This window comes from Microbispora sp. GKU 823, from assembly GCF_002027145.1.
GTDB classification, from domain to species: domain Bacteria; phylum Actinomycetota; class Actinomycetes; order Streptosporangiales; family Streptosporangiaceae; genus Microbispora; species Microbispora siamensis.
The window spans coordinates 1-114,136 of record NZ_MWJN01000016.1; the positions used below are offsets into that span (position 1 = coordinate 1).

At 71.2% G+C, this 114,136-nt stretch carries 84 protein-coding genes, 1 tRNA gene and 4 pseudogenes; 44 read left to right on the forward strand and 45 right to left on the reverse strand.

Annotation, left to right across the window (positions count from 1 at the left end; translation table 11 throughout):
* Positions 1-181 precede the first annotated feature (181 nt).
* Together B1L11_RS11285 and pdhA are read left to right on the forward strand one after the other, a co-directional pair.
* Positions 182-793, forward strand: coding sequence for a TetR/AcrR family transcriptional regulator (locus B1L11_RS11285; protein WP_079314430.1), 612 nt, complete (start codon positions 182-184; stop codon positions 791-793).
* Between the two features lie 174 nt (positions 794-967).
* On the forward strand, positions 968-2,053 hold the full coding sequence (gene pdhA, locus B1L11_RS11290) for a pyruvate dehydrogenase (acetyl-transferring) E1 component subunit alpha (protein WP_239108348.1): 1,086 nt from the start codon (positions 968-970) through the stop codon (positions 2,051-2,053).
* Between the two features lie 168 nt (positions 2,054-2,221).
* Here pdhA and B1L11_RS11295 read toward each other — a convergent pair whose 3' ends face one another.
* Entirely contained in the window at positions 2,222-2,755 is a 534-nt protein-coding gene (locus B1L11_RS11295; protein ID WP_218671036.1) for a TetR/AcrR family transcriptional regulator C-terminal domain-containing protein, read from the reverse strand.
* 32 nt (positions 2,756-2,787) lie between these two features.
* On the opposite strand from B1L11_RS11295, the gene B1L11_RS48080 reads away from it, so the two are divergent.
* Entirely contained in the window at positions 2,788-3,204 is a 417-nt protein-coding gene (locus B1L11_RS48080; protein WP_218671037.1) for an alpha/beta fold hydrolase, read from the forward strand.
* Positions 3,205-3,245: 41 nt separating this feature from the next.
* Positions 3,246-3,575, forward strand: a complete 330-nt coding sequence (locus tag B1L11_RS48085) for an alpha/beta fold hydrolase (RefSeq protein ID WP_218671038.1) — start codon at positions 3,246-3,248, stop codon at positions 3,573-3,575.
* Between the two features lie 98 nt (positions 3,576-3,673).
* Here B1L11_RS48085 and B1L11_RS11305 read toward each other — a convergent pair whose 3' ends face one another.
* Together B1L11_RS11305 and B1L11_RS50330 are read right to left on the reverse strand one after the other, a co-directional pair.
* Positions 3,674-4,399, reverse strand: coding sequence for a YqjF family protein (locus B1L11_RS11305; RefSeq protein WP_079314433.1), 726 nt, complete (start codon positions 4,397-4,399; stop codon positions 3,674-3,676).
* 22 nt (positions 4,400-4,421) lie between these two features.
* Positions 4,422-5,144: a GMC oxidoreductase gene (locus tag B1L11_RS50330; protein ID WP_256862423.1), complete on the reverse strand. Its 723-nt coding sequence runs from the start codon at positions 5,142-5,144 to the stop codon at positions 4,422-4,424.
* Positions 5,145-6,444: 1,300 nt separating this feature from the next.
* On the opposite strand from B1L11_RS50330, the gene B1L11_RS53845 reads away from it, so the two are divergent.
* Positions 6,445-11,901 carry a ThuA domain-containing protein gene (locus B1L11_RS53845; protein WP_306291632.1) on the forward strand — a complete coding sequence of 1,819 codons (5,457 nt, stop codon included), beginning with the start codon at positions 6,445-6,447 and terminating at the stop codon, positions 11,899-11,901.
* Positions 11,902-12,406: 505 nt separating this feature from the next.
* Here B1L11_RS53845 and B1L11_RS11320 read toward each other — a convergent pair.
* Positions 12,407-13,447 carry an aldo/keto reductase gene (locus B1L11_RS11320; protein ID WP_079314435.1) on the reverse strand — a complete coding sequence of 347 codons (1,041 nt, stop codon included), beginning with the start codon at positions 13,445-13,447 and terminating at the stop codon, positions 12,407-12,409.
* A 147-nt stretch (positions 13,448-13,594) separates the two neighbouring features.
* Here B1L11_RS11320 and B1L11_RS11325 point away from each other — a divergent pair, with 147 nt between their 5' ends.
* The 3 genes from B1L11_RS11325 to B1L11_RS11335 all read left to right on the forward strand — a co-directional run bounded on the left by B1L11_RS11325 (position 13,595) and on the right by B1L11_RS11335 (position 19,474).
* Entirely contained in the window at positions 13,595-14,008 is a 414-nt protein-coding gene (locus B1L11_RS11325; RefSeq protein ID WP_218671039.1) for a MarR family winged helix-turn-helix transcriptional regulator, read from the forward strand.
* Between the two features lie 212 nt (positions 14,009-14,220).
* Positions 14,221-15,984, forward strand: a complete 1,764-nt coding sequence (locus tag B1L11_RS53850) for a discoidin domain-containing protein (RefSeq protein WP_079314437.1) — start codon at positions 14,221-14,223, stop codon at positions 15,982-15,984.
* Positions 15,985-16,048: 64 nt separating this feature from the next.
* Complete coding sequence (locus tag B1L11_RS11335; RefSeq protein ID WP_218671040.1) at positions 16,049-19,474, forward strand: discoidin domain-containing protein; 3,426 nt, start codon at positions 16,049-16,051, stop codon at positions 19,472-19,474.
* Between the two features lie 8 nt (positions 19,475-19,482).
* Here B1L11_RS11335 and B1L11_RS11340 read toward each other — a convergent pair whose 3' ends face one another.
* The 3 genes from B1L11_RS11340 to B1L11_RS11350 form a co-directional block, all read right to left on the reverse strand.
* Entirely contained in the window at positions 19,483-20,424 is a 942-nt protein-coding gene (locus B1L11_RS11340) for an MBL fold metallo-hydrolase (protein WP_079314489.1), read from the reverse strand.
* 95 nt (positions 20,425-20,519) lie between these two features.
* Complete coding sequence (locus tag B1L11_RS11345) at positions 20,520-21,992, reverse strand: ATP-binding protein (protein ID WP_079314439.1); 1,473 nt, start codon at positions 21,990-21,992, stop codon at positions 20,520-20,522.
* Positions 21,993-22,104: 112 nt separating this feature from the next.
* On the reverse strand, positions 22,105-23,106 hold the full coding sequence (locus tag B1L11_RS11350) for a zinc-dependent alcohol dehydrogenase family protein (RefSeq protein WP_079314490.1): 1,002 nt from the start codon (positions 23,104-23,106) through the stop codon (positions 22,105-22,107).
* An 88-nt stretch (positions 23,107-23,194) separates the two neighbouring features.
* Between B1L11_RS11350 and B1L11_RS11355 the strand changes: the two genes are divergently transcribed.
* A complete protein-coding gene (locus B1L11_RS11355; RefSeq protein WP_079314440.1) occupies positions 23,195-23,512 on the forward strand; it encodes a helix-turn-helix transcriptional regulator in 318 nt (105 codons plus the stop codon).
* Here the strand turns inward: B1L11_RS11355 and B1L11_RS11360 are convergent.
* The gene (locus tag B1L11_RS11360; protein ID WP_079314441.1) at positions 23,491-24,381 is read right to left on the reverse strand and encodes a MurR/RpiR family transcriptional regulator; all 891 of its coding nucleotides are present in this window, start codon (positions 24,379-24,381) and stop codon (positions 23,491-23,493) included. The genes B1L11_RS11355 and B1L11_RS11360 overlap by 22 nt on opposite strands.
* Positions 24,382-24,458: 77 nt before the next feature.
* Positions 24,459-25,988, reverse strand: a complete 1,530-nt coding sequence (locus B1L11_RS11365) for a M14 family zinc carboxypeptidase (protein WP_079314442.1) — start codon at positions 25,986-25,988, stop codon at positions 24,459-24,461.
* Between the two features lie 867 nt (positions 25,989-26,855).
* On the opposite strand from B1L11_RS11365, the gene B1L11_RS11370 reads away from it, so the two are divergent.
* From B1L11_RS11370 to B1L11_RS48115, 4 genes are all read left to right on the forward strand, one after another.
* A complete protein-coding gene (locus B1L11_RS11370; RefSeq protein ID WP_079314443.1) occupies positions 26,856-27,458 on the forward strand; it encodes a DUF4956 domain-containing protein in 603 nt (200 codons plus the stop codon).
* A gap of 75 nt (positions 27,459-27,533) precedes the next feature.
* On the forward strand, positions 27,534-29,831 hold the full coding sequence (locus B1L11_RS48105) for a CotH kinase family protein (RefSeq protein ID WP_218671041.1): 2,298 nt from the start codon (positions 27,534-27,536) through the stop codon (positions 29,829-29,831).
* A complete protein-coding gene (locus B1L11_RS48110) occupies positions 29,717-30,430 on the forward strand; it encodes a cellulose binding domain-containing protein (protein ID WP_256862424.1) in 714 nt (237 codons plus the stop codon). The genes B1L11_RS48105 and B1L11_RS48110 overlap by 115 nt, the downstream gene beginning before the upstream one ends.
* A gap of 101 nt (positions 30,431-30,531) precedes the next feature.
* Positions 30,532-31,815: a hypothetical protein gene (locus B1L11_RS48115; RefSeq protein ID WP_218671042.1), complete on the forward strand. Its 1,284-nt coding sequence runs from the start codon at positions 30,532-30,534 to the stop codon at positions 31,813-31,815.
* Here B1L11_RS48115 and B1L11_RS11390 read toward each other — a convergent pair.
* Positions 31,812-33,080: a PQQ-binding-like beta-propeller repeat protein gene (locus B1L11_RS11390; RefSeq protein ID WP_179155086.1), complete on the reverse strand. Its 1,269-nt coding sequence runs from the start codon at positions 33,078-33,080 to the stop codon at positions 31,812-31,814. The two genes, B1L11_RS48115 and B1L11_RS11390, sit on opposite strands and share 4 nt — an antisense overlap.
* Before the next feature lie 755 nt (positions 33,081-33,835).
* Complete coding sequence (locus tag B1L11_RS11395) at positions 33,836-35,176, reverse strand: hypothetical protein (RefSeq protein ID WP_079314445.1); 1,341 nt, start codon at positions 35,174-35,176, stop codon at positions 33,836-33,838.
* 340 nt (positions 35,177-35,516) lie between these two features.
* Here B1L11_RS11395 and B1L11_RS11400 point away from each other — a divergent pair, with 340 nt between their 5' ends.
* Together B1L11_RS11400 and B1L11_RS11405 are read left to right on the forward strand one after the other, a co-directional pair.
* Positions 35,517-37,388, forward strand: a complete 1,872-nt coding sequence (locus B1L11_RS11400) for a heavy-metal-associated domain-containing protein (protein ID WP_143737188.1) — start codon at positions 35,517-35,519, stop codon at positions 37,386-37,388.
* Positions 37,385-37,588 (forward strand): hypothetical protein, encoded by a 204-nt coding sequence (locus B1L11_RS11405; RefSeq protein WP_079314447.1) that lies wholly within the window; start codon positions 37,385-37,387, stop codon positions 37,586-37,588. Before B1L11_RS11400 ends, B1L11_RS11405 begins: the two co-directional genes overlap by 4 nt.
* 15 nt (positions 37,589-37,603) lie before the next feature.
* On the opposite strand, the gene B1L11_RS11410 is transcribed toward B1L11_RS11405, so the two are convergent.
* The gene (locus tag B1L11_RS11410; RefSeq protein WP_079314448.1) at positions 37,604-38,620 is read right to left on the reverse strand and encodes a LacI family DNA-binding transcriptional regulator; all 1,017 of its coding nucleotides are present in this window, start codon (positions 38,618-38,620) and stop codon (positions 37,604-37,606) included.
* Positions 38,621-39,082: 462 nt separating this feature from the next.
* Here B1L11_RS11410 and B1L11_RS11415 point away from each other — a divergent pair, with 462 nt between their 5' ends.
* Positions 39,083-40,651 (forward strand): cellulase family glycosylhydrolase, encoded by a 1,569-nt coding sequence (locus B1L11_RS11415; protein WP_218671043.1) that lies wholly within the window; start codon positions 39,083-39,085, stop codon positions 40,649-40,651.
* 69 nt (positions 40,652-40,720) lie between these two features.
* On the opposite strand, the gene B1L11_RS11420 is transcribed toward B1L11_RS11415, so the two are convergent.
* From B1L11_RS11420 to B1L11_RS11485, 16 genes and pseudogenes are all read right to left on the reverse strand, one after another.
* On the reverse strand, positions 40,721-42,217 hold the full coding sequence (locus B1L11_RS11420) for a nitronate monooxygenase (RefSeq protein ID WP_256862425.1): 1,497 nt from the start codon (positions 42,215-42,217) through the stop codon (positions 40,721-40,723).
* 144 nt (positions 42,218-42,361) lie between these two features.
* Entirely contained in the window at positions 42,362-43,087 is a 726-nt protein-coding gene (narI, locus tag B1L11_RS11425) for a respiratory nitrate reductase subunit gamma (protein ID WP_079314451.1), read from the reverse strand.
* A complete protein-coding gene (gene narJ, locus B1L11_RS11430) occupies positions 43,084-43,785 on the reverse strand; it encodes a nitrate reductase molybdenum cofactor assembly chaperone (protein ID WP_256862426.1) in 702 nt (233 codons plus the stop codon). The genes narI and narJ overlap by 4 nt, the downstream gene beginning before the upstream one ends.
* Positions 43,770-45,434, reverse strand: a complete 1,665-nt coding sequence (gene narH / locus B1L11_RS11435) for a nitrate reductase subunit beta (protein ID WP_079314452.1) — start codon at positions 45,432-45,434, stop codon at positions 43,770-43,772. Before narH ends, narJ begins: the two co-directional genes overlap by 16 nt.
* Positions 45,434-49,150 carry a nitrate reductase subunit alpha gene (locus B1L11_RS11440; RefSeq protein ID WP_256862427.1) on the reverse strand — a complete coding sequence of 1,239 codons (3,717 nt, stop codon included), beginning with the start codon at positions 49,148-49,150 and terminating at the stop codon, positions 45,434-45,436. The genes narH and B1L11_RS11440 overlap by 1 nt, the downstream gene beginning before the upstream one ends.
* 52 nt (positions 49,151-49,202) lie before the next feature.
* Positions 49,203-49,940, reverse strand: coding sequence for a hemerythrin domain-containing protein (locus B1L11_RS11445; RefSeq protein ID WP_143737189.1), 738 nt, complete (start codon positions 49,938-49,940; stop codon positions 49,203-49,205).
* A gap of 18 nt (positions 49,941-49,958) precedes the next feature.
* Positions 49,959-50,639 carry an MFS transporter gene (locus B1L11_RS53855; protein WP_306291635.1) on the reverse strand — a complete coding sequence of 227 codons (681 nt, stop codon included), beginning with the start codon at positions 50,637-50,639 and terminating at the stop codon, positions 49,959-49,961.
* Complete coding sequence (locus B1L11_RS53860) at positions 50,525-51,127, reverse strand: MFS transporter (protein ID WP_306291633.1); 603 nt, start codon at positions 51,125-51,127, stop codon at positions 50,525-50,527. The genes B1L11_RS53855 and B1L11_RS53860 overlap by 115 nt, the downstream gene beginning before the upstream one ends.
* A gap of 250 nt (positions 51,128-51,377) precedes the next feature.
* Positions 51,378-52,160, reverse strand: a complete 783-nt coding sequence (locus tag B1L11_RS11455; RefSeq protein WP_079314453.1) for a lytic polysaccharide monooxygenase — start codon at positions 52,158-52,160, stop codon at positions 51,378-51,380.
* 107 nt (positions 52,161-52,267) lie between these two features.
* Positions 52,268-54,340, reverse strand: coding sequence for an MFS transporter (locus B1L11_RS53865; protein ID WP_306291634.1), 2,073 nt, complete (start codon positions 54,338-54,340; stop codon positions 52,268-52,270).
* A 215-nt stretch (positions 54,341-54,555) separates the two neighbouring features.
* Positions 54,556-57,636: pseudogene (locus B1L11_RS50360) on the reverse strand (amino acid adenylation domain-containing protein); the annotation flags it as partial.
* Positions 57,636-58,742: a 2-oxo acid dehydrogenase subunit E2 gene (locus B1L11_RS11465; protein WP_079314454.1), complete on the reverse strand. Its 1,107-nt coding sequence runs from the start codon at positions 58,740-58,742 to the stop codon at positions 57,636-57,638. The gene B1L11_RS11465 and the pseudogene B1L11_RS50360, both read right to left, overlap by 1 nt.
* Entirely contained in the window at positions 58,735-59,718 is a 984-nt protein-coding gene (locus B1L11_RS11470; RefSeq protein ID WP_079314455.1) for an alpha-ketoacid dehydrogenase subunit beta, read from the reverse strand. The genes B1L11_RS11465 and B1L11_RS11470 overlap by 8 nt, the downstream gene beginning before the upstream one ends.
* Positions 59,715-60,668, reverse strand: coding sequence for a thiamine pyrophosphate-dependent dehydrogenase E1 component subunit alpha (locus B1L11_RS11475; protein ID WP_256862428.1), 954 nt, complete (start codon positions 60,666-60,668; stop codon positions 59,715-59,717). The genes B1L11_RS11470 and B1L11_RS11475 overlap by 4 nt, the downstream gene beginning before the upstream one ends.
* Positions 60,665-62,158: a condensation domain-containing protein gene (locus B1L11_RS11480; protein ID WP_079314456.1), complete on the reverse strand. Its 1,494-nt coding sequence runs from the start codon at positions 62,156-62,158 to the stop codon at positions 60,665-60,667. Before B1L11_RS11480 ends, B1L11_RS11475 begins: the two co-directional genes overlap by 4 nt.
* Complete coding sequence (locus B1L11_RS11485; protein WP_079314494.1) at positions 62,155-63,555, reverse strand: class I adenylate-forming enzyme family protein; 1,401 nt, start codon at positions 63,553-63,555, stop codon at positions 62,155-62,157. Before B1L11_RS11485 ends, B1L11_RS11480 begins: the two co-directional genes overlap by 4 nt.
* A gap of 290 nt (positions 63,556-63,845) precedes the next feature.
* On the opposite strand from B1L11_RS11485, the pseudogene B1L11_RS11490 reads away from it, so the two are divergent.
* The 7 genes and pseudogenes from B1L11_RS11490 to B1L11_RS11510 form a co-directional block, all read left to right on the forward strand.
* Positions 63,846-66,598: pseudogene (locus tag B1L11_RS11490) on the forward strand (amino acid adenylation domain-containing protein); the annotation flags it as partial.
* A gap of 90 nt (positions 66,599-66,688) precedes the next feature.
* Entirely contained in the window at positions 66,689-67,669 is a 981-nt protein-coding gene (locus tag B1L11_RS50365) for a condensation domain-containing protein (RefSeq protein ID WP_256862436.1), read from the forward strand.
* Positions 67,666-69,162 (forward strand): annotated as a pseudogene (locus tag B1L11_RS54730) (AMP-binding protein); the annotation flags it as partial. The gene B1L11_RS50365 and the pseudogene B1L11_RS54730, both read left to right, overlap by 4 nt.
* Before the next feature lie 94 nt (positions 69,163-69,256).
* Complete coding sequence (locus tag B1L11_RS50385; RefSeq protein WP_372974665.1) at positions 69,257-69,976, forward strand: phosphopantetheine-binding protein; 720 nt, start codon at positions 69,257-69,259, stop codon at positions 69,974-69,976.
* Entirely contained in the window at positions 69,973-70,209 is a 237-nt protein-coding gene (locus B1L11_RS50390) for an acyl carrier protein (protein WP_079314458.1), read from the forward strand. Before B1L11_RS50385 ends, B1L11_RS50390 begins: the two co-directional genes overlap by 4 nt.
* A gap of 810 nt (positions 70,210-71,019) precedes the next feature.
* Positions 71,020-71,565, forward strand: coding sequence for a hypothetical protein (locus B1L11_RS48125; RefSeq protein WP_218671046.1), 546 nt, complete (start codon positions 71,020-71,022; stop codon positions 71,563-71,565).
* A complete protein-coding gene (locus B1L11_RS11510; RefSeq protein WP_079314459.1) occupies positions 71,562-73,397 on the forward strand; it encodes a N,N-dimethylformamidase beta subunit family domain-containing protein in 1,836 nt (611 codons plus the stop codon). Before B1L11_RS48125 ends, B1L11_RS11510 begins: the two co-directional genes overlap by 4 nt.
* Here the strand turns inward: B1L11_RS11510 and B1L11_RS11515 are convergent.
* Both B1L11_RS11515 and B1L11_RS45090 read right to left on the reverse strand, forming a co-directional pair.
* Complete coding sequence (locus B1L11_RS11515; protein ID WP_143737190.1) at positions 73,351-75,516, reverse strand: AfsR/SARP family transcriptional regulator; 2,166 nt, start codon at positions 75,514-75,516, stop codon at positions 73,351-73,353. The genes B1L11_RS11510 and B1L11_RS11515 overlap by 47 nt on opposite strands.
* A 29-nt stretch (positions 75,517-75,545) precedes the next feature.
* Positions 75,546-76,208: a hypothetical protein gene (locus tag B1L11_RS45090; protein WP_143737191.1), complete on the reverse strand. Its 663-nt coding sequence runs from the start codon at positions 76,206-76,208 to the stop codon at positions 75,546-75,548.
* A gap of 185 nt (positions 76,209-76,393) precedes the next feature.
* Here B1L11_RS45090 and B1L11_RS11520 point away from each other — a divergent pair, with 185 nt between their 5' ends.
* Both B1L11_RS11520 and B1L11_RS11525 read left to right on the forward strand, forming a co-directional pair.
* Entirely contained in the window at positions 76,394-78,484 is a 2,091-nt protein-coding gene (locus B1L11_RS11520) for a sensor histidine kinase (protein WP_079314461.1), read from the forward strand.
* The gene (locus B1L11_RS11525) at positions 78,474-79,130 is read left to right on the forward strand and encodes a response regulator transcription factor (protein ID WP_079314462.1); all 657 of its coding nucleotides are present in this window, start codon (positions 78,474-78,476) and stop codon (positions 79,128-79,130) included. Before B1L11_RS11520 ends, B1L11_RS11525 begins: the two co-directional genes overlap by 11 nt.
* A gap of 76 nt (positions 79,131-79,206) precedes the next feature.
* On the opposite strand, the gene B1L11_RS11530 is transcribed toward B1L11_RS11525, so the two are convergent.
* The 4 genes from B1L11_RS11530 to B1L11_RS46715 form a co-directional block, all read right to left on the reverse strand.
* Positions 79,207-79,509, reverse strand: a complete 303-nt coding sequence (locus tag B1L11_RS11530) for a DUF1905 domain-containing protein (protein WP_079314495.1) — start codon at positions 79,507-79,509, stop codon at positions 79,207-79,209.
* Between the two features lie 238 nt (positions 79,510-79,747).
* Positions 79,748-80,086, reverse strand: a complete 339-nt coding sequence (locus B1L11_RS11535) for an Imm51 family immunity protein (protein WP_079314463.1) — start codon at positions 80,084-80,086, stop codon at positions 79,748-79,750.
* A gap of 134 nt (positions 80,087-80,220) precedes the next feature.
* Entirely contained in the window at positions 80,221-80,673 is a 453-nt protein-coding gene (locus tag B1L11_RS11540; protein WP_079314464.1) for a hypothetical protein, read from the reverse strand.
* Positions 80,670-80,828 (reverse strand): hypothetical protein, encoded by a 159-nt coding sequence (locus tag B1L11_RS46715; RefSeq protein WP_179155088.1) that lies wholly within the window; start codon positions 80,826-80,828, stop codon positions 80,670-80,672. The genes B1L11_RS11540 and B1L11_RS46715 overlap by 4 nt, the downstream gene beginning before the upstream one ends.
* Positions 80,829-80,873: 45 nt before the next feature.
* Here B1L11_RS46715 and B1L11_RS11550 point away from each other — a divergent pair, with 45 nt between their 5' ends.
* Entirely contained in the window at positions 80,874-81,845 is a 972-nt protein-coding gene (locus B1L11_RS11550) for a YafY family protein (RefSeq protein ID WP_079314466.1), read from the forward strand.
* Between the two features lie 62 nt (positions 81,846-81,907).
* On the opposite strand, the gene B1L11_RS11555 is transcribed toward B1L11_RS11550, so the two are convergent.
* On the reverse strand, positions 81,908-82,651 hold the full coding sequence (locus B1L11_RS11555) for a VOC family protein (RefSeq protein WP_079314496.1): 744 nt from the start codon (positions 82,649-82,651) through the stop codon (positions 81,908-81,910).
* A 322-nt stretch (positions 82,652-82,973) separates the two neighbouring features.
* On the opposite strand from B1L11_RS11555, the pseudogene B1L11_RS11560 reads away from it, so the two are divergent.
* The 3 genes and pseudogenes from B1L11_RS11560 (at position 82,974) to B1L11_RS11570 (ending at position 89,657) form a co-directional block, all read left to right on the forward strand.
* Positions 82,974-83,359, forward strand: a pseudogene (locus B1L11_RS11560) (RNA-binding S4 domain-containing protein).
* A 285-nt stretch (positions 83,360-83,644) separates the two neighbouring features.
* Positions 83,645-86,719: an RICIN domain-containing protein gene (locus B1L11_RS11565; RefSeq protein WP_218671047.1), complete on the forward strand. Its 3,075-nt coding sequence runs from the start codon at positions 83,645-83,647 to the stop codon at positions 86,717-86,719.
* A gap of 244 nt (positions 86,720-86,963) precedes the next feature.
* Positions 86,964-89,657 carry an RICIN domain-containing protein gene (locus B1L11_RS11570; protein ID WP_218671048.1) on the forward strand — a complete coding sequence of 898 codons (2,694 nt, stop codon included), beginning with the start codon at positions 86,964-86,966 and terminating at the stop codon, positions 89,655-89,657.
* Between the two features lie 325 nt (positions 89,658-89,982).
* On the opposite strand, the gene B1L11_RS11575 is transcribed toward B1L11_RS11570, so the two are convergent.
* Positions 89,983-90,057 (reverse strand) — tRNA-Arg (locus B1L11_RS11575).
* 128 nt (positions 90,058-90,185) lie between these two features.
* Here B1L11_RS11575 and B1L11_RS11580 point away from each other — a divergent pair.
* Entirely contained in the window at positions 90,186-90,575 is a 390-nt protein-coding gene (locus B1L11_RS11580) for a response regulator transcription factor (RefSeq protein ID WP_239108334.1), read from the forward strand.
* Between the two features lie 74 nt (positions 90,576-90,649).
* Positions 90,650-91,270, forward strand: a complete 621-nt coding sequence (locus B1L11_RS11585; protein ID WP_079314469.1) for a LysE family translocator — start codon at positions 90,650-90,652, stop codon at positions 91,268-91,270.
* Here the strand turns inward: B1L11_RS11585 and B1L11_RS11590 are convergent, their stop codons facing one another.
* Positions 91,271-91,930 (reverse strand): alpha/beta fold hydrolase, encoded by a 660-nt coding sequence (locus tag B1L11_RS11590; protein WP_218671049.1) that lies wholly within the window; start codon positions 91,928-91,930, stop codon positions 91,271-91,273.
* A 128-nt stretch (positions 91,931-92,058) separates the two neighbouring features.
* On the opposite strand from B1L11_RS11590, the gene B1L11_RS11595 reads away from it, so the two are divergent.
* Positions 92,059-92,652 carry a TetR/AcrR family transcriptional regulator gene (locus B1L11_RS11595; protein WP_079314470.1) on the forward strand — a complete coding sequence of 198 codons (594 nt, stop codon included), beginning with the start codon at positions 92,059-92,061 and terminating at the stop codon, positions 92,650-92,652.
* A gap of 909 nt (positions 92,653-93,561) precedes the next feature.
* Here the strand turns inward: B1L11_RS11595 and B1L11_RS11600 are convergent.
* Positions 93,562-94,950 (reverse strand): glycoside hydrolase family 16 protein, encoded by a 1,389-nt coding sequence (locus B1L11_RS11600; RefSeq protein ID WP_079314471.1) that lies wholly within the window; start codon positions 94,948-94,950, stop codon positions 93,562-93,564.
* A gap of 294 nt (positions 94,951-95,244) precedes the next feature.
* The gene (locus B1L11_RS11605) at positions 95,245-95,751 is read right to left on the reverse strand and encodes an anthrone oxygenase family protein (RefSeq protein WP_079314472.1); all 507 of its coding nucleotides are present in this window, start codon (positions 95,749-95,751) and stop codon (positions 95,245-95,247) included.
* A 141-nt stretch (positions 95,752-95,892) separates the two neighbouring features.
* Between B1L11_RS11605 and B1L11_RS11610 the strand changes: the two genes are divergently transcribed.
* The 6 genes from B1L11_RS11610 to B1L11_RS11635 all read left to right on the forward strand — a co-directional run bounded on the left by B1L11_RS11610 (position 95,893) and on the right by B1L11_RS11635 (position 102,685).
* On the forward strand, positions 95,893-96,840 hold the full coding sequence (locus B1L11_RS11610) for an AraC family transcriptional regulator (protein ID WP_079314473.1): 948 nt from the start codon (positions 95,893-95,895) through the stop codon (positions 96,838-96,840).
* Positions 96,841-97,060: 220 nt separating this feature from the next.
* The gene (locus tag B1L11_RS11615) at positions 97,061-98,362 is read left to right on the forward strand and encodes an ABC transporter substrate-binding protein (RefSeq protein WP_079314474.1); all 1,302 of its coding nucleotides are present in this window, start codon (positions 97,061-97,063) and stop codon (positions 98,360-98,362) included.
* A gap of 72 nt (positions 98,363-98,434) precedes the next feature.
* On the forward strand, positions 98,435-99,484 hold the full coding sequence (locus B1L11_RS11620; RefSeq protein WP_079314475.1) for a carbohydrate ABC transporter permease: 1,050 nt from the start codon (positions 98,435-98,437) through the stop codon (positions 99,482-99,484).
* Positions 99,477-100,301: a carbohydrate ABC transporter permease gene (locus tag B1L11_RS11625; RefSeq protein WP_079314476.1), complete on the forward strand. Its 825-nt coding sequence runs from the start codon at positions 99,477-99,479 to the stop codon at positions 100,299-100,301. The genes B1L11_RS11620 and B1L11_RS11625 overlap by 8 nt, the downstream gene beginning before the upstream one ends.
* A complete protein-coding gene (locus B1L11_RS11630; RefSeq protein WP_079314477.1) occupies positions 100,298-101,689 on the forward strand; it encodes a GH1 family beta-glucosidase in 1,392 nt (463 codons plus the stop codon). The genes B1L11_RS11625 and B1L11_RS11630 overlap by 4 nt, the downstream gene beginning before the upstream one ends.
* Entirely contained in the window at positions 101,690-102,685 is a 996-nt protein-coding gene (locus B1L11_RS11635; RefSeq protein ID WP_079314478.1) for a LacI family DNA-binding transcriptional regulator, read from the forward strand. It abuts the gene before it with no gap.
* Between the two features lie 13 nt (positions 102,686-102,698).
* On the opposite strand, the gene B1L11_RS11640 is transcribed toward B1L11_RS11635, so the two are convergent.
* Complete coding sequence (locus B1L11_RS11640) at positions 102,699-103,037, reverse strand: rhodanese-like domain-containing protein (protein ID WP_079314479.1); 339 nt, start codon at positions 103,035-103,037, stop codon at positions 102,699-102,701.
* Between the two features lie 36 nt (positions 103,038-103,073).
* Between B1L11_RS11640 and B1L11_RS11645 the strand changes: the two genes are divergently transcribed.
* Positions 103,074-103,724 carry a TetR/AcrR family transcriptional regulator gene (locus B1L11_RS11645; RefSeq protein WP_179155089.1) on the forward strand — a complete coding sequence of 217 codons (651 nt, stop codon included), beginning with the start codon at positions 103,074-103,076 and terminating at the stop codon, positions 103,722-103,724.
* A 273-nt stretch (positions 103,725-103,997) separates the two neighbouring features.
* On the forward strand, positions 103,998-104,630 hold the full coding sequence (locus B1L11_RS11650; RefSeq protein WP_079314480.1) for a hypothetical protein: 633 nt from the start codon (positions 103,998-104,000) through the stop codon (positions 104,628-104,630).
* Positions 104,631-104,722: 92 nt separating this feature from the next.
* Here the strand turns inward: B1L11_RS11650 and B1L11_RS11655 are convergent, their stop codons facing one another.
* From B1L11_RS11655 to B1L11_RS11665, 3 genes are read right to left on the reverse strand one after another with little or no spacing between them, the layout of a single operon-like run.
* A complete protein-coding gene (locus B1L11_RS11655) occupies positions 104,723-105,919 on the reverse strand; it encodes a hypothetical protein (RefSeq protein WP_079314481.1) in 1,197 nt (398 codons plus the stop codon).
* A 2-nt stretch (positions 105,920-105,921) separates the two neighbouring features.
* The gene (locus B1L11_RS11660) at positions 105,922-106,308 is read right to left on the reverse strand and encodes a Rid family detoxifying hydrolase (RefSeq protein WP_079314482.1); all 387 of its coding nucleotides are present in this window, start codon (positions 106,306-106,308) and stop codon (positions 105,922-105,924) included.
* A 13-nt stretch (positions 106,309-106,321) separates the two neighbouring features.
* Complete coding sequence (locus tag B1L11_RS11665; RefSeq protein ID WP_256862433.1) at positions 106,322-107,572, reverse strand: alanine racemase; 1,251 nt, start codon at positions 107,570-107,572, stop codon at positions 106,322-106,324.
* 190 nt (positions 107,573-107,762) lie between these two features.
* Here B1L11_RS11665 and B1L11_RS11670 point away from each other — a divergent pair, with 190 nt between their 5' ends.
* Both B1L11_RS11670 and B1L11_RS11675 read left to right on the forward strand, forming a co-directional pair.
* A complete protein-coding gene (locus B1L11_RS11670; RefSeq protein ID WP_079314483.1) occupies positions 107,763-108,038 on the forward strand; it encodes a tetratricopeptide repeat protein in 276 nt (91 codons plus the stop codon).
* A 111-nt stretch (positions 108,039-108,149) separates the two neighbouring features.
* Positions 108,150-109,016 (forward strand): alpha/beta fold hydrolase, encoded by an 867-nt coding sequence (locus tag B1L11_RS11675; protein ID WP_079314484.1) that lies wholly within the window; start codon positions 108,150-108,152, stop codon positions 109,014-109,016.
* On the opposite strand, the gene B1L11_RS11680 is transcribed toward B1L11_RS11675, so the two are convergent.
* Complete coding sequence (locus B1L11_RS11680; RefSeq protein ID WP_179155090.1) at positions 108,988-110,472, reverse strand: nitrilase-related carbon-nitrogen hydrolase; 1,485 nt, start codon at positions 110,470-110,472, stop codon at positions 108,988-108,990. The genes B1L11_RS11675 and B1L11_RS11680 overlap by 29 nt on opposite strands.
* A 230-nt stretch (positions 110,473-110,702) precedes the next feature.
* Here B1L11_RS11680 and B1L11_RS11685 point away from each other — a divergent pair, with 230 nt between their 5' ends.
* Positions 110,703-111,833 carry a sensor histidine kinase gene (locus tag B1L11_RS11685; RefSeq protein ID WP_079314486.1) on the forward strand — a complete coding sequence of 377 codons (1,131 nt, stop codon included), beginning with the start codon at positions 110,703-110,705 and terminating at the stop codon, positions 111,831-111,833.
* Between the two features lie 4 nt (positions 111,834-111,837).
* Positions 111,838-112,518: a response regulator transcription factor gene (locus tag B1L11_RS11690; RefSeq protein ID WP_079314487.1), complete on the forward strand. Its 681-nt coding sequence runs from the start codon at positions 111,838-111,840 to the stop codon at positions 112,516-112,518.
* 31 nt (positions 112,519-112,549) lie between these two features.
* On the opposite strand, the gene B1L11_RS11695 is transcribed toward B1L11_RS11690, so the two are convergent.
* Positions 112,550-113,992 carry an amidohydrolase family protein gene (locus B1L11_RS11695; RefSeq protein ID WP_079314488.1) on the reverse strand — a complete coding sequence of 481 codons (1,443 nt, stop codon included), beginning with the start codon at positions 113,990-113,992 and terminating at the stop codon, positions 112,550-112,552.
* Positions 113,993-114,136 lie beyond the last annotated feature (144 nt).

Consider the following 114,136-nt stretch of genomic DNA (forward strand, 5'->3'; position numbering starts at 1 on the left):
GTGGTTGAGCATCCGAGCCTCTTCCTGGGCCAGGACGACAACCCGCCGCGCACGGTCGGTGAACCTCTCGAACATCTGCACTCCTCGCTGCGGCGTGACCTACAATCGGAGTCTCCACTTCGGTTACAGGCTATGAACCGGCGAATGCGGATGTCAATCGAGGCGTGGGGAGAGCCGAGGAATGCCGAACGACCAGCGCGTTCCCGAGCCGGACGCCTCCGGAGGGCCGGCCAGGACGCTGCGCGCCGACGCCCAGCGCAACCGTACGCGCATCCTGCAGGCCGCGGAAGCCGTGTTCGCGGCCAAGGGTCCCTCCGCCTCGACCGAGGAGATCGCCCAGAAGGCCGGAGTCGGCATCGGGACCGTCTTCCGGCACTTCCCCACCAAGGAGTCCCTGCTCAAGGCGATCATGCACGCGGTCGCGGTCAGGCTGGCCGAGGAGACCCGGGCGCTCGCGGCCGAGGGCGACCCCGCCACCGCCTTCTTCACCTTCTTCACCCGCACCGTCGAGCAGGCCGCGGAGAAGAAGACCGTCGTCGACCTGCTCGCCCAGGCCGGCATCCCGGTCACCGTCGCCAAGCCGGTCCTCGCCCTGCGTGAGGCCGTCGAGGTGCTCGTCGCCAGGGCCCAGCAGGCCGGGGCCGTACGTTCCGACGTGCGGGTGCCGGAGGTCATGGCCCTGCTGATCGGCGTGTGCCAGGCGTCCCTGCACACCCGGTGGGAGCCCGATCTGCGGGCCCGTACGCTCGCGATCGTCTTCGCGGGACTGCGCCCGGCCGCCGCGACCGGCTGACCGCCGTCACGGGGCGGTCACACAAACCCGCAGCTCATCGGCGTGGCGGGCACGTCGTGTGAACCCTCGCGCCGCACAGCCGCAATGATTGACTGCGCACGGTGCCGACGACCCGTCGATGAGGAGGGGTCCGGCGCGCCGCGCAGCGGTCACCGTTGTCAGAGAGGAGACGACGTGCGGCGCCAGGACGAGGCCGAAGATCTGGTCCAGTTGCTCACGCCCGAAGGCGAGCGTGTCGCGCACCCCGAGTACGAACTGGACCTGTCGAAGAGCCAGTATCGGGGGCTGTATCGCGACATGGCGCTGGTGCGGCGGATCGACCGGGAGGCCTTCGCTCTCCAGCGCCTCGGCGAGCTCGGGATGTGGATCCCCTGCCTGGGGCAGGAGGCCGCCCAGATCGGCTCGGGCCGGGCGCTGGCTCCGGACGACCACGTGTTCCCCTCCTATCGGGAGCACGGTGTCGCCTGGTGCCGGGGCATCGCTCCCCTCACGCTCATGGGCATGCTGCGCGGCACCACGAACGGCGGCTGGGACCCCCGCGAGACCCGCTTCCACCTCTACACGATCGTCCTCGGCGCGCAGACGCTGCACGCTGTGGGCTACGCCATGGGGGTCCGCAGGGACGGCGACGACTCGGCCGTCGTGGCCTACTTCGGCGACGGCGCGGCGAGCGAGGGGGACGTCAGCGAGGCGTTCAACTTCGCGGCCGTGTTCGACGCGCCGGTCGTGTTCTTCTGCCAGAACAACCAGTGGGCCATCTCCCACCCTGTCGGACGGCAGAGCCGGGCGCCGATCTACCAGCGAGCCCGGGGCTTCGGCTTCCCCGGCGTACGGGTGGACGGCAACGACGTGCTGGCCTGCCTCGCCGTGACGAGGGCCGCGCTGCGGCACGTACGCTCCGGGGGCGGGCCGTTCCTCATCGAGGCGCACACCTACCGGATGGGCCCGCACACCACCTCCGACGACCCGGGCCGTTACCGGCCGGCCGAGGAGGTGGACGCGTGGCGGAAGAAGGACCCGATCGCGCGCATGCGGTCGTACCTGCTGCGGGAGGGCATGGCCGACGAGGCGTTCTTCGCCGAGGTCGACGAGGAGGGCGACCGCATGGCCCTCGAACTGCGCAACGGGGTCATCGCCATGCCGGACCCGCCGGTGGACGCGATGTTCGACCACGTCTACGCCGACCGGCACGCGCTGGTGGAGGAGGAGCGCGCCTGGTACGCCGCCTACCTCGACCGCTTCGACGAGCCCGGCGCCTGACCACCGGCGCCTCACGCGATCGGAGAGGGACCTCCGTCCCTGCCGTAATGCCTTGTCGAGCCGTGCCCTGGACGACCCACTGCACGTCATCGAGATCGCCGATCCGGACGAGTGACCACGGCCTCTACCGAGGGATCCCTGTAAGTCGGCCGGAACGACGGAAGGGCCTCAGCCGGTGCGGCGGGCGGCCAGGCCGTCCAGAAGGCACCGCAGGGCGAACTCGAAGCGCCGCTCGCTCTCGCGTTCCACGTCGACGTCGCCGGTGGCGGCCATCCGGCGGGCCAGCAGCGGGTATCGCCCGGTGACCTCGCGCAGGTAGCCGGCGGCCCGCTCGCTCCAGCCGGCGCCGCTCACACTCATGCGCGCCAGCGTGTCCCGCCAGGCGACCTCCGCGATGACCGCGCCGACCACGTGGTCGTTGACCGCCGCCATCGCCGCGTCGAGGTCCGCGTCGGCGAACCCGGCCCGGGCCAGCAGTCGCAGTCCGGCCTCGGCCAGCGCCAGAGCGTTCGGCCCGAGGTTCGGCCGGACCGTCAGCTCCGACAACGCCCACGGATGCCGCAGCAGCATCGCCCGGTTGCTGCGGGCCAGAGCGGCCAGTGCGTGCCGCCAGTCCGGCTCGTCCGGCTCGTCCGGCTCGGCGCGCACCTCCCCCAGCACCCGGTCCAGCGCCAGTTCCAGCAGGTCGTCCTTGGTGCGCACGTACCAGTACAGCGATCCGGCGGTGGGTGCACGTGACCGCGCTGGGCGCGGAGGCCGGCGCACCGCCTGTGATCTTCGTGCACGGCTCCACCAGCTGGGGGGACGACCCGGCGTACGGGTTCGCCGCGCAGGCTCCGCTGGCCGCCCGATTCCGGCTGCTACTCGTGGACCGGCGCGGGTACGGCGGCAGCCCCGACGCCGGAGAACGGTTCGCCGGCGACTACCTGGCCGACGCCGACGACGTCGATGAGCTGCTCGGCGAGGGCGCGCATCTGGTCGGCCACTCTTACGGCGCGGTCGGGGTCATGATCGCCGCGGCCCGACGGCCAGAAGCGGTTCGCTCGCTCACCCTCATCGAACCCGGCTGCTACCAGGCGGCGGCCGACCACCCGGCGGTGCCGCCGCGCTGCGCGCCAACCGCGCCGCCTACGCGAACCTCCCCGAGCTGACACCCGAGCAGTGGCTGCGGGCGGCCGCCGACTCCGCCGGAATGCGGCCACTGGAGGCGACCAAGCGGCGGCTGCGCGCGGCCGCCACCGTCCTGCGTGAACGCGTGTGCTGGGAGGCCGGCATCCCGCTCCTCGCCCTGCGGGCGGCCGGGTTCCCCAAGCTGGTCGTCTCCGGCACCTGGGAGAGCGGGCCCGAGCCCTATCGCGAGCGCGGCGGCGTCCCCCTCGTCGCGTGCGCTCGGGTCACCGCCGAACGGATCGGCGCACGCCACGTGTCGATCCCCGGCACCGGCCACTATCCCCATGTGGAAGCGCCGGAGAGACTGAACGAGATGCTCGCCGCCTTCTGGGACGAGGCCGCGGCCGTCTAGGGCCTGCTGGGAGCAGGCGTGAAAGTGATCGTCGACCGGGACCGCTGCGTGGCCGGCGGCCGGTGCGTCAGGCCGCGCCGCCGGAGCCGGCCCCGGCCCTAATCGAGGACCGGGTGCAGCATGCCGATCCGTACGAGTACGCCGGGAGACGCGTGCACGAGCGGACTGTGGCCGGGCGCGGGAAGGCCGGCCGCCTCGAGCAGTCCCTGCTCCAGCCCGGCGAGCCGGGCACGGTGCAGGGGCCAGCGTGGGTGTTCGACCTCCGCCGTCGCCAGACGGCCCGCCACGACCGTGAACAGCCGGTAGCGCTCGACCAGGAAGTCCGCGAGCCCATCGCGCTCGGCCTCGGTCATCGCGGCGCCGAGGTCGACGTCCGCGTCGCAGCGCGCCCCGGAGGGCCCCGGCCACCGGCGCCGGCAGCGGTAGCGGCGTCGCGCCCCCTCGCCGGTCACGGACATGTCCGACCAGTAGTACGGCAGCCGATACGTGGCCCGGGCGCCGAGCACGGCGGGCAGCCTCCCGGCGTCCAGCGACAGGAACCACAGGCCGCCCCTCCCCCGGGCGTCCCTGACGTACGTGCGCACGTTGGTCTCGGGGAAGCGCGACAGCCACGGCAGCGGCGGCAGGCCGGGCGGCCGCACGTCCCGCATCAGGAACGGCGTGAGCCCGACGTACGCGGACCCCTCGTAGGTGTCCACCGTGAGCCCGTCCGGCAGGAACGCCTGCACGAGTTCGGGCGGATACCTCCAGTGGATGAACGTGATGTCGGACCAGCGGTGGTACATCACCGGGTGATCGACCCGTCCCGACGGCATGAAGACCATGCCGCGGCCTCTACCCAGGACGCTACAGGTCGGTCACGATGATCTTGTCCAGGTTGCGTTCGGCGAGCGCGGTGATCGTGACGAACGGGTTGACGCCCGTGCTGCCGGGGATCAGGGAGCCGTCCACGACGTACAGGCCGGGGTAGCCGGGCAGGCGGCCGTACGCGTCGGTCGCCTGGCCGAGCACGCAGCCGCCGAGCGGGTGGTAGGTCAGGTCGTCGCCCCACACCTTGCCGACGCCGAAAAGGTCGGAGCGGTAGACCGTCCCCTCCTTCCTGTTGACGGCGTCGAAGACGGTCCTGGCCGCCTCGACGGACGGGCGGTTCTGCGCGGTCTGCCAGTTCAGGCCGACGGTGCCGGTGGTCTGGTCGAACACGAAGCCGCCCCGGTTCGGGTTCTTGGTGATCGCGAGATACAGGCTGATCCACAGCTCGACCCCGGCCGGGAACGGCGCGATCTCCGCGAACACCGGCGCGCTCGACGCCCAGTTGTCGATGCCGACGACCGGCATGCCCGACTGCAGAGCGCCGGTGGGGTTCCACACGTGGCCGGCCCTGGCGACCATCACGTTGCCGTTGTTGCCCCAGCCCCGGCCGACGGCGTCGGGCAGGTCGGGCAGCCTGCCCAGGGCCTTCATCGCGACGAGCAGCTTGCTCGTGCCGACGCTCCCGGCCGCGAAGAACACCCGGTCCGCGACCACCGACTTGGTGGCGACCGTCGCGCCGGAGGTGTCGGTCTGCACCATCTCGACCCGGTATCCGCGGCCGGCCGCGGGGGCGGACTCCGGTGACCGTGTGCAGCGGGCTGATGGTGAGCCTGCCAGTGGCCGCGGCCGCGGCCAGGTAGGTCTTGTCGAGGGACCGCTTCCCGTGGTTGTTGCCGTAGATGACCTCGCTCGCCAGCGCGGATCGCGGCACCCGGCCCGCCTGCTCCTGCTCCATGTAGTCGAAGTCGTAGACGTTCGGCACGAACGTGGTGGCGAAGCCGGCGCGGCGCGCGGCGTCGCGGCCGGCCCGCGCGAACCGGTAGCACTCGGCGGACTCGAACCAGGCGGGGTCGACCTCGTTCACGCCGAGGCCGGCGTTGGCGCGCGGGAAGTACGTCCGGTACATCTCGTCGGCGTCGACGCCGGGCAGGATCTCCTCGAAGTAGGCGCGCCTGGGGACGACGGCCATGCCGCCGTTGACGAGCGAGCCGCCGCCGACGCCACGCCCCTGGTACACCCGGATGCCGGGGAAGTCCTCCGCGTCGAGCACACCGGTGTACCTGTCGATGCCCCGGTCGACCGGCAGCCCCAGCAGATGGCCGACGGGCTGGGCCGTCCTCGTCCGCAGCCAGTAGGCGCGCCCGTCCGGGTTCAGCATGTCGCAGAAGATCCGGCCGTCCGCGCCGGGGGTGGTCCAGGCCCGGCCCATCTCCACGATGTGGGTGTCCACTCCGGCCCGCGTGAGCCGCAGCGCGGCCACCGCCCCGCCGTACCCGCTTCCGATGACGAGCGCGGGCACGCGGTCGCCGTCGGCGAGCGCGCGGTGCGGCGCCGCCGCGGCGGCCGTCCAGCGGCCCGGCACAGCGAGCACACCGACAGTGAAACCTGTTACAGCGAGGAAGCCGCGGCGCGTCAGCCCCGGCCGTAATCCTGACCGAAAAGCGGTTTTCACTGCGGCTGCACCCATGCGACGCTCCTCGCCCGGGCAAAACAAGAACCTGTTACAAGTAGGTGTACGCCTCCGAAGCCAGTCTGCCAAGGCCGCAGGTGACGGGCCCGGCCGTGACGCCGGGCCTGGGCGGTCACATGCCGCCATCTTGTGGAACTTTCGTCACAACCCAGCAAAAGTTCCGCCGTTTTGCCAAAACTATCTTCCCAAATCCCCAAAAGGCGCTTACCTTCGGGGCGATCACCGCTACGCGGCCGGTTTGTGAAGCGAACGCGTGCCCCATGACCGAGCCGGGCCGTACCGCACCGAGGGAAAGGAAGCTCCGCCATGCCCCCCAGGCGGCCGACCGATCGCGCCAGAAAACGGATCGCGCAGACCTGCGCCTTACTTTTGGCCTTCACGGGCCTGACCGTGCTCACCCCGGCCGCGCCCGCACAGGCGCATGCGGCGCCCATCGACGCCGCCGACTACCAGCGCGTGGAGCTGGCCAGGGGCGTCGCCGAGATGGGCGAGCCGATGACGATGACGGTGCTGCCCGACCTGTCGGTGCTGCACACCGCTCGGGAGGGAGTCCTGCGGCGCACCGACGCGCGCGGCGACACCACCGTGGTCGGCACGCTGAACGTCTACAGCCACGACGAGGAGGGGCTCCAGGGAGTCGCCGCCGACCCGGGCTTCGCGACCAACCGGTTCATCTACCTCTATTACGCTCCCCGTCTCGACACCCCCGACGGCGACGCCCCGGCCACGGCATCCGACTTCTCGGCCTGGAAGGGCGTGAACCGGCTGTCGAGGTTCACCGTCAAGCCCGACTGGACGCTGGACAAGGCCAGCGAGGTCAAGATCCTCGACGTGCCGGCCGACCGCGGCATCTGCTGCCATGTGGGCGGCGACATGGACTTCGACGCCGCCGGAAACCTCTACCTGTCGACCGGCGACGACAGCAACCCCTTCGACTCGTCGGGCTACTCCCCGCTCGACCAGCGGCCCGACCGCAACCCGGCGTACGACGCCCAGCGCACCTCGGGCAACACCAACGACCTGCGCGGCAAGATCCTCCGGATCAAGGTCAAGCCGGACGGGACCTACGACATCCCCGAGGGCAACCTGTTCCCGCCGGGCACCCCGGACACCCGGCCCGAGATCTACGCGATGGGCTTCCGCAACCCGTTCCGGCTGAGCGTCGACAAGGCCACCGGCGTCGTCTACGTGGGCGACTACGGCCCCGACGCCGGCACCGCCGACCCCAACCGGGGGCCGAGCGGCCAGGTCGAGTTCAACCGGGTCGCCCGCCCCGGCAACTACGGCTGGCCCTACTGCACGGGCACCAACACGCCGACCGAGACCTACAACGCGTTCACCTTCCCCTCCGGTCCTTCCGGGGCGAAGTACGACTGCGCCGGCGGCCCGGTCAACGCCTCCCCGCGCAACACCGGGCAGCGCACGCTGCCGCCCGCCCAGCCCGCGTGGATCAGGTACGGCGGCGACGCCGGCTCCCCGCCCGAGTTCGGCGGCGGCTCCGAGTCCCCCATGGGCGGGCCGGTCTACCACTACGACGCCGCCCTCAACTCCGCGGTCAAGTTCCCCCAGGACCTGGACGGCCACCTCTTCGTCGGTGAGTTCGGCCGCAAGTGGATCAAGGCGATCGACGTGCAGGCCGACGGGACGCGCGGCGACATCGTCGGCTTCCCGTGGACCGGCACGCAGGTGATGGACCTGGCGTTCGGCCCGGACGGCGCGCTCTATGTGCTCGACTACGGCACCGGCTACTTCAACGGCGACGCCAACTCGGCGCTGTACCGCTTCGAGTACATCAAGGGCCGTGACCGGTCCCCGATCGCGGTGGCCAAGGCCGACAAGACCTCGGGCAAGACGCCTCTCACGGTCACGTTCTCCTCGGCCGGCTCCGCCGACCCCGAGGGCGCCACGCTCGCGTACTCCTGGGACTTCGGCGACGGCACCACCTCCACCGAGGCGAACCCGGTCAAGACGTACGACAAGGACGGCACGTACACCGCGACGCTCACGGTGCGCGACCCCGCGGGCAACAGCGGCAGCGCCAGCGTGGTCGTCACGGCGGGCAACACCGCGCCGACCGTGACCATCGAGACGCCCACGGCGGGCAGCCTGTTCCAGTGGGGCGACTCGGTCCCCTTCAGGATCAAGGTCACCGACCCCGAGGACGGCGACGTCGACTGCGCGAAGGTCAAGATGACCTACGTGCTGGGCCACGACAGCCACGGCCACCAGATCACCTCCAAGAACGGCTGCTCGGGCGAGCTGACCATCCCCGTGGACGGCGAGCACGACGACGCGGCGAACATCTTCGCGGTGTTCGACGCCGAGTACACCGACAAGGGCGGGCTGACCACCCACACCCAGCACATCCTGCAGCCGCGGCACCGCCAGGCCGAGCACTACGCGGCCTCCTCCGGCGTCAACCCGATCAGCAAGTCGCAGGCGCACGGCGGCAAGACGGTCGGCGACATCAACAACGGCGACTGGATCTCCTTCAAGCCCTACGAGCTGAGCAAGGCCAAGGGGATCGCCGCCCGCGTCTCCTCCGGCGGGAAGGGCGGCACCATCGAGGTGCGCGCGGGCTCGCCGACCGGCACCCTGCTGGGCAAGGTGAGCGTGCCGGTCACCGGAGGCTGGGAGACGTTCGTCGACGTCTCCGCGCCGCTGGCGAACGCCCCGGCGGGCACGACCGAGCTCTACCTGTTCTTCAAGGGCAACGACGGCGCGCTGTTCGACGTGGACGACTTCACGCTGACGGCCGAGCCGCCCGCGGGCGGGAGCCCGGGACCGATCGTCAACGCCGGCGGCCTGTGCCTCGACGTCGCGGGCGCCAACACGGCCAACGGCACCAGCGTGCAGCTCTACCAGTGCAACGACACCGGAGCCCAGGTCTGGAGCGTCAACGGCTCCACGCTCCGCTCGCTCGGCAAGTGCCTCGACGTGTCCAACGGCGGCACCGCCGACGGCACGCGGGTGCAGATCTGGGACTGCGTCGCGAACGTCGGCGCGCAGGTCTGGACGATCGGGACGGACGGCACCATCAAGAACCCGCAGTCGGGCAAGTGCCTCGACGCCTCGAACACCGGGCAAATGGTCATCAAGACCTGTGACGGCAGCAACGCGCAGAAGTGGACGACCTCCACGGCCCCGGGCGGCGGCGCCGAGGGCGAGGTCCTGGTCTTCTCGCGTACGGCCGGCTTCCGGCACGACTCGATCCCGGCGGGCATCCAGGCCATCAAGGACCTGGGCTTCAAGGTCACCGCGACCGAGGACCCCGCCGTCTTCACCGCCCAGAACCTGGCCAAGTACAAGGCCGTGGTGTTCCTCAGCACCACGGGCGACGTGCTGAACGACGCCCAGCAGGCGGCCTTCGAGTCGTACGTCAAGGCGGGCGGCGGCTACGTGGGCATCCACGCGGCGGCCGACACCGAGTATGACTGGCCGTTCTACGGCGGCCTGGTCGGGGCGTGGTTCGCCTCGCACCCGGCGGTCCAGAAGGCGACCGTGAAGGTGGAGGACCGGGCCCACCCGGCGACCGCCCACCTCGGCTCGCAGTGGACCCGCACCGACGAGTGGTACGACTACCGCTCCAACGCCCGCACCACCGCGCACGTGCTGGCCACGCTGGACGAGAAGTCCTACTCCGGCGGCAGGATGGGCGAGGACCACCCGATCGCCTGGTGCAAGGAGTACCAGGGCGGCCGGTCGTTCTACACGGGCGGCGGGCACACGCCGGAGTCCTTCTCCGAGCCGGAGTTCCGGCAGCACCTGCTCGGCGGCATCAGGTACGCCATGGGCGACCTGAAGGCCGACTGCCGTCCCGAGACCGGCTACACGACGCTCTACAACGGCAACACCACCGGCTGGCAGCAGGCCGGGCCCGGCGGATTCACCAACGCCGACGGCACCCTGACCTCGCACGGCGGCCTGGGGCTGTTCTGGTACAAGGCGAAGGAGTTCCACTCCTACTCGCTCAAGCTCGACTGGAAGATGCGCGGCGACGACAACGCGGGCGTCTTCGTGGGCTTCCCCGCCTCGGACGACCCGTGGTCGGCGGTCGACAACGGCTACGAGATCCAGATCGACGCCACGGACGTTCCCGAGAAGACGACCGGGTCGGTCTACGGCTTCCAGTCGGCGGACCTCAAGGCCAGGGACGCCGCGCTCAACCCGCCGGGGCAGTGGAACACCTACGAGCTCCGCGTGGAGGGCGAGCGCCTGCAGATCTTCCTGAACGGCGTGAAGATCAACGACTTCACCAACACCGACCCGAAGCGGTCCCTCCAGCAGGGCTACGTGGGCATCCAGAACCACGGCGACGGCGACGAGGTGGCGTTCCGGAACATCCGCATCAAGGAGCTCGGCCCGGCGGAGGGCGACGTCACCGTCCAGGCCGAGAGCTGGACCGAGGCGAAGGGCGTCGACACCTACCCGCACGCCCCCGCGCACGGCGGCACCGTGCTCGGCTACGTCAACCCCGGCGACTGGGCGGCGTACGACGGCGTGGACCTCACCGGCGTCACCCGGTTCACGGCGCGGGTGGCCTCGCCCAACCCGAGCGGCGGCTTCGAGATCCGGACCGGTTCCCCGACCGGCCCCGTGCTCGGCAGCGTCACCGTCCCGAACACCGGCGGGTGGGAGTCGTACGCGGACGTCTCCACGGCGCTCACGAACGTCCCCTCCGGGAGCGTGAAGCTCTACCTGGTGTTCACCGGGGCCGACTTCGACGTGGACGACTTCACGCTCGTCCGCGCCCCGAAGGACGCGAAGGCGCCCGTGACGACGGCCACCGTCGATCCGGCGGAGCCGGCGGGCGGCTGGTTCACCGGTCCGATCTCGGTCACGCTGAAGGCCGCCGACGAGGCGAACGGCAGCGGGGTCGACAAGACCGAGTACCAGCTCGACGGCGGCGCCTGGACCGCCTACACCGGCCCGGTCGTGGTCTCGGGCGACGGTTCGCACACGCTGGCCTACCGCTCGGCCGACAAGGCGGGCAACGTCGAGGACGCCAAGACCCTGACGGTCAAGGTGGACGCGACGGCGCCGACGACCACCGCGACGGTCGCTCCGGCGAACGGCGACGGCTGGTACAACGGTGCGGTCCCGGTGACCCTGGCCGCGACGGACTCCACGTCCGGCGTGGCGAAGACCGAGTACTCGATGGACGGCGGCGCCTGGACGGCGTACACCAAGACGGTCGACGTCACCGGTGAGGGGCAGCACGAGCTGCGCTACCGCTCGGCGGACAAGGCGGGCAACGTCGAGGACATCAAGGCCGTGACGGTCAAGATCGACACGAAGGCCCCGACCGTCGTCGTCTCCGGTGTCGCGAACGGCCGGCAGTACGGCGACAGCCAGGACCTGACCATCGCCTGGACGGCCACCGACAGCGGCTCCGGGATCAAGACGGTCACCGGCACGCTGGACGGCCAGCCGGTCCAGTCCGGCACGGTCAGGGCGCTGTACGAGCTGGCCCTGGGCGAGCACACGCTCACCGTCACCGCGGTCAACAAGGCCGGCAACCGAACCGAGCAGACGGTGAAGTTCTCCGTCGTCACCTCGACGGACGACATCTCCGCTCTGATCGACCGCTTCGAGGCCGCCGGGAAGCTCACGGGCAAGAACGCCCACAGGCTCCAGACCAACCTGGTGACCGTCCGCGACGCGGAGAACAAGGACAAGAAGACCGACAAGATCGTGAAGGAGCTGGAGAAGTTCAAGGACGTCGCCGGTGACAAGAAGGTCGTCGCCGACGACCAGGTCAGGGCCACGATCCTGCGCGACGCCGACGCACTGATCGTTCAGTACGGCGGCACGCCGAAGAACTGACCGTGAGTGGGGCACGGCGCCGACGGTGAGTCGGGCCGAGGCCCCCGGGGCGCCGGGCGACCGGAAGGAGACCCGGCGCCCCGCCGAATCAACAGGGTGCCCCGCGACACCGGTCGCGGGGCACCCTCTTCCGTTTCGGGCCCGCCCGCGTCAGGTCCCCGCGAAGCGGGAGTACTCCGGGCGGAGTAGCCGTACGGCGGACGGAGCAGGCCCGAGGTGCCTGTGGCCGGCGACACGGCGGTTGGCGCCGGGGGGACAGCAGCGCGTCCCCGGCGGTCACCGCGCGGCGCAGCTCGGCCGGTTCGACGTCCTTGGTCCACCTCGCGCCCGACGCCGGAGAGCGGCTGACCGCTACGAGAGCGGCCTCGTACGACCCGGCGGCTGAGGTCTCGCTGTCAGGCCGCCGTGAGGGCGGATTCGATGCTGCGGCACCGTGCGGCGCCGTGCGCGAAATCGGTCACGCCAGGCGTGCCGCCCTCGCGCAGGTCGCTCAGGAACCGCGTGTTCATGATTCGCGGCCTGCTTTCTCTGTAGACGGCTTCGGGGTGCGCTCGCTGTCCAGCAGAGCCATGAGGGATGCGGCGTACCGGGTGCCGGCCGCCGCCCCGGCCGGGATGGCCTCGTCGATCGCGCGGAGGTCCGTGTCGGTCAGGGCGACGTCGGCCGCGGCCAGGGCCTCCTCGACGCGGTGCGGCCGGCGGGCGCCCAGGACGGCCACGATGGTGCCGCGCTCGTGGCTCTGGGCGACGACCCAGGCGGTGGCGAGTTGCGCGACGCTGATGCCGTGCGCGTCGGCGAGCGGCCGCAGCCTCTCGACGAGAGCGAGGTTCGTGGCGAGATTGCCGGGGTGGAAGCGGGGCAGCCAGTGGGCGCGCGGGTCCTCTCCGGCGGGTCGCCGGTAGGTGCCGGTGAGCAGGCCGTGTGCGAGTACCCCGTAGGCGGTGACGCCGATCCCCAGCTCGCGGCAGGTATCCAGGATGCCGTTGGTTTCGGGATCACGGCTGAACAGGGAGTATTCGATCTGCACATCGCAGATCGGGTGCACGGCATGGGCACGGCGGATGGTCTCCGGGCCCACCTCGGAGAGACCGATGTGGCGCACGTACCCGGCCTGGACCAGCTCGGAGATCGCGCCGATCGTGTCCTCGATCGGGGTGTCGGGGGCGAGACGGGCGGGGCGGTAGATGTCGACGTGGTCGGCGCCGAGGCGGCGCAGCGAGTAGGCGAGCGCGTTCTTGACGTGGGCGGGGCGGCCCTCGATGCCGACGAAGGCTCCGTCGGGGCCGCGCAGGCCGCCGAACTTGACGCTGAGGAGCACCTTGTCGCGATCGCCGGGTCGCAGGGCGCGGCGGATGAGGTCCTCGTTGTGGCCCATGCCGTAGAAGTCGGCGGTGTCGAGGAGGGTGACGCCGGCGTCGAGGGCCGTGCGGATCGTGGCGATGGCGTCGGCCTCGTCGGCGGGGGCGGTGTGGTCGGACATGCCGGCGCAGCCCAGCGCGATAGGGGCGACCCGGGGGCCGCCGGTTCCAAGATGTCGGGTGTGCATGACGCCTCCTGTGGGGCGAGAAGCATGGACGCCGCCGACAGTGCCGCTGCGAACGCAGCCGTCTGTTAGCGTTGATATTTCAACACTAGAAAGAGGCTTGTTGATATGTCAACACGAGATGGAGAGGCCGCAGCATCGAACGAGGCCGTGACCGGCGTCGCATCGGAGCCCGTCGACTTCTGGGCGGCCTTCAAGCGCGCCCATGAGGTCGTCCGGGCCCGCGTGATCGCGGACACCGCCGAGGCGGCGGGCCTGTCCGAGCCCGACCTGGCGATCCTCGTCAACCTCGGCAAGGCGGGAGGCGCGCTGCGCCAGAGCGAGCTCGCCGCGTCGCTCGGCTGGGATCGCACCCGCATCTCGCATCAGCTCACTCGCATGAGCACCCGCGGACTCGTCACCCGCGAACGCGCCGGCGGTGTCATCGTCACCCTCACCGACAGTGGGCGCGCCGCGATCACCGCCGCGCTTCCCGGCCTGGACGCCGCGGTACGCCGCCACTTCACCGACAAGCTCTCCGCACAGGAGATCGAAACGCTGGCCGCCGTGTTCAGCCGGCTCTGACGTGCTCCCGGCTGGAGACCGGAGCAGTGCGGACGATTCCGGACAGCGGAGCATGCGGTCCCTCGGCAACTCCCGGCCGTCGGCGGCAGTGGACCTCGCACGTCAAGATCTTTTTCTTGCATACTAAATTCAAGTATTGACCTAAGTATCGAAGGCGATCATTCTCTGGTCAGGGCTCGTCCCCGTTCACCCCCCGAAGAGAGATCGCCATCATGAGAAAGCGTTCGACGATCCATCCCGCGCGCCGCGCCCTGACGGCCGTGCTCAGCGCACTGGTCCTGGTCGTGGCCTGCGTCGTCGCGGCGACGGCCGTGTCCTCGCCGGCCACGGCCGCACCCGCCCTGCTGTCGCAGGGCAAACCCGCGACCGCCTCGTCCACCGAGAACGCCGGCACACCGGCGTCGGCCGCCGTCGACGGGAACACCGGCACCCGGTGGTCCAGTGCGTTCGGCGACCCGCAGTGGCTCCAGGTCGACCTCGGGACCACGGCGACGCTGAGCCAGGTCACCCTCAACTGGGAGGCCGCCTACGCCACGGCCTTCAAGATCCAGGTGTCGGCCGACGCCACCACCTGGACCGACGTCTACTCCACCACCACCGGCGCCGGCGGCACGCAGACCCTCAACGTCACCGGCACCGGCCGGTACGTCCGGGTCTACGGCACCGCCCGCGCCACCGCGTACGGCTACTCCCTGTGGGAGTTCCAGGTCTACGGCACGACGTCCGGCACCGCCTGCGGCACGGCCGACGCCGCCCAGGGCAGGCCCGCGACCGCCTCCTCCGCCGAGAACGCCGCGACGCCCGCGTCCGCGGCGGTGGACGGCAACGGCGCGACCCGCTGGTCCAGCGCGTTCGGCGACCCGCAGTGGCTTCAGGTGGACCTGGGCTCCGTCAAGACGATCTGCAAGGTCGTCCTGGCGTGGGAGGCGGCCTACGCGACGGCCTTCAAGATCCAGGTGTCCGACAACGCCTCCACCTGGACCGACGTCTACTCCACCACCACCGGCACCGGCGGCACGCAGACCCTAAACGTCACCGGCTCGGGCCGGTACGTCCGGATGTACGGCACCGCCCGCGCCACCGCGTACGGCTACTCGCTGTGGAGCTTCACCGTGAACACCACGGGCGGCTCGACCGATCCGACGACCCCGCCGCCCGACGCCTTCTGGGGCGACACCTCCAACATCCCCGCGCCCAGGAACGTCGTCATGGTCAAGATCCTCAACCGGACCAACGGCCAGTATCCCGACTCGCAGGTCTACTGGAGCTACAACGGCCAGGTCCACTCGATCGCCGAGCAGCCCTACTTCGACATGCCGGCCAACACGGCGGGCCGGATGTACTTCTACCTCGGCTCCCCCAACAGCCAGTACTACGACTTCATCGAGTTCACCGTCGGGCCCTCGGTCTTCAACGGCAACACGACCCGGGTGGACGCGTTCGGGCTGAAGCTCGCGATGCGCCTGCATGCCCGCGACGGCTACGACGTGGCGGTCGGCGAGGACTACGCCACCTTCGCCGAGTCCCGCGCGGCGACGTTCCAGCGGTTCATCGACGAGGTGCCTGCCGAGTTCAAGCCGCTGGCCCAGGTGCAGGCGCCGTACCGCATCCCGGCTCCGGGCAGCGCGTCGATCTTCCAGCCCGGCGGGGCGTACGCGAACTACTTCACCGGCTACGCCGCCCAGCAGGGCGTGACGGCGACGACCTCACAGGTCACCGGGTGCGCCGGACCGCTCGCCGAGGCCCCGAAGATGTGCGCGGCGCTGAACCGGCACGTCGCCGGGCTGTCCGACGCCCAGCAGTCCGACCCCGCGAACTACTACAAGGCCGCCCCGGCGAACTACTACGCGAAGTTCTGGCACGACCACGCCATCGGCAAGCTCGCCTACGGCTTCCCCTACGACGACTACGCGGGCCAGTCCTCGTTCATCTCGCACGGCGACCCGCAGTGGCTGCTGGTCGCGGTCGGCTGGTAGCGCAGGCAGGAGACGCCATGAAGCACACCCTTCCGTTCCCGCGCGGCTCGCTCTCGCCCTGGCGGTGGCGCTGGCGCTGCTCGCGAGCGTCGTCGCCGGGCCCGCCCACGCCGCACCCGTCCTGCTGTCTCAGGGCAAGACCGCGACGGCCTCGTCCAGTGAGAACGCCGGCACTCCCGCCTCGGCAGCGGTGGACGGCGACACCGGCACCCGGTGGTCCAGCGCGTTCGGCGACCCGCAGTGGCTCCAGGTCGACCTCGGGACCACGGCGACGCTGAGCCAGGTCACCCTCAACTGGGAGGCCGCCTACGCCACGGCCTTCAAGATCCAGGTGTCGGGCGACGCCACTACCTGGACCGACGTCTACTCCACCACCACCGGCACCGGCGGCGTACAGAACCTCACCGTGACCGGCTCGGGCCGATACGTCCGTCTGTACGGCACCGCCCGCGCCACCGGCTACGGCTACTCCCTGTGGGAGTTCCAGGTCTACGGCACCACCGGCACGTCCTCGGGCTGCGCCGGCCCCAACGCCGCGCTGAACCGGCCCGCGACCGCCTCGTCGACCGAGAACGCCGGGACGCCCGCGTCGGCGGCGGTGGACGGCGACCCCGGCACCCGCTGGTCCAGCGCCGCCGCCGACCCGCAGTGGCTCCAGGTGGACCTCGGCTCGGCCACGACGATCTGCAAGGTCGTCCTGACCTGGGAGGCGGCCTACGCCACGGCCTTCAAGATCCAGGTGTCCGACAACGCCTCCACCTGGACCGACATCTACAGCACGACCACCGGCACCGGCGGCACGCAGGCCCTCGACGTCACCGGCTCGGGCCGGTACGTCCGTCTGTACGGCACCGCCCGCGCCACCGGCTGGGGCTACTCGCTGTGGGAGTTCGCCGTCCACACCAGCGGAGGCGGCACCACCGACCCGCCGGGCGGGACGCCGATCTCGGCGTACAAGCAGGTGACGGCCTCGTCCTGGGAGGGCGGCAACGCTCCGGCGGCGGCGCTCGACGGGCGGACGACGACCCGCTGGTCGAGCCAGTACTCCGACGACCAGTGGCTGCGGGTGGACCTCGGCGGCGCCGGGCACATCACCGGCGTCACGCTCAACTGGGAGTCCGCGTACGCCACGGGTTACCGGATCGAGGTGTCCGCCAACGGCACGTCGTGGACGCCGATCTACACCACGACCAGCGGCAGGGGCGGCGTCGAGAACCTGAACGTCACGGGCGACGGCCGCTACGTCCGCTTCGTCGGCACGGCCCGCGCGACGGGCTACGGCTACTCGCTGTGGGAGTTCCAGGTCTTCGGCACCGTGGACACGGCGGCCACGACCGCTCCCCTGCTGTCCCCGCCCACCAAGGCCCCGGCGACCACCGGCCAGTTCGCGCTGTCCGCCCCCGCCGACAAGGCCATGATCACCGACACCCGGCGGCCCGCGTTCTCCTGGGCGGCCGTCTCCGGCGCGGCGCGCTACGAGGTCTGGCTGAACGTCAGCCGCACCGACTACGACTTCACCGCCTCGGGCAACCTGATCGACCTCTACACCAAGGTCGCCGAGCCGACCGGCACGAGCTACACGCCCACCTGGGACATCCCCGACCGGTGGACGTACAAGTGGTTCGTCGTCGCGGTGAGCGGGTCGGGCGCCAGGACGACGTCGAACATCCGCACCTTCAGCGTCTACCTGCCCGACATCGAGCAGGTCGCCGACGGCGTCCCGATCGTCAACGGCGCCCGCGACCTCAACAAGAACGGCACGATCGAGCCGTACGAGAACTGGCGGCTGCCCGTCGAAACCCGAGTCAACGACCTTCTCGGCAGGATGACCCCCGAGGAGAAGGCGTACCAGATGTTCTACAACGCCCAGACCTACCCGCTCTCGGGCTGGCACTTCGGCCCGGCGTTGCCGAACGACCTGCACGCCGTCCTGCTGGGCGCGTCCGGAACCCGGCTCGGCATCCCGCCGGTCTCGGCGGGCGACACCATCGCCGGATACCAGACCACCTATCCCCTGCAGAGCGCGCTCGCGGCGGGCAAGGACTACGCGCTCGACTACAAGCTCGGCGACATGCAGCGCCGCGAGGAGCTGGAGGTCGGGGCGCGCGGCGTGCTCGGCCCGCTCGCCGAGGTCGGCACCAAGGTCCTCTATCCCCGCATCCAGGAGGGCAACGGCGAGAACGCCGACGTCGCGGCCGCCCAGGTCCGCGCGCTGGTGGCCGGGCTCCAGGGCGGCCCCGAGCTCAACCCGGCCTCCGTGCTGGCGACCGTCAAGCACTGGCCGGGCGAGGGCGCGGGCGGCGAGGCCGGGATCACCTACGACGCGGTGACGATCAAATACCACATGATCCCGTTCAGGGCCGCGATGGAGGCCGGCGCGGTCAACATCATGCCGGGGTACGCCGGGAGCTCCTACCTCGACCCGGGCGGCTCGGGCGCGGGCGACAGCAAGCCGATCCTCGACTACCTGCGGAACAACCTCGGCTACACCGGGCTCATCACCACCGATTGGCTGCCGTCCTCGGTCTGGGTCAAGGCCGCCAACGCCGGCTCCGACGTGATGGGCGGGGCCGACCCCGGAGCCACCGGGTTCACGATGGCGACCTTCCTGGCAAACGTCCCGATCGCGCGGATCAACGACGCGGTGACCCGGATCCTGCGCCTGAAGTTCACGCTCGGCGTGTTCGAGCGCCCGTACGGCGACCCGGTGAACGGTCCCTACCGCTTCCACCAGCCGTCGTACGTCGCGCTCGCCAACCAGGCCGCCCGGGAGTCCGTCACGCTGCTCAAGAACAACGGCGTGCTGCCGCTGAAGCTCAAGGCGGGCGACAACGTCGTGGTCGCCGGTCCGCGGGCCACCGACGGATCGGCCTGCTGCATCTGGACGAGCTTCTTCCACCAGGAGTACGGCTCGCAGACACTGCTGGACGCGGTCAAGGCGCGGGCGGCCACCGCGGGCGTCAACGTCTACCAGGACACCGGGCCTTCGCCCAAGCTCGCGATCGTGGCCGTGGGCGAGCCGACCTACACGCACGCCACCGCGTGGGTGAAGGAGCAGCCCCAGTTGCCCGCCGACCAGCTGGCCGTCATCCAGAACTTCAAGAACCAGGGCATTCCGGTGGTCGTCGTGCTGACCCTTCCCCGGCCCATCGTCATCAGCGAGTGGAACGGCCTGGCCGACGCCATCGTGGTGACGTACCGGGGCGGTGAGGAGGTCGGCCCGGCCACGGCCTCGCTGCTGTTCGGCGACTACACGCCGCGCGGCCGCCTGCCGTGGCAGCTCCCGCGTAGCCTCGACCAGATCCTCAAGCCGGGCGGCGGCGACGTGCTCGCCGACGCCGTCGAGGACTGGAACCTCCCCTACGACCTGGGGGCCACTGCCGCCCAGCGGTCGGAGATCCGGGCCCGCATCGACGCGGGCCAGACCGTCCCCACCACCTACGGCAACCCTCTCTATCCGTACGGAGCCGGGCTGCAGGGCTGGTCGTGACGCCGGCCTCAGACTGAGGTCGGCAGCGGCCCGCCGTGCCAGGTCATGGCGTCGCCCAAGGCGGCGAGGAGATCCACCTCGCCGCCTTCGGCCTCGGCGTAGGCACGGTGGAGGTTGAGCACCAGGCGCTCGGCGTCCGCCCATCCGGCGAACTCGCCCAGGTCGGCCGCCTGCGCGGCGGCCAGCGGGGTGAGCCCGTTCTCACGTCCCGCCCGGGCGGCGTCGAGGACGAATCGGTAGTAGCGCTCGTGCGCGGCCAGGATCTCCGGCAACTCGGAGGCGGTGGCGAGCGGCCCGTGTCCCGGCACGACGTGCTCGGGTTCGAAGGCCGCCAGCCAGTCCAGCGACCGCAACGCCCCCTCAAGCGACCCCATCAGCACCAGCGGCGTGAGCCCGTTGAACAGCAGGTCCCCGGCGAACAGCACCCGTTCGCCGGGAAGCCACGCCACCACGTCCCCGGGGGTGTGCGCGGCGTGGCCGGGGTGCCGCAACTCGACGCGGCGCGCCCCGAGATGGACGGTCAACTCGGAGGTGAACACCACCGTCGGCGGGCGGCGCGTCACGTGTCCCCAGTCGGGCACCGGCGTCCACACCGGCGGGCAGCCGTCGATGATCGGATCGGCCAGCAACGCCTCTCTCATCGCCGCATGCCCGAAGACGACCGTGTCGTCCGGGAGCAGGCTGTTTCCGTAGCAGTGGTCCCCGTGCTGGTGGGTGTTCACCGCCATCCGGACCGGGGCATCGCCGGTCGCCTCGGCGACCGCGCCGAGAAACCGCCGGGTGCGCGCCTCGGTCGCGCAGGTGTCGACGATCAGCACGCCGCCGTCGCCCGCCACGGCTCCGGCGTTGTTCACCCACCAGGTGCCGTCCGGCTGCACCCAGGCGAAGATCCCCGGCCCCACCTCGTGCAACCCCGCCTCGTGCAGCCCTGCCCGGTCGGCCCGCTCCACCACGCTCACGATCCCTCTCGTCGGCGTCCTACCCCAGGGGACCCTACCGACGGCCTCCCCGCCACAGCGAGCCGGCCGCGACAGGCCGGTTCGCGTCAACTCCGGCCGTACAGGGCCGGCAGGTCGATCAGGTGCACATCGGGTGAGGCGCTCGCCTGGGCCACCGCCTTGTCGTTGAATCCGGTGCCGCTGAAGCAGACGAGACGGGTACGCGTGGTGTCGTAACGGCCGGACGCGGCGATCAGGTCGCGGATGTGCTGGAGGCGTTCGATGTGGGCGATTCCCATCGTGTCGTTCCATTTGGCTTCGCCGACGGCCAGGAGCGGCGGTTTGCCGCCGTCGGCGATGCCGATCACGGCCACGTCCACCTCGTGACCGGTTCTGGCTTTGGAATCGTGGACGACACCGTGACCGACGCGGGCAGGCAGCCCGCCGAACAGGTCGGGATCGGCGTGATGCAGCGACCACTCGCGGCAGATCTGCTCGAAATGCGGGCCGAGGACATTGCTGACGAAGCGGCGGCGGCTGGCCTGCCAGACCCGGGCGGCGCTGCCCGGTCGCTCCAGCTGGTCCCAGACCGGCCGCATGATGGCGTGATAGAAGCGGATCAACGGCTCGGAGATGCGGTACGTGGCGCGGTTGTCCCGGAAAACGTCCGAATCGCGATGCAACAGGCCCGCGTCTTCGAGGACGTTGATCGGATGCGCGATGTCCGTCGCCTTGCGCTCCAGGTAGCCGGCCATGCCCCCGCGCGTGGCGTTGCCGTCGGCCACGGCCGCCAGGACGGACAGATACAGGGCGCTGTCACGCAGGTCCGGCTCCTCGGCCAGTAGGTAACGGGCTTCACGGAACAGGGGCGTCTCCGGGTTGAGCACGGTGCGAACCACCCAGTCGTCGAAGTCTTCCGGTCCCACCGGGGTGTCACCCCGTGCGAACTCGCGACGATAGGCGGGTGTGCCGCCGACAACCGCGTTGACCTTGAGAGCCAGCGCCGGATCGGAGATCCCCCAGAACTCGGCGGCCAGACGGTGGTCGAGCGGACGGACGAGCAGTTCCAGTCCCGCCCGTCCGCGCAGCGGCGCGTTGCCGGACAACAGCCGGCCCATGAAGGACAGGGCCGAACCACACAACAACAGACGCGTACGGGATGCGGTGCGCTGATCCCGCATCGGCCGGAACGCCTCCTGGATGAGGGAAGGCAGCTCCGGGTTCGCCCGTGCGAGGTACGGAAACTCGTCGATCACTACGGGGGTCGGCCGCTCGGTGCCAAGAGCGAGGAGTGCGTCGAGGGCTTCGGACCAGTCGGCGAAATGGTAGGGGGTGGCAGGGCGGGCATGGGCGGTCAGCGCGGCGCTCAAACGGCGCAGCGATTCGGCATCGGCCGCCTCGGTCGCTCCGAAGTAGAAGCCGCCTGCGGCACGACACGCGGCGTCCAGCAGGAAGGTCTTGCCCTGGCGACGTCGCCCGGAGACCACGCCGAGAGTCGCGCCCGGTTGCTCGTCAGTGATGAACCGCGTCAGGGCGGCCCATTCGTAGTCGCGGTCGAACATCTCGACCGGCTTGTCCATGCGCACCCTCACAGATCTAGGACTACGGTTCTATAAACTGTAGTCCTATAAGAGCACCGGCTCTGTAGCGTTCGGCCACGCTACGACCGGACACGCGTGCACGGTCGACGGCTTACCGGTGCACGGTGAGGACGATCTTGCCGATCTGGGTGCCGGACTCCATGTGCCGGTGGGCCTCCACGACCTCCTCCAGCGGGAACAGGCGGTCCACCACCGGGCGGAAGGCGCCCGCGCGCAGGCCCGAGGTCACGAAGGCGACGGCGCGGCGCAGCCGACCGGGGTCCCTGGTGATCTCCAGCACCGTGTACGTGCGCATGTTCAGCGCGGGCATGCCCAGGTCGAACCCCGGGTAGGGCGTCGGCCGCCCGCTCTGCGCACCCCACAGCAACAACGTCCCGCCGGGGGCGACGACCCTGGCCAGTTCCGTCACGCCCGGTCCGGCGACGGCGTCGAAGACGTACTCGGCGCCCCTGCCGGCGGTCAGTTCCAGCACGCGCCCCGCGACGTCCTCCTCTTCGGAGACGACGACCTCGGCCGCGCCCTCCTCGATCAGCCGCTGTCGCTTGGCGCGGGTGCGGGTGACGGCGATCGGCGTGGCCCCGACGCGGCCGGCCGTGTGGATCGCGGCCAGCCCGACGCTGCTGGACGCCGCGGTGATCACCGCCACGTCCCCCGCCCGCATGCCGGCCACCTCCACCATGGCGCCGTAGGCCGTGAGGTAGGGCATCCACACGGCCGCACCGGTGACCACGTCCATTCCGTCGGGGCGGGACAGGAGCGCGGACGCCGGCACGATCGCCCGCTCGGCGTAGACGCCGTAGTCGTTCTGGGAGAAGAAGCCCGGCAGGACGCTGACCGCCTGCCCCACCGCGAACCCGGCCACCTCCGGGCCGACCGCCTCCACCACGCCGGCCGCCTCGGTGCCGAGCGTGGCGGGCAGATGCTTCACCGGTTCGATGTACCGGCCGGACCGGAACAGGATCTCGGCCCTGTTGACGCCGACCGCCTCCACCCGGATCCGCACCTCGCCCGGCCCCGGCTCGCCCGGCTGCAGGTCGTCCAGCCGCAGCACCTCGGCCCCGCCGATCTCGTGGAACCGCACAGTCTTGGACATGTCGTCGTCCTCCGTTCGTCCGCGGCCCACTCTGCGACAGAAGTACGATCGGTGTCAAACTTTGATGGATGTCGTACCATCAGTGCCCATGGGACGTACGCCGCCGCATCCAGAGGTGTCACAGTTCGACCTCCAGCAGGTGCTGGAGGCCCTCGTCGATCCGGTGCGCCGGAGCATCGTCGTGCAACTCGACGCTTCCGGTGTGGACATCCCCTGCGGCGGCTTCGACATCCCGGTCAGCAAGTCCACCGCGACCCACCACTTCAACGTGCTGCGCGAGGCGGGCCTGATCCGGCAGTACTACGTCGGGACGTCGCGGATGAACTCGCTGCGCCGCGCCGAGATGGACGAGGCGTTTCCCGGGCTGCTCGACGCCCTCACCCGTCAGCCGGTGAGGAAGACCTGACGCTCGGCGGCCCTGTCGTCGAACGCCTCCAGCCGCGCCTGTCCCTCGGCGGCGAGCGTGTCCAGCATGGTGTGCAGCAGCGCGGTGCACAGGACCGTCGGGCCGGCGTGAGAGTCGAACGCGAAGCCAGAGCTCACCGGGGCCAGCAGAACCTCGTCCGCGAGGTCGGTGAGCCGGCCCACCGGCTGGTCGGTGACGAGGGCGACCTTCAGCCGGACCCGCCGCGCCCACACGAGGCCCTGCTCCAGCTCACGCGGATAGCGCGGCAGGCCGATGGCGAGCACCCATTCGGCGCCCGATTCGGCTGCCCTGCTCAGCCGGTCTTCCAGGACCGAGCCCGGCGCGTCCAGCACGCGTACGTCGGGGAGCACCTTCTCGGCGAGGTAGCCGAACAGATGCGCCAGCGGCGCGGAGATCCGCAGGCCCATGACCAGAAGCGGGCTCGACCTGGCCAGGTGGCCCGCCACCCGCCGGAGCTGGCCCGAGTCGGCCAGGCCGTCGCGCAGCCGTTCGAGGTCGCGGATCTCGGAGTTGACCAGTTCCTGGAGTTCGTTGTAGCGGTCGTCCGTCGCAGCGGGCCGCCGATCGCCGAACACGGACGTGCGCAGCGCCTCCCGGAACTCGGGGAACCCGCGGAACCCGAGCGCGGCGGCGAAGCGGGTGACCGACGGCTGGCTGACGCCGACGCGCTCGGCGAGGTCCGCACTGGTGAAGAAGACGGCCTCCTGCGCGTTGTCCAGCAGGTAGCGCGCGATCCTGCGTTGTGACGGCGAGAGGCGGTGGCCCTCGAAGAGCGTCCGCAGGTTCGCGACGATCCGGGAGGCGTCCAGCACGGCGAGCGACCGGCCGGTCTCTGGGACGTGCCTCATCCTGGAACACTTCCCTTCTTCGTGGAGTGACGGCCCGGCCCCCTGGCCGGTCGCCTTACTCGTGAATCGCGAAGCGCCTACCGGATGCAACGCCGCCGGGCGGCCCCCGTGGGGACCGCCCGGCTACGCCGCTTCGTGATGTCGGTCAGTTCTTCGGTCCGTTGCCGTTGAACCTCGTCTTGCACTCCTGCAGCCGCACGTCGGCCTGCTCGCCCCGGTCGACGGTCACGTGCACCGTCTCGAGGACCTCGCCGGTCGGGCGAGCGCAGGTGAGCGTCCAGCTCTCCTTGATGAAGTTGCCCGGCCCGGTGGCGACGACGCCGGTCTCGGTGTAGGCCGGGGCCGGCCGTACGGACGGGTTGACGTGCCAGGCGAACTTGCCGTTGGCCGGGGCGACCAGCGTCGACTCCAGGTGGGTGGGGACCCTCGTGGGGCGGATCGACGACGTTGTTCGCCTGCCGGATCGGCGCGGTCCACAGGTCGAAGTCCTTGGTGATCTTCAGGACCGCGCCCTTCGGCGCCTTGCCGGTGATGACCGCATGCCCGGCCGGATCGGCCGCGTACTCCAGGGCCACCATGAACGCCTCGCGGTTCGACTTGCCCTCGTAGCGACCGGTGCCCGTGTAGTCCTCGATCACCTCGGAGTAGGTGTTGTTGGTCGACTGGGTCTTCATGATCTCGAAGGTGAACCCGAGGCCGCGGGTCGCGTAGTACGACCAGTCCGGGGTCTCGCCGGTCGTCTCGTAGTCGAAGCCCGACTTCATGCCCGTGTAGCCGTTCTCGGCCGTGATCGCGTCGGTCAGGGCGGCGTAGACGGCCTCGTCCGGGGTGTCGCCCGCCCGCTTCTCCAACGGCGGGCGAAGGACGGTGTGACCGGAGGTGTGGTTCGTGATCAGGACGGTGACCTGGTTGTTCTTGGTCAGGTCCATGATGTTCTGCACTTCGGGCTCGGAACCGGGCCCCGGGCCCCGGGTCGTCGCGTTGGATCCGGCGTTGCTGCCCCAGCCGAAGGGGTAGTTGCGGTTGATGTCGACCCCGGCGCTGCTTGCGCACGTCGGGGACAGGCCGCAGCTCGTACGCCGGTTTATGACGAACCCGTCGACGTTGACGACCGGGACGAAGATGACCCGCGCCTTGTCGAGCAGGCGCGTGACCTGGGGGTCCTTGCCGTCGTTGCCGATCAGGTCGTAGGCGAACTCCATCGTGTGCTCGCCGGAGGGCCATTCGTTGCCGTGGTGGACGCCCATCATCAGCAGGACCGGCTTGCCGTCGGCGGCGCCGACGTCGTGGGTGACCTCGATGCCGTACACATCCCGGCCCTGGCGGGTCTTGTGCGGCAGCGTGATGTGCTTGACGAGGCCGGGGTGCCGGGCGCTCAGCGCCAGCATCTCGTCGTTGTAGTCCGTGATCGTCCGGTAGGTGGTCCGTCCGCTGGGCAGGCTCGGCGCCTGCTGCTGGACGGTCGCCGGGGAATCCGTCGTGGCGGCGGCAGTGGCACCGGCGGCCGGGATGCCGAGACCGGCCAGAAGACCGACGCCCAACGCCAGCGTGACGACGCGTTTCCTGGCGACAGAGGCAGTGGAGGGGAACGTGCCTCCTGAAGACATGCTGAAACCTTTCTCAGCTACGGACGAGCAGGATTCGAAAATCGCATCCTTTTCTCCGAGCCGTCTTTCGGCAGTACGCGACACCCCCCGAACAGCCGCTGACTGCAAAGTTTCAGTAAGTGTGCGGGCTGAATGTGAGCCTGTCAACCATTGCCCTGCGGCCTTCTCCGCACGTCCGGAAAATGCGCAGGTGATTTTCCGCACCCGCACGTGACGCCCGAGGTGCGGGGCGACCGCGCCGGAGGGCCGGTCTCGGTCGGGCGCGTTTTATTTCGCAGCGTGCGCGTCCTTCGGACGGCCGTCATCGGCGGCCCGGGGATATGCCGGGCGGTCACGGAACTCGACGCCACAGGGCCCGCGGGCCGGCGGAGAGAAATGCACGGGCGAGGCGAGGGCCGGGCTCTCGCCCTCGCGACGGGATTGCCGTCTCGCGTTTCCGGCGGTGGAGGCGGCGGTCGGCCAGGCGGGGCCCGGCTCACCGCTCACGGGCCGCTCGGTTCATGGCTCCCGCGAGCGGGCGGGCGGCGGGGAGCGGCGATCGCCGGTGCGCGACGGCACCGGCGTCCGGCGATACGGCGACAGAGAGCGCCCGATTTCGAGCCGAGGGGAGTGAAAGTTTCACTGGCATGCGCCCCGCCCCCGATCGCCCCTCACTCTCGACTAACGACGGCGTACATGCCGTTGTCAAGGCCGACCAGGGAGCTTCCCCCCTTTTCGACACGATTGCTTATCAAATGTTCGTTGACTCGACACCTGTGATTCACCTAGTGTTCCGAGCGGGCTTCCGAAACTTTCTCTCCATGTCCGAAAGTTTCTATAAGCCCGAGCCCTGTCCACCCCGGCAGCGACTCAGAAGGAACTACCGTGATGTCACAGCTCGTCCTGTTCGCCATCGACATCTGCGCAGTGGTTTTGCTCGTCTTCGGGCTCTATTTCCCACGACACCGCCGACGCGATCTGGTGGTCTCCTACCTCGGGGTCAACATCGGCGTGCTCGCCGTGGCGAGCGTGCTGAGCGCCGGCAACGTCGGCGCCGGGCTCGGGCTGGGAATGGCGCTGTTCGGCGTGCTGTCCATCATCCGCCTGCGCTCGACGGAACTCGACCAGCACGAGGTCGCCTACTACTTCTCGGCCCTCGCCCTGGGGATCCTCGGCGCGGTGAGCACCACTTCGGTGTGGCTCAACGGCGGCATGATGGCGCTCATCCTCGCGGTGATGTTCCTCGGCGACCACCGGCGGTTGTTCCGGCACTACCGGCACCAGATCCTGGTGCTCGAATCGGCCTTCACCGACCATGTCGCGCTCGTCGCGCATCTGGAACAACTCCTCGACGCCCGGGTGCACGCCGTCACCGTCCAGCGGCTCGACCTGGTCAACGAGACCACCGTGGTCGACGTCCGGTACGCGCTGAGCGACCGGGCGCTGACCGCCGAGCCCGAAGCGCCCGCACCCGCCGGAGCGCGCCGATGACCGCGATGCCCATCGGGCCGGCCCTGGCGCGGCTGGCCCCCCGTCGGGCTCGACGAGCTGGTCGACCGGGCCGCGTTGCAGACCAGGGTGGACCGCAAGTACCTCGTCCCGGCGGAGGCGCTGCCCCGTCTGCTGGAACGGCTCATGCCGTACGCGCAGGTGCTGGACATCGACGGCGAACGCACCTTCCGCTACCAGTCGGTGTATTTCGACACCCCGCAACTGGCCAGCTACCACTGCGCGGCCTATCGCAGGCGCCGGCGTTTCAAGGTGCGCACCCGCACCTATCTCGACTCCGCCCAATGCTGGCTGGAGGTCAAGATCAGCGGCGCGCGGGGCAGCATCACCAAACACCGGCTGCCCTACGACCCGCGGGACCGCGGCACCGTGGACCCCGGGCGCGACTTCGTCGACGAGGCGCTCGCCCGGGAGTCGATCGGTCCCGCCGCCAGGAGTTCCCTCGCCTCTGTCCTGGTGACCGAATACCGGCGCGCCACCCTGCTGCTGCCGGACACCGCGAGCCGGGTCACGCTCGACACCGCACTCGCCTGGCGGCACGGCGACGCCGCCCTGCGGCTGCCCGGCCTCGCCGTGGTCGAGACCAAGACCGCCTCGGCCGCCACGCCGGTCGACCGCATGCTGTGGCGGGCGGGGATGAGACCCGCCCGCATCTCCAAGTACGCCACCGGTCTGGCCGCGCTCCGCCCCGACCTGCCCGACGCGCCGTGGCGGCGGACGCTGCGCCGCCACTTCCGCGGCACCGCGTCGTCGACGGACCCGGCGCCGGACCTCTCCCACCGCCCCGAACCAGGAGGCATCGTGCGTCTGACGCTCCGCAGCACCGGCGCCGCAACCGCCCGCCGCATCACGAGGACCTCGGTCGCCGCCGTGCTCCTCACCGGGCTCCTCGCCGGGCCCCTCACCGCGTACCCGTCATCGGCGGGCGCCGCAGCGGCTTCCGGCACCGGGTCGGCCGGCCGCGCCGTGAGCACCGCCGCCGCGTCCGCGACCGCCGCGGCGGACGACCTGACCGGCGACATCGTCTTCTCCGTGCCGAGCGGCACCTTCCAGGGACAGGTGTCGGTGTCGCTGAGCACCGCGGTCGGCGGCGCGCAGATCCGCTACACCACCGACGGGACGCCGCCCACCGCGCAGTCGGCGCTCTACGGGGGCCAGCCACTGCAGTTCACCCGTACCACGCAGTTGCGCGCGCAGGCCTTCGTCGACGGCACGGCGTCCGGGAAGCCCGGAACGGCCATGTACGTCCCCCGCGGCACCACCACGGCCCACGACCTGCCGCTGGTCCTGATCGACTCGTACGGCAAGGGCAAGCCCGGCAGGGAGTACCTCGACGCCGCCACCATGATCTTCGAGCCGGGCGGCGGTGCGACGACGTCGCTGGCCGCGGCTCCGGCGGTCGCCACCCGCGCCGGAGTGCACCTGCGGGGGCAGTCGTCGGCCTCGTTCGAGAAGGCGCCATACCGCCTCGAGTTCCGGGACAACGACAACGACGACGCGGATTATCCGGTGCTGGGGATGCCCGCCGACTCCGACTGGGTGCTGCGCGGGCCGTTCCCCGACAAGTCGCTGATCCGCGAGGCCCTGGTCTACGACCTCGGGAAGGAGATGGGGCTGAAGGTTCCCCGGTATCGGTTCGTGGAGCTCTACCTCAACACCGACGCCGGCCCGGTGGGCGCAGACGACTACATGGGCGTCTACATGATCGCCGAGACGATCAAGAATTCGAAGAACCGCCTCGACCTCAAGAAGCTGGACGAGGACGACACGACCCTGCCGAAGATCACTGGCGGGTACATCTGGAAGTTCGAGTGGATGGCGGCCGAGGAGCCGACGCTGCCGTGCAGCGGGTCGTCGGCCACCTGCTGGAGCTACCTCGAAGTGGTCGACCCCTCACCGCTGCAGCCACAGCAGAAGGACTGGCTGCGCGGTTACATCCAGGAATTCCACAACGTGCTGCACTCGCAGAACTTCGCCGACCCGAACACCGGCTACCGGGCGTACATCGACGTGAACTCCTTCGTCGACCAGTTGATCGTCTACGAGCTGAGCCGGAACATGGACGCCAACTATCGCAGCGCCTACTTCTACAAGGACCGCGACACGAAGATCTTCGCCGGACCGCTGTGGGACTACGACCTCACGTTCGGCGTGGGCGGGTTCTTCCAGAACGACCAGACCGCGGGCTGCAGTATCAGCAGACCCGGCAGCCGGTCGCCAACGACTGGTTCACGCAGCTCATGCGGGATCCGGCCTTCGTCGACCAGGTCAAGGCGCGCTGGCAGACGCTGCGCCGCGGCGTGCTCTCCGACGCCGCGCTGCAGAGCAGGATCGACGCTCTCGCCCAGCCGCTGACCAACGCCGCGCAGCGCAACTTCCAGCGCTGGCCGAACCTCACGACGCGCACCATCGGCTTCTTCAACACCCCGACCGCGTCCACCTGGCAGGGTCAGGTGCAGTACCTGCGCGACTGGACGCTGCGCCGCGCCGCCTGGCTGGACTCGACGGCGGGGTGGGGCGGTGCGATCACCTCGCCCAGCCCCAGCCCTTCGCCCAGCGTGAGCCCGAGCCGCTCGCCCAGCCCCTCGCCGAGCCCGTCGCCCAGCGTGAGCCCGAGCCCCTCGCCGAGCCCGAGTCCTTCGCCGTCCGGAGGAGTGTCCGGGGCGTGCTCGGCGACGTTCCGGGTGGTCAACTCCTGGCCGGACGGCTTCCAGGGTGAGGTCACGGTGCGCGCGGGCAACGCGGCGATCAACGGCTGGACCGTGAACTGGACCTGGCCCGGTTCGCAGACCATCACCCAGATCTGGGGAGGCGTACGCTCGGGCTCCGGCGCGAACGTGACGGTGCGCAACGAGTCGTGGAACGGCTCGCTCGCGGCCAACGCGACCACGACCTTCGGCTTCGTCGGCGGAGGATCCTCGGCCACCCCGGCGGTCACCTGCACCAGCCCGTGAGGTGAGGCGGATCGGCGAGGTCCCGTCCGCCGGACGGGACCTCGTCGCGCACCGGTCGAATCAACCGGATTCCTCGCCACCCTGGCGAGGACCCGTACGCCGTGCCGGTCGACCATGGCACGCAACTGAGCTTCGGACAGGCCCGGATGCGGCGCGATGGACTTGAGCACCTTGGCGTCGGGGTCGGCGGCCAGCGCGTCGCGGATCTCGGACGGCAGGTCGCGCCGTTCGGCCACCAGCATCCGCCCGGCCGGGTTCGCCGAGGCGGCCAGTTCCCCGACCTCGGCGGGCGTGGCGACGGCGATCCGCGGCAGCAGGGTGGGACCGATCCTGACGGTTCCGGCCAGGCGGATGAGCACGTCCAGCGGCAGGCGCGGGTTGTGGGCGAGTTCGCGCCGCACGTCGTGACCGGGATCGGCGGCCAGCCTGCGGATCAGGCGGTCGTCGATCGCGGGATTCTCCGCGAGAGTGCCGCGGATGCCGGGCTCCGGGCTGCCGGCGAGGCGTTCGTACACCTCATGGGGCAGGTCGGTGCGCCCGGCCAGCGCCCAGCGCAGCAGCGTCGAAGGATGGTCGGCGAAGCCGAGCACGGCCGCGGCAGGCGTGGCCGGGTTTCTCAGCGCCTGCTGCTGCATGTCGTGGAGCGTGGACTCGTGGGAGCCGTCACACGAGGCATCCGATGGCAGCTCGCAGTCGGGCTCCCGGCACTCAGGATCGTGGACGAACGCCGTCTCCTTCCGGTCGCAGACCAGGCACCGCCGCGCCGGAGACATCCCTTCGCCGGTGAGCAGCGCGGCCAGCACCGCGGGCGGTGTCGCCTCGTTGGCGGCCACCGCGCGGCGGACCTCGGCATGCGGGTGTTCCGCGAGCCGCGCCGCGATGTCCGGCGTCGTCCACAGTGCGAGCTCCGCGACGACCCGGATGTCGGTGTCGGCGGCGAGGGTCTCCGCCACGTCTGGTGGGAGGCCCGGGCAGGCGGCCAGCCGCTCCCGACGTTCGACGATCGGATCCCCCGCGAACAGGCGTGCCCACTCCGGACGGCCGGCTCCCTCGGTGAGCAGGGCGATCGCGGCGAGCGGCTGGGCCACCGGATCGATGTCGGCGGCCGTCAGCAGCCCCCGCTCCGCGAGCAATCCGGCGCTCTCTTCGACGCGCGAGACCAGCGCCACCGCCTGCGCACGGGTCAGGTCGGCACGCCCGGCCAGGCTTGCGGCGATGTCCTCGTCGGCAACCGTGACCAGCCGTTCCACGAGATCGAATGGCAGGGCCGGATTCTCGGCGAGGCCGCACAGGACGTGGTCCACAGGGACATACTGCCCTGCCGTGATCATTCGGCATGCGAGTTCTCGGCCGCCGCGCGGGCCCGGCCCGGTCAGCCCTCCTAGGTGTGGACGTAGACGACCGCGTGCTTCACGGCGACCGAGGTCCACGGCACGATGACGACGGCGCCGTTCCGCTCGTACACCCGTGCTTCGTCCCCCTCGGTGCCGTACTTCTGCGGCAGCTCCGCCACCTCCGCCGCCTTGCCGGTGGCCGCGTCGAGACGGACGAGCCGGGGAGGCAGGTCGCGCCAGTCGCCGACCTCCAGGGCGAGCAGGCCGTGGTCGTCGGCGCGGACGAAATTCAGCTTCGTGGGCTGGGTGCCGGACGACTCCCACACCTGCTTGCCGGTCTTGAGGTCGAAGGCGAGCGCCTTGTCGCTCGATCGCGCCTTGCCCGGCACGTTCTCAGGGAAGGTCGTGAGGTAGAGGCGGTCGCCGTGCACGGCGTAGCGGCGCTGCTCGAACATCCCGTCCACGAACGGCACCGTGTTCATCGCGAGCATGTCCACCTTGCCGGACGTGAACTCGCTGACCTTGCCGCCCCGGTCGTCGAGGACCGTGTAAGTGCTCTTGTCGCCCTCCTCCTGGCGGACGATCAGCGGATCGGCCGACAGCATCAGGCTCATCAGGCTGAGATCGCCCATCTTGTATCGCCATCCGGCCTTGCCGCTCTTCGGGTCGAGCACCTGCACGAAGTTGCCCGAGCCCTCGAAGCTGCAGTCGAGGAGCAGGGCCACCCGGGTGGCCGCCGTGTTCACGTCCTTGATGTGGCAGCCCTGGGGAAACTGGGCCGTCCACTGCTTGCCGCCGTCGGAAAGGCGGTAGCCGGACAGGACGCGGTTCGCGTACACCACGGCGACGGAGCCCGCGTTCATGATCCGAGGCACGGTGAGCGAGTTGGCCAGGCGGGACTTCTCCGCCGGAATCTTGATCTTCCAAGTGATCTTGCCCGTCGCGGCGTCGACGCCGGCCAGGTGGTCGCACAGCTGGTCGCTGCCGTACGCCACGGCGCCCTTGCCGTTCTCCAGGTCGGCGGTGGCGCCGCAGAGCTGGTCGCCGGGCGAGGGGGTGCCCCAGGCGCGCTTGCCCGAGGTCAGGTCGTAGGCGAGCACCCCATCGCGCTGCACCCGGATGACCGTCTTGTCGGTCAGCCAGCCCGCGAACGCGAGCCCCTGGCTGAAGTCCATGCTGTCGGCGCTCGCGAGCGGGACGGACCATTCCCCCGCGCCTCCGCCGGATCCGGTGCCGGAACCGCCGCCCGCGACGAACCAGGCGGTCCCCGCGCCCACCGCCAGCAGCACCACCAGCCCGAGCGCGACGAACAGCACCGTCTTGCCCTTGCCGCCGGGTGCCTGCGGCTGCGGTTGCGGCGGAAGCCCCAGGGCGGGTTGTCCCGGAGCGGCATAGCCCTGGCCTGGATAGCCCCCCCTGCTGGCCGGCGTAGCCCTGCTGGCCCGGATACCAGGGCGTCTGGCCCTGGGCGGGCGGAGCGGGGGCCGGAGCGGCCTGGCCCGGCTGCGGCCAGGGCTGGGAGTACGGCGAGCCCGCATATCCCTGACCCGGCCCGCCCTGCACCGGCCCGCCCTGCACCGGCCCACCTTGCCCTGGCCCGCCTTGTCCCGGCTGGCCCTGTCCCGGCTGACCGTACGGCGCCGGCGCGCCGGGGGCGCCAGGGCTCCAGGGGGCGGCCTGGCCCGGCGGGCCGTACGCCGGAGGGCCGGGGCCTGCGGACCCGGCCCGGCCTGGCCTGGCGACGCGGGTTGACCCCACTCGCCCCTGACCACCCGGCTGCCCGTACGCCGACTGGCCGTACGCGGCCTGACCATAGGCCGACTGACCGTACGCCGACTGACCGAGCGCAGGCTGGCCGGGTGCGGGCTGACCATAGGCCGGCTGGCCGTACGCGGGCTGACCGGGGGCGGGCCGGCTCCAGCCTGCGGCGTCGCCCGGTTGTCCCTGGCCACCGTACGGCTGTTCCTGGCCGCCCTGGGGCGATGGGCCCGGGCCGTGGGAGTACGGCGAGGGCGGAGTGGGCCCGCCGTACGGGTTCCCGGTGTGCTGATCCGTCATGCCTCTCCCCCGATCACGCGAGCTGGGCGCGGACGTAGCCCGCCCACTGCCGCTCGAAGTCCGCCTTCGTCACGCCGAGCGCCTGGAACAGGGCGGCTTCGCTGTCGTCGCCCGGCGCCCGGTAAGCCGCGACCACGCCCTCGACCAGCTTCCGCTCGCCGTACTTCTGGGCGACGAACCGCATGGCCAGATGCCCCATGAGGTAGTTGACGCTGGTCATCTGCTTGAAGTCCCAAAGGGCGTTGGTCGGCAGCTTCCCGTCGAACGGCATGGCGAGCCGCCCTGCCACGTAGGCACGGCCCTCACTGATACGCCGGTTTCCGCTGATCGGCTGGTTGCGGCCGGCGACGTACTCGGCGAAGCCCTCGGTGATCCAGTTCGCCCGGCCGAACAGAGCGAACTGCGCACTGTCGAGCCCGGCGACGAGCGAGTGCGCGAGCTCGTGCTCGGAGATCTCCATGATCCCCTGCTCGTTCCTGAAGAACTCTGACGTCGTGTCCATGACCACGCGGGTGCCGCCGATCTTCACGGTGTCGTCGGCGATCCCCCAGCTCGGCATCGGGATCGAAACGCCTGCCTCGTTCGCCTTGGCCGTACGGAACAGCTTGCCGAGCTGGGTCTTTCCCTCGACCAGCGCCACCAGGAACCCGGTCGGCACCGCCGCGTCCGGATCGCCGTTCTTCTGCCAGAAGGCGAGATCGCTCGCGGCGGCGGCGGAGACGGCCGGCGCGACGCGCCGGGCCAGGGCGGCGTCCTGCGGCCTGGCGAGGACCAGGCTTCCGCCCGCCTTCGCCACCACGACGTCCGGCCAGATGTCCCACGGCCCGGGGAAGTACATCGTCTTCGAGGCCTCGCCGCTGATCGTCGGCGGTGCGCCCTCCACCTTCGTCACGACGAGGGGTGCTTTCGGCGACGCCTTCTCGATGGTCCAGCGATACCACTCGGACACCGGACGCAGGTCGATGCCGGCGAACCGGTGGACGAACGCGACGTCCTGCGTGAACTTCACGCCTCGCCCGAAACTGTCCTGAGCCCGGCCCTGGCGGCGCAACACCTGGTAGGACTTCTCGGCCAGCGGCATCTTGCGCAGGTTGGCGAAGACTCTCGCCTGGCCGCGGACCAGAGCGGCGTTCTTCTGATCGAAGATCGAGGTGAACGCCTTGGCGTCACCCGAGGCCAGTGCTCTGCTGTGCGACTCGACCAGCTTGGTGATCTCGTCGTCCTTCACGACGACCGTGTTGGAGTCGGTGGCGGCCTCGCCCGTGGGGTCGTCGCCGGAGCGACCCCGCAGGACCAGGCCCACCCCCGCCCCCACCGCGACGACGAGGACGAGGGACAGGATGCCGAGCGTCACCCACAGTCCGGTCCTGCGCCGGGGCGCAGGAGGGGGCGGCGGAGGCGGAGCCTGCCACTGCTGTGGTGGAGGACCGTACTGCCACTGCGGCGAAGGGGGAGGCGGAGGCTGCCACTGCGGCGGCGGCTGAGGCGGATACTGCTGGTGAAAACCGGGCCCCGTCGTCACTCTTGCCCCGTATGTGATCAGAGTTACCGAAAGGCGTAAAGCGTATCAGCGGCCACGAAGCCGCCACTTGCGCTTCCCGTAATGCACCGCATGCTCCCGATATGGCGCGCACCAGTGATGTTCCTCCGGCTGACAGGCGTAGGGCGGGGTCCTACCGGGTAGAGCGCCGCCGATGCCAGGAAATGTGTTTTCGCTGCTCAGCGGCCCGGCACGGATGGCGGACCGGATGGCGTCGGCGACCGGCCGCACGGCGGGCGCGGCGCTGAACACCGCGCAGGCGGCAGTCGTCGCCGGCGCGGGCATGGCGATCGCGGGAGCGGCCGCCGCCGCGAAGATCACCACGTCCGCCGCCGGCACGATGGGCGAGGTGGCAGGCGCAGGCGGTAGGGGCGTCCGCCGGGCCGTGACGAAGACCGAATCCGTTGCGCGGCAGGGCCTCGATACCGCCAGGGCGCTGCCCCGGAAGGCGGCCTGGGTGGGGCAGGTCCTGACGGATCTGCACGAGCGCCGGCACCATCGCCGGGCGTGGGCGGAGCACGGGCACGCCTACATCGAGGTACGCGGTCTGGAGGGCGAGAACGGACGGGCGCGCGAACTGGCCACGGGTGTGCCGAAGGCGCTGAGCCGGCTGCGAGGAGTCCGCTGGGCCGAGGTCAACGCGGTGACCGGACAGGTGCTGGTGGCGTTCGACGAACGGCGACTGGGCCTGGAGCGGCTGCTGGAGACGGTCCGCGCGGTGGAGAAAACCTACGGCACCCAGGAGGAGGACTTCCCCTGGAGCCGGGCGACTCATCCGGGTGACAGCGCGGCCATCGCCGCCGCCGCGGCCGAGCTCGCCGCCGACTGTGTGGCCCTGACATCGGCGGTGGCGGGGAAGGTGTTCCGGCTTCCGGCGCTGCCCCACGAGGCACGGCTGGCCGTCGCCCTGATCGAGGTGGAGCACGGCCTGCGCCGGTGGCTCAAGCGACGGATCGGCCCCATCGAGACCGATCTGATGCTCTCCCTGGTGAGTGCCGCCGCCCACGGCCTGTCCCAAGGCATCGCCTCCCCGGCGGTCGACGCCGTGTATCGCGCGCTCCTTCTCGCCGAGGTGTGGGAGCGGCGTAAGGTCTGGCAGCGCCGGGAGGCCGAGCTGTGCTTCCGTCCGGAGAGCCTGCCACACGAGCCGCGGCCTCGCCCGCCCCGGCCGAGGCACCGCCCTCCTGGGCCCGTCGAGAAATGGAGTGACCGGCTCGGTCCCATCGCCCCGGCGCTTGCGGCCATCGTGTTCGCCCTCACGCGCAGTCCGGGCCGGGCGGCCGATGCGATCCTCGCCGCGGCGCCCAAGGCCGCCCAGTACGGGCGCGGGGGATTCGCCTCGGCAGCGGGCTGGGAACTGGCACGCAGAGGGATCCTGCCGCTGAACGCCGCGGTGTTCCGGCGGCTGGACCGGATATCGGTGATCGTCATCGACTCTCGTGTGCTCTGTGGCGAACGCCCCCGGGTGCTGACCGCCGACGCCGAGCCGGGCGTCGAAGTGGCTCGTGTGTGGCAGGCCGCGACCGACGTGCTGGCCGGGCTGTCGCGGAACGATGTCGGCGGCGCCGGCGCCGGCCCGTGGCGGCACGGCGGCATCCGGCTGGAGCGCGGCGGTGGCCCGGACAGGGGCCGCCTGGTCGTCCACGAGCACGACCGGCGGCTCGGCCGCGTCACCGTCAGGGCGGAGCTCGCGCCGCTGGCCGCCGCCGTACTCGACGCCGCCGGGTCCGCCGGATCCACCGTGGTGCTGACCGACGAACCGAGCGTCGCCGGACTGCTGCCGCATGCCGATCGAATACTGGACGCCGAGGACGGCCTGGCCGGGCACGTACGGCGGTTCCAGGAAGCCGGTGAGGATGTCCTGGTCATCTCGGCGGCGGACGAGGAGGCGCTGGCCGCCGCGACGCCGGTGTCGCGATCACCGACGCCTGCGGCGGCGCGTGCTGGTCGGCCGACGTGGTGTGCGGCGGCGATCTGGCCGGCGTGTGGCGGGTCCTTCGGACAGCGGCGGCCGCACGGGGGGTGAGCGAACGCGCGGTTCGCCTGGCCCAGGCCGGCTTCGCGCTGGCCGCACTTCTGATGCTCGTCGGCGGGCGGCACCGCCCCGCGTCGTTCGTGCTCGCTCCGGTGCACATCGCAGCGGCGATCGCCATGACCGATGGCGCGATCGCCGGGCTGCGGGCCACGAGAGCGGCCCTTCCCCCACCCTCGATTCACGTGCCCTGACACGGCGCCGGTCGGTCAGGCCGGCGGTGAGGTGGTGCTCGACCGGACGACCAGACTCGCCGTGCCGACCTGCCGGGAGCCGGGGGAACGGCCGTCGATCGTGTCCGCCAGCACCCGTGCGGTCTGCACGCCGTACGCCTGGATGTCCCAGGAGAGCGCCGTCAGCGCCGGTCGCACCATCACGCACAGCTGCGAGTCGTCACCGGCCACGATCGACAGCTCGTCCGGCACGGCGACACCCATCTCCTGCGCCACGTTGAGCGCGGCGGTGGCCATCACGTCGTTGTCGAACATGATCGCGGTCGGGCGGTCGCGCCGGGACAGCAGCGTCCGCGTGGCCCGCATACCCTCCTCCCAGGTGTAGTCGGTCTCGACGACCTGTGGTTCACCGAGGCCGTGACCGAGCACGGCCTGGCGGAAGGCCGCGATGCGTACTTGGGTGTGTTCCAGTGCGGACAACCCCGCGACGCGCGCGATGCGGCGGTGTCCGAGCGCCACCAGGTAGTCGACCGCCGAGACCACGGCTGCCGCGTCGTCGGTCCAGACGGCGGGCAGCTCCGTGTCCGGCCGGGGCCGGCCGACCAGAACGGCCGGGATCTGGAGTTCCTCGAGCACCGGGATCCGCGCGTCCTCTGTCCACAGGTCGGTGACGACCATGCCGTCGACGCGCCGTTCCGCCCAGCAGAGCCGCATCGCGTCGATCGCAGCGCGGTGGTCCTCGACGACCTGCAGGAGCAGCGCGGTGCGCCGCCCGGACAGTTCGCGTTCCAGCCCGGCGATGAACCGCATGAAGAAGGGCTCGACACCGAGCGTGTCCGCCGGGCGGGCGATGATCAGGCCGACGCTGTGCGCCCGGGACCCGGACAGGGACCTGGCCGCCGCGCTCGGCCGCCAGCCGATCTCGTTGGCGATGTCGAGGATGAGTTTGCGGGTCTCCGCGGACACTCCCGGCCGGCCGTTGAGCGCGTACGACACGGCGCCGATCGAGACACCGGCCCTTGCCGCGATCTCGGCGATGGTCGGCCGCTTCACTGCATCCCCCCTCACGTCCTGACCATTCTGTTACCGCTGCCGGAAGAGGAACAGCCTTTCCTGTCTCCCCCCGGAAAGGGCTGGAACGCCCGCGGGATTCTTAAGCGCTTAAGTCACCACGTCGGCCAGATCCCCATCGCGGCTGCCGAGGAACACCTCGACCGTCCGGCGCGCGGCCGACGTCGGGGTACCCACTGAAACTTTCTCGGTACGCACACGTCATCGAGGACGTGAGCATCCTGGGCTCAGACCCTCGAACGCCCCGGCGGCCGCCGACGGACCGCACGTCCGGATCGGCTTTTCACGTGATGTGACGACAGGGAACCGTTTCCGTCGCTTTCCGTGTCCGGCCCGCCTCGCACCTCCGCAGAGGGACGTCCTTGACTTAAGCCCTTAAGTAACCCACCGTTCATCCACAGCGCTGCTCTCGACGGCCGTCCGGTTCCCAGTAAGGAGGCTTCGATGCAACTACGTGTCAGACTGGCGGCAGCCGCCGCAGGAGTGCTGGCCGCAGCGGGCATGTCCGCGATATCCGTCCCCGCAGTGGCCGCCCCCGGCGGGTGCTCGGTGCAGTACAAGGTCGTCAGCGAGTGGCAGGGCGGCTTCCAGGGTGACGTCGCGATCACCGGCCTCGGCGGCCCGCTGACCGGCTGGACCTTGGAGTTCGACTTTCCCGCGGCTGGTCAGGGCGTGAGCAACGGCTGGAACGCCGACTGGTCGCAGTCCGGCGCGCACGTCACCGCCAAGAGCCTGAGCTGGAACGGCAACGTCCCCGCCAACGGCTCGGTGTCGATCGGCTTCATCGGCAAGTGGAGCGGGAGCAACCCGGTGCCCGCCGCGTTCACCGTCAACGGCGTCACCTGTAACGGCGCGTCCCCAAGCCCCAGCCCGAGCTCGAGTCCCAGCCCAAGCCCGAGCCCGTCGCCGAAACCGAGCCCATCCCCGTCCGCGAGCCCGTCCCCGTCCTCGTCTCCCAGCCCCCAGCCCGACGGGCCGGCCCCGCAGTTGCACGTCTCGGGCAACAGGTTGGTGACTTCGGCCGGCAAGCCGTACCGGCTGCTGGGTGTCAACCGCTCCAGTGGGGAGTTCGCCTGCATCCAGGGCAGGGGCATGTGGGACGGCCCGGCGGATCAGGCCTCCGTCGCCGCGATGAAGCCGTGGAACATCCATGTGGTGCGGATCCCGCTGAACGAGGAGTGCTGGCTGGGGACCGGCGACGTGCCTTCGGGCGGGACCAGCGGCGCGGCCTACCAGCAGGCGGTCAAGGACTACGTGAACCTGCTGATCGCCAACGGGATCACGCCGATCGTCGAGATGCACTGGAACTACGGCCAGTACGCGGGGCCGGGCGCGGGCTGCTCGGATGTGGCGGCGACCTGCCAGAAGCCCATGCCCGACGCGAAGTACGCGCCGACGTTCTGGACCCAGGTGGCGAACACGTTCAAGGGCAACAACGCCGTCATCTTCGACCTGTTCAACGAGCCCTATCCGGACGCGGCCAACAACTGGACGGACGCCACCGCGGCGTGGACCTGCCTGCGTGACGGCGGCACCTGCGCCGGGATCGGCTACCAGGTCGCCGGCATGCAGACCCTGGTCGACGCGGTCCGTGCCACCGGAGCCGCCAATGTCATCATGACGGCCGGTCTCACCTGGACCAACGACCTGAGCCAGTGGCTGAACTACAAGCCGAAGGACCCGACCGGCAACCTGATGGCCTCCTGGCACTCGTACAACTTCAACGGGTGCGTGGACACCACCTGCTGGAACAACACGATCGGCGCCGTCGCCGCGAAGGTGCCGGTGGTGGCCGGTGAGATCGGCCAGAACACCTGCGCCCACGACTACATCGACAAGGTCATGAACTGGGCCGACGCGAACGGTGTCGGTTACCTCGCCTGGACCTGGAACGCCTGGGGAGGCTGCGACAGCTCGGGCAACGTCCTCATCACCGACGCCAACGGCACTCCGACCAGCACCTTCGGCGAGGGGTTCAAGGCCCACCTGGTGACCCAGAACCCCTACGCGTGATCCCCTGTCCCGGCCACAGGTGATCCACCCGGGCCCGGCCACCCCCGTGGCCGGGCCCGTCGCCGATCCTCAGGATGCGGCGGACACGGACGCCGGCGAGGCGCTCGCCCCCTTCAGGATGCGGTCCACCACGTCGGCGGCCGAGTAGTCGTCCTGCAGCCCGTCGAGGAAGCCGATGTCCTGGCCGAGGGTGAGCAGCGGGGGTTCCGGATAACCGTCCGGCCGGTGCTGCCCGAGGCCGATCGCGGCGAGCAGCCCGTTGCACAGGCACCGGCGCTCGATGGTCTCCTCCGCGCGACCGCCCTTGCGGACGTAGGTCTCCACCGGTTCCGCCGGGCAGCGGTAACCGACCCCGCCGTCCGGCTTCTGGTAGGGCGTGCGCAGATAGCCCAGGTCGCACAGCCGGGTCCGCTCCGCGTAGACGTCTGGGTCGGACAGCGTGCCGGGGACATGGGCGACCTTGAAGGGGAAACCGGCAGGGGACGCGTGGGGATCGTTGCGGACCTCCAGTGTGCCGTCGGCGGCGCCGCGCAGCAGCCGCAGCCTGAGCTCCTCGTCCAGGCCGGACTCCCGGCACAGCGCGAACGCCGAGCCCACCTGGATCCCGGCGGCTCCCGTCTTCAGCGCCCTGGTGAGCCCGCCGGGCGTGCCGTACCCGCCCGCGAGCCAGAACGGCAGGCCGAGCGCCGCGACCTTGCCGGTGTCCACCTCGTCGCGCGGGCCGTACACGGGTTCGCCCGCCTCGTCCAGCCGCAACCGGCCGCGCGGCGGCGCGCTGTGGCCGCCCGCCGACGGCGACTCGATCACGAACCCGTCCGGCCTGGTGCCCGCCGAGCGCGCGAGGTAGGCGGCCAGGACGTGCGAGGAGACGATCGCCAGCAGCCGGGGCCGCGGCCGGGGGCGTAAGCGACGGCCGAGCAGCGCCGCCGGGTCGAGGCCGACCGTGTGCGGCGTCTCGCCGCCGGCCACGGTCACCGAGATCTCCGCCGCCCGGTGCGCCGCGAGATCGTCGAGCAGCCGCGGGATCTCCACCGGGATGCCGGCGCCCATCAGCACGTAGTCGACCCCGGCGAGCATCGCACCGTAGACCGCGGCCGGCGTGGCCATCTGGATCTTCTCCAGGTAGTTGACCCCGATCAGGCCGTCGTGCCCCTCCTTGGCGAGCAGGACCTCGGCGAAGTTGGCGACCACGGCCAGTTCGTCCGCGGCCTGGCTGCGCCGCAGCCCCAGGCGCGGCACCGGCCGGTACGGCCTGCCGCTGCCGGCTCCGCCGGGAACGAAATAGCGGGCCAGGACCCGCTCCGCGATCTCGGGGACCGGGAAGCGGGCCAGCGCCCGGCGCAGATGCCCTTCCGGATCCCCCTGCTGCAGCCGCCGGGCCAGCATGACGTCGAGCGCCGTGCCCGACACCACACCGAGCTGGCCGGTCTTCGCCACCGCGCGTGCCAGCCGCCACCCGGACACCCCCACGCCCATCCCGCCCTGTATCAGGACGGGCGGCGCGATCCCCGCGGGCCCGGTCCGCGCTACCGGGAAGCCTTCCGTACGGCGATCGGCGTCGGACAACCCGCATCCCCCCAAAGTCCCAGGTTCTCGCCTGCGGCCCCGCCGGCAGTAGGACGCGGCGGGGCCGATCAGGAGTCCACCACGGCCCGGCAGGGGGCTGTAGTGACAAAGGTCCCCGGCCAGGAGGGCGGGGGTCCCTCCTGCCTACCCGTGTGAGGCCCGCGCGGCGGCCGGTGCCGGCGGCGCGGCGGGCACGGGCCCGCGCCGCGCGCGGTAGACGACGTACGGGCGCCACAGGTAGGCCAGCGGCGCCGACCAGACGTGGACGAGCCGGGTGAAGGGCCACAACGCCAGGAACAGGAAGCCGCCGATGGCGTGCACCTGGTAGACCAGCGGCGCGCCGATCATCAGGTCGCTGCGCGGGGAGAACCAGAACACGCTGCGGAACCAGACGGCGATCGTCTCCCGGTAGTCGTACCCGGGGCCGAGCAGGTTGACGGCGACCGTGGCGGTCATGCCGAGCGCGATCATGACCGCCATGGCGGCGTAGAGCACCCTGTCCATCGGGGTGGTCGCGCGCCGGACCCGTCCGTTGACGAAGCGGCGGGCGATGAGCAGGACCAGCCCGGCGACGAGCATGGCGCCGGTCAGCGTGCCACCCCAGACCGCGGTCAGGTGGTAGAGGTGCTCGGGGATCCGGAGCGCCGCGGTCACCGAGGCCGGCACCAGCAGCCCCATGGCGTGCCCGCCGATGACCCCGAACGCGCCGAGGTGGAACAGCGGCGATCCCAGGCGCAGGATCCGGTTCTCCAGCAGCTGGCTGGTGTGCGTGGTCCAGCCGAACTGGTCGTGGCGCCACCGCCACACGTGACCGCCGGCGAACACCGCCAGGCACAGGTACGGCAGGACGATCCAGACGACGGTGTTCATCGGGCCTCCGGCGAGGGACAGGTGGGGTAAGGGGCGAGACCGACGCCGAGCTCACCCGAGCCGAGGGGGTCAAGGCCGACGGACTCGACGGGCGGGCCGTCGAGGGCCAGTTCCGCGACGGCCGCCCGGTCGGCGTCGGTCAGCTCGGGCAGGACGTCGGTGATCGCGTCGAGGAGCAGGTGATACGGCGTGCCGAGGTCCGCGAGGGCGGCACGCAGCAGTTCGATGCCGCGCCGGTGCTGGCGCAGCGGCGCCTCCCCTTCGCCCGGGCCGACCGTGGCGGCGAACTCGAGCACGACCGGCAGCAGGTCGGGCAGTTCACCGGCGGCCAGCCGCAGGCCATGGGCGCGGTAGCGCTGCTTGAGGATGAGCAGCGCCATCCCCCGCTTGCGGGTGTCGCCGTGCAGGTAGTACGTCAGGTACAGGCCGGACCTGCGGCGCAGGTCGAAGGTCTGCACGTAGTGCCGCTGCACCTCGATCGGCTCGGTGCCGGTCAGCCAGGCGAGGAACTCCTCGACCTGGCCGCGCAGCCGCGGGTGCTCGATGCGGGCTGCGGCGCCGCGCAGTTCGTCGCGGGCGCCGAGCAGTTCGGCGTCCGGATACGTGAGCAGCACCGAGGCGAGCCGGAACAGCCGGGTCCGGTCGGCCGCGGTCACCGGGACGGCGTCGATCGACGGCGCGGTCATGGCCGGCCCCACAGCGGGATGATGGACAGGCCCATTCGCCCGTCGCGGCGGCGCGACACGAGCCCCCGCCGACCGGCGTGCACGTCGTCGTCGCCGCTGACCAGGTGGAAACGCTCCACGGCGGCCACGACGTGCTCCGATCCGCCCACGCCCTGTCCACCCATGCCCTGCCCACCCATGCCGGGGCCGCCCTCGCAGTCGAGCGAGCAGCCGTCCGTCGCGGTGGCCTGCGCTTCGAGGGCGGCGGCGTCCTTGCCGTAGGCGGCCGGGATGACGTACCGCTCCTCGTACTTGGCGATCGCCAGCAGCCGGTACATCGACTCGACCTGCTCGGCGGTCATTCCGATGCCGTCCAGCAGGTCCTGCGCGACGGTGCCGTCCAGGGTGCGGGCCCGCATGTACGAGCGCATCGCGGCCAGCTTCATCAGGACCCCGGCGGCGGCGTCGGCGTCACCTGCGGTGAACAGTTCGGCGAGGTACTCCACCGGGATGCGCAGGTCCCGGATGGTGTGGAAGACGTCGTCGGCGTCGGTGTCGTCGCGGCCCGCGGCGCCGGTCGCGTCGAGCACCGGCGACAGCGGCGGGACGTACCAGACCATCGGCAGCGTCCGATACTCCGGGTGCAGCGGCAGCGCGATCCGATACTCGCTGATCAGCCGCCACACCGGGGACGCCTTCGCGGCCTCGACCCACTCCTCCGGCATGCCGGCGTCGCGGGCGGCCTGTTGCACCGCCGGGTCGTGCGGGTCGAGGAAGACGTCACGCTGGGCGTCGAGCAGGTCGCGCTCGTCAGGAACGGACGCGGCGGCGAGCACGGCGTCCTCGTCGTAGAAGACGATGCCGAGGTAGCGCAGCCGTCCCACGCACGTCTCCGAGCAGATGGTGGGCTGACCGGCCTCGATCCGGGGGAAGCACAGGGTGCACTTCTCGGCCTTGCCGGTGGCGTGGTTGACGTACACCTTCTTGTACGGGCACGCCGACACGCACATCCGCCAGCCCCGGCACTTGTTCTGGTCGACCAGGACGATGCCGTCCTCCTCGCGCTTGTACATCGCGCCGGACGGGCACGCCGACACGCAGGCCGGGTTGAGGCAGTGCTCGCAGATCCGCGGCAGGTGGAACATGAAGGTCTTCTCGAACTCGAACCTGACCTTCGTCGCGGCCTCGGCCGGCATCCGGGTGATGTTCGGGTCGCGGCCGGCCCGCTCGTGCGCGCCCCCGAGACCGTCCTCCCAGTTCGCGCCCCATTCCACGGCCGCCGGTTCGCCCGTCAGCGCGGAGTACGGCCGCTTGACCGGCGTGTCGTCGAGGCCGCCTGGCGCGCTCACCAGGATGTCCTTGTCGAACGTCACCGGCTCGTAGTAGTCGTCGATCGACGGCAGGTCCGGGTTGGCGAAGATGCGGGTCAGCCGCTTCACGCGGCCGCCGGAGCGCAGGGTCAGCCGGCCCTTGCCGTCGAGCCGCCACCCGCCGTGCCAGCGATCCTGGTCCTCGTAGTGCTTGGGATATCCGATGCCGGGTTTGGTCTCGACGTTGTTGAACCACACGTACTCGGTGCCCTCGCGGTTGGTCCAGGTCTGCTTGCAGGTGACGGAGCAGGTGTGACAACCGATGCACTTGTCGAGGTTCATCACCATCGCGACCTGCGCGCGGATCCTCATCAGTACTCCACTTCCTGGGCACGGCGGCGGATCACCGTGATCTCGTCGCGCTGGCTGCCGATCGGGCCGTAGTAGTTGAAGGCGTAGGTGAGCTGGGCGTGCCCGCCCGCGAGGTGGGTGGGTTTGACCAGCAGCCGGGTCATCGAGTTGTGGTAGCCGCCGCGCCGGCCGCTCTTCTCGGCCTTGGGCACGTTCACCGTCCGCTCGGGCGAGTGGTACTGGAACACCGTGCCCTCGGGCATCCGGTGGCTGACGACGGCGCGGGCGACGACGACGCCGTTGCGGTTGTGCGCCTCGATCCACTCGTTGTCCCTGACGCCGATCTTCGCGGCGTCCTCGACGCTCATCCAGATCACCGGCCCGCCCCGGGACAGCGCGAGCATCAGTTCGTTGTCGTGGTACATCGAGTGGATCGACCACTTGGCGTGCGGGGTCAGGAAGCGGACCGTCACGCCGCCGTCGACGAGCTCGCCGGGCCTGCCGAAGTGGCGCGCCATGTTCAGCGGCGGGCGGAAGGCGGGCAGTTGCTCGCCGAGCTCGGCGACCCAGTCGTGCTCGACGAAGAAGTGCTGCCGCCCGGTGAGGGTGTGCCAGGGCTTCGACCGTTCGACGTTGAGGGTGAACGGCGAGTAGCGGCGGCCGCCCTTCTCCGATCCGGACCACTCGGGGCTGGTGAACACCGGCTGCGGCGCGGCCTGGGTGTCCGGGTAGGAGATGTGGTCGGTCTCGTGTCCTTCGACGAGGTCGGCGAACCGCTGCCCGGTGCGCAGTTCGAGTGCGGCGAAACCGGCGGCGGCCACCCGCCCGTTGGTGGTGCCGGACAGCGCCAGGATCGCCTCGCACATCCGGTCGGCGGTCGCGAGCGACGGGCGTCCGGCGAACGGGCCGTCGGCGACGACGCCGTTCTGGTGGGCGAGATACTCGATCTCCGGGGTGACGTCGACGGTGATCGCCTTGGTGGTGGTGCCGAGGGTGTCGAGCAGCGGGCCCACCGCGCGCATCTTGGCGCCGATCAGGGTGTAGTCGCGCTCGATCTCGACGAGCTTCGGCATCGTCACACCGGGCACGGGCAGGCACTCCCCCGCCTTCCAGTCCCGCACCCGGCCGCCGGGCATGGCGAGCTCGTCGGGTGTGTCGTGCTGCAGCGGCACCGCGAGCACGTCGCGGCGTACGCCGAGGTGGGTGGCCGCGAGCTCGCTGAACCGGTCGGCGAGGGCGAGGAAGGCGTCGTAGTCGGTGTGCGCGTCCGCCGGCGGCTCGACGGCCGGGCTGAACGCGTGCACGAACGGGTGCATGTCCGTGGTCGAGATGTCGTGCTTCTCATACCAGGTGGCGGCCGGCAGGACCACGTCGGCGTGGAGGCCGGTGTTGGTCATCCGGAAGTCGATCGCGGTGAGCAGGTCCAGCTTCCCGGCCGGCACCTCGTCGCGCCAGACCACGTCGCGGGGCCGCTGATCGGGGTCGCACTCCTGCGCGCCGGCGAGGGAGTCCACCCCGAGCAGGTGCCGCATGAAGTACTCGTTGCCCTTGCCCGAGGAGCCCAGCAGGTTGGCCCGCCACAGGGTGAGGCAGCGGGGGAAGTTCGCCGGATCGTCGGGGTCCTCGGCGACCGCCTTGAGCCGACCGGCCTGGAGTTCGTCCACGACGTACTGCTGCACGGTGCGGCCCGCCTCGGCCGCCTCGTCGGTGAGGTCGAGGGGATTGCGGTTGAACGCCGGGTGGCCGGGGCTCCAGCCCATCCGCTGGGCGGCGGCGATCGTGTCCGCGAACGTCATGCCGGTGAACCGGCCGGTGCCCAGCGGCGAGGACAGCTCGTCGGCGGGCACCCGCTCGTACCGCCACTGGTCGGTGTGCAGGTACCAGTACGGCGTCGCGGCCTGGTGGCGCATCGGGCGCTGCCAGTCGAAGGCGAAGGACATGTGCTGCTGTCCGGTCAGCGGCCTGGCCTTCTCCTGGCCGACGTAGTGCGCCCAGCCGCCGCCGTTGACGCCCTGGCAGCCGGTCAGCGTGACGAGCGCGATGAAGGCCCGGTAGGTCATGTCGGAGTGGAACCACTGGTTGGCGCCGGCGCCGAGGACGATCAGGGAGCGGCCCCGGCTGCGTTCGGCGTTGCGCGCGAACTCGCGGGCGATCCGGGCGGCGAGCGTGGCGGGAACCCCCGTGATCTGCTCCTGCCACGCGGGGGTGTTGGGCTCGCCTGCGTCGTCGTACCCGGCCGGCCAACCGCCCGGCAGGTCGCCGCGGCGCACGCCGTACTGCGCCATCAGCAGGTCGAACACGGTCGTGACGAGGTGGCCGCCCACCCGCGTGACCGGTACGCCCCGGCGCATCGTGGCGCCGCCTTCGGTGTCACCGACGTCGAACCGGGCCAGCTCGACCTCGACGGCGTCGCCGGTGAGTCCGAGCAGGCCGAGCCCGGGCACGACCTCGCCGAGGTCGAGGTTCCACCGCCCGGCGTCCCGCTCGCCGTAGCGGAACCCGAGCGAGCCGTTCGGCACGACCGGCTCGCCCGTACGCTCGTCGAGGAGCACCGTCTTGTGCGCCGCCGCCGAGTCCCCGGCGTCACCCTCGGCGAGGTCCTGGGACGTGAGGAAGCGGTCGGGCGTCCAGGCGCCGTTGTCACGCCGCCGGAGCGTGACGAGGAACGGCAGGTCGGTGTAGCGGCGGACGTAGTCGGTGAAGTACGGCACCTGGCGGTCGCGGAAGAACTCGGTGAGGATGACGTGGCCCATGGCCATCGCCAGTGCGCCGTCCGTGCCGGGGTGCGGCGCGAGCCAGTCGTCGGCGAACTTGACGTTGTCCGCGTAGTCGGGACTCACCGCGACGACCTTGGTGCCCCGGTAGCGGGCCTCCGCGAGGAAGTGCGCGTCCGGGGTCCGGGTCACCGGAATGTTGGAGCCCCACATCATCAGATAGGTGGAGTTCCACCAGTCGCCCGCCTCGGGCACGTCGGTCTGGTCGCCCCAGATCTGCGGGGACGCGACCGGAAGGTCGGCGTACCAGTCGTAGAAGCTCAGCAGCGTGCCGCCCAGCAGCGCGTGATAGCGGGTGCCGGCGGCGAACGACGCCATCGACATCGCCGGGATCGGGGAGAATCCCACCACGCGGTCCGGGCCGTACGTCTTCGTCGTGTATACGTGGGCGGCGGCGATCATGGTGATCGCCTCGTCCCACGAGGCGCGCACGAAGCCGCCGCGGCCCCGCTGACCCTTGTACGCGCGTGCCTTCATCGGGTTCTCGACGATGTCGGCCCAGGCGAGCACCGGGTCGCCGAGGCGCTCCAGCGCCTCCCGGAACATCCCGGCCAGCGCCCCGCGCACGTACGGGTGCCGGACGCGGGACGGCGAGTACTCGTACCAGGAGAAGGACGCGCCGCGCGGGCAGCCGCGCGGCTCGTAGTCCGGCGAGTCCGCACCCGTCGTCGGATAGTCCGTGGCCTGGTGCTCCCAGGTGATGAGGTCGTCCTTGACGAACACATTCCAGGAGCACGAGCCGGTGCAGTTGACGCCGTGCGTCGACCGGACCACCCGGTCGTAGCGCCACCGGTCCCGGTAGAACGACTCCCAGGCGTTCCGGTCGATCTGGTGCAGGGTCCGCCCGCCGTCACCGACCGTCTCCTTCGTCAGGAAACGACGCGCGGCCAGCAGCGGCGCCGCACCGGGCACAGAGTCCGTGGCGGGAGAACCGGCGGCGTCCGGGGACGGGCGTGGTGACACGGCGATGCACTCCTTCGATGAAGCCGATGCGGCGCGCGTCGCGCCGCGTATGTCAGGCTCCTCCGATGCGGGGTGGTACGGCAGGTGCCGGCCGTCCCGGCCTGCCGGGACCTTGGTCCTGCGCTGATCGACAGTCCTGCGCTGATCGACAGGTTTTCGCGGACGACGAGACGCGGCCGCCGCGCGGCTCCTTCGAGGCGGCGAGAGGTCGCGGGTCGAAGGAGCGACGCGGCGGCCGCGGATGACGATGACGGCCGGGGGCGGGTTCAGCGGCCGGTTCAGCCGCCCGAAGCCGGCACGCCCGAAGCCGACCCCGAAGCCGGCCCCGAAGCCGGCAGCAGCGTGCCGACCGGGCCCGGACCTTCTCGACGGCCTCCCAATCGTCGGTGCCCAGGCTCGCCAACGCCGCCGGGAACACCCCGTCCTGCTCCTTGAGGATGTGGGCGCGCAGGAGGTTCAGGACGTCGAGCAGCCTGAGCGGCCAGCCGGGGTCGGCAGGTGTGCCGTCCGCGGCCTCCCCCAGGACCGCCTCGATGCGCCGGTGCTCCGCTTCCAGCCCGGCGACCTGCTCGGGGAACTCCCCGGCGAGAGCGGGGAACAGGCCGTGCTCCTCGACCTCGGTGTGCGGGCCGAGCACCGCGGCGATCCGTCCGGCGATCGCGGCCATCGCGTCCACGTCGCCGGCGGAGTGCGCCGTACGCGCGTCCCCGATCAGGTCGACCACCAGATCGTGCTCGCGAGTCAGCTCGCCGATCGCGGTCACGGCCTGGCAGCCGCAGTACTCACACATGTGCTTTCGACCCTTCGATCAGGCCCGGCCCGGCGGCGCGGCGGGCGTCCGGGCGACGGCGGTGGTGTCCAGCAGCAGGGCGGCCAGCGCGACCAGGGCCAGCAGCGCCAGCCCCAGGGCGTAGGTGCCGTAGCGGCCGTAGATGAAGCCCATCAGCAGTGGCGGCACGAAACCGCCCAGACCGCCCGCGGCGCCCACGATCCCGGTGACCGAGCCGACCTTGTTCGCCGGGGCGAGCAGCGCCACCAGGGCGAACGTCGCGCCACTGCCGACGCCGAGCGCGGCGGCCATGGACAGGAACGCGACCGTGCCGAGTGGCGCCAGCGCGGGCGTGAACGCCTGGACCACGGCGCCGGCCACGACGACGAGCAGCGTCCCGGCGAGCACCCGCGCCGGCCCGAGCCGGTCGGACAGCCACCCGCCGACCGGGCGCATCAGCACCGCCAGCAGCACGAATCCGGCCATCCGATTGGCGGCATCGGCCTGGGCCAATCCGTACGCGGTCTTGAGGTAGGCGGGCAGGTAGACCGAGAACGCCACATATCCCCCGAACGCCACCGCGTACAGCGCAGAGGCCTGCCAGGTCACCCGCAGCCGCAGCGTGGCCGCCAGCCGTTGCGCCAGCGACTCGGCCGGCACCGCCCGGCCCGGCGCGTCCCGCAGCAGCAGGGCCGCCACCACCGCGTACGCGGCGAGCACAGCGGCGGTGACCACGAACGGGGGTCGCGGTGCCGCCCGCGTCGGTCAGTTTTGACCGTGGTCAACGCGCTGATCGCGGTGCCGCCCATGCCCGCGCCGAACACGCCGACGGCGAGGCCGCGCCGCGCGGGCGGGAACCAGGCGTTGACGAACGGCACGCCGATCGCGAAGGCCGTGCCGCCGATGCCGAGGAAGAAGCCTCCGGCCAGCAGCCCGGCCAGCGAGGTCTGCCCCGCGAGCCCCAGGTAGAGCACCGGCACGACGGTGGCCAGCGACACCAGCGGGAACATGACGCGGCCGCCGTACCGGTCCGTCAGCGCGCCGACCGGGATGCGGCCCAGCGACCCGACCACCACCGGCACCGCCACCACCAGCGACTGCTGGAAGGGGCTCAGGTACAGAGCCTCCTGGAACTTCGGCGCCAGCGGGCTGAGCAGCGCCCAGGCCCAGAAGTTGATCGCGAAGCCGACCGTGGCCAAGGTCAGCATCAGCGCCGGACGCCCGGCCGGTCGGCGTCCGGCTGTCCGGCCGGCGCGTCCCCCGCACTCATGGTTGCCTCCACTGTGTATCGCTCAGGGTGCGGTGATCGAAGGTGTCACCGCTGGGCGTACACAGCGTCTCCGGCCGGTAGATCGACGAGACAGGGACCTTGGACCTCTCTGAACGGGCCGCGCGTCACCCCTCACCGCCGCCGGCGACCGGTCACGAGGACCGGCCGCCGGCTTTCGGGAGGACGGGTCACACGGTCTGCCAGAGCGCCGGGACGTTCGGCGGCTCCCAGCCGGTCAGCGCGGTGTGCGCCTGGACGCACCGGTAGGCACGCCCGTTGTAGGTGACCAGATCGCCGGCCTTGTAGGACGTGCCGGCGGTCCAGGCGCCGCCGGGCGTCGTCGGAGGCGTCGGGGTCGGGGTGGGCGACGGCGATGGGGACGGCGATGGGGACGGGGACGGCCTCGGTGAGGACGAAGGCGAGGGCGAGGGCGAGGGCGTCGGGCTCGGGCTCGGGCCGCCGGGGCCGGCCTGGAGGTCGACGCAGTTGTAGAAGGCGTTCTCGGTGTCGGCGATGTTCCAGACGGCCAGCAGCTTGATCCGGCCGGTCCTGCCGCCCAGGCTCACCGTGTGCGTGACGACGGACGGAGGCTCCTTGCCGTGGTCGTTGATGACCGCGATCCGCTCGTTGCCGATGTAGTACTCCCACGTGCTGGTGGCGTGGCGGGCCTCGATCAGCCACTTGAAGGTGACCGTGTCGCCGACCGTGGTGACGGGCCAGGGCTTGCTGTCGTCGTCAAGCGGAGCCCAGCGCGCGTCACCGCCGCTGCAGTTGTGCAGGCCCTTGGGCCCCTCGACGCTCTGCGGCTCCCAGATGATCTGACCGCAGTTGGGGACCTTGCCGGCGGCGCACCAGGCCTGCCGGCTCGGCGGGTCGGAGATGTAGCCGTGGGCCGAGGCGGGCGAGGCGATCACCACCACCGCTGTGGCGGCGACGACCAGCGCCGCCAGGGGCGCTAACAGTTTCCGCATGTCAGGGTTCCTCTGTTGGGGGGTAGTGAGGCCAATATAAAAGAAAGTTTCCTAACAATAAACCCCGAGAGTGGAATTCCGACACGTATGGATGTCAGGGCCGGCGGCTACGCGGCCGTCTTCGCCTCGCGGCGTTTCTCGATGGTCTCCATACCGACGAGGTCGTCCGGCAGCGCGTCGGGCATGTCGGCGTCGAAGCGGGCCAGTCGCCGTACGCGCAGCGCACCCGCCACGACGGCCGCCATGCCCAGCGCGCAGACCAGGTAGAGGAATGCGATCCCGCGTCCGGGCCCGACGCCGATCACCGCGCCGACGGTCGGGGCGAGCGCCCCGCCGGGGGCCAGCATGGGGTCGAACAACGCGGCGCCCAGCGGTGCGACGAGCCCCATCCCGATCGGCAGGGTCGACCAGGCCACGAGCGTGTTCAGCGCGAAGACCCGGCCGTGATACCGGTAGGGCACCTTGATCTGCACGATGGTCGAGTACATCGCGTTCATCAGGGTCAGGAAGTACGTCAGCGAGAACGCGCCCGCACCGATCACCAGCAGTGAAGGCCGGAGCCCGGTGACCACGCTGCCGGCGGCGATGGCCAGCGTCGACACGAGCACCCCGCGGAAGCGCCACTTGGCCGGCCCGCCCCAGACGGCCATCGTCAGCCCGCCGAGCATCACGCCGAGGCCCGTCACCACGGAGATCACGCTGACCTCGGTGAGCGTGGCGAACGACAGGACGAGCGGAGAGACGAGCAGCAGGAGCGGGGACAGGAAGATGTTCAGCACCGCGAAGAAGACGAGCATCGCCCGCAGCCCGCGTTCGTTCCACGTGTAGGCGAAGCCCTTGCGGATCTCGGTGCTCAGCGGTTCGCGCGGCCGCCACGGCAGCGTGTCCGGGAACCGGACCGCCAGCACGGCGACGATGGCGAAGACGTAACTGGCCACGTCGATGACCACGATCCCGCCCAGCTTGATCCAGGCGAGCAGTCCCGCGGCGATCAGCGGGACGACGAGCTGTGCGACACCGTTGGCCATCTGGGTGACGCCCATCGCGTGCCCGAGGTAGCGCTTGGGCACGAGCTGCGGAATGGCGGACGTGTAGGCCAGGCGCTGGAAGTTCGTCGCGATCGACAACGCGACGATCAGCAGGTAGACCTGCCAGAGCCGGAGCTCGCCGAAGAGGATCAGGCAGGCGAGCACGAGCTGGATGCCCGCGCAGGCGAAGTCGGCCCGCAGCATGACCCGCCGCCTGTCGCCCCTGTCGACGATCGCCCCGGCCAGCGGCGAGACCAGCAGCCCGGCCAGGTTGAGCACGGCCAGGATGGAGAACTGCGCGATCGAGCCGGAGTCGACGAGGATCGTCAGCGGCAGCGCCCATCCGGTCAGAGCCGATCCGATCATCGAGATCTGCTGACCGGCGGCGACGGTGAGGAACCGGGTCATGCCGGGCCTGACGACGGGCCCGGCCGCCGGTTCCGGATCGCGCGTCCCCGAGGTGCTCACGCCGTGGACCCACCACGAGTCGTCCGGTTCGTGCGGGGCGGGCCGGTCCAGCGAGCGGTGGGTCCGCAGGATCTCGGCCAGCTCGGCGGCCCGGTAGCGCAGGAAGTAGTGGCCGCCCTCGTCCAGCACCACGAGCGCGTTGGTGTCGGAGAGGAAGGCCCACTCCCGGTAGCGCTCCTCGTAGAAGTCGGTCGCCGGGTCGCGCTCGCCGACCACCGAGATGATCGGCGCCTTCAGCCGCTGCCGGTCCGGGGAGTCGAACAGCTCGGTGAAGAACCTCTCGGCCGCCTTCGAATCCCGCCGCATCGTACGGATGATCCGGTCGGCCACGCCGGGGTCGAGCTCGTCCAAGTCGACGCCGCGCGCCTTGAGCCGGTTGATGTCGGTCTGGCTACGGCTCAGCCGGTCGACGTCCACGAGCCTCGACAGCCTGCCCAGCACTCCGCGCGGCCGGGCGAACGGGAAGATCGCCCCGATGTAGAGGGCCTCGACCTCCCGGCCGGCCGCCTCGACCCGCCGCGCCAATTCGACCGCGAGAGCCGCGCCCACCCCGCAGTGGCCGTAGATCGCGATCGGTCCCTCGATCGAGAGGATCTCCTCGGCGCAGCGGGCCGCGAGGGCGTCGAACTCCATCGCCTCCTCGTCGAGGCCGATGTCGTGGCCGGGGATGGCGACGGCGTACAACGCGTGGTCGCCGGGCAGCGCGTCGGCCAGCGGCTGGTAGACGACCGCGCTGCCGACCCGTACGGCACGCAGACGTAGGTGAGGCGGGCGGTCCGCCCCGACGGGGTGAGGCGCTGGAGCAAGGGGCGCGGACCCGCGGGGACCGGCCGCTCGGCGAAGGCGGCCAGCTCGCGCACGGTCCGGTGGGAGAACACGTCGACCAGGCCGATCCGGCCGATGCCCGCCTTGCGTAGCTTGGCGACGATCCGGATGGCGAGCAGCGAGTGGCCGCCGAGGTCGAAGAAGTCGTCGTCGAGGCCGACCCGTCCGGCTTCCAGGACCTCGGCCCAGACGGCCGCGATCGCCTTCTCGGTGCCGGTCGCCGGCTCGGCGTACTCGGTGTCGCCGGCGGAGGCGGCCGGGGCGGGCAGTGCCGCACGGTCGAGCTTGCCGTTCGGGGTGAGCGGCAGGGTCTCCAGGAAGACGAACTGCGACGGCAGCATGTACTCCGGCAGGATGTCGCGTACGGCCGCCCGCATCGCGGCCGCCTGGGCGGCTTCCTTGGGGACGCCGGTCAGGTAGGCGACGAGCCGGTCGGCCCGCACGACGACGACGGCCTCGCGGGCGCCCGCCCTCTCGCGCAGCGCCGCCTCGATCTCGCCCGGCTCGATGCGCAGCCCCCGCAGCTTGACCTGGTTGTCGAGACGGCCGAGGAAGTCGATGGTCCCGTCGGGCAGCCAGCGGGCCGCGTCACCGGTCTTGTAGAGACCGTCGAAGAACCGCTCGGCGGTCAGCTCCGGCCGGTCGTGGTAGCCGAGCGCGACGCCGACCCCGCCGATGTGCAGCTCGCCGGGCATCCCGACGGGCACCGGCCGGCGATGCCGGTCGAGGACGTGCAGCGTGATGTTCTGGATGGGCGAGCCGATCGGCACGCGTACGCGTCCCGAGAGCCGGTCGAGGGTGCACTCCCAGGAGGACACGTCGATGGCGGCCTCGGTCGGGCCGTACAGGTTGTGCAGTTCCGCCGGGATCGTCCGCAGGCAGCGTACGGCCAGGTCGACCGGGAGCTCCTCACCGCTGCAGATGACGCGGCGCAGGGAGGTGCAGGTGGCCGCGCCCTCCTCGGCGAGGAACACCGCCAGCATCGACGGCACGAAATGGGTGGTGGTCACGCCCTCGGCGTTGATCAGGTCACGCAGGTAGGCCGGGTCGCGGTGGCCTCCCGGCTCGGCCAGCACCAGCCTGGCCCCGGTCGTCAGCGGCCAGAAGAACTCCCACACCGACACGTCGAAGCCGGCCGGGGTCTTCTGCAGCACCACGTCGTCGGGGGTGAGGCCATAGCGCTTCTGCATCCAGTCGAGCCGGTTGACGATGCCGCGGTGGCTGTTGGGCACCCCCTTCGGCCTGCCGGTCGAACCGGAGGTGTAGATCATGTACGCGGCCGTGCCTGGCTCTCCGGCGGTCCCGGGCGAGGTCACGGGCAGGTCCGCCGCCTCCGACGGCTCGTCCAGCAGAAGGACGGTCGCGTCGCCCAGCCGGTCGGCCAGACGCCGCTGCGCCAGCACCACGGGCGCACCCGAGTCCGACAGCATGAACGCGAGCCGGTCGGCCGGGTAGTCCGGGTCGAGCGGCACGTATGCCGCGCCCGTCTTGAGCACGCCGAGCAGGGCGGCCACGAGCTCGATCGAGCGTTCCGCGCAGACCGCGACCAGCGCGCCCGTGCCCACGCCGAGACCGGTCAGCCGGTGCGCCACCCGGTTCGCCCGCTCGTCGAGCTCCCGATAGGTCACCGACGCGCCCCGGAACGTCACGGCGGTCGCGCCGGGCGTACGCGCGACCTGCTCCTCGACCATGCCGTGCAGGGTGGCGTGCGCCGGGAAATCGGCGGCGGTGTCGTTCCAGGCCCCGATCAGCCCGGCGTCCTCCCCCAGCGGCAGCGGCAGCCTGCTGACCGGCACGCCGGGCTCGGCGACGGCCGCCCGCACCAGCGCCTCCAGGTGCCCGGCCATCCGCTCGACCGTGCCGGGGTCGAACAACGTGGTCTTGTACGTGAACGTGCAGGCCAGGCCGCCGCCCGGGGTGGGCACCAGGTAGAGCTCCAGGTCGTGGCGGGCCGAGCCGGGCCGCAGGGGAAAGTCCGACACCCCGCCGTCGTCGCTCCGGCCGGCGAAGTCGTGCATCGAGAACAACGTGTCGGCCAGCGGCTGTCTGCTCGGGTCGCGCGGCACGCCGAGCGCGTCGACCAGCCGGCTGAACGGCAGCTCCTGGTGGTCCAGCGCCTCGACCACCGTGTCCCTGGTGCGGGCCAGCAGCTCGGCGAAGCTCGGGTCGCCGTCGAGCCGGGCGCGCAGCACCAGCGTGTTGACGAACATGCCGACCACGTCGTCGAGCTCGGGCCGGGTCCGCCCGGCCACCGGAGTGCCGACCGCGAAGTCGTCCTGCCCCGAATATCGCGCGATCAACAGCTGGAACGCGGCCAGCATCGTCATGAATCTGGTCGCGCCGTGCCGCCCGCCCAGCTCGGTGAGCCGGTCGACCAGCTCGGGGTCGAGCTCGTGGACGTGTGACGCGCCGTCGAAGCACTGGCGTGGCGGCCGGGGCCGGTCCACGGGCAGGTCCGCCCTCGGCAGCGCGGCCAGTTCCCGCCGCCAGTAGGCCAGCTCACGGTCGAACCGCCGCCCGCGCTGCCACAGCGCGACGTCGCCGTAGCGTACGGCGGGCGCGGCCGGGTCCTCTCCGCGGCACAGGGCCAGCAGGTCGCGCATGAGCAGGTGCGCCGACTGGCCGTCGGCGACGATGTGGTGCACGAGCAGCGCGAGGACGTGCTCGTCCCCGCCCTTCTTCACCAGCAGCGCCCTGAGCAGCGGCCCCTCCGCGAGGTCGAGCGGGATCGCGCTCTCGGCGTCGATCAGCGCGACGGCCTCCTCGTCCGTCGCGGCCGCCGCCTCGCGTAGGGGCACGTCCGCCTCCGGCACGACGTGTACGGCGGGCAGCCCCTCGTCCGTCGCCGGGAACCGGTGCCGCAGGCTCTCGTGCCGCTCGGGCAGCCTGGCCAGCGCCGCCCTGAGGCGGTGCGCGTCGAGCGGCCCGCGCAGCCGTACGGCCATCGCGATCGTGTAGGTGGAGGTGCCCGGTGTGAAGTGCTCCATGAACCAGATCGGTTCCTGGGCGGCGGCGAGCGGCGGCTCGGCGCCCTCGGGGCGGCGCGGGATCGCCCGATCCGCCTGATCGGCCTGGCCTGGCCGATCGGCCCGCCTGGACCGCAGCCGCTGTCTGAGCAGTTCCTTCTTCGCCTCGGACAGGTCGGCTGCGGACATCAGGTGAGCCCTTCGACGGCGGCTTTGAGCGCGTTGAGGAAGAGGGCGGCGTCCCTGCCGTTGATCAGGCGGTGGTCGTAGGCCAGGCCGATGTCGGCGAGGGTTCCGTCGCGCGGCCCGGTGACGGCGAGCGCGCAGACGGTGCCGGGGAAGACGAACGGGATCGCCAGCACGACCCCGTGCTCGGTGTGCAGGGTGACGACGAAGTTGGCGCCGGACAGGTCGCTCACCGTGAACTCGCCGGTGGCGGCGGCGAGCCGGTGCTTCATGAAGGTGGTCGCGATGTCCTTCGTCGTACGGCTCGCCGCGTCGTGGACGACGGGGACGTACAGCCCCTCGCCGACGTCGACGGTGACGCCGATGTTCGCAGCCTCGGACAGCAGCGCCCTGGTGGTGTCGGCAGTGGCGCCGGCAGTGCCGTCGGCGGCTTCCTCGACGGTCGCGAAGAACAGCGGGAACCGCTCGTGCAGGCCCGCGACGGCCTGGACGAACACCTCCGCGAGCCCCACCGGGCGGCGGATCTCCCTCGTCGTGGCCCGCGCGTACTCCAGCGCCGGGCCGAGGTCCATGCGGACGACGGCGTACGCGGCGGGGATGGTCCGGTGGGACAGCTCGACGGACCTGGCCACGGCCCGCTGCACCCGCGTGAGCCGGTGCTCGGCGGCGGAGGTCTCATCGCCGGCGGGCGTGGCGGCCAGGCGTTCGACGTCGGCCCGCCGGACGACGGGGATGCCGAGCGCCTCGATCCGTTCGAGGTCGATGCCGAGCTCGTCGATGAGCGCCCGCGCGGGGGCCGTGATGAGCGGCGCCGAGTCGTCGGCCGCACTCTGCTGTGCCGTGGGCGGGGACGCCGGTTCTGGGCCGGAGGGTTCCGCCGTCCCGCCGATCGAGGCGATCACGTCGTCCGGGCGGCACCAGACTCCCGGCCGCAGCCGGTGGCGCAGGATGCCGGAGGCGCCCGCCGTGAGCTCCTCGGCGGCCTTGGACGTCTCCACCAGCGCGACCGCGTCGTCCTCGGCGACCCGCGTGCCGTCGGCGGCGAGCCACTCGACCAGGAGATATTCGGTGTCGTTGTTGTTCAGCTTCGGCACGCGGAGCTCAGCCACGGAGGGTCTCCCTGATCGCGCTGTGGATCGTGGACTCGTTCACGAGGGCCGCCCGCTCGAGATGAGCCGCGGTGGGGATGACCCCGCCGAGGGAGTGGATCAACGTGACCGGGAGGGCCAGGCGCCCCCAGTGCCGTCGATGCACGACGTGGGCCACCTCGGCGCCCCACGTCCCCCCGGCGGTGCTCTCCTCGACGACGAACACCCGGCGCGCCGCGCGGACGTCCGCGTCGAAGACATCGGGCAGGTCGAACGGATACAGCCTGGACGGCACCAGCAGCGTGCCGGCGATCTCCTCCTCGACCAGCAGCGAGCGCATCGCGGCCAGCACCCGGTGCGCCGCCCCGCCGGGGGCGATGACCACGCAGTCGGGGGGACCGCCGAGGGACACCCTGGCCACGCCGCCGGAGACCTCCACCGAGAACGGTGGCTCCACCGCGCCCATCCGGCGCGTGTAGAGGACCTTGTCCTCGAAGAACACGCACGGTTCCGCCCGGGCGAACATCTCCTCGAACACGGCCAGGTTGTCGTGGAACGGCGACAGCTCGTAGAGGGCCAGATTCGGGATGCCGACGAAATGCTTCTGCGGGCTCTGGCTGTGGGTCGGCCCGTAACCGCGCCCGCCGCCGACCGGGCAGCGTACGACCATGCGCATCGGCAGGCGGGAGCCGTACATGGAGACCGACTTCGACGCGAAGTTGAGCAACTGGTCGAAGGCGAGCGCGGCGAAGTCGCCGAACATGATCTCGACGATCGCCAGGTCTCCCGACAGCGCGAGACCCGCGGCGAGGCCGGTGACGGCGTTCTCGCTGATGGGGGTCGACAGGACGCGGTCGGGGAAGCCGGTGGACAGCCCTCGGGTGATCTTGAAGGCGCCGCCGTACGGATCGACGACGTCCTCTCCCAGCAGGTAGAGGTTCGGCTCCCGGGCGAGCAGGGCGGCCAGCGCCGCGTTCAGGTTCTCCGCGACCCTCACGGCCCCTCCCCCTGTGACCCTTCCCACCGTGACGGGCCCCGCGCCGTGACCTCCGCGGCGACCGCCTCGATGTGCGCGCGGGCCTCCGCGTCGAGCCGCGGAAAACGGCCGGGGCAGGCCGCCGCGCACCGGGTGTACCAGTCCTGCTCACGCAGAGCCTGTACGGCTTGAGCGGGTCTGGTGTCGTCGCCCTTGCTGTGCGGTCCGAGGCGCCGGGTGACGAACTCGACGACGAGAGGCGTCGAGCGGGAACGGACCCGCGACACCAGGGGTTCGAGCGTGCGGCGGATCTCGGTGACGTCGGAGCTCTCGACCAGGTAGTGGTCGATGCCGAACGCCGCCGCCCGGCCCGCGATGCTCCCCGCGAGGTGCCGGGACGTGGGCGTCGACTGGGCGATGCCGTTGTTCTCCACGACGACGAGCAGCGGCAACACCCACAGCGACGCGATGTTCAACGCCTCGTAGACCGCGCCCTCGCCGAACGTGCCGTCCCCGATGTAGACGCAGGCGAGGCGGCCGGGCTCGGCCCGCTTGAGGTGCAGCGCGACCCCCGCGGCGACCGGCAGGCTCTCCCCCTGCACTCCCGTGGACAGGAAGCGGTCCCTGCGGATGTGCTGGCTGCCGCCGACCCCGGCGCAGACGGCTCCCTCACGGCCCATGATCTCCGCGAACAGTCCGGCGGGGTCGCGGAAGCGTGCCAGGTAGTGGCCGTGCCCGCGATGGTTGCTGAACACGTGGTCGCCCGGGTCGAGCAGCGCCTCCAAGGCGACCGGGATGTACTCCTGGCCGAGACAGGTGTGGGTCGTGCCGTTGAGCAGGCCCCTGCCGAACAGGTCCAGCAGCTTCAGCTCGAACGCCCGGATCATCAGCATGAGCGAGAGATCGGCGTCGTCCGGACCGGACGCCTCCGCCGGGAAGACGGCCGGCTCGGCCGTGACGGGCCGCGTCACCGGCGGATCACCCGGAGCACGCCGGCGATCGTCGGATTGTCGAAGAAGTCGTCCAGCTCGACCTCCACGCCCAGCCGCTTGCGCATGCGGGCGATGATCTGGGTGATGGTCAGCGAGTGGCCGCCGAGCTCGAAGATGTCGTCGTGCGGCTCGATGGGAGCGAGCTTGAGCACCTCCTCCCAGATGGCGCGGATCTCGGCGGCCAGTGGATCGGCGAGATCCACGCCCGGGCCGGTGTCCCCCGTGTCCTCCACCAGGTGCGGCGCGGGGACGGGCCAGGCGACCACGGGTTCCCGGGTCGGCAGCATCTCCAGGGGCCGGGCGGGATCCTGCGCGACCGCCGCCAGCACCGCCCGTAGGTCGTCGGCGAACCCGACCGGATCGGCCAGCTCGCCGGGGTCGTAACGGAGGCTCGCGGTCATTCCCGGCGCCGACACCGCCGAGCCGTCGGAACGGCCGGCATGGTCCAGGACCTGGAGCTGCAGGGCGCCCCGCACCGCGTGGTTGAACGCCAGCCGGTCGACCTGACCGAACCCCTCCGCCGAGCCCGTGCCGTACGCCGCGGCGCGCCGGTAGCTGACCGAGACGGGAGCGAGCGCCGCATGGGGTTTCAGCCCGGCGACCGCCCTGGCCAGGGGGACCTCGCGGTAGGTGTACACGCTCCTGAGCTCGGCGCGCAGCCCGGCGGCGAACGTCGTGAACGGCGCGTCGGGCGGCGGGCTGGAGAAGACGGGCAGTTCGTTGACGAAGGGGCCGATGTGTCCCTCCGACTCGGCGGTGCGGGTCGACAGGTCGATCGCGGTGACGACGTCGGCGTTGCCGTACGACATGAGGAGCGCGTGCAGCGCCGCGAGCAGCACCTCGAACCTGGTCAGACCGGGCAGATCGGGGACATCGAGCGTGAACTCCAGCAGCCGCCCCTGACCGGCCCGGCGGGAGCGGAGCACCCCGCCCGGTAGAAGAGTCTCGCCCGGCTCGCGCCACCTGTCCGCCCAGAACGCGCGAGCCTCGCCGAGCAGGGCGGCCACCCGCTCCCGCTGGCCGGCGGCGTGGTCGAGGGGCTCGATCGGCGGCGGGACGGCACCGGCCGCGAAGGCGGCGAGGTCGGCGACCAGGACGTCCTTGGACCCGCCGTCGAAGACCAGGTGGTGGGCGACGATCACGAGGGTGTCGTCGACGAGCGTGAACCGGACGAGCGGGCCGTTCTCCAGGTCGAAGGGCCGTCTGACGGCCTCCTCCACCGACTCGCCCGTCTCCAGGGACGGGTGCCGGGTGGCGGGCACCAGGTGGGGCACGCCGTCGTGCTCGCGTACGGCCCGGCCCAGCAGCGGATGCCGCTCGACCACGCTCGCGCACGCCTTGGCCAGCACGGCGGGATCGGGAGCCGGCGAACCGCCGAAGCGGATCACGATCGGCATGTGGTACGCCGACCCCGCCCCCATCCGCTCGGTGACCCACATCCCATGCTGGGCGAACGAGACCTGCGTCATAGTGCGACCTCTCGGAGTGAGCGCTTGTCCACCTTGCCGCCGTGGTTGCGTGGCAGGGCGTCGAGGGTGATGAGCCGTACGGGAAGCTCGTGCGGGGCCAGCAGGTCCTTGAGGAAGATCCGCAGCTCCTCGTGCGGGACGGTCCCGACGACGGCGACCGCGACGGCCTTGCCGAGCGTGGGATGCGGCACCCCGAAAGCGGCCGCCTCGACGACGCCGGGGTGCCGGTGGACGGCCTCCTCGACATGGATCGTGGACACCTTGTAGGCCCCCGACTTGATCACGTCGCTCTCGCGGTCGACCAGGTAGAGGTAGCCGTCGTCGTCGAGATAGCCGAGATCTCCCATGCGCACCCAGCCGCCGCGGAAGACCTCGCCCGTGGCTGCCTCGTCGCCGTAGTAGGCGCGGGTGACGGCCGGCGACCGCATCCACACCTCGCCGGTCGCGCCGGGCGGCAGCGCCCCGCCGTCCGCCGCGGCGATCCTGACGGCCCCGCCCGATACCGGGCGGCCCACGCTGGACGGCCGCTCCGGATCGAAGATCATCACGGTCTGCGCGGGCGCGGCCTCGGTCGAGGTGTAGTAGTTCGTGATCGTCGCGTTGGGGAACGCGGCGCTGAGATCGACCCCGATCCGCGCCGGCAGCGGCGCCGCCGCCGAGCCGAGCAGCAGCACGCTCGACAGGTCGTGCCTGGCCTGCACCCCGGCGGCGAGCATCTCGATCGCCATGGCGGGGACGACGAAGACCGTGCCCGCCCGGTAATGCTCGATCAGCGCGGCGAACCTGCCGGGCGTGAAACGCGGCAGCGTGACCACCTCGGGGTGCGCGTCCACGGCGTTGACCAGCATCCACTGGCCGGCGTTGGTGCCGATGGGAAAGGCGTGCGCGAGGTGCCTGGAATGGGTGAACGGCCTGCGGCGGCCCCCGCAGCCGTGGGCCAGGTTCGCGTGGGTGGCGGCGACCCCCTTGGGCCAGCCCGTGGTGCCGGACGTGTAGAGGATCTGCGCCGGGTCGCCGGGCGCCGGCGGTTCGAGATCCTCGGCCCCGCCGCCCTCGGCGTACGGCAGTTCGCCCGGCCGCAGCACCGCGGTGGCGCCGCAGTGCGCGAGCATCGCGTCGACGTCTCCGCCGGCCAGGCGGTCGGAGAGCGGCACGGCGACCGCCCCCGCCCCGAGCACGCCGAAGAACGCGACCGCGTAGTCCAGCCAGTCGCCGTTGCCGAACACGAGACCCACCCGGTCACCGCGGCCGATCCCCCGGCCGCGCAGCGCGCGGGCCAGGCCGTACGACCTGCGCTCCCACTCGCCGAAGGTCATTGAGCCCGAGCCGTGGACGGTCATCGCCACCCGGCCAGGGTCGGCGGCGGCCCGCTCTCGAAGCAGGCCGGGAAGAGTCATGCTCACGATCGGCTCCCGGAAAGTCGCCAGGACGAGAATCGCCAGATCAGAGGTCACCCGGCCACGCGGACACGCGTGGCCGTACGGGTTTTCTAATAAGAAAGTTTCCTAATTAAATTTCGGCGCCAGTCTGACACGAGCGCGCCGAGGGCGGCAACCCCCTCCCGCCGAACCGGTCCGGCGCCGCACCGGCGGAGCCTTGCGGGTGGCCGAAGATCCGTGGAAGACTGCGGCCAGCCGAAAACAGTTAAGAATCTTTCCAGAAGGCCACCTGCCCCGGGGGTAGGCACGTGAAGACAGGTCCGCTGTCCCGTGGTCAGGAACGACTCTGGTTTCTGAACCAACTCGACCCCGACGATCCCTCGTACAACACCGCCTACGCCTACCGGCTGCGCGGGGAGCTCGACGTCGCGGCCCTCGAAGCCGCCTTCGGCGCGGTCGCGGCCAGGCACGATGCGCTGCGCACACGCTTCCTCCAGGTCGGCGGACGGCCGGCGGCCGTCGTGGAGCCGCCCGCGCCGGTGACGATCGAGCAGGTCGCGGCGGGATCGGAAGACGAGGCCGGGCGGATCGTGCGCGCCCGCACCAATGCCGCGTTCGACCTCGCCGAGCGGCCGCCGTTCCGGGTCACGCTGGTGCGTCTCGGCCCCGCCGACCACGTGCTGTGCGTCGTGTTGCACCACATCAACGGCGACGGCTGGTCGCTCAACGTGCTCAGGACCGAGGTGGCCGCCCACTACGCGGGCCGCGCGCTCCCCGAGACGCTCCCGCCGCAGTACGGCGACCACGTGCGCACCCGCGACGACCGCGCTGACCTGAACCGGGCGGACCTGGACTGGTGGGTGTCGCGACTGACCGGGGCGCCCGTCCTGGAACTGCCCGCCGACCGGCCGCGTCCGGCCACGCGGGGCACGGCGGGCGGGGAGGTCCGTTTCCGCATCCCGCCCGAGCTGGCCGCCAAGGTCGCGGAGTCGGCCCGGCAGGCGCGCTGCACGCCGTACATGCTGCTGCTCGCGGCCTACCAGGCGCTGCTCGCCCGGCACAGCGGGCAGACAGACTTCTGCGTGGGCACTCCCTCGGCCGGGCGCGACAGCACCGAGCTGGAGCAGATGATCGGCTACCTGTCGACGACCATGGTGCTCCGATGTGACCTGTCCGGTTCGCCGAGCTTCGCCGAACTGCTCCGCCGCACCCGCCGGGCCGTCCTGGACGCGCTCGCCCATCGGGACGTGTCGTTCGAGCGCCTGATCGGCGTGCTCGGGGTGGAACGCGACCCGAGCAGGACACCGCTTTTCCAGACCATGTTCGCGCTGCACACCCACGGCGACGTGGCCGATCCGGTGCCGGGCCTGGTCGCCGAGCCGTTCCCGCTCGGCTGGCACCCCGCCAGAGTCGACCTGTCGCTCGACCTGTACGCGGAGGACGACGGCGGCGTGCTCGGCGTCGCCATCTACAGTCAGGAGCTCTTCGACCACGAGACGGTCGAGCTGATGACCGAGCGCTACCTCGTGCTCCTCGCCGCGGCCGTCGCGGACCCCTCGCTGCCCGTGGGACGGCTCGAGCTGCTCACCGGGCGAGAGCGGGCCAGGCTCGCCGCCTGGAACGACACCGCCGCCGAGCTGCCTCCGCTCACCCTGGTCGACCTGGTGCTCGACCAGGTGGCCGCCGCGCCCGACGCGGTCGCGGTGGTGGCGGAAGGCACACCACACCGGGAGCTGACCTACCGCGAGCTGGCCGTACGGGCGGCGGGGCTGGCGGCGCGGCTGCGCGACCGGGGCGTCGGGCGCGGCCGCGTGGTCGCGGTGCGCATGTCGCGCGGCCCGGCGGTGATCGTCGCGCTGCTCGGCGTCGCGATGGCGGGTGCGGCCTACCTGCCGGTGGACCCCGACTACCCGGAGGCCCGCGTTGAGTACATGATCGAGGACTCGGGCGCGGCCCTCGTCCTCACCGACGCCGACCTCGCCGGCCTCCTCTCGGGTCTCCCGGGTGAGGATCCGGTCGACGCGGCGCCTATCAAGGGGCCCGCCGAGAGGCCCTCACCCGGCGACACCGCCTACGTGCTCTACACCTCCGGCTCCACGGGACGGCCGAAGGGGGTGGTGGTGCCGCACCGCGCGCTCACCAACTTCCTGCTCGCCATGCGCGACCTCGTCGGATCGGAGCCGTCGGACGTCTGGCTCGCGCTCACCTCGCTGTCGTTCGACATCTCCGCGCTGGAGCTCTACCTGCCACTGGTCACCGGCGGCCGGGTGGTCGTCGCCGGCGCGGAGACGGCACGCGACGGCGCGGCCCTCGCCCGGCTGATCGCCGGCACGGGCGTGACCCACGTCCAGGCCACCCCCTCGGGCTGGCGGGTGCTGCTCGCGGGCGACCTCCCGCCGGTCGTCGCCCTCGCCGGCGGCGAGCCGCTCCCGCTCGCGCTCGCCGCCGAGCTGCGGGCGCGGGTACGCAGACTCGTCAACATGTACGGCCCGACCGAGACCACGATCTGGTCGACCGCCTGGGAGGTGCCCGAGCGGCCCGAACGGGTGACGATCGCCGGCCGATCGGGAACACCACCGTCCACGTGGTCGACGAGGAAGGCGCCCGGGTGCCGATCGGCGTGCCCGGTGAGCTGCTGATCGGCGGCGCCGGTGTCGCGGCGGGCTACCTCGGCCGCCCGGGCCTCACGGCGGAGCGGTTCGTGCGGCACGCTGACGAGCGGGTCTACCGCACCGGCGACGTCGTCAGATGGCTGGCGGACGGCACGCTGGAGTTCATCGGCCGCACGGACAACCAGGTCAAGCTGCGCGGGCACCGGATCGAGCTCGGCGAGATCGAGGCCGTGCTCGAAGCGCATCCGGCCGTCCGCCAGGCCGTGGCCGCCGTACGCGACGACCTGCTCGTGGCCTTCGTCGTCCCCGGCGTTCCCGACGGCTCGGACGCTTCGGCGGGGTCGGAGGCGCGGACCGACGTCCTCGACCTCCGGCGGCACGTCGCCGGGCACCTGCCCGGCTACATGGTCCCCGCCACCGTCGTGACGCTCGACGCGCTGCCGCTCACCCCGAACGGCAAGGTCGACAGGAAGGCCCTGCCGCAGCCTCGGGCCGCCAGGTCGGCGAGCATCCCGCCGCGCACCGACGCCGAACGGCTGGTGGCCGGCGTCTTCGCCGAGGTGCTCGGCATCGAGGACGTCCGGGCGGACGACGACTTCTTCGCGCTCGGCGGTCATTCGCTGCTGGCCACCATGGTCACCGCCAGGCTGCCGGTGCGGATCCCGGTACGCGCGTTGTTCACCCGCCCGACCGTCGCGGCGCTGGCCGAACTGCTCGACGAGACCGCCACGGGAGACCGGGCCGCCGCGGGGGACCAGGCCTTTTCGCCGGGTGGCGACGGGCCGCGCCCCCGCCCGCCCGGAGAGCCGGCGCCGCTGTCGCACGGCCAGGAACGGCTCTGGTTCCTGCACCGGCTCGACCCGGACGACGCCTCGTACACCATGTGGATCGTCCGGCGGTTGCGCGGGCCGCTGGACGCGGCGGCCCTGGAACGAGCCCTGGCCGCGCTGGTCTCCAGGCACGAGAGCCTGCGCACGAGGTTCCCGGAGGTCGACGGCGCCCCGGTCGCCGTGGTCGAGCCGCCGGGGCCCGTGCCCGTCGAGGTGGTCGCGGCCGCCGACGTCGCGCACGCGGAGGCGCTGGTCGCCGAGCGCACGAACGCGCCGTTCGACCTGGCCTCCCGGCCGCCGCTGCGCGCGACGCTGATCCGCCTCTGCTCCGCCGACCACGTCCTGGGCGACCACGTCCTGTGCGTGGTCCTCCACCACATCCTGGGCGACGGCTGGTCGCTGAACGTCATGCTGGACGAGCTGGCCCGGCTCTACTCCGGCGAACGGCTCGACCCGGTACCGCTGCAGTTCGGCGACGTCGCCCGCTGGCAGCGCGAGCAGAACCAGGACGAACTCGTCGCCTACTGGGGCGAGCGGCTGGCCGGCGCGCCTCCGCTCGACCTGCCGACCGACCGGCCACGCACCTCGCCTCCCGCCAGGAAGGGCGGCTTCCACACGTTCCGGCTGCCGCCGAGGACGTGGCGCGGCTGGTCGAGCGGAGCAGGGAACACGGCGCGACGCTTTTCATGACGCTGCTGACCGCCTACCAGTCGGTGCTCGCCGCGCAGAGCGGGCAGAGCGACATCACGATCGCCACCGTCGCCTCCGGCAGAGACCGGGTCGAGCTCGAGAAGACGGTCGGCTACCTGGCAGACGTCCTGCTGATCCGTCCCGGCCCGCCCGTCGCGACCGGCCTGGCGAGTTTCGGGGAGTCGCTGGAGCGGACCCGCGACGCGGTCCTGTCGGCGTTCGAGCACCAGGGCATCCCGTTCGAGCGGCTGCGTGTCCCCGCCTTCCAGACGATGGCGATCCTGCACAACCAGGACACCGGCGCCACCCCGGCCGCCTTCTCCGGGCTGGTGGCCGAGCCGTTCGCGCACGGCTTCGACCGGGTCAAGTTCGACCTGATGCTGGAGGCGTGGCAGGACGAGCGCGAGTTGCTCGTCGTGCTCTCCTACGACGCCGCGCTGTTCGACCACGGCACGATCGAGGCGATGGCGACCCGGCTGGCGAGGGTGCTGCGGCAGGACTTCGCCGCTCCCCCGCGGCTGATCACCCCGGCGGAGGAGGCCCGCCTGCTGGAGCTCGGCCGGGGGCCCGACGTCGCGGCCGAGCCGTACGTCCCCGAACTGGTGGCCTCGGCCGTACGCGCGCACCGGGACTCCCGCGCCGTGGGCGACCTGACCTACGGCGAGCTGGACGCGCGCGCCGGCGAGCTGGCCGCGCTGCTTCGGAGACGCGGCGTCGGCCCCGGTGACATCGTGGGCGTCCTCCTCGGCAGGACACCGGACGCCGTGGCCGCGCTGCTCGCGGTCTGGCGTGCCGGGGCGGCCTACCTGCCGCTCGACCCCGCACATCCGGGCGAGCGGCTGGCGTTCGTGCTCGACGACAGCGCCGCCGCGCTCGTCCTGACCTCCCCCGACATCGCCGGCGGGCTGCCGCCCGGGATCCCAGTGGTGTACACGTCGCAGGCCGTCTCCGGAAGCGCGCCCGATCCCGTGCCGGTCACGGGCGACGCCGCGGCGTACGTGATCTACACGTCCGGCTCGACCGGGACGCCGAAGGGTGTCGTCGTGGAGCATCGCAACCTCGCGGCCAGGGTCTCGTGGATGGTCCGGGAGTACGGCCTGGGGCCGGGGGACGTGGTCGTGCAGTTCGCCTCGCTCGGCTTCGACACGCACGCCGAGGAGATCTATCCGGCGCTGGCCGCCGGCGCCCGTCTGACGCTCCTGCCGGACGGCGCGGTGACGCTCACCGACCACCTCGACGGCGTCACCGTCCTGGATCTGCCGACCGCCTACTGGCACCACCTGGTCGACCAGATCGAGTCGATCGCCTGGCCGCCGGAGCTGCGGCTGGTCATCCTGGGCGGGGAGCAGGTGCACGAGGCGGCGGTGACCCGCTGGCGTGAGCGGTTCGGCGACCGGGTGCGGCTGGTCAACACCTACGGCCCGACCGAGGCGACGATCATCGCCACGCTCGCCGAGCTGGACGGTTCGCCCGGGCGTCCGCCGATCGGCAGGCCCATCGGAGGCACCCGCGTACACGTCCTGGACCCGGCCGGGCGGCTCGCTCCCCCCCGGTGCCGCCGGAGAGCTGTGCATCGGCGGGGTGGGTGTGGCCCGCGGTTACCTCGGCCGTCCCGAGCTGACCGCCGAGCGGTTCGCCGACCTGTGCGGCGAGCGCGTCTATCGCACCGGCGATCGGGTGCGGTGGCGGCCCGACGGGCAGCTGGAGTTCCTGGGCCGGCTCGACGACCAGGTGAAGGTGCGCGGGTTCCGCATCGAACCGGGCGAGATCGAGGCGCGCCTGCTGGCCCATCCCGAGGTGGGCGAGGCCGCGGTCGTCGCGATCGGCGACACGCTGGTGGGTCACGTCACCGGCTCCGCCGACTTCACCGAGCTGGCGGAGTTCGCCGGCGCGGCGCTTCCGCCGTACATGGTGCCGACCGCCTGGGCACGGCTCGACCGGCTGCCGCTGACACCGAGCGGCAAGGTGGACCGGGCCGCGCTGCCCGCTCCGCAGGCGCACCGGGAGGCGTACGTCGCGCCCGGCACCGACGCCGAGGAACTGGTGGCCGAGGTCTTCGGCGAGGTGCTCGGCGTCGAGAAGGCCGGGGTCCACGACGACTTCTTCGCGCTCGGCGGTCATTCGCTGCTCGCCGTGCGGATCGTCGCCCGGCTGCGTGGCACGACCGGCCTGGAGCTGCCGATCCGCACGCTGTTCACCCATCCCACGGTCGGTGGGCTGGCCAGGGCGGTCGAGGAACTCCTGATCGCCGAGCTCGACCAGATGTCGGACGAGGAGGCGGAACGCCTCGCCGAGGAGCTGAAATGATCAAGAAGAGGCTGGCGGAACTCGTCGCGGAGTCGTCCGACGGCGCCGTCACCGCGGACGAGGTGCTGGCCGCGACCGTGCCACTGTCGGCCCTGGGCATCACGTCGATCACGATGCTGCGGCTGATCGACGCGATCGAGTCGGAGTTCGGCGTGGAGTTCGACCTCAGCGAGGACGGCATGGGCCTGCTGGACGATCTCGACCGGCTGGCCGCGACCGTGGCTCCCCGGTGAACATGATCGGCCGGGTGGCGCACGTCGAGTTCGCCGGGCCGGGCTCCGCGCCGCTCACGGCACCGCTGACCTGGGGTCAGCGGGCCATCTGGGAGGCGATCGTGCGGACGGCCCCCGACGATCGTTACTTCAATTTCGGCCGGGTGCTGAAGGTACCGGGTTCCCGCACCGTCGCCGAGGTGTGCACGGCGCTGGCCGCCCTGGTGGAGCGGCACGGTGCGTTTCGCACCACAATGAGCGACGCCTTGCGCACCACAATGAGCGACGCGTTTCGCACCATGCTGGCCGAGCCGTACGGGCGGGCCGAGCCCTACCAGCGGCTGGCGGAGAAGGGCCGGCTGCCGGTCGAGGTCACGACCGAGGACCCCGACCGGGTCCTGGACGAGCTGGCGGCGCGGCCGTTCGACTACTTCGGCGAATGGCCCCTGCGGGTGGCGCTGGTCCTCGACGGCGATCGGGTCGCCCATGTGGTGCTGGTCTTCTGTCATCTGGCCGCCGACGGGCTCGGCGCGGAGGCCGCGCTGCGCGACCTGCGGATGCTGCTGCTCAGGGGTCCTGGTGTCCGGCGGCCCGGGGCCGCTCAGCCGCTCGATCTCGCGCGCTGGCAGGCCGGTCCTGAGGGGCGGCGGGCGGCGGAGACGGCGGCGGCGCATTGGGAGCGCGAGTATCGGCGGATCCCGCCGACGATGTTCTCCACGCCGAGCGGCTCTCCGGCCGAACCGCCCGTATGGCGGGCGCTGCTGCGCTCCCCCCGCCCTGGAGCTCGCCGTCCGCTCGATCGCCGCCGCGCATGCCGCCTCGACCTCGACCGTGCTGCTGACGGCCGTGACCGAACTGGTCGGCCGCTTCACCGGCCACGAGACGTGCGCGGTGCTGCCGATCTCGGCCAACAGGTTCCGGCGGGACACGACGGACATCGTCGCCACGATGTCACAGGAGGGGCTGTTCACGCTCGACCGCCGCGGCGCGTCCTTCGCCGGCCTGCTGCGGGCCGCCGGGCCGGCCGCGCTGCGCGCCTACCGCAGCGCCTACCACGACCCGGCCGACCGGAACCGGATCACCGCGTCGGCCGGCGCCGAGCGCGGCGAGCCGGTCCACCCGTACTGCTGCTTCAACGACATGCGCTTCGCCGACCCCGGACCCGCCCGGTTCGATCCGGCCGAGATCACCGCGGCGCTGACGCGGACGTCGGTGACCTGGCCGATGAGCCAGGACAAGCTGAACTGCCGGTTCTGCGTCCACCTCACCACGGAGGGCGTCTCGCTCACCGCCGACACCCGGTATCTGTCCCGTCCCGACATGGAGCGCTACCTGCTGGAACTGGAGTCCCTCCTCGTCGAAGCGGCCGTCGGATGACCGTCCGCGCCTACGCCACCTCGACGTCCTGCGTGCAGGGGGCCTCGCTCGGCTTCGTCCTCGACCGCCCGGCGCCCGTGGTGGTGACCGACGCGACCGACGACCGGGTGGTGTTCGAGGGAGTCGCCTCCGCGCCCCGATGGGAGCTGGACATCCCCGCCGGCTGGCGCAGCTCGCTCTACCGGGCGCGCTTCGGACCCGAGGAGCCGTGGCCGTTCGGACTGCCAGGAAGCGCGCCATGCCCGGACAACGAGGTCTATTTCGTGGTACGGCAGGCCGTGCCCGGCTCGCCGGTGCTGGTGAGCGTCCCCTTCACCACCTGGCAGGCGTACAACAGGGCGGGGGAACCGGGGCAGAGCATCTACTGGACCGAGTCGCCCACGCGGGCCGCACGGGTGACCTTCGACCGGCCCGGCGGCGGGCCTCCTCCCGAGCGCTGGGAGGAGGGGCTGATGCGCTGGCTGCGCCGCGGCGGCTACGACGTCGCGTACTGCTCCAATCTGGACCTGGACGATGGCCTGGACCTGCTGTCCCGGCACCGGCTGCTGATCGTCAACGGGCACGACGAGTACTGGTCGCTCGGGATGCGCGACGCCGTGGAGGAGTTCGTACGGCGAGGCGGCAACGTCGCGTTCTTCTCCGGCAACACGTGCTGGTGGCAGATCAGGCTTGAGGACGGCGGCCGCACCATGGTCTGCCACCGCGACGCGGTGACCGATCCCATGGCCGCCGCCGACCCCCGGCGGACGACCGTCGAGTGGTCGGCGGTGCCGGTGAACCGCCCGGAGAACGCGCTGACGGGGGTGAGCTTCCGCGCGGGTGCGGGAGCCTGGGGGCCGCACATGCCGCGCATGCTGGAGGAGTCGTACACGACGCGTTTCGCGGCGCACTGGGTGTTCGAGGGGACGGGGCTGACCGACGGCGACAAGTTCGGCCAGGGCTGCCTGGGCTACGAGACCGACGCCGCCGAGTTCGAGGAGGTCGGCGGAGTCCCCCGGGTGACCGGCAGGGACGGCACCCCGCCGTCGTTCGTCGTCCTCGCCACCGCGGACCTGCGGCACTGGAGCGCGTACGGCCAGGGCGGCATGGCGACGATGGGCGTGTTCACCAGCGGTCTCGGCACCGTCTTCACCGCGGCGACCGTGAACTGGGGAAACGGCCTGCACGATCCCGTCGTCGACCGGATCACCCGCAACGTCATCGACCGTTTGTCGGCCGCCGCCGACGGCGGGCGCTGGGACGTGATCGGCCCGCCGGCCGACCTGCGGGCGCTCGCGGTGCTCGGCCGGACGCTGTACGCCGTGAGCGCGGACGGCATGCTGCTGGCCCGGGAGCTGTGCGGCCAGAACCTGCCCTGGCGGCCCGTCGGCCCCGCCGAGGGCGTACGCGGGCTGGCCGTCCCGCGCGAGGCCGCGGGCGGCCTCGCCGTCGGTCTGTACGGCGTCACGCATGACGGGCGGCTCCTGCGCCACCACGAGCCGGGATGGCGGGAGGTCGGCCCCGCGCCCGAGTCCGCGATCGGCCTGGCCGTGGCCGACTGTACGTTCTGGGTGGCCACGTCCTCCGGCGAGTTGTGGCGGCAGCCGTTCGGCAGCGGCGCCTGGGAGCCCGCCGGCTCGTCGGGAGGCGCCGTCGCCCTCGGCGGGATGAACGGCAGGCTCTTCGCCCTGGACGCCGAGGGCCGTCTGCTGACCCGGCTTCCCCCGCCCGTGAGGGACGACCCCGGATGGGTGAGCCACGCGGAAGCGGTGCCGGGCAGCACGTTCACCGCCCATGCCGGGCTCGTCATCGCCGCCGGACGAGGCACCCCCCTCCGCCGGCGCCACGTCTGACGGCTGCCCCGATATCCGTGCCGGTGCGCGACACGGGGGTGATCTTCAAGGGAGTCGTCGTCCGGTCGATCGCGCCGTTCAGACGCGCTCGCCGCAGTGCGGAGACGCCGTCGGCGAGGGTCTCCTGGACGAGGGCGTGGACGAAGGCGAAGCGGCCCGGACGTCCTTCGGAGACGAGACCGGCCGCCATGGCGAGCTCCAAGTGGCGCAGGGTGGCGTCGAGGGTCAGCCCGGCCAGTCGCGCGGCGACGACGGGGTCGAAGTGCCGCCCGCTGATGGCGGCCGCGCGGAGCAGGGCGCCGGTGGGCTCGGGCAGGGATCGGATGCGGGCGTGCACGAGGTCGCGGACCCCGGGCGGAAGGCCGCCGGAAGCGCCGGCGGTGGTGTGGCGCAGGAGCTCGATGGCGAACAGGGGATTGCCGCCGGTGCGCACGTGCAGGGACCGCAGGTCGTCGTGGGAGGTGTGGCCGGCGATGAGCTCGGCCAGTTCGCCGGGGGTCAGGCCCGCCAGGGGAAGGCGCAGGGCATGGCGGCGGGCCAGGGCCGCGAACGTGTCGGCGAGCGCGGGACGAGGAGCGGGCCAGTCGCGCGCGGTGGCCACGATCGTGACGCGTGCGTGAGTGAGGGTGTCAACCAGATGGGTCACCAGGCGCAGCATGGCGGGGGCGGCGTGGTGCAGGTCGTCCAGGACGATCAGCACCGGGCGCTGCACAGCATGGGCGGCGAGCAGATGCGCGGCGCTCTCGCACGCCTCGAATTCCGTCGGTGCCGGATCGGCTTGCGGACAAGGACCGACGCCGGGCGCCGCGTGCCCGCCCGCGGTCTCGTACGAGACGCCGGATGCGGTGGGTACGGTGCCCTCGGGTACGGTGCCCTCGGGTGCGGCGCCGGAGACGAGCTGGTGCAGCAGGCGTGTCCAGGGCCAGAGCGGGGGTGCCTCGGGGGTCGCGGGGCATCGGGCGAACGCCACGGCGTGCCCGCGATCGCCGCCGCGGACGGCCACACGTTCGGCCAGATGGCTCTTTCCGATTCCGGGTTCTCCCGTGATCAGGGCGATCCCCGGCCGTCCCGCCTCGCCCGCCTCCAGCAGGTGATCCAGGGCGGCGAGTTCGCCACGCCGCCCCGCCGTCGCCCGCGGGGGCGCATCCGTGCCGGTCCCGATGCGGCCCCCCGTGGCGGGCGTGGCCGTGAGGCCGGCGGGGCCGAAGTCCTGGAACGGGCCCGGAGCCGAGGCGGCGGGCGGCGCCGGCAGCGGGGTGCGGGCGCCCGGGTGCCGCAGATGGGGAGACTGGCGGAGGATGTGCTGTTCCAGCTCGCGTAGTTCGTCGCCGGGGTCGATGCCGAGCTCGTCGGCCAGCGTCCGGCGGGCGGCCCGCAGGACCTCCAGAGCGTCGCCCTGGCGGCCGCAGCGGTACAGGGCCAGGGCACGCAGAGCCCACAGCGGCTCGTGCAGCGGATGCTCGTGCGTCAGCGCCTCCAGTTCGCCCACCACCTCCTGATGCCGCCCCTGCCGCAGGACGGCCGAGACGCGCAGCTCGCGGGCGCGTTCCCTAGCCTCGCCCAGGCGGGCGACGGCCCCGGCCGCATACTCCTGTCCGCCGAGGTCCGCATACGGCTCGCCCCGCCACAGTTCGAGGGCCTCGGTCGCGGCCCGCTCCGTTGCGCGGGGATCGGCGGCGTGCTCGGCCTCGGCGACCAGGGCCAGGAAGCGGACGACGTCGACGCGCCGGGGGTCGACGGTGAGGCGGTACCCGGTGTGGTCGAAGGTGAGCACCCGGCTCCGGGCGCGTGGGAGGCGCTCGGGCTCCAGGATCCGTCGCAGGTGGGAGACGTACACCTGCAGCGAGGCGAGCGCCTCGGCCGGCGGGTTCGGGCCCCAGATCCGGTCGATCAACGTGGTGGCCGGCACCGGGCGTCCCTCGGCGAGCACCAGGACGGCCAGCAGCGTCCGGACCTTGGGCGTGCCGACGGGGAGGGGGAGGCCGTCGCCGCCGACGACCTCCAACGGGCCCAGCACGCGGATGCCCACACCCTCACCCATGGGTCCGCTTCCCCTTCCTCCGCCAGTCGGCGCGGGAACGGCCGCGACCGTCGTGGTCGGCGGCATGAGCTCAGCCATGAGAACCTCCTGTCCACCAGGTCGGCGGGTCAGCGACCGTTCTCCTCGTCGGCGACGGTGAGCTCGGGTCGCCGGGTGAGCAGCAGTCCGAGCAGCGCGTATCCGATGACGAGGTGGCAGCCGCCGACCCAGTTCGCCAGGGGGTCGCCGAACACGAGGTAGGTGGGAACGGTCGCCACCGCCCAGGTCTCGGCTACGAGCGGCCACCAGCGCAGCATCCCCCGCCATCTCGCGGCGAGGGCGAGCTTGACGCCGATCGCGAACATGCCGAACATCGACAGCGGCCAGAAGATGTCCATGAGCCCCAGCCAGACCTGGTCCCTGAGACCGTCGGGCAGGACCCCGTGGAGCAGCGACCAGACGCCGGCCACTGCGAGCAGCACCGCCTCGACCCGAAGCCCGATCGCGGCGCCGCGCGACGTGCCGACGGCCCGTGTCCTCATCTGCACCCGGAGCAGGCAGAACACGCCGAGCTGGAAGGCCAAGCCGGTGAGGTCGTGGATGCGCCCGCCCATCCCCTGGGCGTCCGTGCCGTATACGAAGATGCTGGCGGCCCAGGCCAGCGCGCCGATCGTGAGCCCGGCCCCCGCGAGGCGAATGGAGCCGAGGCCGGCGGCGCCGCCGGTGGAGGCGGCGGACGGAGTGACGTCCGTGCGCGCCTTGGCGGCTTCCCTGGTGATGTGAGTGTCCATGATTCTTCCTTCCGTGATCCGCGGCGCGGTGCGGCGTGCGGATCCACCATCCGTGCCCGCCGCCCCGGCCCCACAGAGTCACCGGTCCCGGATCCCGTCCCCGGCTCCCCGCGGCCGACCCGGGACGAAATCCCGGGACTCCTGTCCCGGGACAGCGGGATGGTGAGCAGGCGACAATGCCTGTCGTGGTGGACGTGGAAGCGGCCGGACGTACGGCGACGGGCCGGGCGGCCGTGCGGACGGCGCTGGCGGCGGCGCCGGCCGTCATCGCGCTCGCGCTCGCGGCGGGCACGGCGATCGTGGACCTCCGCAACCGCGGAGTGGCGGCCTCGCCGGGCGCCGGGCTCGACGTCGCCAACTGGCCGTCGGCCATGGCCGGCCTGGCGCAGGCCCTGCCCGGTGCTCTGCTGCTGCGCCGGCTGCCGCGGCATCCCGTCACCTGGGTGCTGACCGTCTCCGGGTTGGAATGGGCGCTGAACGGCTTCCTCGGCGCCTGGTCGATGTATGCGATCTACACGTCACCGGGCGCACCGGGCGCCTCGGCCGCCTACTGGTTGTTCGAGCGCTTCGGGTCGGCGCTGCTGATGGGGCTGCCGCTGCTGATCCTGCTGTTCCCCGACGGGCGTCTGCCGGCGGCCCGCGTCTGGCGGTGGTTGTCGGTCGTCAGCCTCGCACTGACCGCGTTGCTGCCGGCGTGCCTGGTGGTGGTGCCGATGGACGTGATGGCGCGGTACACCGCGACCCCGCTTCCCGCGGAGATCTCCCGGCTCGCGCTCGATCCCCTCAGCATCGCTCTGCCGTACGACGTATGGACGCCTGTGCTGGCCGTCGCGTACATCGCCGAGCCGGTGAGCCTGGTGGTGCCGTTCGCCGTCATGCTGCACCGCTACCGTGTGGCCGACGCCGACAGACGCGCCCAGATCCGCTGGCTGACCTGGGCCGCGCTCGTGGACATGTTCGTGCTGCTGCTCCAGTTCGTGGCGCCCGTCAGGGTCACGGCCGTGCTCTTCTGCCTCGCGATCGCGCTCACCTCCGCCGCCGTGCTGGTCGCGGTCACCAGATACCGGCTGTACGACATCGACCGGCTGCTGCCCGCGACCGTCCTGTACGGCCTGCTGGCGCTGTCGGTGGTCGTCATCGACGTCGCCGTCTTCACCGTCGCGGGCAGCACGCTTGGGGAACGCGACTCCGCCCTGGCCGCGATCGCGATCGTCGCGGTCGTCTACGCGCCGCTTCGAAGCTGGCTGTGGCGGGCGATACGCCGGCTGCTCCGCGGCGGACGCGACGATCCGTACGGAATGGTCTCGACGCTCGCCGAGCGACTCGAACTTGCCACCGACCCGGACGACCAACTGGTCGCGCTGGCCCGGACGGTGGCCGACGCCTTCCGGCTCTCCTACGTCAGGGTGGAGATCGAGCGTGCCGGCGGCGCCCGGTCTGTGGTCGAGCACGGCTCTCCGCACGGACCGTCGCTGTCGCTGCCGGTGGCCTACCGCGGAGAGGTGGTGGGCCGCCTGGTCCTGTGCCGTACCGACCTGACGGAACGCGACCAGCGGCTCCTTGGTGACCTCGTACGGCAGGCCGCGGCCGCGGCCCGTGCGAGCGAGCTCAGCGCCGACCTGCAACGCATCCGCGTCCAGCTCGTCGGCACGCGGGAAGAGGAGCGCAGGCGGCTGCGGCGCGACCTGCACGACGGGCTGGGGCCGAGCCTCGGCGCCGTGGCGCTGCGGATCGAGACCGCGCGGAATCTGGCCCAGAGCGCTCCCGCGCAGTCCGACCGCATGCTCGAACAGGCGGCCGCCGACGTCGCCGCCGTGCTGGCCGACGTCCGTCGGCTGGTGCACGACCTGCGGCCGCCGGCCCTCGACGAGCTCGGCCTGCGTCGCGCCGTCGAGCAGCAGGCGGAGCGCGTCAGGTCGAGCCGGCTTCAGGTCGCCGTGTCCGCCGAGGGAGACCTCGGCTCGCTGCCCGCCGCGGTCGAGGTGGCGACGTACCGTATCGTGTCGGAGGCGCTGACGAACGTGGTCCGGCATTCGGGGGCGGCGCACTGCGACATCACACTTGCGGCGCAGGAACGAATGCTGGAGGTGACGGTGCGAGACGACGGCTCGGGCATCGGGGTCGACGTGACGGCCGGGGTGGGGATGCTCTCGCTGCGGGAGCGCGCGGCCGAGCTCGGCGGCGACTGCGAGGTCGTCTGCCCGCCTGGCGGCGGGACGCTGGTCCGCGCGCGGCTGCCCCTCGAGGAGACGACGGAGGTGGCGGGTGTCCGATGAGCTGATCCGGGTGCTGCTCGCCGACGACCATCCGGTCTATCGCGAAGGGCTGGCCATGCTGCTGGCCTCGATCCCCGGCATCGAGGTGGTCGGCACGGCCGCGACCGGCGTGGAAGCGGTCGAGCGCGCCGCGGAGCTGCAGCCGGACATCGTCGTCATGGACGTCACGATGCCGGAGCTCGACGGCATCGAGGCGACCAGGCGCGTCGTCGCGGACAGCCCGCACATCGGGGTCGTCGTGCTGACGATGTCCGAGGAGGACAGCACCCTGTTCGCCGCGATGCGGGCCGGAGCTCGTGGCTACCTGCTGAAGGGCGCGAACCAGGCCGAGATCACCCGGGCGATCGTGGCCGTGGCCCACGGTGAAGCGATCTTCGGCCCGGCGGTGGCGCTCCGCGTGGCCGAGTTCTTCGCCGGCCCGTCCGCGGCATCTGACCTCGGCGCGTTCCCACAGCTCACTCCGCGCGAACGGGACATCCTCTCGCTGGTCGCCGCGGGACGGTCGAACGCCCAGATCGCGAGCACGCTGTTTCTGTCGCAGAAGACCGTCCGCAACAACGTCTCGAACATCTTCGCCAAGCTGCACGTCGCCGACCGCGCCGAGGCGATCGTCCGCGCCCGTGAGGCGGGCCTCGGCCGCACCTGAATCCTCCGGCGGCCGATTCGCGGTTCCACAGGTCAAGGGGGAGCAGCGCTCCGTCGCGGGGCCGGCGCCCCGGTGGTCAGAAGTCGATGAGCTCGACGGTTACGGTCGCGACGTCACCTATGTCGAGAGCCTCGGCCGCGCGGACGGCACGCTTGACGGGCAGCACGTAAGCGCCACGCGCGCTGTCCGGGAAGATCGAGGTCTTCCACGTGCTCCCTCCGAGCGTGACCCGCACCCGCAGCGAACCGAAGCCGCGACGTAGTCCGCCCGCCAGATCGCGGATCTCCTCGGACGCCTCGGCGGGCAGGCTGACGAAGGTCCACGTGTCGGAGCGCCGGGCATCCCACTGCCACAGCTCGGCTTCAAAGTCGACCACCACGAGCACATCATGGCATCGGGGTCCGACAGTCCCCGGCGGTCCTGCTGACGCCGAGGACGCGGCCGGCCCGCCGCCGCGGCGCGGCGGTTGACCGTCCTCGGACTGCACCGCATCGCGCGGGCTCTCACGGCCCTCGCGGCGGCCCGGACCCACGACTCCGGCTACGCGGCCGAGCAGGCCTGGATCGACGCGTATCTGTGGACCTGAACTGACCGGGATGCAACACCAGGCGGCCGAGTCAGTCGTCGAACTCGAACCCGTCCGCCTCGGCGGTCGCGACGAGCCGCCGCACGCGGTCGGCGTCCGTCGCGATGGCCGCCATCCGGGTGCCCAGTTCCTCCAGCGCGCCGCGGTCCTTTCCGCGCGCGCAGAACATGTCGGCTTCCGGATCGTAGGAGAACCGGCCTTCCAGGGCGGGGGCCTCGGTGCTGACGAGCACCTGCGCGACGCCTTCCCAGAAGTACCCGTTCGGCTCGTGACCGAGGTCCTCGATCACGTCGTCCACCTGCGTGGTGCCCGCGTCCAGCAACAGCGAGTACTTCCCGGGGGCCGACTCGATCAGCCTCAATGGTCGCATCGGCGCATGCTGCCACCTCCGGCGCCGATCCGCAAAGCACGCCGTCCCCCGCGCTCCTCTGCCGCCGCACGCTTTGGAGCCGTGCCGGCGGGTCGGGGCATCCTGCCCGGGCTTCGACGCCTCTCCTTGCGGCATCACCCGACGCGGGTGGAGTCCATGGTCCAGTTGGTCTCCCAGGTCTGGCCGCCGTCGTAGGAGAATGCCTGCTCCCAGTGGCACGAGTCGGGCGTGATCCCCGACCAGATGAACCGGACGCGGATCGGGCGGCCGTCGTCGGTGTCGTCGGCATAGAAGGTGCCGACCCCGTCGACGAAGCGGCCGACGACCGGGACCGGGTCCAGGCCGCGCCTGCTGTTGACCCAGTAGATGGACCACTCGTCCCGCTCGGCGTCGTACGTCCGGATTGTCGCGCCGTCGAAGTCCTTGGTGGGCAGCGTGAGCGTGTCGAAGCTGCCCGCGCCGTCGAAGAAGCCGTACGCGACGCAGCGGCCGGGGAACTCCTCCCACTCGTCGCTGCCGACACCCCGCTTCAGCAGCCTCCGGTTGGCCACGTCCCACCTGCCGACGAGGAAGTCGAAGTCGTTCACCGTCCCGCCCCTTCCGGCCGGCTGCCGGCCAGGTAGTCGCCACGGTCCGGGGATTCGCCCCTCGGCTCGAATACTCGCCCGGGCCGCTCGTCGTGATACCGCTCGTCGACCGCGATCGGATCGAGCGGCCGCGTGATCTTCCGCATGAACGTCATGCCGGGACCGTACGGCCCCTTCACTGACACGTATCGTCAGTGGATGTGCGCGCGTCCCGGCTGCTGTCCATCCTTCTGCTGCTCCAGTCGCGAGGTCGCCTGACGGCCCGCCAGCTCGCCGAAGAGCTTGAGGTGAGTGTCCGCACGATCTACCGCGACGTCGAGTCGCTGCACGCCGCCGGGATCCCGTTGTACGGCGAGGCCGGGCACGAGGGCGGATACCGGCTGATGGACGGCTTCCGCACCCGGCTCACCGGCCTGACCCCACGGGAGGCGGAGGCGCTGTTCCTGGCCCCGCTGCCGGGACCGGCCGCGGAACTCGGGCTCGGCTCCCACGCGGCGGCGGCCGAGCTCAAGATCGAGGCCGCGCTGCCCGCCGCCCTGCGGGACGGTGCCAGGCGGATGCGGAACCACTTCCTCCTCGACGCCCCCGGCTGGTACTACGACGGCGACCACGTGCCGCACCTGCCCGATGTCGCCGAGGCCGTGTGGAGCGGCCGCGTCATCGAGGTGCTCTACCGGCGGTGGGCCGCCCCCGCCGAGGTCGAACGCCGGCTGGAGCCGTACGGGCTGGTGCTGAAGGGCGGGAAGTGGTACCTCGTGGCTCGCTGCGACGGCACCCTGCGGACCTACCGGGTCAACCAGATCCTGCGGCTGCGGGTCACGGACGACACCTTCGAGCGCCCCGAGGGCTTCGACCTGGCCGGGCACTGGCGCGAACACCTGGCAGGCTTCCGGTCGCGGCTGTTCCAGGGCCACGCGGTGATCCGGCTCTCGCCGGACGGGCGGGAGCGGCTGCGGGAGACGATGAGCTCGGCCGTGGTGACCGCCGTGGACGACACGGCCGAGGGGCCGGACGCGGAGGGCTGGGTCAGGGCCACCGTGCCGATCGAATCGCTGACACACGCCCATTCCGAGTTCCTCAAACTCGGGGCCGAAGTGGAGATCCTGGAGCCCGCCGAGCTACGGCGCAAACTGGGCGACACCGCCGCAGCCCTGGCCGCCCTCTATCGGTGACGCGCGCCCGAGCGGGGTCTCGCAGCGCGAAGGCGCGGTAAGGAGGCGACCTAGACTCCGCGTCAGGCTGGAGCGAGTACGCAGAACTCGTTGCCCTCCGGGTCGGCGAGGACGATCCACGGGACGTCGCCCTGCCCGACGTCGGCGAGCGTCGCGCCGAGGGTCTGCAACCGCGCCACCTCCGCCGCTTGGTCCCCAACGGAGTGAGGCAGCAGGTCGAGATGGACGCGGTTCCACACGGTCCTCACGCCGGGCGTTGTGCGGAGGAGCTCGAGATACGGCCCGACACCCTTGGCGGAGCGCAGCCGGGCATGATCGTCGGTAACCTCGTGCACGGTCCAGTCCATCGCCTCGCCCCAGAACCGGGCCATGGCCCGCGGGTCCGCGCAGTCCACCACCACCGCGGCGATCGGCCCGGTGTCCCGGTAGATCTCCCGAGGCTCCAGCACACAGAACACGTTGCCCTCCGGGTCGGCCAGAACCGTCCACGGGACGTCATCACCCTGACCCACATCGGCGGGCGTCGCACCGAGCTCCTGCAGGCGCGCCACCAACTCCGCCTGATGGGCCACAGAGGTGGTGGCGAGATCAAGGTGCACGCGGTACTTCACCGTTTCCGGGTCCGGAACGGTGACCACACAGACGCAGACGGCGACGGGATCCGGCCAGACGAAGCCCACGGGCCCAATGCCTGTCACGTTTGGTCCCTCGCTGAAAACACCCCAGCCGAGCGCCTCCGCCCAGAACCGGCCGAGCGCCGAGCTATCCCGACCTTTGATATTCAGCAGACCAAGTCGCAGCGCCATGCCGTCCACCCTATGTTCAGCAGATCAACCGGAGGGTCAGTCCTTGATCAGGAGGCCCTGGAAGGTGACGTCACACTCGTCGCCGTCCGAGCTGCTGCTGGAGCGGGACGTAGACGGCGGTATGAACATCGGCCTCATCGACGCGATCGTCCGGTACTCCCTCGACCACGGGTAGCACGTCCTGCTCGAAGGCATCCTCACCGCCGGCCGCTACGGGACGATGCTGCAATCCCTGCAGCCCTTGGCCAGGCGGGCTTGCCTGCCGGCGGGGCGCCGCTCTCAGTACAGTGTCGGGGTGTCGGGTGAGCAGGTGAGTGCGCGGGTGGACATCTGGATCTGGTCGGTACGGCTGACCAGGACTCGTTCGATCGCGTCCGACGCCTGCCGGGGCGGTCACGTCCGGGTCAACGGTGTGCGGGTCAAGCCCGCGCACGTCGTCCGGGTCGGCGACGAGATCCGTGTGCGGCACGAGGGGCGCGAACGCATCGTGGTCGTCTCCCGCATCATCACCAAGCGCGTCGGCGCCCCCGTGGCCGCCGAGTGCTACGTCGACAAGAGCCCTCCGCCTCCTCCGCGCGAGGAGCCGTGACGGTGGCCGTTCGGGCTCGTGGCGCGGGACGGCCCACCAAACGCGAGCGCCGCAGCATCGACAAACTGCTCGGGCGCCCGGTGGTGGAGGGGCGGGACCGCCGGCCACGCCCGGAGTGAACGGGCCACGCCGCATCCGACTGTGCGGAGTGTGCGGCGATGCTGCGGAGTTGCCGCGCGGGGACGGTCGAGCCCGATGCCGAGGCCGCCATCTAAAGGTGGGATGTCTCCCTGCGGGCGCGTCGCACCCACGGATGAATGAAGGAAGTAACCGACGGCAGGCGCACACCTCGCGGTCGCCGTTCTGGGGCTCAACAACCTTCCTGTCGATGAAAGTTTCACCGAGCTCCTGAAAGAGTAGTCGGCCGTCCTGGAAACCGGGACCAGGTTACGCGACGCTCGAAATTGTTTCTTGACCCAATACATCAGACGTCATACGTTGCGCGAAACCGCACCTATTCATGGGATGTCCCCCCGACAAACCCAATTGTTCTTGCCTTCGGAGGCGGCCGTATCGCGGAGGTGGACCAGCCGTGGCGGCACAGCCGGCACTCGGCCGCGAGCATCACGCCCAACTCGCCACCAGGAGCTTCAATGAACATGCCGCTGAACCGTCGACGCTTCATCGCCACCACGGCGGCGACCGTCGGCGCTGCCGCGCTTCCTTCGGCGATCTTCGCTGACCGAGCGGCTGGCGCCGTGCCGCCGCAACTGCCGCAACGCGGCATCTACGACACGGCCTCCGCCGTGAGTTGGACCGATGCCTTCCTGACCGGCAACGGCGAGTACGGGGCCATGCTCTACGGCGCGCCCACCCTGGAGAAGGTTGTCTTCACGCATCATCGGTTCGTGATGCCCAACGGCACCCGTAACCTGACTCCGCCGACGCTGTCGGGCCGGTTGCCGGGCGTCAGGGACAAGGCGCTTGCCGGTGACTTCAACGGTGCCACCGGCGACTTCACCTCCGGCTGGTCGCTGCGCTGGACCCAGACCTTCCATCCGGGCTATGAGCTGCAGATCAGCACCCCGGGGATGACGACCGTCAACAACTACGCCCGGATCACCGATTTCAGGACCGGGGAGGTCACCTCGACGTGGACCGACAGTTATGGTGCGTGGACGCGCCGGGCTTTCGCCTCCCGAGCGGACCGGGTCATCGTCCACGAACTCACTCCCGCGCCGGGGCGGACGATCGACACCACGCTGAGCGTCAACACGGCCCTGAGCGGCGTGCCGGGGTCCGTCGGCTTCGCCACCCTGGCCACGGTCGGCAACGGTGACGGCTACCTGAACCTGCGGGGCACATACCCCGCCGGGCAGGGGGCGTTCGGCTACGAGGGCGTCACCCGGGTGGTCGCGACCGGCGGTTCGGTACGGGTGAGCGGGTCGGCCATCGTCGTGGCCGCGGCGACCAAACTCGTGCTGCTGACCAAACTCGACCGCTACGAGTCGTCCACGGCGTGGGACGCGAAACCGCTGCACATGGCGCTGGCCGCGCTGAGCGCCGACTACGCGACGCTGCTCACGCGGCATACCGCCCTGCACACCCCGCTGTACGACCGGTCACGCCTCGACCTGAACGTCAGCGCCGCCGATCGGCAACTGTCGACCAGTGAGCTGATCGCGCGGCAGAATTCCAACCGCAATGTCATCGACCTCGCGTTGCTGGAGCGGATGTACGACTCCGGCCGTTACCTATTCCTCAGTTCCAGCGGCGTCCTGCCACCGCGGCTGACCGGCCTGTGGACGGGCGCCTGGGATGCGGCGTGGGCCGGCGACTTCACCACCGACGCCAACGTCAACTTCCAGGTCGCCGGCGGCAACATCCTGTCCCTCACCGAAGCCATGGACGGCTACTTCAATCTGATCCTCGGCCAGATCAACGATTGGCGCACCAACGCCAGAAATCTTTACGGCACTCGCGGCCTGCTCGCTCCCTCCCGCACCGACGGCGAGTACGGCAAGATGCTGCACTTCGACAGCGGGTTCCCCGGCCACACCTGGATCGGCGGCGCCGACTGGCTGCTCTATCCGCTGCTCGAGTACTACCAGGTCACCGGTGACGCCACCTTCTACCGCACCAAGCTCGCTCCGGTCCTGATCGAGCTCGCGTTGTTCTACGAGGACTTCCTCACTCGCACTGACGCCAACGGCAAGGTCATCTTCGTGCCGTGCTTCTCCATGGAGAACAGCCCCGGCAACACGGGCAGGCAACTGTCGATCAATGCGACCGGCGAGATCGCCGCAGGCAAGCATGCGCTGCAGGCCGCCATCGACGCCGCCGACTTCCTCGGCACCGAGCAGGGCCCAGGCCAAGGCGTGCAACGCTGGACCGCTTTGCTGGCCAAGATGCCCGATTATCGGATCAACGGCGACGGGGCGCTCGCGGAATGGTCGTGGCCCAGCCTGACCGACCGGTACAACCACCGTCACGTACAGCACATGTATCCGGTCTGGCCGCTGCACGAGATCAACCCCGAGGACAAGCCCGACCTGATTCGCTACGCGAGCCGCGCCCTGGATCTGCGAGGGGACGAGGGAGGGGAGGCCCACGGCGCCATCCACCGCAGCCTCGCCCGAGCCCGGCTCAAGGACGGCGCCGGCGTGTACGGCAACCTGCGGAAGATCCTGGGCAACAACATGGTCTTCCGATCGTTGATGACCTCGCACAACCCGAACCTGTCGATCTACAACGCCGACGCCGCCAACTCGCTGCCCGCGATTGTCGCCGAGGCATTGATCTACACCAGGCCCGGCATCCTGGAGTTGCTGCCCGCGCTGCCCGATCAGTTCGCCAAGGGCACGATCACCGGCGTGCGCGGCCGCAACCGCATCCGGATCGAATCGCTCACCTGGGACATCAGCGCCCGGGCCGTCACCGCCACCGTCATCTCCGAAGTAACCCAAACCGTGACGCTCATCAGCCGGCGCGGGATCGCTTCCGTTACCACCAGCGCAGGCGTCGCCGCCTCTCCGTTGGGCAGCCATGCCCGGCAGGTGTCACTGACCGCAGGTACGACGACCCAGATCACCGTCGAGCTGGGCACCGGCGGCCCGTCCACCGGCGTCGTCCGCCTGGTCAACCGCAACAGCGGCAAGGTGCTGGACGTCTACGGAGGCTCCACCGCCGACGGTGCCGCCGTCGTCCAATGGCCCTGGAACGGCGGGACCAACCAGCAGTGGCGGATGTCGCAGAACTCCGACGGCTCGTTCCGGCTGACCAGCGTCGGCAGCGGTAAGGTCCTCAGCAGCCCGAACGCCAACCAGGGCGCCGCCCTCGTCCAGATGACCGACACCAACGGCACGAACCAGCGGTGGAAACTCGTCCCCGCGGCCACGAGCGGTTACTACCGGCTGGTCAACATCGGCAATGGATTGTGCGCGGACGTCGAAGCCGGCTCCACAGCCGACGGCGCCCGAGTCATCCAATGGGCCGGCAACAGCGGTGCCAACCAGGAATGGCAGATCGTCGCCGTGTGACGATGAAAGTTTCACCAGCAATGTGATTCACCACTGCTGAGATGAAGTGGTTTCCTCCCTGAACCTGCCCGGAATGCGGCTGATCCAGGAGGGATCCGGTGCGCCGCGGACGCCGCACGCACGAGATGTCCGCAACTGCAAGACAAGGCGCCACGCCCGCGCGATGGCACACCCCGATGAGTTCTGCCACGGCGGGGTGATTTCGCGGCGAAAATCTGCTCGGAACCAGCGAAAGGAACAGAGCGTGAAGTCAGCCCTGTCCACCACTGGGAAGGCGTTAGTAGCGCTTGCGGTGTTCGTCGCCGCCGTGTTGCTGCCGGCCTTCACAGGTAATACCGCGGCCTCGGCAGCGACCCAGGCAACCTATTACGTCGCCCCCGACGGCAACGACGCCAACCCTGGAACGATCACGTCGCCGTTCAGAACCCTGCAGCGCGCGAGGGACGTCGTCCGCACGGTGAACGCCGACATGACAGGCGACATCTACGTGTACCTCCGCGGGGGCAGCTATCCGGTCGGCAGCACAATCGACTTCACGCCGGCCGACTCCGGCACGAATGGATTCCGGGTCGTATACGCCGCGTACCAGAACGAGACGCCGATCCTCAGCGGAGGCGTTCAGGTAACCGGATGGACGCAGCACAGCGGTAACATCTGGAAAGCACCGCTGAATCGCAGCAACAAGCTCCGTGCGCTCTATGTCAACGACAAGCGAGCGTACATGGCTTCGAAAACAATAAACTCGCAGGGGTGTTACGGAACCTACACCATCACGGCGGGACAGGCTCCCTGGGCGTGGGAATCGGGTTCGCAGTGCGCGGGAGCGAAGTACAGTCTGAGCGATTTTCCCGCCATCGCCGCCAATCAGGACGACATCGAAATAGAGACGGCGACGACCTGGACCACGGCCATCGTGGGAGTCCGGCAGGTCACCTCTGACGGCACGAACCGTATAGCTCAGTTCCAGCAGCCGGGAGCGGCTATCGCCCAGGGCGCCTTCAACGGGAACGCCCAGGTCGGCGGCACCCACAAGGTCATGAACGCCTACGAGTTCCTGGACACGCCGGGCGAGTTCTACTTCGACAAGACGAGCCGGACGTTGTACTACTACAAGGCAACCTCCGAGGACATGACGACCGCGACGGTTTTCGCGCCGAACAACGTGTCCACCCTTCTCAGGGTCGCCGGCACCTCCACCAGCGCTCGCGTCCGGAACATCACATTCGCCGGCCTCACGGTCCAGCACTCCGACTGGAACCTGTTCAACGTGGCCGGCTCGGTGCTCAAACAAGCCCAGCAGGGCAATCTCGGCGCGCTCGCATATGCCAAGCAGAACTTCCACGTCTATTACTACCGCAATGTCGACATGGCGCCCGGCGCCATTCAGATCGACAACGCCGACGGGCTCGTCCTGCAGAACAACCGGATACAGCACACCGGCGTCGACGGAATCACCATGGCCAACGACGTGGTGAACACGCAGTTGATCGGAAACTACACCAACGACATCGCCGGGTCCGCCATCGTCGTCGGCCATCCCCAGCATGTCTACATCGGGGACTACACCTCCACCAATCACGAGAAGTATCCCGTGGGTGTCGAAGGAGCGCCCAAGAACATCGACATCAAGAACAACTACATCTACGACAGTGCCGTGTTGTTCAACGGGCACAGCCCCATCTCGGCGTACTTCGCCGACACCTTGACCATCCAGCACAATCGCATCGAGAAAGCCCCGTGGTCCGGCATAACGCTCGGCTGGGGGTGGTGGAACTTCGACGGATCGTCAGGTTCGATCCAGCCCAACCGGCCGACCACCACGGCGAAGAACAACAACATCAGCTACAACCACATCATCGACACGGTGCAGCGCCTGGGCGACACGGCTCCCATCTACACGCTGGGCAGCCAGCCGGGAACCACGATCAGCAACAACTATCTGCAGGGCGTCCCGGCCGGTCACAAGTACGGACTCCACCCGGACGAAGGCTCAGCGTACATAACCTTCCGCGACAACGTCCTGAGCGTGGACAAGAATGTCACGTGGCTCATCAACTCCGACGACTTCGGACGTAAGCATGATCTGAGCATCACGCAGACATACGGCCCTATCAACAAAGTCTCCAATAAGAACCTGCCGAACAGCACGGTCCAGGACATCCTCGTATCCTCCGACTACGTCTGGCCGTCGCAGGCATACAGCATCGCCGTGAACTCCGGACTCGAGGACGCGTACAGGAACATCATCCCCCAGAGCAATCTTTCTCTTCCGGATTACGTCCTGCCCGCCAGCACGTTCGTCGGCGCCGGTGTGACATCGATTCCCATCCGCAGCACCGGCGATGCGAGCAAGACGGTCTGGCTGGCCCCCTCGGGTACGACCTCCTTCGCCGTCGGCAACACGATGACCCGGGCGAGCGGAACCGCGACCTCCATTGCCGTTCCGACGTCGACCGGTGAGTATCGGCTCTACGTCGTGGACGCCCAGGGGAATCGATCGGCCGAGTCGAAATCGCTCGTCAGGCAAGGAAACGGCGGGAGCGGCCAGCAGAACGTCACGATCGTGGGCGGCCAGTCGGGTCGATGCGTGGACGTCAGCGGCGGCACGGCGACCAACGGCGCTCAGGCGCAGCTGTGGGACTGCAACGGACAGACCAACCAGCGGTGGACGTACACCTCGGGCAAGCAGCTGCAGGTGTTCGGCAACAAGTGCCTGGACGCCTACGGCCAGGGCACCTCGAACGGCACCCAGGTGGTGATCTGGGACTGCAACGGACAGACCAACCAGCAGTGGAACCTCAACTCCAACGGCACCATCACCGGTGTGCAGTCCGGGTTGTGCCTGGACGCCAACGGCGCCGGCACCGCCAACGGTACGAAGATCATTCTGTGGGCGTGCAACGGCGGCACGAACCAGCAATGGAGCCTACGCAGCTGATGTGAGGTCCTACCGGGCCGCGGACGGTCATACGCGCACCGCCCGCGGCCCACCCTGCCGACGGTCGGGATTCCATCAGAAGGCGCTGCCGGACAGACGGATGCCTCACCTGCCACCAACGAGCACCATGCCGACCTAACAAAGTCCACCTAGGCGCCGGCGGAGACGGCCACGCGGGCCTTGCGCTCTCTTCGGCGCGAACTCTGCCCGCGTGCTCCGCAGACCCTGCCGCAACGCGTCCGACACCGTCGCAGAACGACAAGATCGCGACAGTCGTACGACACGAAAAAGACCAGCTCACACGACATGTGGACTGGTCTTGATCTGGTGCCCCCTGCAGGATTCGAACCTGCGCACCCGGCTCCGGAGGCCGGTGCTCTATCCCCTGAGCTAAGGGGGCTCAACCGCTGATAAGGCTACCAGCACTTGAAGGCCGCTCGTGACATCATTACGGCCGCCGGCGGGCGCGGGCATGTGGATCAGCGAAAACCGCGCGCTCACCCCGTCTCATTGGCTAGCTTTGCCGCCGTGGGCGAGCTTCTGGGACGCGTGCTGGTCGTGGATGACGACGAGGTCATCCGGCAGCTCATAGCGGTCAACCTGACCCTGGAGGGGTTCGAGGTCGAGACCGCGTACGACGGGCAGGACTGCTTGGACCGCGTCCATGACGTGGATCCCGATGTGATCACGCTCGACGTGATGATGCCGCGCCTGGACGGCTGGGAGACGGCCACCCGGTTGCGGAAGGACCCGAGCACCCGGCACATCAAGGTCATGCTCATCACCGCCCGGGCCCAGGAGGACGACCGCAGGCGGGGGTACGACATCGGTGTCGACGCCTATCTCACCAAGCCGTTCGACCCGGCCGAGCTGATCCAGATCGTACGGGACCTCGCCGAGGGCCCCGGGACGCTCTGAGCCGCATTGGTCCACGGACACGGGCGCCGATTGGCCCGGGTGTGCGGGCCGGGACGCCTCTAGCCTCGGCAAGCGTGATCGACGCCTCGACGTTCCTGGTGTACGCGGCCGCCTCGGCGGCGGTGGTGGCCGTGCCCGGCCCCAACCATCTCTACATCGCCGCCCGGGGTGTGGCCCAGGGCCGCCGTGCCGGGGTCGCCTCGGCTCTCGGTGTGGAGACGGGCACGCTGCTCCACATCGCCGCGGCGGCGGCCGGCCTCTCCTATCTGCTCGCGCGGTCCGCGGCGCTGTTCGCGGCGGTGAAATGGGCCGGCGTCGCCTACCTTGCCTATCTCGGCGTCCGCGCCCTGACCGGCCGGGGCTCGGACGACGACGAGCCGAGGCCGCAGCCATTGCGCCGGGTCTTCCTCGAAGGCGTCGTGGTCAACGTGCTGAACCCCAAGACCGTGCTGTTCTTCCTGGCGTTCCTGCCGCAGTTCGTGGATCCTTTCGGCGACGTGCCGGGGCAGGTCCTCCTTCTCGGGCTGGTCCTCGCCGTGATCGGGCTGGCCTCGGACCTCGTGTACGCGCTCACCGCCGGGTCGCTCGGCCGCCGCCTGCGCGCGAGCACGCTCAGGTACGCCTCGGGGCTGGTCTACCTGGCGCTCGCCCTCGTCGCCGCGCTCAGCGGGGCCGGGCGTACGGCGCGGGGCTGATCAGGCCGCGCAGGCGGACAGGTCCCGGGCCGCGGCGTCGATGAAACGGGCCAGCCACGCGGGATCGGCGAGCACGGTCAGATGGCCACGGCCCGGCAGGTGCGTGAGGCTGCCGTCGGCGCAGGCCCGCAGGAACGCCTGTTCGTCGGCCCGGAAGGGATCGCGGGCGCCGTTCAGCAGCCAGACCCGTCCGGGGTAGGCCGCCAGCGAGGCGAGCGGGTCCTCCGCCGTGACCGCCTCGACGACGGACGCCACGACCTCGCTGCTCAGCCCGCCTTCGATCATGGCGTCCCCGGTGGCCCCGGGCAGCATCAGGCGCAACGCGAAGCGGCTCACCCGGTCGGCCAGCGCGGGGGTGCGGGCGGCCAGGCGCCCGGCGAACCGGTAGGCGTGCGCCCTGGGCCGGTCGGGCCGCGTCGTGCAGCCCATCGCGACCAGGCCCGCGACGAGGTCCGGATGCCGCGCCGCGGCGGCGATGCCCACGTAACCACCGAGGGACAGCCCCACGACGAGCGCCCGTCCGCCCAGGTCCGCGATCGCCTCCGCGACGACGTCGCACGCCGCCTCTGTGCCGTACGGCAGGCCTCGGCGGCGGCCGTGGCCGGGCAGGTCGGGCGCGGCGGACGGGGCCCGCAGCAGCGCACGGACCGGGGACCACATCGTGCGCTCACGCGGGTGCCGTGGACGAAGACCACCGGCATACTCATGATCCACCTCCTCGAAACCAACGCAACGTTGCGTTGCATACGCCATTAAAACACAACGGTGCGTTGCAGTAGGCTCCCGCCATGGCCCCACGCAAGAAGGACGACATCCTGAACGCCGCGCTGCGCCTGCTGGCGGAGAAGGGCTACGAGGGCCTGACCATCGAGGGCGTGGCCGAACGGTCGGGGGTCAACAAGACGACGATCTACCGGTGGTGGCCGTCGAAGGCCGCCCTGCTCGGCACGGCGCTGGTCGAAGCGCGGGCGCTCGACTTCGACGTGCCCGACACCGGGAGCCTGCGGGGCGACCTGCACGCGCTGCTGGACGGCCTGGCCCGGCTGCTCACCACTCCCCCGGCGGCGGACATCGCCGTCGCGGCGCTCGGGGCCGCCGCCAACAGCCCCGAACTCGCGGAGGCGGCCAGGGGCTTCTTCGCCGACCGGTTCGCCCGGGAGCGGCCGATCTTCGAACGGGCCCGGGAGCGCGGCGAGATCGCGGAATCCGCCGACCCGATGACGATCATGGACCTGCTCGCCGGCGCGGTCTGGCTGCGGGTGGTATTCCGGCAATTGCCTCTGGACGATGGCTTTACCGAGCGGGCGGTGAACGCCGTACTCGATGGGGTAGGGCGGCCAGGGGATCCGAAGGCGGGCCGACCGGCGGGGGCCGGCGGCTGACCGGACGGGTCGACCGGGCGGCCCGGCCAGGAGTGCCACTGGCGGGCCCTCCGCGACGGGTTCGCGGTGCCGCGCGCTCCATGCGCGGCCGTGTACACCCGGCGCGTCGTTCCCGCGGACGTTCCATGACCTGTCACGGTCACGTCCGCTCACGTCGTTCGCGCACATCCCAGCGGCGCCGGCCACGTCAGGCCGCACAGTGTCATGCCGTGTCATGCCGTGTCATGTCGTGCCCCAGCGCCGAGTGGAGGGAGCACACCGATGACCATGTCCAGCAAGCCGCCGAAACCTCACGGCAAACGGCCCCGGCTGCTCCTCGGAGTCGCCGCGGCGCTCACTCTCGCCACCGGCGCCGGCCTCGCCGTGGCGGGCGCACCGGGCCAGGACCAGCCGCGGTACGCCCAGGCGGGACAGCTCCGGCCCGGTCCGGAGCGGTTCGGCATGTCCGAGCTCGCCCTGCTCCAGCTCGGACAGCCCCAGCAGCCGCGTACGGCCCGCGACTACCAGACCTTCACGAGCCAGACGGGCTCGGTGGACTCGGTGCGGAGCGGCGCCCTCACGGTGGACGGCCGCACCTACACGGTCGACGAGTCGACCAGGATCGTCGCGGACTACAAGGGCCTGCAGGGGATCCAGCAGGGCGACCAGGTGTGGATCGTGGGCACGACCGGCGGCAGCCCGAGGGGCGATCATCGTCCGCGGACGCCAGCCGCCCGGCCCTGCCGGGGCACGGCGGAGGCGGCGCACCCCCGGCACAGACCCCGCAGACTCCGCAGACTCCGTCCGCGCCCGTCACGCCCGGCGGGTCGCCGTCACCGGAGACCGTCTCGCCCACCGGGTGACGTACGTCCGGCGTTCGCGCGGGACATGGGCGGGGACCACGAGCGGCCCCCGCCCATGGCGCGGCGGTCAGGACGTGGCGAACGTGAACCAGTTGAGGTTGACGAAGTCGGCCGGCTGCCCGCTGCTGAAGGTGATGTAGACGGTGTGGGTGCCGGTCGTCGGCGTGATGTTGGCCGGGACGGTCGTCCAGCTCTGCCAGCCGCCGGTGTTGCCGACGGCGAAGTCGCCGATCGGGGTCGCCGTCGGGCTGTCGAGCCTGACCTGTACGAGGCCGCTCACGCCGGCCGCCGCGCCGGAGGCGACCCTGGCCTTGAACTGCCGCGCCGCCGTCGAGCCGAAGTTGACGCCGTCGTAGCGCAGCCAGTCGCCGTTGGAGATGTAGCCGACGTTCTGGCCGCCACCGCTGTCCTGGGTCGTCTCCACCTGCGTGCCGCTCTGGGCCTGGTAGTTCTCCGCCTGGATGGTGGAGCGGGCGTCCACGCCACCCGGCGGGGGCGAGCTCGGCGGCGGGCTGCTGGTCGCGCCGCTCTGCCACACGGCGACGTAGTCGACCACCATCGGCCGTCCGGACACGGTCGCGGAGGTGGGCGTGGAGAACCCGGCCACACCGTTGGGGAAGCCGCCGCCGATGGCGACGTTGAGCAGGATGAAGTATCCGGCGTGGGAGGTCATGTTCGACCACGTCGTGGCGTCGAGCTGGCTCTGGCTGATGCTGTGGAACTGCTGGCCGTCCACGTACCACCGGAGCTGGTTGGGGTTGACGCTGCGGTCCCACTCGAACCGGTAGGTGTGGAAGGCCGACTGGCAGGTCGAGCCGGGGCAGGCCCGGCTGTTGCCCAGGCCGTTGGTCTCGTTGCACGGCCCGTTGGGGTTCACGCCGCAGTGCAGGGTGGCCCAGACCGTGTTGAGCCCGTTCACGTTCTCCATGAAGTCGAACTCGCCGATCGAGGGCCAGTTCTGGTAGTTGCCCCGGTAGGGCGCGCCGAGCGCCCAGAAGGCCGGCCAGTAGCCGAGGGCGGCGTCGCCCGTGACGTTCGGCATCTGGATGCGGCCCTCGATGCGCAGGATCCGTCCGTCGGCCGGCTTGAAGTCGGCGCGGCGGGTCTCGATCCGCGCGGAGGTCCAGTTCTGGCCGCTGCCGATCGGGGTGATCCGCAGGTTGCCGCTGCCGTCCAGGCTCAGGTTGGAGGTGCTGGACGTGTAGTTCTGGATCTCGCCGGTGCCCCAGTTGCCCGGGCCTCCGGGGTAGGAGTGGCCGGTGTCGATGATCCAGTTGGTGGACGACGGGAGCGTACCGGCCGTGCCGTTGAAGTCGTCCGACCAGACGAGCGACCAGCCGGACGGCGTCCCGGGCACCGACGCGTCGGCGGGCCGTACGGCGAGGGCCATGACCGCGGCGGCCACGGCGAGCAGCGCCAGCACCGAGCGCCGCCATGGGGAGTGGAGCACACGCATGAGTACCTCTCTCCTCGGTCCGGTCGTCGCGGCGGGGGGATTGGGGGGTGGCGGGTGGCCTCACGGAGCGAAGACGGTGAACGTCTGGAAGGGCCGGACGGCGGCGTCCGGAGGGGGTCGTGAGGGCCCGCGCACCGCGACCGCGGACCGCTTGAGCGACACTGTCCCCTCTGAATCTCACTCCCGTCAAGAGGATCTGTGCAATCCAAGAGAGCGTTCTCTCGAAGACCCTAATGGTGGAAACATCGCTGCGAGAGCGCTCTCCAGTCCGTCGCGGTCCGGACCGGGACGGGGTCAGGAGCCCCGGCCCCAGCGGTGGACGCCGTAGCCCATCAGCAGCAGGCTCACTCCCCCGGCCACGGCGCGCCAGGTGTTCCAGGTGGTCCACCGGGCCGAGTAGTCCGACCAGATCCGGGCGGCGGCCTCGATCGGGTCGCCGTGTGCCGCCGCGGCGGCCAGGGCGTCGTTCATCGGCACGTTCACCGCGGCCGTGATCAGGATCACGCCCACGGCGTACACCGCGGCCGCCGCGAAGAACGGCCAGGCCGCGCCGGAGCGAGGGGTGGCCAGCAGCAGGGCGCCCGCCCCGGCGGCGGCGACCGGGGCGAGGACGAACGCCGCCAGGAACACCGGGTTCTGGATCTTGACGTTGATAGCGTTCATCGCGGCGATCGCCGAGGGGGCCGACGCCGCGTTGAGGCCCGGCATGACCCCGACCGAGAACCCGAAGAAGGTGCCCGCCATCCCGGCGGTCATGAGCATGGACACGGCTGCCGCGACGGCGGCCAGGAGGTACGTCATGACGCCCTCGCCGCGGCGCGGGCGCCGATGGTGACCAGGATCTGCGCTGTCGTCATCATGGCGATCAGTCAACCGGCGGAGGGCTCCGGGCGACATCGCCGAGACGCTCGACCGCATATCCGGCCGTCTACGATTCCGGGCATGGACGCGCTGGCCGACCTCCTCGACGGGCCCAGGGCGCGGGGGGCCTTCCTGCTGCGGGCGACGCTGAGCCCGCCCTGGTCGGTGCGGATCCAGGACGAGGCGCCACTGTGCCTGGTCGCGATGGTGCGCGACGAGGCGTGGATCACCGCGGACGAGGACCGGGCCGTACGGGTGGGGCCCGGGGACGTGGCGGTCGTACGCGGTCCCGCTCACTACACGGTCGCCGACGACCCGGCGACCGCCCCGCAGGTCGTGATCCACCCCGGGCAGGTCTGCACCACGCCGGACGGCCGCGGCCTGTCGGCGGAGATGGACCTGGGCACACGCAACTGGGGCAACGACCCGGACGGCTCGGCCGTGATGCTCATCGGCACCTACCAGATGCGCGGCGCGGTCACCCAGCGGCTGCTGGCGGCGCTGCCCACGCTGCTGGTGCTGCGCGGCGACTCCTGGGACGGCTCCCTCGTCACGCTGCTCGGCCGGGAGATCGGCAAGGACGAACCGGGCCAGGAGGTGGTGCTCGACCGCCTGCTGGACCTGCTGCTGATCGCCGTGCTGCGGACCTGGTTCTCCCGCCCCGACGCCCAGGCCCCGGGCTGGTATCGGGCGCACGGCGACCCGGTGGTGGGGCCGGCGCTGCGGATGTTGCACGCCGACCCGGCCCACCCGTGGACGGTCGCCGAGCTGGCGGGCCGGACAGGGGTCTCCCGCGCCGCACTGGCACAGCGGTTCGCGAAACTGGTCGGCGAGCCGCCGATGGCCTACCTGACCGGGCTCCGGCTGGCGCAGGCGGCCGACCTGCTGCGTGAGACGGACGCGACGCTGGAGACCGTGGCCCGGCGAGTCGGCTACGGCACCGCCTTCGCGCTGAGCTCGGCCTTCAAGCGGGAGCGCGGCGTGAGCCCGCAGCGGTATCGGGAGGGCCTGAACCCCTCGGCCGGCTGAAGCACGGTCACAACGACCGCCCGGCTACACGAACATGCAGGCACGGCACTCCCATGCTGCGCCGATAGCCGTGGGAGCGCTCTCACCAGCGATGACGGCATTTCGAGATAACGGGAATCGTTACAGATCAGCCACTTGACGGCCTCACTACCGACTCCCACTCTTGTGCGAGAGCGCTCTCTTCAAGATCGATTTCATATGCGGAACCCAAGGAGGGTTCATGGGCACTCCCCACGCGGGCCGCCGGATCGTCCGGTTCGTCGCCCCCATGCTCGCCGCCTCCCTGCTCACCCTCACGGCGTGCGGCGGGGGCGGATCCGACACCAAGACCGGCGGCGGCCAGTCCACGGAGAAGATCAAGCTCAGCGTCGGGCTCTTCGGCGACTTCGGCTTCAAGCCGCTCTACGAGGAGTTCAAGAAGACGCACCCCAACGTCGAGATCGAGGAGCGCCAGGCGGCGTACGCCGACCACCACACCAACCTCGCCGCGCACCTCGCCACCGGGGCGGGCGCCGCGGATGTCGAGGCGATCGAGGTGGGCTACATCAGCCAGTTCACCTCGCAGCCCGACAAGTTCTACGACCTGAAGCAGTACGGCCTCGACAAGCGCCAGGGCGAGTACCTCGACTGGAAGTGGCAGCAGGGCCTCGCCCCGAGCGGCGCCCTCATCGGTCTCGGCACCGACGTCGGCGGCCTGGCCATGTGCTACCGCACCGACCTGTTCGAGAAGGCCGGCCTGCCGAGCAAGCGCGACGAGGTGTCGGCCCTGTGGCCCACCTGGGAGCAGTACATCGAGACCGGCAGGAAGTTCGCCGCCAAGGCGCCCAAGGACGCCAAGTTCTTCGACAGCCCCGGCGAGATCTTCCGGGCCATCATCGCCCAGGCCCCGGTGGGCGTGTACGACGCGCAGGACAACATCGTCGTCGCCACCAACCCCGACGTGAAGAAGGCGTGGGACCTGTCGGTCCAGATGATCGACGCCGGCCTGTCCGCCAAGATCGGCGCGTTCACGCCCGAGTGGAACACCGGCTTCGCCAAGGGCTCGTTCGCGACCGTGATCTGCCCCGCGTGGATGACCGCCTACATCCAGGACCAGGCCAAGAACGCGGCCGGCAAGTGGGACATCGCCACCGTCCCCGGCGGCGCGGGCAACTCCGGCGGCTCGCACCTCACCGTGCCCAAGCAGAGCAAGCACCCGAAGGAGGCCGCCGAGCTGATCGACTTCCTGACCTCGGCGCAGACCCAGGCAGCGGTGTTCAAGGCGATCGGCAACTTCCCGTCGATCCCCTCGCTGTACGACCAGCCGGACATCCAGAACTTCACGAAGGACTTCTTCAACGACGCCCCCGTCGGCAAGATCTACTCCGACGCCGCGAAGAACCTCAAGCCGCAGCACCTCGGCCCCCGCGAGGGCGACGTGCGCACGGCCATCGGCAACGGCATCGGCCGGGTCGAGCAGGGCAAGCAGTCGCCCGACGAGGCGTGGGCCCAGGTCCTCAAGGACGTGGAAGGCATCAAGTAGTCCGTCGCAGGCAGGGCCCCCCGGACGATCCGCGCGATCCGCTGCGGGGCCCTGCCCAGAGGAGGATCTCCCATGGCATCACCCCCGGGCGGGTCCCTGCGGACCGTGGCGCCCTCCCCCGGCGGCCCCCCGTCCGCGCAGTCATCCCTTGACGGCCCTGCGGGCCTGGGCCCGCCGGCGCGCACGCGAGCGGCGTCGGGCTGGCGCTCCCGCCTGCACCGGCTGGACCGGCAGGCCTCGCCGTACGCGTACGTCGCGCCGTTCTTCCTGCTCTTCGCGGCCTTCGGCGTCTTCCCGCTCATCTATACGGCCTGGGTGTCGCTGCACGACTGGAACCTGCTGAGCAGCGACAACCCGTTCATCGGCCTGGACAACTACAAGGCGCTGTTCGCCGACGGCTACTTCTGGAACGCGGCGTTCAACACGCTGTCGATCGGCGTCCTGTCCGCGGTGCCGCAGTTGCTGCTCGCGCTCGTGCTGGCACACCTGCTGAACCGGCCGCTGCGGGCACAGACGCTGTTCCGCATCACGCTCCTGCTGCCCAACGTGACCAGCGTCGTGGCCGTGGTGGTCATCTTCAGCCAGCTCTTCGGGCGCGACTTCGGGCTGATCAACCTGGTGCTCGAATGGCTCGGGTTCGGCCGGATCAACTGGCAGGCGGGCGTGGCCACCTCGCACGTCGCCATCGCCGTGATGATCGTGTGGCGGTGGACCGGCTACAACGCGCTCATCTACCTCGCCGCCATGCAGGCCGTGCCGAAGGAGATCTACGAGGCGGCGACCCTCGACGGCGCGTCCAGCCTCAAGCAGCTGTGGGGCATCACGCTCCCGATGATCCGGCCGACCGTCATCTTCACCGTCATCGTCACCACGATCGGGTCGATGCAGATCATCGCCGAGCCGCTGCTGTTCGGCGCGCAGGTCAGCAACGGCGCGGCGGCCACGGGCGGCACCGACCGCCAGTTCCAGACCCTGGCCCTCTACCTGTACGAGAAGGGCTTCCGCAGCTTCGAGTTCGGCTACGCCTCGGCGGCGGCGTGGATGATGTTCCTGCTCGTGGTCGTGGTCGTGGCGTTCAACTATCTCGTCGTACGGCGCATGCGGGGAGGCCTCGATGCTTAGAGCGCTGCGCGGGCATCCGCTCACCTATCTCACCCTGGTGGCGGTGGCGTTCTTCTCGGCGTTCCCGGTCTACTGGAGTGTGATCGTCGCCTCGCACGACAACGCGGCGCTGGCCGAGGTGCCGCCGCCGCTGCTGCCCGGCGGCAACTTCTTCGCCAACGTGCAGCGGGTCTTCGACACCGCGCCGTTCGCGCTGGCGCTGCTCAACTCGTTCGTCGTGGCCGGGACGATCACGGTGTCGGTGATGTTCTTCTCCACCCTGGCCGGCTTCGCGTTCGCCAAGCTGCGCTTCCGCGGGCGCAACGTGCTCCTGCTGATGACCGTCGTGACGATGATGGTCCCGACGCAGCTCGGCATCATCCCGCTCTACATGCTGATGATCAAGCTGGAGTGGACCGGCACGATGTACGCCGTGATCGTCCCGGCGCTGGTCAACGCGTTCGGCGTGTTCTTCATGACGCAGTACCTGAGCCGCGCGCTGCCGACCGAGCTGCTGGAGGCGGGCCGGATCGACGGGTGCAGCACGGCCCGGCTGTTCTGGCACGTCGTGCTCCCGGCCGCGCGGCCCGCGGCGGCGGTGCTCGGCATGCTCACGTTCATGACGGCCTGGAACGACTACTTCTGGCCATTGGTGGTCCTCACCCCGGACAATCCCACTGTGCAGGTCGCGCTGTCGCAGCTCGCCAGCGGCTACGTGCGGGACTTCACGCTCGGCCTCACGGGCACGGCGGTGGCGACCCTGCCGCTGGTGCTCATCTTCGTCCTGCTCGGCAAACAGATCATCGGAGGCATCATGCAGGGAGCTGTTAAGGGATGACGGCGACGACCATGGCATCTCGGGGGACCGGATCGTCGAAGATGGTCTTCCCTGACGGCTTCGTCTGGGGCGCCGCCACGGCGGCCTACCAGATCGAGGGCGCCGCCGCCGAGGACGGCAGGGGCCCCTCGATCTGGGACACCTTCTCCAGCGTCCCGGGCAACGTGGCCGACGGCCACACCGGTGACGTCGCCTGCGACCACTACCACCGCTACGCCGAGGACGTACGGCTCATGGCCGGCCTGGGTCTGGCGGCCTACCGGTTCTCCGTGGCCTGGCCGCGGATCCTGCCCACCGGGGCGGGGCAGGTGAACGCCGCCGGCCTCGGCTTCTACGACCGGCTGGTGGACGAGTTGCTCGCCCACGGCATCACGCCCTACCCCACGCTGTACCACTGGGACCTGCCGCAGGCGCTGGAGGACGCCGGCGGCTGGGCCGTACGGGACACCGCCGCGCGCTTCGCCGACTTCGCCGCCGTCGTGCACGAGCGGCTCGGCGACCGCGTCCGCACCTGGACGACGCTGAACGAGCCGTGGGTGGCCGCCTTCCTCGGCTACTGCTCCGGGGTCCACGCCCCGGGCAGGCGCGACCCGGCCGCCGCGTTCCGCGCCGCCCACCATCTGCTGCTCGGCCACGGGCTGGCGGCGCAGGCGCTGCGCGCGGCCGGGGCCGCCGAGGTCGCGCTCACCCTCAACCTCGCGCCGGTCATCCAGACGGACGACGGCCACCAGGAGGCCGCGCGCGTGGACGCGCTGATGAACCGGCAGTTCCTCGACCCGGCGCTGCGGGGCCGCTACCCGGAGGACGTACTGGAGATCGCCGCCCGCCACGGCGGCCTGGACCACGTCAGGGACGGCGACCTGGCCGTCATCCACCAGCCGATCGACCTGCTCGGCATCAACTACTACAACCCGTCCTTCGTGTCGGCCGCGCCCGGTGAGCCGGCCAACCTCGCCTTCCCCGGCACCGAGGGCATCCGGTTCGAGCCGCCGACCGGCCCGACGACCGCGATGGACTGGCCCATCGAGCCGTCCGGCCTGGAGACCCTGCTCGTACGGCTGTCGCGCGACTATCCCGAGGTCGGGCTGCTCGTCACGGAGAACGGCGCGGCCTTCGACGACCACCTCACCGGTGACGAGGTACACGACAAGGACCGCATCGCCTACCTCGACGGCCACCTGCGGGCGGCGCACGCCGCGATCTCCGCCGGTGCGGACCTGAGGGGTTATCTCGTATGGTCGCTCCTGGACAACTTCGAGTGGGCTTTCGGCTACCACAAGAGGTTCGGCATCGTGTACGTCGACTTCGAAACCCAGCGACGCGTTCCCAAGGACAGCGCGCTGTGGTATCGAGACGTCATCAAACGCAATGGGTTTATGGGGGAATGAATGAAACGACCCACTCTGGAGGCGGTGGCGGCGCGGGCAGGGGTCTCCCGCGCCACCGTCTCCCGGGTCGTCAACGGGCAGATGACGGTGACACCGCAGATCAGGGATGCCGTGATGCGCGCCGTGGACGAGCTGGGATACGTCCCCAACTCGGCGGCGCGCAGTCTCGTCACCCAGCGGACCGACTCGATCGCGCTGGTCGTGTCGGAGCCGCCGACCAGGGTCTTCTCCGAGGACCCGATGTTCTCCACGGTCATCCGCTCGGCCAGCCTGGAGCTCGAGGCCGCCGACAAGCAGGTCGTGCTCATGCTCGGCGGCTCGGCCCAGAGCCACGCGAGGATCGAGCGCTACATCGCCAGCGGCCACGTCGACGGGGTCATGCTGATCTCGATGCACGGCGCCGACCCGCTGCCCTCCGCCATCGCGCGGATGGGCGTCCCCGTCGTCTCGTACGGCAGGCCGGCCGTGCCGGTGCCCCTGCCGTACGTGGACAACGACAACGTGGGCGGCGCGGTGAAGGCGGTGCGCCACCTGCTGGACAGCGGGCGGCGGCGCATCGCCACGATCGCCGGGCCGCAGGACATGATCGGCGGCCAGGACCGGCTCAAGGGCTACCGCGACGCGCTGCGCGAGTCCGACCGGCGGTCGATCGTCGCCGTCGGGGACTTCACCCGCGAGTCCGGCGCCGTCGCCATGCGCCACCTGCTGCAGGACGACCCGGACCTGGACGCCGTCTTCGTCGCCAACGACCTCATGGCCATCGGGGCGCTGCAGACCCTGCGCCAGGCGGGCCGCCGGGTGCCGGACGACGTGGCGGTCGTCGGGTTCGACGACATCGAGGCGGCCCGCTACACCGAGCCCCCGCTGACCACGATCAGGCACCCGATCATCGAGCAGGCCGCCGCGATGGTCCGGCTGCTGCTGGGCCTGTTCAAGGACGGCCCGGCCGACCCGGTGATCCTCCCCACCGAGCTCGTCGTCCGGGGCTCCGCCTGAACGGCCGGGGCGATCAGGACGCCGTGGTCAGCGACTCGACCGGCAGACCGGCCTCGACCCAGTCCTGAATGCCCTCCCGATACTTGCGCACGTCGGTGTATCCGAGCGCGGTCAGCCGGTTGGCCACGGCCTGGCTGTTGGGGCAGGAGGGGTTCGAGCAGTAGGTGACGATCGCGGCGTTCTTGTCCGGCAGCAGTTCGGCGGCCCGATCGGCGACCTCGGCCTCCGTCAGCGGGATCGCTCCCGGAAGGTGCTGCTGCGCGTAGTAGTCGCCGCCCAGCGCGTCGACGACGGTGACGGTCCCGGCGTCGATGGCGGCCTTGAGCTCGTCCCTGCTGATGAGAGCGGTCATTGCGTCCTCCAAGTAACTGGACTACAGTCCGGTTGTGTGAACAGCTCGAAAACTACCGGACCGCAGTCCGGTTCGTCAAGGGATCTCGTCTCCCTGCTGGGAGACCCACCTCGTGAACGCGCGGACGCGGCCCGTAACCGGCGGCGGGTGCTGGAGGCGGCGGCGAAGCTGTTCCGGGAGCACGGCGTCGAAGCCGTTTCGATGGACGCGGTGGCGGCGGAGGCCGGGGTGGGCAAGGGCACGCTCTTCCGCCGGTTCGGGGACAAGTCGGGTCTCGTGGCGGCCCTGCTCGACGACAAGGAACGGGAACTGCAGGAGCGGATCCTGTCCGGGCCGCCGCCGCTGGGGCCCGGCGCCTCACCCGGCGATCGGGTGCGGGCGTTCGTCGAGGCCTACGCCGGCTACCTCTTCGAACACCTCGATCTGCTGCGCGTCTCCGAGACCGCCAGCACCGGCGCCCGGTATCGGATCGGCTCCTACCGTTTCTGGCACCGCCACCTGGCGATCCTGCTGGCCGAGGCGCGCCCCGGCGCGGACGCCGACTATCTCGCGCACGCGCTGCTCGCCCCGCTGGCCGCCGAGCACGTCACCGCCGTGCTGCGCGAGTGCGACACCGCGCGGGTCGCCGCAGGTCTGGCCGTCCTCACGGACGCCCTGGTCCAGCCGGAACAGACCCACCGGCCGTGACACCCGGCGCACCGGCCGCCGCTCACAGCCGCGGCCAGGCGAGAGCCGTACGGCCGTGCAGGAGATCGGCGACGAACCCGGCCGACACGACGCCGCAAGACCCCACAGCGACAAGCAGAAAGCACCCAGCGGCGGACTGCTCGGAGTTGACCCGCGCGGCGAGACGCCTATGGCACCCTTGCTCACACAAAGCTGTGCCCCGGCTGCATACCGTAGCAGAGGCAACACCGGGGCTTATGTCACTCACAGTAGCACAGGGAGCACGCGCACGAAATGGAAGAGACCGAGGCCGCACGGCTGCGGGAGGTGCTGTCGGTCGCTCGTATCGCCGAGTACGAGGCACGGTGCGACGGACAGACCATGGCTGCGCTGCGCCTGCACTGCTGGAACACGGAGATCTGCGCGGCATTTTACGGCCCACTGCAGTACCTGGAGGTCGCGCTGCGCAGCGTCCTCAGCCGTGAATTGGTGAGGCTGTTCCAGCGGGCCGACTGGTGGGAGGATGCCGACCTGCACTTCGGTGCCCAGCGCAAGATCAGCGAGGCCCGTGATCAACTGCGCAGGCAAGGCCGTACGGCCACCCCCGACCAGATTGAGAACGAACTGCCCTTCGGCTTCTGGGCCTCCCTGCTCGGCCCCGGCAACAATTACGACCAACGCCTGTGGCGTACGGCCCTGCACCGGGCATTCCCGGGGTACCGAGGCGGGCGCAGGGAACTGCACCGCAATCTCGACCACCTACGCGTGCTGCGCAACAAAATCGCTCATCACTGCCCGATCTACCACCGCCATCTGCAGGCCGATCACCACACCATCCTGCAGTGCCTCGGCTACATTGACGCCGGCCTCGCCGGCTGGGTCGACCGCTACAGCCGCGTACCCGGCGTTCTCGCCTGCCGACCATAACTCTCCGGTACGTATCGTCGGCACCGAGAAGATGCCGGTGGCGTCAGGGCCGGCGGACGGGTGTCGGCCCGTCGAGAACCTCGATTCCGGCTTCAGACGAGCGCCTCGGTGATGCGGCCGAGCGCCTCGAAGGGCGCCAGGCCGTACGCGTAGAAGTCGGCGGCCCCGGCCCCCGCCGTACGGGCCGCGCGGACCTTGGCGGCCAGCCGCTCGGCGGAGTCGGTGTCCGGGGCGCCCGGGCGCAGCACGACCCTCAGCTCGGGGTTCTTGCCCACCGAACGCCGGTAGGCCGCGACGTCGTCGGCCACCCGGGCGGGGTCCCTGGCGTATCCGAGGACCGCGAACGACGGGACCAGGTCGCCGAGCGCCACCAGGTCGATCCCGAGCTGCCAGGAGTCGTGCGCGGCCAGCCCGGCCGAGGGCAGCCCGTGGGCGTAGCCCTTGGCCGCGCCCGTCGCGTCCATGAACGTCAGCCGCGCGCCTTCCGCCGTCACCGCCGCCGCGACCTCCCCCACCAGCGACGTGACGCTCTCGGAGCGGGCCCGCGCGTACGCCACCGCCTCGGGACCGGCGTAGGCCGTCAGCGCCGCCCGCGTGACCTCACCCTCGGCGGGGGGATCGCCGTCGAGCACGCCCCCGACGATCCTGGCGCACTCCTGCCTGGCCACCTCGGCGTTCACCCCGAGGTCGGCGGCCCGGCGCATGCAGTGGGCACAGAAGCACAGGCCGAACAGGAAGGCGTCCATGGGGCCGAGCGCCACCTGGCACCGCTCGTACGCGAAGGCCCCGAAGTGCAGCGATTCGGCCACGACCGTGTCCACTCCCTGCCGGGCGACGGCCCGGGCCAGGGCCACCGCGTACGCCCGTACGTCGGGGTGCGAGGGGCACAGGTCGGCCGGGGAGCCGTGGTCGCCGAAGCAGTTCTCCACCGTCACGTCGGGGTGGGCCAGGCCGAGGGTGGCGTTGTGCAGGAAGACCGTCCAGCCGTGCAGCCGCATCCCCCGGTCGGCGCAGGCCCGGCGGAACTCGTCGAGCGGCCGGTCCTCCGCCCCGGGCTGCACGGGCGGGGTCAGGCGCAGCCCGCCGAACAGGTCGTCCGGCGGGGGGAAGTGGACGCCGTCACGGCGCAGCGTCAGCCGCGACGCCCCGTGCGGGGTCACGTCCCTGGCCTGGCGATAGGCCGCGGCCACCGCGACGCCTCGCACGCCGTACGCCGAGGCCCGGTCGAGCAGCCCTCGCACGCCCTCGGCGCGCAGGTCCTCGACGAAGACGTACAGGGCGCTGTCCATCGTCAGCGGCCCGCGTACGCCACGAAGTCGATCTCGACGAGGATGTCCATGAGATCGGAGCCCACGGTGGTGCGCACCGGGTAGGGCCGGGTGAAGTAGGACTGGTAGACCTCGTTGAACGCGGCGAAGTCCTCCTTCAGGTTCTGCAGGTGGACCGTCGCCTTCACCACGTCGTCGAACGTCAGGCCGTGGGCCTCCAGCACCGCCCCGAGGTTGCGCATCGTCCGATGCGTCTGGGCGGCCACGTCGTCGCCCACGACCTCGCCGGTCTCGGGGTCGAGCGGCCCCATTCCCGAGGTGTAGAGGAAGTCGCCCACCACGAGCCCCTGCGAGTAGGCGCCGATCGGCGCGGCCCCGGCGGTCGTACGGATCTCCTGCTTGCCAGCCATTGTCACCGCTCCATCAGAAACACGTATTGATCAAATCAACCACGATGTCGTCGTCGTCCACCACGGGGATGACGCGCCATTTGTCGAAGGCCGTACACGGATGGGACAGCCCGAACGCCACCAGGTCTCCCGGGCGCAGCCCGGCGTCGCCGCTGAGATAGGCGTGCTGGTCCTGCACCTTGACGACCGTCACCCCGGCCAGCGGCTCGGCCGGGCCCCGGCCGCCGCGCCGTACGGCCCTGGGGAACGGCAGGTGGATGTCGTACGGGACGTCCCGCTTGCCCATGCCGGCCAGCACGAGACCGGGCTCGGGCACGGACAGGACCTGGGCCCAGACCTCCAGCGCCGGGCGCAGCTCGCCCTCCAGCCGGTTGTACGGCGTGTGCTCCCGGTAGTAGCCGTCGTCGTGGGCGATGTAGGCGCCGCTGCGCAGCACCACGGTCGCGCCCAGCTCCCCGGTCAGCGGCGCGAGCTCCTCGGCCACCAGGTCGAACCACGAGCTGCCCCCGGCGGAGACCACCATGGAGCCGGCCACCTCCGGCGCGAGCGTCCGCGCCGCGCGGGCCAGGTCGCGCAGGAACCCGCGCACCTCGGCGGCCTCGTGGTGGGTCCCCTCGTATCCGGCGACCCCGGCCAGCTCGGTCCCCCTGGCCTCCCGCACCGCGCGGGCCACCGCCAGCAGCTCGTCCTGGCCGCGGCAGCCGGACCGGCCGCCCGGGTGGCCCAGCTCGACCAGCACGCGGAACGGCACGTCGCCGGCCATCTCGTCGAGCACGCGCACGCCCTCGACGGAGTCGGCGTAGCAGAGGAAGTCGAAGCGCCCGATCTCGCCGGCCAGCCAGCGCAGCGCGCCGCGGTCGAAGATCTCGTTGGCCAGCAGCACGCGGGGGACGCCGAAGGAGCGGTGGACGAGCACCTGGCCCGGCGTGGCGGCGGTGACCCCCCAGGCCCCGGCGTCGAGCTGGGCCCGCACGAGCTGCGGCGACATCGTGGTCTTGGCGTGCGGCGCGAAGGCCAGCCCGTGCCGGTCCGCGAAGCGGGCCAGCGTCGCGATGTTGTGGTCGAGGGCCGAGCGCCGCGCCGTCATCACCGGCCAGGTGAACGTGCCGTCGAACAGGGAGTGCCGGGCCTCGGCGAACTCACGGCCGCCGATCGGCTCGCCCGGCCACAGGAAACCCCGGGTACGCGCGTCGACGACGATCTCGGGGAGCCCTCGCGACAGGGGCTCTGTGCCGTCCTTTCGGGGGCCGTCCGCGAAACCCACGCCGCCCCCTCGCTGTCCCGGTTCAGACCACCTTGTGGATCGTACTGGACCACCACGGCGGGGGTAGACTCGCGACCTCGCACCGCGGTGATCACGAATGGAATCGGGATGAGCGGCGACGTACGACTCGAACGGGCCCGCCTTCCGGCGGTCGCATGAGCTCGCGGCGAGGGCCGGCGACAGGCTGACGATGTCCTACGCGCTCAGGCACCTGGGCATCGCGGAGCACAGGGCCGGACGGCTGGAGACGGCCCGGGAACGGCTGGAGGAGTCGGTGCGGCTGCGCCGGCAGCTCGGCTTCCATCCGGGTGTCGCCGCCAACCTGGTCGGGCTGGCCTACATCGCCGCCGCCGAGGACCGCAGGGACGACGCCCTGCGGCTGCTCGACGAGGCGGCCGCCCTCGCCGAGGAGAGCGGCGCTCTGGGCATCGCGCGGCACGTGGAACAGGCGCGTACGGCCCTGTGACCCCGGCCGGGTCGAATCGACGCCTCCGCCGATTCCGCGAATCGCCCTTCATTCGATGACACGTTCGAGATAGGGTTGGCCGCCTCACCCGCGTCGAAGAGGAGCGACTCCATGCCCGAGCCCAGGACGCACACCCTTGAGGTGCCCGGCTGCGTTCTCCACTACGACGTGCGCGAGGCCGAGGGAGCCACCGAGCCGATCCTGCTGCTGATCGGATCGCCGATGGGCGCCGCCGGGTTCGCCGCCCTGGCCAGGCACTTCCAGGACCGCACGGTGGTGACCTACGACCCGCGCGGGAGCGACCGGAGCACGCGGACCGACGGCGCCGCCGAGTCGACGCCCGATCTGCACGCCGACGACCTGCACCGCCTGATCGACGCGCTCGGAGGCGGGCCGGTGGACATCTTCGCCAGCAGCGGAGGCGCGGTCAACGGGCTCGCGCTCGTGGCCCGGCATCCGGAACAGGTGCGCACGCTCGTGGCGCACGAGCCGCCGGCCACCCAGGTGCTGCCGGACCGGGAGCAGGCGCTGGCCGCCGTGGCCGACATCCGGCGGACGTACGATCGGCAGGGTTTCGGCCCGGCGATGGTGAAGTTCATCGTGGTCGTCGGTCACCAGGGCGAGATCCCGGCGGACTTCGCCGATCAGCCCATGCCGAGCCCGGCCGAGTTCGGGCTGCCGGCGGAGGACGACGGTTCGCGTGGCGACGTGATGTTCGAGCAGAACCTCATGACCTGCACGCACTACGAGCCCGACTTCGACGCGCTCCGCGCGGCCCCGACCCGCGTCGTCGTCGGCGTCGGAGTCGAGTCGGAGGGCCAGATGGCCCGCCGCGCGGGCGAGGCGGTCGCCGAGCGGCTCGGCACCAAACCCGTGATCTTCCCCAGCAACCACGGTGGGTTCCTCGACGACACGTTCGGCACGCCGGGCGACCCGGACAACTTCGCCGTCACGCTGCGCCAGGTCCTGGCCGGATAGTTCCGGCCGGCGCACTCCGAGTGCGGGCCAGGAAGGCGACTGCGAGCACCAGCAGGAGCGCGCAGGCCCAGGCGAACCAGTCGCCGAACCTTGTGTAGGGCGTGTCGGCCGAGCGGGTGGGCAGCGTGGTGAGGGCGGACGCGAACGGCGCGTCCGCGCTGTGCGCCTCGGTCCGGATCCGGCCGTTGGCGTCGCTCACGACCAGGTCGCCGTTCCGCGCCGCGCGCGCCACGGTGAGCCCGGTCTCGACGCCCCGGGTGACCGCCATCCTCCCGTGCAGCCAGCGGTCCCGGTCGAAGTCCCAGGCGGGCACGAAGATCGTCGTGGCGCCGCTCCTGCGGTAGTCGCGCACCAGACCGGGCAGATCCAGGTCGAAACAGATCGCGATCCCCCAGCGGGAGCCCGAACCGGGCACGAAGGCCATACGGTCCCCGGGTTGGAAATCGCTTTCCAGTCCGGGGATGAGGTGGTGCTTGAAGTACTCGACCGGCCGGCTCCCGTCGGCGGGGAAGTCGATGGCAGCGTTGCGGAGGCTGCCGGACCGCTTGAGGACCAGCCCGGCGATGATGTCGACGTGGTGGTCGGCGGCGAGCCGCGCCAGCGGCTCCGCCAGGGCGGGCAGCGTCGCGTCGTCGGCGATGAAGACCTTCTCCGGCATGACCACGACCCGCGCGCCGCGTGCGGCGAGGCCCGGGATCCGCGCCGTGTACCGCCCGAGGAGGTCACGTCCCTCCGCCGAGGCGACCGGGACCCAGCCGTCCCGGTCGGCGACGAGCAGCGCCACCTTCTCCGAGCCCGAGCCCTCACCGTACGGCGCGCGCAGCCGCCAGGCGCCGTACCCCACCGCCAGGGCCAGGACGATCGCGGTGGTGACCGCCACCCGCAGCCGCCCGGCCGCCCCCGGTGCTGCGGGGGACGGTGCGAGGAGCGCGGCGGCGGCCGCGGGAACCACGAGGATCAGGAAGGTGATTCCCCACGGTCCGGTGACCGAGGCGGTCTGCAGGACCGGAAGGACGCCGGCCTGGGTGTAGGCCAGGCTCCACCATGCCCCGTTCGGTGACAGCACCGAGGTCGCGTACTCCACGGCGACCCAGGCCGCCGGCACGACGACGACCGCCGTCAGCGGACGTCCCCTCAGCATCAGCGCCCGTGACAACAGGGCGACCAGCCCGAACAGCAGGGCCGACCCGACGAGCATCGACACGACCATCGGCGGCGGGATCCGCACCGTGTCGAGGAAGTAGCCCCACATCGCCGTCTCACCGCCGAGCCACGCGGCCGACGCCGCGAGGAACGCGGCGCGGGCGCCGACATGGTGAGCCAGGACGAGCACCGGCAGCGGTGCGACCCAGGTGAGCCAGGGCACCGGCGTGAGCCCGGTGCCAAGGGTGAACAGCGTCGCGGACAGCACCGTGGCGACGAGCACCACGGCCAGACGCCGAATCGGTGAATTCATCGTGCAGCCTCCTTCTCCAGCCGCCCCGACCCTCCAGGCTCCGGCCCGGACGCACATCACCGGCGGGAACGATCCGGGTGCCGGTCGCAGGGACCGGGACCGCTCGGAGAGTCGGGGCAGCCGGTTTCACTCGAAGGAGTGAGACGGCCATCGGCCGGGCGGTGGAGGCGACGGCGGGTGCCGCGCGAATAGTCTTGCCGGGTTCCCTCCGACAACCCCCGGAGCCGGTCATGCGGGCGAGCATCCTCAGTGCGTCAAGGGCCGACGTCGCGATCGCCGCCGTCGTCACCGTGATGACGGTGACGCCCGTCCTCGTCCCGTACCGGCAGCCGTGGTGGGCCGTGACGCTCGCCGTCCTGATGTCGGTGCCCGTGCTGTGGCGGCGCCGCGCCGTTCTCCCCGTCGGGGCGGTCGTGGGCTGCGCCACGACGATCCTGGCGATCGCGGCGAAGTCGCTGCCGCACTCCGCGACTCTGCTGCTGCTGCCCTACGGCGTGCTCGTGTTCACCTACACGTTCGCGGCGGCGGATCTCTCCCGGGCGTGGCGCGCTGCGGGCATCGCGGGTCTCGCCGCCGGCGTGGCCGTGTCGCTCGTCGTCCCGCACGAGGATCTGGAGACCTACCGTTACCTCCTCACCGCGATCGTCGCCGCGTACGCCCTGGGCGTGGGCGCACGGGCCCGGCGGTCCGGCCGGGAGGCCGAACGGGAGCGCGAAGCCCGCATCCGCGAGGAACGCGCCGCCGCGGTCGCCCGCGAACGCACCCGGATCGCCCGCGACATGCACGACATCGTGACCCACTCGGTCGGCCTCATGGTGATCCAGGCGGAGACCGGCCCGCTGGTGGCGCGCGATCACCCGGAGAAGGCCGAGGCGGTCTTCGAGGCGATCGCCGAGGCCGGACGGGACGCGATCGGCCAGCTCCGCCTGATCCTCGGCGCGCTGCGCGGAAGCGAGGCACCCGGTGGTCCGGCTCCGGCCCGGGGGCCGCAGCCCGGGCTCGACGCCCTGCCCGGTCTGCTGGACAACGCCCGCCGGGCCGGCCTGGACGTCTCCGCCGACGTGCGTGGCGAGCCACGGCGCCTTCCCTCCGACGTGGACATCGCCGCGTACCGGATCATCCAGGAGGCGCTGACCAACACGATCCGGCATGCTGGAGCGAGCACCGTCCGCGTAGGGCTCCACTGGTCCGGTGACACCCTGGACGTCGAGGTCGCCGACGACGGCCGGGGCGGACGGGAGCTACGGGAAGGACACGGCATGATCGGGATGCGGGAGCGGGTCACGGCCTGCGGCGGCCGGCTTGCCGTCCGGCCGGGGAACCCGGGTCTGACCGTCACCGCGACCCTGCCGATCGGCTGACGGCATGCTGCGCGTACTCGTCGCCGACGACCAGGACCTGTTCCGCGGTGGCTTCGCGATGATCCTCAACGCCCACGACGACATCACCGTGGTCGGCGAGGCGGCCGACGGCGCCGAGGCCGTTGCCAAGGCGGTCGAACTGGCGCCGGACGTGGTGCTCATGGACATCCGGATGCCCGGCGTGGACGGCGTCGAGGCCACCGCGCGGGTGTGCCGCAGGACCGACGCGAAGGTGCTGGTCCTGACGATGTACGACGTCGACGAGTACGTCTACGACGCCCTGCGCGCCGGGGCCAGCGGCTTCCTGCTCAAGGACGTACGGCGGGACGACCTCGTACGCGCCGTCCGCCTGGTCGCCGAGGGGGAGTCGCTGCTGGCCCCTGCGATCACCCGGCGCCTGATCGCCGAGTTCGTCGGGCGTGGACGTGCCCGGCCCCGGCTGCGGCAGCGACTCGGTGAGCTGACCGACCGGGAGATGGACACGCTGCGGCTGCTCGCACGCGGCCGGTCCAACGCCGAGATCGCCGCTGATCTGGTGGTCACCGAGCACACGGTCAAGAGTCACGTGAGCAACCTGCTGACGAAACTGGACCTGCGCGACCGCGCGCAGGCCGTCGTCTTCGCGTACGAGTCCGGCCTGGTCGTCGCCGGAGACCAGGAGATGTCCCGCACCGATCGGCGATGACGACGCGGCGCCCACCCAGCCCCGATTGCCTTCAGGAGGGGCGGAGCGCGCGGCCGGGGGTGGCGCCGGTGAGCTCGCCGCCGCGCAACACCGGCACGCCGCCGACGAGCACGTCGTCCACGCCCACGGCGAGCGACCGGGGGTCCTCGTAGGTCGCGGTGTCTGCCACCGTGGCCGGGTCGACGACGACCAGGTCCGCGGCCTGACCAGGCCGTACGAGACCGCGGTCGGGCAGCCGGAAGCGGCGCGCCGGGTGTGAGGCCAGGTGCACGGCGGCCTGCTCCCAGGTGAGGTCGCCGAGTTCGCGCACGTGCCGGCCGAGGTAGCGGGCGAACGCGCCGAAGCCGCGCGGGTGCGGATGGCCGCCCACGTAGATGCCGTCGGAGCCGCCGGTGTGGCCGGGGTCGCGCATGACCGCGCGCACCGACTCCTCCCCCGCCGGGCCCTCGTCGGGGCGGGCCTGCACGCAGCCCGCCTGGAGCCGGGTCTTCACCAGCAGCACCCGGCAGAACTCGGCGGCCGTGGCGCCGTACTCGGCCGCGGCGGCGGGCAGGGTCATCCCCTCGGCCCACTCGAACCCTGGGGCGTGCGAGAGCGTGATGCGCGGCCACAGGTCGTCGCGTCCCGCCCACTCCTCGGCGAGGCGGTCACGCTCGGAGGACAGCATCGCCACGGCGCGGTCGGGGTCGGCGGCGGGCACCCACGGCGGCAGCGTCACCATCGCCAGGATCGTGCTGGACCGCAGGTAGGGATAGGTGTCGAAGGTCAGGTCGACGTCCCGCCGCCGGGCGTCCTCGACCAGCGGCAGCAGGGTGGAGGCCGGGCCGTGGAGGTGCGAGACGTGCACGGCCGCGCCGGACCGCCGGGCGATCTCCACGACCTCCGCCATCCCCACCGACGCGGACGCGCCGTACGCGCGCATGTGGGTCACGTACGGCAGGCCGTTCAGCGGCCGGCACAGGGCGGCGAGTTCGGCGGCGTCGGCGTACCGGCCGGGGGCGTACTCCAGCCCCGACGACAGTCCGGCCGCCCCTTCGGCCAGGCCCGTCTCGACCCTGCGGAGCATGGCCCGCGTCTCGTCCTCGTCCGCGGCCCGTTCCGCCGGGCCCATCACGTCGAACCGGATCGTCGCGTGCGGGAGCAGGTAGACGGTGTTGAGCGCGGTCCCGCCGTCGTATCCGGCGAGCAGTTCGGCGACGCTGACCGGCCCGTCCACGTGCGGGTGCGGGCCGTTGACCGCCGCGAAGTAGCGGCTCGCGTACGCGAAGGCGGCCGGGGACGTGGCCGGCGCGAACGACAGCCCGTCCTGTCCCAGCACGAACGTGGTGACCCCCTGCCGCAGCGCGGCGTGCTGCACGAGAGGGTCGAACACGGCCGCGTCGCCGTGGGCGTGGCAGTCGATCAGGCCCGGCAGCACGAGCTTGCCCGCCGCGTCGATCCGCACGTCCGCCTCGGCGGCGTCGAGGCGGCCCACCGCCTCGACCCCGCAGGTCCTTGTCGCACGTCAGAGTCCGTGTTGCGGCCCTTTATGTGGCTCCGTGCCTCAGGGGGGAGGGTGCTCAGGTGAGGGAGAGCTCCGACCAGCGCGGGCCCACGCCCGTCGACCCGTACGCGGCGC

Bases quoted from the DNA above. Each gene is read 5' to 3' on its own strand.
- B1L11_RS11285 (WP_079314430.1), top strand. From the start codon at position 182: ATGCCGAACGACCAGCGCGTTCCCGAGCCGGACGCCTCCGGAGGGCCG.
- B1L11_RS48085 (WP_218671038.1), top strand. From the start codon at position 3,246: ATGCGGCCACTGGAGGCGACCAAGCGGCGGCTGCGCGCGGCCGCCACC.
- B1L11_RS11305 (WP_079314433.1), bottom strand. From the start codon at position 4,399: ATGGTCTTCATGCCGTCGGGACGGGTCGATCACCCGGTGATGTACCAC.
- B1L11_RS50330 (WP_256862423.1), bottom strand. From the start codon at position 5,144: ATGGTGCAGACCGACACCTCCGGCGCGACGGTCGCCACCAAGTCGGTG.
- B1L11_RS11320 (WP_079314435.1), bottom strand. From the start codon at position 13,447: ATGCACACCCGACATCTTGGAACCGGCGGCCCCCGGGTCGCCCCTATC.
- B1L11_RS53850 (WP_079314437.1), top strand. From the start codon at position 14,221: ATGAGAAAGCGTTCGACGATCCATCCCGCGCGCCGCGCCCTGACGGCC.
- B1L11_RS11345 (WP_079314439.1), bottom strand. From the start codon at position 21,992: ATGGACAAGCCGGTCGAGATGTTCGACCGCGACTACGAATGGGCCGCC.
- B1L11_RS11350 (WP_079314490.1), bottom strand. From the start codon at position 23,106: ATGTCCAAGACTGTGCGGTTCCACGAGATCGGCGGGGCCGAGGTGCTG.
- B1L11_RS11355 (WP_079314440.1), top strand. From the start codon at position 23,195: ATGGGACGTACGCCGCCGCATCCAGAGGTGTCACAGTTCGACCTCCAG.
- B1L11_RS11360 (WP_079314441.1), bottom strand. From the start codon at position 24,381: ATGAGGCACGTCCCAGAGACCGGCCGGTCGCTCGCCGTGCTGGACGCC.
- B1L11_RS11365 (WP_079314442.1), bottom strand. From the start codon at position 25,988: ATGTCTTCAGGAGGCACGTTCCCCTCCACTGCCTCTGTCGCCAGGAAA.
- B1L11_RS11370 (WP_079314443.1), top strand. From the start codon at position 26,856: ATGTCACAGCTCGTCCTGTTCGCCATCGACATCTGCGCAGTGGTTTTG.
- B1L11_RS48110 (WP_256862424.1), top strand. From the start codon at position 29,717: ATGCGGGATCCGGCCTTCGTCGACCAGGTCAAGGCGCGCTGGCAGACG.
- B1L11_RS11400 (WP_143737188.1), top strand. From the start codon at position 35,517: ATGCCAGGAAATGTGTTTTCGCTGCTCAGCGGCCCGGCACGGATGGCG.
- B1L11_RS11415 (WP_218671043.1), top strand. From the start codon at position 39,083: ATGCAACTACGTGTCAGACTGGCGGCAGCCGCCGCAGGAGTGCTGGCC.
- narI (WP_079314451.1), bottom strand. From the start codon at position 43,087: ATGAACACCGTCGTCTGGATCGTCCTGCCGTACCTGTGCCTGGCGGTG.
- narH (WP_079314452.1), bottom strand. From the start codon at position 45,434: ATGAGGATCCGCGCGCAGGTCGCGATGGTGATGAACCTCGACAAGTGC.
- B1L11_RS11445 (WP_143737189.1), bottom strand. From the start codon at position 49,940: ATGTGTGAGTACTGCGGCTGCCAGGCCGTGACCGCGATCGGCGAGCTG.
- B1L11_RS53860 (WP_306291633.1), bottom strand. From the start codon at position 51,127: ATGCTGACCTTGGCCACGGTCGGCTTCGCGATCAACTTCTGGGCCTGG.
- B1L11_RS11455 (WP_079314453.1), bottom strand. From the start codon at position 52,160: ATGCGGAAACTGTTAGCGCCCCTGGCGGCGCTGGTCGTCGCCGCCACA.
- B1L11_RS11480 (WP_079314456.1), bottom strand. From the start codon at position 62,158: ATGACGCAGGTCTCGTTCGCCCAGCATGGGATGTGGGTCACCGAGCGG.
- B1L11_RS11485 (WP_079314494.1), bottom strand. From the start codon at position 63,555: ATGACTCTTCCCGGCCTGCTTCGAGAGCGGGCCGCCGCCGACCCTGGC.
- B1L11_RS50390 (WP_079314458.1), top strand. From the start codon at position 69,973: ATGATCAAGAAGAGGCTGGCGGAACTCGTCGCGGAGTCGTCCGACGGC.
- B1L11_RS11510 (WP_079314459.1), top strand. From the start codon at position 71,562: ATGACCGTCCGCGCCTACGCCACCTCGACGTCCTGCGTGCAGGGGGCC.
- B1L11_RS11515 (WP_143737190.1), bottom strand. From the start codon at position 75,516: ATGGCTGAGCTCATGCCGCCGACCACGACGGTCGCGGCCGTTCCCGCG.
- B1L11_RS45090 (WP_143737191.1), bottom strand. From the start codon at position 76,208: ATGGACACTCACATCACCAGGGAAGCCGCCAAGGCGCGCACGGACGTC.
- B1L11_RS11535 (WP_079314463.1), bottom strand. From the start codon at position 80,086: ATGCGACCATTGAGGCTGATCGAGTCGGCCCCCGGGAAGTACTCGCTG.
- B1L11_RS46715 (WP_179155088.1), bottom strand. From the start codon at position 80,828: ATGACGTTCATGCGGAAGATCACGCGGCCGCTCGATCCGATCGCGGTC.
- B1L11_RS11555 (WP_079314496.1), bottom strand. From the start codon at position 82,651: ATGGCGCTGCGACTTGGTCTGCTGAATATCAAAGGTCGGGATAGCTCG.
- B1L11_RS11590 (WP_218671049.1), bottom strand. From the start codon at position 91,930: ATGTGGTCCCCGGTCCGTGCGCTGCTGCGGGCCCCGTCCGCCGCGCCC.
- B1L11_RS11595 (WP_079314470.1), top strand. From the start codon at position 92,059: ATGGCCCCACGCAAGAAGGACGACATCCTGAACGCCGCGCTGCGCCTG.
- B1L11_RS11600 (WP_079314471.1), bottom strand. From the start codon at position 94,950: ATGCGTGTGCTCCACTCCCCATGGCGGCGCTCGGTGCTGGCGCTGCTC.
- B1L11_RS11605 (WP_079314472.1), bottom strand. From the start codon at position 95,751: ATGACGTACCTCCTGGCCGCCGTCGCGGCAGCCGTGTCCATGCTCATG.
- B1L11_RS11610 (WP_079314473.1), top strand. From the start codon at position 95,893: ATGGACGCGCTGGCCGACCTCCTCGACGGGCCCAGGGCGCGGGGGGCC.
- B1L11_RS11615 (WP_079314474.1), top strand. From the start codon at position 97,061: ATGGGCACTCCCCACGCGGGCCGCCGGATCGTCCGGTTCGTCGCCCCC.
- B1L11_RS11620 (WP_079314475.1), top strand. From the start codon at position 98,435: ATGGCATCACCCCCGGGCGGGTCCCTGCGGACCGTGGCGCCCTCCCCC.
- B1L11_RS11625 (WP_079314476.1), top strand. From the start codon at position 99,477: ATGCTTAGAGCGCTGCGCGGGCATCCGCTCACCTATCTCACCCTGGTG.
- B1L11_RS11630 (WP_079314477.1), top strand. From the start codon at position 100,298: ATGACGGCGACGACCATGGCATCTCGGGGGACCGGATCGTCGAAGATG.
- B1L11_RS11635 (WP_079314478.1), top strand. From the start codon at position 101,690: ATGAAACGACCCACTCTGGAGGCGGTGGCGGCGCGGGCAGGGGTCTCC.
- B1L11_RS11640 (WP_079314479.1), bottom strand. From the start codon at position 103,037: ATGACCGCTCTCATCAGCAGGGACGAGCTCAAGGCCGCCATCGACGCC.
- B1L11_RS11650 (WP_079314480.1), top strand. From the start codon at position 103,998: ATGGAAGAGACCGAGGCCGCACGGCTGCGGGAGGTGCTGTCGGTCGCT.
- B1L11_RS11655 (WP_079314481.1), bottom strand. From the start codon at position 105,919: ATGGACAGCGCCCTGTACGTCTTCGTCGAGGACCTGCGCGCCGAGGGC.
- B1L11_RS11660 (WP_079314482.1), bottom strand. From the start codon at position 106,308: ATGGCTGGCAAGCAGGAGATCCGTACGACCGCCGGGGCCGCGCCGATC.
- B1L11_RS11670 (WP_079314483.1), top strand. From the start codon at position 107,763: ATGTCCTACGCGCTCAGGCACCTGGGCATCGCGGAGCACAGGGCCGGA.
- B1L11_RS11675 (WP_079314484.1), top strand. From the start codon at position 108,150: ATGCCCGAGCCCAGGACGCACACCCTTGAGGTGCCCGGCTGCGTTCTC.
- B1L11_RS11680 (WP_179155090.1), bottom strand. From the start codon at position 110,472: ATGAATTCACCGATTCGGCGTCTGGCCGTGGTGCTCGTCGCCACGGTG.
- B1L11_RS11685 (WP_079314486.1), top strand. From the start codon at position 110,703: ATGCGGGCGAGCATCCTCAGTGCGTCAAGGGCCGACGTCGCGATCGCC.
- B1L11_RS11690 (WP_079314487.1), top strand. From the start codon at position 111,838: ATGCTGCGCGTACTCGTCGCCGACGACCAGGACCTGTTCCGCGGTGGC.